The sequence below is a fragment of the Bradyrhizobium australafricanum genome (assembly GCF_020329495.1).
GTDB classification, from domain to species: Bacteria; Pseudomonadota; Alphaproteobacteria; order Rhizobiales; family Xanthobacteraceae; genus Bradyrhizobium; species Bradyrhizobium australafricanum.
In genome coordinates this window covers 1-101,349 of sequence record NZ_JAGKJL010000034.1, presented here as the reverse complement: position 1 = coordinate 101,349, position 101,349 = coordinate 1, and the positions used below count along the sequence as shown (strand labels likewise).

Annotated in this window: 97 protein-coding genes, 1 tRNA gene and 1 pseudogene; 61 read left to right on the top strand and 38 right to left on the bottom strand. The window is 64.7% G+C overall.

The features are described from left to right. The 3 genes from J6525_RS27360 to J6525_RS27350 all read left to right on the top strand — a co-directional run. Positions 1–1,787 (top strand): ATP-binding protein (locus tag J6525_RS27360; protein ID WP_225646967.1); only part of this gene is annotated, 1,787 nt, incomplete at its 5' end. 120 nt (positions 1,788–1,907) lie between these two features. Beyond that, positions 1,908–2,774 carry an isocitrate lyase/PEP mutase family protein gene (locus tag J6525_RS27355; protein WP_092088935.1) on the top strand — a complete coding sequence of 289 codons (867 nt, stop codon included), beginning with the start codon at positions 1,908–1,910 and terminating at the stop codon, positions 2,772–2,774. Further along, positions 2,771–3,070, top strand: coding sequence for an acylphosphatase (locus J6525_RS27350; RefSeq protein ID WP_028336455.1), 300 nt, complete (start codon positions 2,771–2,773; stop codon positions 3,068–3,070). Before J6525_RS27355 ends, J6525_RS27350 begins: the two co-directional genes overlap by 4 nt. Positions 3,071–3,079: 9 nt before the next feature. Here J6525_RS27350 and J6525_RS27345 read toward each other — a convergent pair whose 3' ends face one another. Next, positions 3,080–3,892 (bottom strand): class I SAM-dependent methyltransferase, encoded by an 813-nt coding sequence (locus J6525_RS27345; RefSeq protein ID WP_092088933.1) that lies wholly within the window; start codon positions 3,890–3,892, stop codon positions 3,080–3,082. A gap of 227 nt (positions 3,893–4,119) precedes the next feature. Between J6525_RS27345 and J6525_RS27340 the strand changes: the two genes are divergently transcribed. The 4 genes from J6525_RS27340 to J6525_RS27325 are packed head-to-tail and all read left to right on the top strand — an operon-like array spanning position 4,120 to position 7,238. Next, on the top strand, positions 4,120–4,677 hold the full coding sequence (locus J6525_RS27340) for a GbsR/MarR family transcriptional regulator (RefSeq protein WP_092088931.1): 558 nt from the start codon (positions 4,120–4,122) through the stop codon (positions 4,675–4,677). 26 nt (positions 4,678–4,703) lie between these two features. Next, complete coding sequence (locus tag J6525_RS27335) at positions 4,704–5,369, top strand: DUF4166 domain-containing protein (RefSeq protein ID WP_092088929.1); 666 nt, start codon at positions 4,704–4,706, stop codon at positions 5,367–5,369. Then, a complete protein-coding gene (locus J6525_RS27330) occupies positions 5,366–6,802 on the top strand; it encodes a TIGR01777 family oxidoreductase (RefSeq protein ID WP_225646966.1) in 1,437 nt (478 codons plus the stop codon). The genes J6525_RS27335 and J6525_RS27330 overlap by 4 nt, the downstream gene beginning before the upstream one ends. A 10-nt stretch (positions 6,803–6,812) precedes the next feature. Next, the gene (locus J6525_RS27325) at positions 6,813–7,238 is read left to right on the top strand and encodes a hypothetical protein (RefSeq protein ID WP_176937162.1); all 426 of its coding nucleotides are present in this window, start codon (positions 6,813–6,815) and stop codon (positions 7,236–7,238) included. 18 nt (positions 7,239–7,256) lie between these two features. Here J6525_RS27325 and J6525_RS27320 read toward each other — a convergent pair whose 3' ends face one another. Beyond that, entirely contained in the window at positions 7,257–8,114 is an 858-nt protein-coding gene (locus tag J6525_RS27320) for a LysR family transcriptional regulator (RefSeq protein WP_225646965.1), read from the bottom strand. A 115-nt stretch (positions 8,115–8,229) separates the two neighbouring features. On the opposite strand from J6525_RS27320, the gene J6525_RS27315 reads away from it, so the two are divergent. Then, a complete protein-coding gene (locus tag J6525_RS27315; protein WP_225646964.1) occupies positions 8,230–8,655 on the top strand; it encodes a tautomerase family protein in 426 nt (141 codons plus the stop codon). A gap of 3 nt (positions 8,656–8,658) precedes the next feature. Here J6525_RS27315 and lipB read toward each other — a convergent pair whose 3' ends face one another. Beyond that, positions 8,659–9,387: a lipoyl(octanoyl) transferase LipB gene (gene lipB, locus J6525_RS27310; protein ID WP_092088922.1), complete on the bottom strand. Its 729-nt coding sequence runs from the start codon at positions 9,385–9,387 to the stop codon at positions 8,659–8,661. Between the two features lie 60 nt (positions 9,388–9,447). Between lipB and J6525_RS27305 the strand changes: the two genes are divergently transcribed. After that, positions 9,448–9,693: a FliM/FliN family flagellar motor switch protein gene (locus J6525_RS27305; RefSeq protein WP_021080574.1), complete on the top strand. Its 246-nt coding sequence runs from the start codon at positions 9,448–9,450 to the stop codon at positions 9,691–9,693. A 93-nt stretch (positions 9,694–9,786) separates the two neighbouring features. Beyond that, positions 9,787–9,871: transfer RNA gene (locus J6525_RS27300), tRNA-Leu, on the top strand. Positions 9,872–9,894: 23 nt separating this feature from the next. Here the strand turns inward: J6525_RS27300 and J6525_RS27295 are convergent. Beyond that, positions 9,895–10,296 (bottom strand): site-specific integrase, encoded by a 402-nt coding sequence (locus J6525_RS27295; protein WP_176937161.1) that lies wholly within the window; start codon positions 10,294–10,296, stop codon positions 9,895–9,897. A 101-nt stretch (positions 10,297–10,397) separates the two neighbouring features. Here J6525_RS27295 and J6525_RS27290 point away from each other — a divergent pair, with 101 nt between their 5' ends. Both J6525_RS27290 and J6525_RS27285 read left to right on the top strand, forming a co-directional pair. Beyond that, positions 10,398–10,643, top strand: a complete 246-nt coding sequence (locus J6525_RS27290; RefSeq protein ID WP_092088920.1) for a hypothetical protein — start codon at positions 10,398–10,400, stop codon at positions 10,641–10,643. Positions 10,644–10,826: 183 nt separating this feature from the next. Beyond that, positions 10,827–11,030, top strand: a complete 204-nt coding sequence (locus J6525_RS27285) for a cold-shock protein (RefSeq protein WP_028336518.1) — start codon at positions 10,827–10,829, stop codon at positions 11,028–11,030. 1,119 nt (positions 11,031–12,149) lie between these two features. On the opposite strand, the gene J6525_RS27280 is transcribed toward J6525_RS27285, so the two are convergent. The 4 genes from J6525_RS27280 to J6525_RS27265 are packed head-to-tail and all read right to left on the bottom strand — an operon-like array spanning position 12,150 to position 17,803. Then, positions 12,150–12,848, bottom strand: coding sequence for a hypothetical protein (locus tag J6525_RS27280; RefSeq protein WP_225646963.1), 699 nt, complete (start codon positions 12,846–12,848; stop codon positions 12,150–12,152). After that, positions 12,845–15,964: an efflux RND transporter permease subunit gene (locus J6525_RS27275; protein ID WP_225646962.1), complete on the bottom strand. Its 3,120-nt coding sequence runs from the start codon at positions 15,962–15,964 to the stop codon at positions 12,845–12,847. The genes J6525_RS27280 and J6525_RS27275 overlap by 4 nt, the downstream gene beginning before the upstream one ends. After that, entirely contained in the window at positions 15,961–17,175 is a 1,215-nt protein-coding gene (locus tag J6525_RS27270; RefSeq protein WP_225646961.1) for an efflux RND transporter periplasmic adaptor subunit, read from the bottom strand. The genes J6525_RS27275 and J6525_RS27270 overlap by 4 nt, the downstream gene beginning before the upstream one ends. Then, positions 17,141–17,803 (bottom strand): hypothetical protein, encoded by a 663-nt coding sequence (locus J6525_RS27265; RefSeq protein WP_225646960.1) that lies wholly within the window; start codon positions 17,801–17,803, stop codon positions 17,141–17,143. Before J6525_RS27265 ends, J6525_RS27270 begins: the two co-directional genes overlap by 35 nt. 8 nt (positions 17,804–17,811) lie before the next feature. On the opposite strand from J6525_RS27265, the gene J6525_RS27260 reads away from it, so the two are divergent. Together J6525_RS27260 and J6525_RS27255 are read left to right on the top strand one after the other, a co-directional pair. Beyond that, positions 17,812–18,711 (top strand): LysR family transcriptional regulator, encoded by a 900-nt coding sequence (locus J6525_RS27260; protein WP_092078350.1) that lies wholly within the window; start codon positions 17,812–17,814, stop codon positions 18,709–18,711. Positions 18,712–19,159: 448 nt separating this feature from the next. Continuing rightward, entirely contained in the window at positions 19,160–19,534 is a 375-nt protein-coding gene (locus tag J6525_RS27255; RefSeq protein WP_225646959.1) for a hypothetical protein, read from the top strand. A 6-nt stretch (positions 19,535–19,540) separates the two neighbouring features. Here the strand turns inward: J6525_RS27255 and J6525_RS27250 are convergent, their stop codons facing one another. Next, complete coding sequence (locus J6525_RS27250) at positions 19,541–20,920, bottom strand: polysaccharide deacetylase family protein (RefSeq protein ID WP_225646958.1); 1,380 nt, start codon at positions 20,918–20,920, stop codon at positions 19,541–19,543. A 96-nt stretch (positions 20,921–21,016) separates the two neighbouring features. Then, a complete protein-coding gene (locus J6525_RS27245) occupies positions 21,017–21,832 on the bottom strand; it encodes a polysaccharide deacetylase family protein (RefSeq protein WP_225646957.1) in 816 nt (271 codons plus the stop codon). 84 nt (positions 21,833–21,916) lie between these two features. On the opposite strand from J6525_RS27245, the gene mgtE reads away from it, so the two are divergent. After that, positions 21,917–23,338, top strand: a complete 1,422-nt coding sequence (gene mgtE / locus J6525_RS27240) for a magnesium transporter (RefSeq protein WP_092078338.1) — start codon at positions 21,917–21,919, stop codon at positions 23,336–23,338. 126 nt (positions 23,339–23,464) lie between these two features. Then, complete coding sequence (locus J6525_RS27235; RefSeq protein ID WP_028343385.1) at positions 23,465–23,785, top strand: helix-turn-helix domain-containing protein; 321 nt, start codon at positions 23,465–23,467, stop codon at positions 23,783–23,785. Between the two features lie 771 nt (positions 23,786–24,556). On the opposite strand, the gene J6525_RS27230 is transcribed toward J6525_RS27235, so the two are convergent. Then, positions 24,557–25,084 carry a DUF6428 family protein gene (locus tag J6525_RS27230; protein ID WP_225646956.1) on the bottom strand — a complete coding sequence of 176 codons (528 nt, stop codon included), beginning with the start codon at positions 25,082–25,084 and terminating at the stop codon, positions 24,557–24,559. A 49-nt stretch (positions 25,085–25,133) separates the two neighbouring features. Between J6525_RS27230 and J6525_RS27225 the strand changes: the two genes are divergently transcribed. From J6525_RS27225 to J6525_RS27210, 4 genes are read left to right on the top strand one after another with little or no spacing between them, the layout of a single operon-like run. Next, positions 25,134–25,493 (top strand): ArsR/SmtB family transcription factor, encoded by a 360-nt coding sequence (locus J6525_RS27225; protein ID WP_092078332.1) that lies wholly within the window; start codon positions 25,134–25,136, stop codon positions 25,491–25,493. Next, a complete protein-coding gene (locus tag J6525_RS27220; protein WP_225646955.1) occupies positions 25,493–26,179 on the top strand; it encodes an aquaporin in 687 nt (228 codons plus the stop codon). The genes J6525_RS27225 and J6525_RS27220 overlap by 1 nt, the downstream gene beginning before the upstream one ends. After that, on the top strand, positions 26,176–26,598 hold the full coding sequence (arsC, locus tag J6525_RS27215; RefSeq protein WP_092078326.1) for an arsenate reductase (glutaredoxin): 423 nt from the start codon (positions 26,176–26,178) through the stop codon (positions 26,596–26,598). The genes J6525_RS27220 and arsC overlap by 4 nt, the downstream gene beginning before the upstream one ends. Beyond that, complete coding sequence (locus tag J6525_RS27210) at positions 26,595–27,761, top strand: MFS transporter (RefSeq protein WP_225646954.1); 1,167 nt, start codon at positions 26,595–26,597, stop codon at positions 27,759–27,761. The genes arsC and J6525_RS27210 overlap by 4 nt, the downstream gene beginning before the upstream one ends. Here the strand turns inward: J6525_RS27210 and J6525_RS27205 are convergent. Further along, positions 27,730–28,638: a LysR substrate-binding domain-containing protein gene (locus tag J6525_RS27205; protein ID WP_225646971.1), complete on the bottom strand. Its 909-nt coding sequence runs from the start codon at positions 28,636–28,638 to the stop codon at positions 27,730–27,732. The genes J6525_RS27210 and J6525_RS27205 overlap by 32 nt on opposite strands. Before the next feature lie 80 nt (positions 28,639–28,718). On the opposite strand from J6525_RS27205, the gene psrA reads away from it, so the two are divergent. The 15 genes from psrA to tolA all read left to right on the top strand — a co-directional run bounded on the left by psrA (position 28,719) and on the right by tolA (position 47,735). Next, positions 28,719–29,852 carry an iron-containing alcohol dehydrogenase PsrA gene (gene psrA / locus J6525_RS27200; RefSeq protein ID WP_225646953.1) on the top strand — a complete coding sequence of 378 codons (1,134 nt, stop codon included), beginning with the start codon at positions 28,719–28,721 and terminating at the stop codon, positions 29,850–29,852. An 11-nt stretch (positions 29,853–29,863) separates the two neighbouring features. Further along, positions 29,864–31,111: a phosphonoacetate hydrolase gene (phnA, locus tag J6525_RS27195; RefSeq protein WP_376708566.1), complete on the top strand. Its 1,248-nt coding sequence runs from the start codon at positions 29,864–29,866 to the stop codon at positions 31,109–31,111. A gap of 26 nt (positions 31,112–31,137) precedes the next feature. Beyond that, positions 31,138–32,586 carry a phosphonoacetaldehyde dehydrogenase gene (phnY, locus tag J6525_RS27190; protein WP_225646951.1) on the top strand — a complete coding sequence of 483 codons (1,449 nt, stop codon included), beginning with the start codon at positions 31,138–31,140 and terminating at the stop codon, positions 32,584–32,586. Positions 32,587–32,672: 86 nt separating this feature from the next. Continuing rightward, on the top strand, positions 32,673–33,989 hold the full coding sequence (locus tag J6525_RS27185; protein WP_225646950.1) for an MFS transporter: 1,317 nt from the start codon (positions 32,673–32,675) through the stop codon (positions 33,987–33,989). 376 nt (positions 33,990–34,365) lie between these two features. Then, positions 34,366–35,670, top strand: a complete 1,305-nt coding sequence (locus J6525_RS27180) for an MFS transporter (RefSeq protein WP_028336433.1) — start codon at positions 34,366–34,368, stop codon at positions 35,668–35,670. Positions 35,671–35,722: 52 nt separating this feature from the next. Further along, a complete protein-coding gene (locus J6525_RS27175; RefSeq protein ID WP_225646949.1) occupies positions 35,723–36,499 on the top strand; it encodes a maleate cis-trans isomerase family protein in 777 nt (258 codons plus the stop codon). 15 nt (positions 36,500–36,514) lie between these two features. Next, positions 36,515–37,333 (top strand): GntR family transcriptional regulator, encoded by an 819-nt coding sequence (locus J6525_RS27170; RefSeq protein ID WP_225646948.1) that lies wholly within the window; start codon positions 36,515–36,517, stop codon positions 37,331–37,333. Beyond that, positions 37,330–38,094 carry an aspartate/glutamate racemase family protein gene (locus J6525_RS27165; protein ID WP_225646947.1) on the top strand — a complete coding sequence of 255 codons (765 nt, stop codon included), beginning with the start codon at positions 37,330–37,332 and terminating at the stop codon, positions 38,092–38,094. Before J6525_RS27170 ends, J6525_RS27165 begins: the two co-directional genes overlap by 4 nt. Next, entirely contained in the window at positions 38,094–39,506 is a 1,413-nt protein-coding gene (hydA, locus tag J6525_RS27160; protein WP_225646946.1) for a dihydropyrimidinase, read from the top strand. Before J6525_RS27165 ends, hydA begins: the two co-directional genes overlap by 1 nt. A 45-nt stretch (positions 39,507–39,551) precedes the next feature. Next, positions 39,552–40,436 (top strand): alpha/beta fold hydrolase, encoded by an 885-nt coding sequence (locus J6525_RS27155; RefSeq protein ID WP_038385806.1) that lies wholly within the window; start codon positions 39,552–39,554, stop codon positions 40,434–40,436. Between the two features lie 282 nt (positions 40,437–40,718). Continuing rightward, positions 40,719–42,179, top strand: coding sequence for a DUF1254 domain-containing protein (locus tag J6525_RS27150; protein ID WP_225646970.1), 1,461 nt, complete (start codon positions 40,719–40,721; stop codon positions 42,177–42,179). A gap of 490 nt (positions 42,180–42,669) precedes the next feature. Next, complete coding sequence (locus J6525_RS27145; protein ID WP_249796198.1) at positions 42,670–44,316, top strand: phospholipase C; 1,647 nt, start codon at positions 42,670–42,672, stop codon at positions 44,314–44,316. Between the two features lie 115 nt (positions 44,317–44,431). Continuing rightward, complete coding sequence (locus J6525_RS27140; RefSeq protein ID WP_225646944.1) at positions 44,432–45,763, top strand: cytochrome-c peroxidase; 1,332 nt, start codon at positions 44,432–44,434, stop codon at positions 45,761–45,763. A 72-nt stretch (positions 45,764–45,835) separates the two neighbouring features. Continuing rightward, positions 45,836–46,621, top strand: a complete 786-nt coding sequence (locus J6525_RS27135; protein WP_225646943.1) for an aldo/keto reductase — start codon at positions 45,836–45,838, stop codon at positions 46,619–46,621. Positions 46,622–46,826: 205 nt separating this feature from the next. Next, the gene (gene tolA, locus J6525_RS27130; RefSeq protein ID WP_225646942.1) at positions 46,827–47,735 is read left to right on the top strand and encodes a cell envelope integrity protein TolA; all 909 of its coding nucleotides are present in this window, start codon (positions 46,827–46,829) and stop codon (positions 47,733–47,735) included. Positions 47,736–47,928: 193 nt separating this feature from the next. On the opposite strand, the gene J6525_RS27125 is transcribed toward tolA, so the two are convergent. Then, positions 47,929–48,606 carry a DUF599 domain-containing protein gene (locus J6525_RS27125; protein ID WP_028336422.1) on the bottom strand — a complete coding sequence of 226 codons (678 nt, stop codon included), beginning with the start codon at positions 48,604–48,606 and terminating at the stop codon, positions 47,929–47,931. 119 nt (positions 48,607–48,725) lie between these two features. Between J6525_RS27125 and J6525_RS27120 the strand changes: the two genes are divergently transcribed. From J6525_RS27120 to J6525_RS27100, 5 genes are all read left to right on the top strand, one after another. After that, the gene (locus J6525_RS27120) at positions 48,726–49,379 is read left to right on the top strand and encodes a glutathione S-transferase family protein (RefSeq protein WP_225646941.1); all 654 of its coding nucleotides are present in this window, start codon (positions 48,726–48,728) and stop codon (positions 49,377–49,379) included. Positions 49,380–49,496: 117 nt separating this feature from the next. Then, positions 49,497–49,865 carry a YidB family protein gene (locus J6525_RS27115; protein ID WP_092078272.1) on the top strand — a complete coding sequence of 123 codons (369 nt, stop codon included), beginning with the start codon at positions 49,497–49,499 and terminating at the stop codon, positions 49,863–49,865. 218 nt (positions 49,866–50,083) lie between these two features. Then, positions 50,084–50,287: a hypothetical protein gene (locus J6525_RS27110; RefSeq protein ID WP_018272021.1), complete on the top strand. Its 204-nt coding sequence runs from the start codon at positions 50,084–50,086 to the stop codon at positions 50,285–50,287. Between the two features lie 153 nt (positions 50,288–50,440). Further along, positions 50,441–51,388 carry a hypothetical protein gene (locus J6525_RS27105; protein ID WP_038385800.1) on the top strand — a complete coding sequence of 316 codons (948 nt, stop codon included), beginning with the start codon at positions 50,441–50,443 and terminating at the stop codon, positions 51,386–51,388. Positions 51,389–51,526: 138 nt separating this feature from the next. Beyond that, complete coding sequence (locus J6525_RS27100) at positions 51,527–51,967, top strand: DUF1489 family protein (RefSeq protein WP_028336418.1); 441 nt, start codon at positions 51,527–51,529, stop codon at positions 51,965–51,967. Between the two features lie 43 nt (positions 51,968–52,010). Here the strand turns inward: J6525_RS27100 and J6525_RS27095 are convergent, their stop codons facing one another. Then, positions 52,011–52,754, bottom strand: a complete 744-nt coding sequence (locus J6525_RS27095) for a hypothetical protein (RefSeq protein ID WP_225646940.1) — start codon at positions 52,752–52,754, stop codon at positions 52,011–52,013. A gap of 141 nt (positions 52,755–52,895) precedes the next feature. Continuing rightward, complete coding sequence (gene panC, locus J6525_RS27090; protein WP_225646939.1) at positions 52,896–53,747, bottom strand: pantoate--beta-alanine ligase; 852 nt, start codon at positions 53,745–53,747, stop codon at positions 52,896–52,898. A 280-nt stretch (positions 53,748–54,027) separates the two neighbouring features. Here panC and J6525_RS27085 point away from each other — a divergent pair, with 280 nt between their 5' ends. From J6525_RS27085 to J6525_RS27070, 4 genes are all read left to right on the top strand, one after another. Then, positions 54,028–54,951, top strand: coding sequence for a division plane positioning ATPase MipZ (locus tag J6525_RS27085; protein ID WP_092078263.1), 924 nt, complete (start codon positions 54,028–54,030; stop codon positions 54,949–54,951). Positions 54,952–55,341: 390 nt separating this feature from the next. Further along, positions 55,342–56,283 carry an alpha/beta hydrolase gene (locus tag J6525_RS27080; protein WP_050999547.1) on the top strand — a complete coding sequence of 314 codons (942 nt, stop codon included), beginning with the start codon at positions 55,342–55,344 and terminating at the stop codon, positions 56,281–56,283. Between the two features lie 89 nt (positions 56,284–56,372). Then, the gene (locus J6525_RS27075; protein ID WP_225646938.1) at positions 56,373–57,113 is read left to right on the top strand and encodes a vWA domain-containing protein; all 741 of its coding nucleotides are present in this window, start codon (positions 56,373–56,375) and stop codon (positions 57,111–57,113) included. A gap of 84 nt (positions 57,114–57,197) precedes the next feature. Further along, positions 57,198–57,917, top strand: coding sequence for a DnaJ domain-containing protein (locus tag J6525_RS27070; protein ID WP_038385795.1), 720 nt, complete (start codon positions 57,198–57,200; stop codon positions 57,915–57,917). A gap of 239 nt (positions 57,918–58,156) precedes the next feature. Here the strand turns inward: J6525_RS27070 and J6525_RS27065 are convergent, their stop codons facing one another. Next, entirely contained in the window at positions 58,157–59,950 is a 1,794-nt protein-coding gene (locus J6525_RS27065) for a D-alanyl-D-alanine carboxypeptidase (RefSeq protein WP_225646937.1), read from the bottom strand. A gap of 423 nt (positions 59,951–60,373) precedes the next feature. On the opposite strand from J6525_RS27065, the gene J6525_RS27060 reads away from it, so the two are divergent. Beyond that, complete coding sequence (locus tag J6525_RS27060; protein ID WP_016844841.1) at positions 60,374–60,712, top strand: phasin family protein; 339 nt, start codon at positions 60,374–60,376, stop codon at positions 60,710–60,712. Between the two features lie 72 nt (positions 60,713–60,784). Here J6525_RS27060 and J6525_RS27055 read toward each other — a convergent pair whose 3' ends face one another. Next, positions 60,785–62,479, bottom strand: a complete 1,695-nt coding sequence (locus J6525_RS27055; protein ID WP_225646936.1) for a TadE/TadG family type IV pilus assembly protein — start codon at positions 62,477–62,479, stop codon at positions 60,785–60,787. 345 nt (positions 62,480–62,824) lie between these two features. Then, positions 62,825–63,001: a hypothetical protein gene (locus J6525_RS27050; protein WP_176936713.1), complete on the bottom strand. Its 177-nt coding sequence runs from the start codon at positions 62,999–63,001 to the stop codon at positions 62,825–62,827. Here J6525_RS27050 and clpS point away from each other — a divergent pair. Next, a complete protein-coding gene (clpS, locus tag J6525_RS27045; RefSeq protein ID WP_028336409.1) occupies positions 62,994–63,326 on the top strand; it encodes an ATP-dependent Clp protease adapter ClpS in 333 nt (110 codons plus the stop codon). The genes J6525_RS27050 and clpS overlap by 8 nt on opposite strands. Before the next feature lie 258 nt (positions 63,327–63,584). Next, on the top strand, positions 63,585–65,990 hold the full coding sequence (clpA, locus tag J6525_RS27040; protein WP_028336408.1) for an ATP-dependent Clp protease ATP-binding subunit ClpA: 2,406 nt from the start codon (positions 63,585–63,587) through the stop codon (positions 65,988–65,990). An 84-nt stretch (positions 65,991–66,074) separates the two neighbouring features. Here clpA and J6525_RS27035 read toward each other — a convergent pair whose 3' ends face one another. The 3 genes from J6525_RS27035 to J6525_RS27025 all read right to left on the bottom strand — a co-directional run bounded on the left by J6525_RS27035 (position 66,075) and on the right by J6525_RS27025 (position 69,092). Next, a complete protein-coding gene (locus J6525_RS27035; protein ID WP_225646935.1) occupies positions 66,075–67,496 on the bottom strand; it encodes an MFS transporter in 1,422 nt (473 codons plus the stop codon). A gap of 124 nt (positions 67,497–67,620) precedes the next feature. After that, complete coding sequence (locus J6525_RS27030; RefSeq protein WP_225646934.1) at positions 67,621–67,974, bottom strand: PilZ domain-containing protein; 354 nt, start codon at positions 67,972–67,974, stop codon at positions 67,621–67,623. Between the two features lie 161 nt (positions 67,975–68,135). Beyond that, positions 68,136–69,092, bottom strand: coding sequence for an AraC-like ligand-binding domain-containing protein (locus J6525_RS27025; protein ID WP_225646933.1), 957 nt, complete (start codon positions 69,090–69,092; stop codon positions 68,136–68,138). A 207-nt stretch (positions 69,093–69,299) separates the two neighbouring features. Between J6525_RS27025 and J6525_RS27020 the strand changes: the two genes are divergently transcribed. Then, positions 69,300–70,310, top strand: coding sequence for a carbon-nitrogen hydrolase family protein (locus tag J6525_RS27020; protein WP_076834510.1), 1,011 nt, complete (start codon positions 69,300–69,302; stop codon positions 70,308–70,310). A gap of 87 nt (positions 70,311–70,397) precedes the next feature. Further along, positions 70,398–71,450 carry a phenylacetaldoxime dehydratase family protein gene (locus J6525_RS27015; RefSeq protein ID WP_225646932.1) on the top strand — a complete coding sequence of 351 codons (1,053 nt, stop codon included), beginning with the start codon at positions 70,398–70,400 and terminating at the stop codon, positions 71,448–71,450. A gap of 164 nt (positions 71,451–71,614) precedes the next feature. Here J6525_RS27015 and J6525_RS27010 read toward each other — a convergent pair whose 3' ends face one another. Continuing rightward, positions 71,615–72,550, bottom strand: a complete 936-nt coding sequence (locus J6525_RS27010; protein WP_038385790.1) for a glycine/sarcosine/betaine reductase selenoprotein B family protein — start codon at positions 72,548–72,550, stop codon at positions 71,615–71,617. A 92-nt stretch (positions 72,551–72,642) separates the two neighbouring features. On the opposite strand from J6525_RS27010, the gene J6525_RS27005 reads away from it, so the two are divergent. The 5 genes from J6525_RS27005 to tsaA all read left to right on the top strand — a co-directional run bounded on the left by J6525_RS27005 (position 72,643) and on the right by tsaA (position 76,576). Further along, a complete protein-coding gene (locus J6525_RS27005) occupies positions 72,643–73,752 on the top strand; it encodes a lytic transglycosylase domain-containing protein (protein ID WP_225646931.1) in 1,110 nt (369 codons plus the stop codon). A gap of 193 nt (positions 73,753–73,945) precedes the next feature. Beyond that, positions 73,946–74,698, top strand: coding sequence for an AzlC family ABC transporter permease (locus tag J6525_RS27000; RefSeq protein WP_092078232.1), 753 nt, complete (start codon positions 73,946–73,948; stop codon positions 74,696–74,698). Beyond that, positions 74,695–75,039 (top strand): branched-chain amino acid transport AzlD family protein, encoded by a 345-nt coding sequence (locus J6525_RS26995; protein ID WP_092078229.1) that lies wholly within the window; start codon positions 74,695–74,697, stop codon positions 75,037–75,039. Before J6525_RS27000 ends, J6525_RS26995 begins: the two co-directional genes overlap by 4 nt. A 61-nt stretch (positions 75,040–75,100) precedes the next feature. Then, positions 75,101–76,081 (top strand): Bug family tripartite tricarboxylate transporter substrate binding protein, encoded by a 981-nt coding sequence (locus J6525_RS26990; RefSeq protein WP_225646930.1) that lies wholly within the window; start codon positions 75,101–75,103, stop codon positions 76,079–76,081. 3 nt (positions 76,082–76,084) lie between these two features. Next, a complete protein-coding gene (gene tsaA, locus J6525_RS26985; RefSeq protein WP_092078223.1) occupies positions 76,085–76,576 on the top strand; it encodes a tRNA (N6-threonylcarbamoyladenosine(37)-N6)-methyltransferase TrmO in 492 nt (163 codons plus the stop codon). Positions 76,577–76,671: 95 nt separating this feature from the next. On the opposite strand, the gene J6525_RS26980 is transcribed toward tsaA, so the two are convergent. From J6525_RS26980 to J6525_RS26965, 4 genes are all read right to left on the bottom strand, one after another. After that, positions 76,672–77,097 (bottom strand): HIT family protein, encoded by a 426-nt coding sequence (locus J6525_RS26980; protein ID WP_092078220.1) that lies wholly within the window; start codon positions 77,095–77,097, stop codon positions 76,672–76,674. Positions 77,098–77,149: 52 nt separating this feature from the next. Then, on the bottom strand, positions 77,150–78,400 hold the full coding sequence (locus tag J6525_RS26975; RefSeq protein ID WP_092078217.1) for a GNAT family N-acetyltransferase: 1,251 nt from the start codon (positions 78,398–78,400) through the stop codon (positions 77,150–77,152). Between the two features lie 165 nt (positions 78,401–78,565). Further along, entirely contained in the window at positions 78,566–79,318 is a 753-nt protein-coding gene (locus J6525_RS26970; protein ID WP_225646929.1) for a glycerophosphodiester phosphodiesterase, read from the bottom strand. Between the two features lie 3 nt (positions 79,319–79,321). Next, positions 79,322–79,789: a RidA family protein gene (locus J6525_RS26965; RefSeq protein ID WP_016845428.1), complete on the bottom strand. Its 468-nt coding sequence runs from the start codon at positions 79,787–79,789 to the stop codon at positions 79,322–79,324. Between the two features lie 264 nt (positions 79,790–80,053). Here J6525_RS26965 and J6525_RS26960 point away from each other — a divergent pair, with 264 nt between their 5' ends. Then, entirely contained in the window at positions 80,054–80,920 is an 867-nt protein-coding gene (locus J6525_RS26960; RefSeq protein WP_225646928.1) for a cell envelope integrity EipB family protein, read from the top strand. 254 nt (positions 80,921–81,174) lie between these two features. Then, positions 81,175–81,576, top strand: coding sequence for a RidA family protein (locus J6525_RS26955; RefSeq protein ID WP_018271995.1), 402 nt, complete (start codon positions 81,175–81,177; stop codon positions 81,574–81,576). A 103-nt stretch (positions 81,577–81,679) separates the two neighbouring features. Here the strand turns inward: J6525_RS26955 and J6525_RS26950 are convergent, their stop codons facing one another. Then, positions 81,680–82,996: a DNA polymerase IV gene (locus tag J6525_RS26950; protein WP_225646927.1), complete on the bottom strand. Its 1,317-nt coding sequence runs from the start codon at positions 82,994–82,996 to the stop codon at positions 81,680–81,682. Continuing rightward, positions 82,975–83,274: a DUF3572 domain-containing protein gene (locus J6525_RS26945; protein WP_225646969.1), complete on the bottom strand. Its 300-nt coding sequence runs from the start codon at positions 83,272–83,274 to the stop codon at positions 82,975–82,977. The genes J6525_RS26950 and J6525_RS26945 overlap by 22 nt, the downstream gene beginning before the upstream one ends. Positions 83,275–83,502: 228 nt before the next feature. On the opposite strand from J6525_RS26945, the gene J6525_RS26940 reads away from it, so the two are divergent. Both J6525_RS26940 and J6525_RS26935 read left to right on the top strand, forming a co-directional pair. After that, positions 83,503–83,868 carry a response regulator gene (locus J6525_RS26940; RefSeq protein ID WP_028336390.1) on the top strand — a complete coding sequence of 122 codons (366 nt, stop codon included), beginning with the start codon at positions 83,503–83,505 and terminating at the stop codon, positions 83,866–83,868. A gap of 15 nt (positions 83,869–83,883) precedes the next feature. After that, the gene (locus J6525_RS26935; protein WP_168857442.1) at positions 83,884–85,257 is read left to right on the top strand and encodes a PleD family two-component system response regulator; all 1,374 of its coding nucleotides are present in this window, start codon (positions 83,884–83,886) and stop codon (positions 85,255–85,257) included. Between the two features lie 104 nt (positions 85,258–85,361). Here the strand turns inward: J6525_RS26935 and J6525_RS26930 are convergent, their stop codons facing one another. Both J6525_RS26930 and J6525_RS26925 read right to left on the bottom strand, forming a co-directional pair. Continuing rightward, positions 85,362–86,567, bottom strand: a complete 1,206-nt coding sequence (locus tag J6525_RS26930; RefSeq protein ID WP_225646926.1) for a serine hydrolase domain-containing protein — start codon at positions 86,565–86,567, stop codon at positions 85,362–85,364. A 148-nt stretch (positions 86,568–86,715) separates the two neighbouring features. Beyond that, positions 86,716–87,318: a TetR/AcrR family transcriptional regulator gene (locus J6525_RS26925; RefSeq protein WP_225646925.1), complete on the bottom strand. Its 603-nt coding sequence runs from the start codon at positions 87,316–87,318 to the stop codon at positions 86,716–86,718. A gap of 133 nt (positions 87,319–87,451) precedes the next feature. Between J6525_RS26925 and J6525_RS26920 the strand changes: the two genes are divergently transcribed. From J6525_RS26920 to J6525_RS47005, 3 genes are all read left to right on the top strand, one after another. Beyond that, positions 87,452–88,684 carry an MFS transporter gene (locus J6525_RS26920; protein WP_225646924.1) on the top strand — a complete coding sequence of 411 codons (1,233 nt, stop codon included), beginning with the start codon at positions 87,452–87,454 and terminating at the stop codon, positions 88,682–88,684. A gap of 505 nt (positions 88,685–89,189) precedes the next feature. Next, a complete protein-coding gene (locus tag J6525_RS26915) occupies positions 89,190–90,587 on the top strand; it encodes an ammonium transporter (RefSeq protein WP_283848647.1) in 1,398 nt (465 codons plus the stop codon). 72 nt (positions 90,588–90,659) lie between these two features. Next, positions 90,660–90,788, top strand: a complete 129-nt coding sequence (locus J6525_RS47005; RefSeq protein WP_256527872.1) for a hypothetical protein — start codon at positions 90,660–90,662, stop codon at positions 90,786–90,788. On the opposite strand, the gene J6525_RS26910 is transcribed toward J6525_RS47005, so the two are convergent. The 8 genes and pseudogenes from J6525_RS26910 to J6525_RS26875 form a co-directional block, all read right to left on the bottom strand. After that, positions 90,785–91,315, bottom strand: a complete 531-nt coding sequence (locus J6525_RS26910; protein ID WP_076834482.1) for a hypothetical protein — start codon at positions 91,313–91,315, stop codon at positions 90,785–90,787. The two genes, J6525_RS47005 and J6525_RS26910, sit on opposite strands and share 4 nt — an antisense overlap. A 109-nt stretch (positions 91,316–91,424) precedes the next feature. Continuing rightward, entirely contained in the window at positions 91,425–91,592 is a 168-nt protein-coding gene (rpmG, locus tag J6525_RS26905; protein ID WP_018271988.1) for a 50S ribosomal protein L33, read from the bottom strand. A gap of 128 nt (positions 91,593–91,720) precedes the next feature. After that, positions 91,721–93,046: an LLM class flavin-dependent oxidoreductase gene (locus J6525_RS26900; RefSeq protein ID WP_225646923.1), complete on the bottom strand. Its 1,326-nt coding sequence runs from the start codon at positions 93,044–93,046 to the stop codon at positions 91,721–91,723. A gap of 203 nt (positions 93,047–93,249) precedes the next feature. Further along, entirely contained in the window at positions 93,250–93,999 is a 750-nt protein-coding gene (locus tag J6525_RS26895; RefSeq protein WP_225646922.1) for an NUDIX hydrolase, read from the bottom strand. A 36-nt stretch (positions 94,000–94,035) separates the two neighbouring features. Next, complete coding sequence (locus J6525_RS26890; protein WP_018271985.1) at positions 94,036–94,473, bottom strand: DUF983 domain-containing protein; 438 nt, start codon at positions 94,471–94,473, stop codon at positions 94,036–94,038. Then, the gene (gene rnr / locus J6525_RS26885; protein WP_225646921.1) at positions 94,464–96,821 is read right to left on the bottom strand and encodes a ribonuclease R; all 2,358 of its coding nucleotides are present in this window, start codon (positions 96,819–96,821) and stop codon (positions 94,464–94,466) included. Before rnr ends, J6525_RS26890 begins: the two co-directional genes overlap by 10 nt. Then, positions 96,822–99,590 carry a type I DNA topoisomerase gene (gene topA / locus J6525_RS26880; RefSeq protein ID WP_225646920.1) on the bottom strand — a complete coding sequence of 923 codons (2,769 nt, stop codon included), beginning with the start codon at positions 99,588–99,590 and terminating at the stop codon, positions 96,822–96,824. A gap of 801 nt (positions 99,591–100,391) precedes the next feature. After that, a pseudogene (locus J6525_RS26875) lies at positions 100,392–101,275 on the bottom strand (IS110 family RNA-guided transposase). Positions 101,276–101,349: the final 74 nt, after the last annotated feature.

The window sequence follows — 101,349 nt, the reverse complement described above, 5'->3', positions numbered from 1 at the left end:
CGGTGCATCCCGGCTACGGCTTCCTGTCCGAGCGCGAGGCGTTTCCGCGCGCGCTGGAAGCCGCCGGCATCGTCTTCATCGGTCCGAACCCCGGCGCCATCGCCGCGATGGGCGACAAGATCGAATCCAAGAAGGCCGCGGCGAAGGCGAAAGTCTCGACCGTGCCGGGTCATCTCGGCGTCATCGAGGACGACAAGCACGCCGTCCAGATCGCCGACGAGATCGGCTACCCCGTGATGATCAAGGCCTCCGCCGGCGGCGGCGGCAAGGGCATGCGCATCGCGCATTCGAAGGCGGAAGTCGCCGAAGGCTTCAACCTCGCCAAGGCCGAGGCGAAATCGTCGTTCGGCGACGACCGCGTCTTCATCGAGAAATTCATCGTCGATCCCCGGCACATCGAGATCCAGGTGCTCGGCGACAAGCATGGCAATGTGATCTATCTCGGCGAGCGCGAGTGCTCGATCCAGCGCCGCAACCAGAAGGTCATCGAGGAGGCGCCGTCGCCGCTGCTCGATGAGACCACCCGCCGCAAGATGGGCGAGCAGGCCGTCGCGCTGGCGAAGGCGGTGAACTACGATTCGGCCGGCACCGTGGAATTCGTCGCAGGCCAGGACAAGAGCTTCTACTTCCTGGAGATGAACACCCGCCTGCAGGTCGAGCATCCCGTCACCGAATTGATCACCGGCATCGATCTCGTCGAGCAGATGATCCGCGTCGCCGCCGGCGAGAAGCTCGCGATCGCGCAGAAGGACGTGACGCTGACCGGCTGGGCGGTGGAATCCCGCGTCTATGCCGAGGATCCGTTCCGCAACTTCCTGCCGTCGATCGGGCGCCTGGTGAAATACCGTCCGCCGGCCGAGGCCAGCCATGACGGCATCACGATCCGCAACGACACCGGCGTGCAGGAAGGCGGCGAGATTTCGATCCATTACGATCCGATGATCGCCAAGCTCGTCACCCACGCTCCGTCGCGCGCCGCGGCGATCGAGGCGCAGGCGACCGCGCTCGACGCCTTCTATGTCGACGGCATCCGGCACAACATTCCGTTCCTGTCGGCCTTGATGAACCATCCGCGCTGGCGCGAGGGCCGGCTGTCGACCGGCTTCATTGCGGAGGAATTCCCGAAAGGGTTTTCGGCGCGCGCGCCCGAGGGCGAGATCGCGCGGCGGCTGGCCGCGGTCGGTGCCGCCATCGATCACGTGCTGGGCGAGCGCAAGCGGCAGATCTCCGGCCAGATGGGCGGCCGCGTGGTGCTGCGCGAGCGCCGCCGCGCGGTGTGGCTCGACCGCGCCGAGATCGCGCTCGACGTGGCGCGCGAGGGTGACGCGATTGCAGTGCGCTTCATCGGCGCCGACGGGCTGCCGGGCAACCCTCATAACCTCATATCGAGCTGGGTCCCGGGCGATCCGGTTTGGCAGGGCACCATCGACGGCAACTTCGTCGCCGTGCAGGTGCGGGCGATCAACAACGGCTTCCGCCTCGCGCATCAGGGTTTTGAGATCCCGGTCTATGTTTTCACCGAGACCGAGGCGACCTCGGCGCGGTTGATGCCGGTGGTCTCGGCCGCCGACACCGGCAAGAAGTTGCTGTGCCCGATGCCTGGTCTCGTGGTGTCGATCGCGGTGACCGAGGGGCAGGAGATCAAGGCCGGCGAGACCCTGGCGGTGGTCGAAGCCATGAAGATGCAGAACGTGCTGCGCGCCGAGCGCGACGGTACGGTGAAGAAGATCCACGCCGCCGCCGGCGCCACGCTCGCGGTCGACGCGCTGATCCTGGAGTTCGCGTAACCCTGTCATTCCGGGGCGCGCGGTACGCGCGAACCCGGAATCTCGAGATTGAGAGCGAGATGAGATTCCGGGTTCGATGCTTCGCACCGCCCCGGAATGACGGAGAATAGGACATAGCAAATGGCCTTCCGCAAACGCCGCGAAGCCCTGCGATCGATTCTCACCGGATCGACCTGCATCCGCCCGGGCTCGGTCTATGACGCGACCTCGATCCGGATTGCGGACGATCTCGGCTTCGAGCTCGGCATGTTCGGCGGCTCGGTGGCGTCGCTCGCCGTGCTCGGCGATCCCGATATTGCGCTGATCACGCTGACCGAATTCGCCGAGCAGATACGCCGCATGTCGCGTGCGTCGACGCTGCCGGTGCTCGTCGATGCCGACCACGGTTACGGCAACGCGCTCAATGTCCGCCGCACGGTTCAGGAGGTGGAGGCCGCCGGCGCGGCCGGCCTCACCATCGAGGACACGCTGCTGCCGCAGGCGTTCGGCCAGGCCAAGACCCAGCTGATCTCGCTGGAGGAAGGCGTCGGCAAGATGAAGGCGGCGCTTGACGGCCGCAGCGATCCGTCGCTCGTCATCCTGGGCCGGACCGGTGCCGTCTCGATCACCGGTCTCGACGATGCGATCGCACGCGCCAGGGCCTATGAGGCGGTCGGCGTCGATGGCTTGTTCTTCACCGGCATCAAATCGCGTGGCGAGCTGGAGGCGCTCTCGGCCGCGACGACACTGCCGATCGTGCTCGGCGGCGCGCCGGAGGAGATGACCGCGCTCGACTATCTGGCAAGCCGGCGTGTCAGGATCGCGCTGCAAGGCCACGCGCCATTCGCGGCCGCAACCCAGGCCGTCTACGAGACGCTGAAGGCGCTGCGCGAAGGCACCTCGCCGAAGAACCTCAAGGGTATCGCCTCGTCCGAACTGACCGGCCGCGTCATGCGCGAGGCGGAGACCAAGGCGCGCAGCGGCGAGTTTCTCGGTCTGAAGAAATGAGCGGTGTGATCCGCCACGTCACCATCAGCGGCCGCGTCCAGGGCGTCGGCTATCGCGCCTGGGTCGACGAGCAGGCAAACGCGCGCGGCCTCGAAGGCTGGGTCCGCAACCGCCGTGACGGCAGCGTCGAGGCGGTGTTCGCCGGCCCCGACGACGTCGTCACTGAAATGATCACGGCATGTGGCCGCGGTCCGTTCTCGGCGCGCGTCGCTGCCGTGCACGCCGCATCTGGCAATTCCGATCTTTTGAACCAGCGCCGGGCAGGGGAGCGGTTCTCGGTCCTGCCCACGATCTGAAGCGCGTCGTTACGCGACCGCTGAGATCACCAGCGCCTGAATCCGGCCTTCGATCGCGCCGTTGCCGAAGCGGCGCGCGATCGCCGACGCGGCGTGCTCGGTCGCGGCATCAAGGCCGATACCGCCGCGCGCCTCGATCTCGCCGCGTAACGGTGATCCCTGGCAAAAGCCGATCGCAGGATCATGAGGCGCATTGGCCCGGCTTAGCAGCCGGACGTCGTCGATCTCGATCTTGCCAAAGCCCGCGGCTGCAAGGTCGGCCCGGATCGGGTCCTCCGCGTAATGGCCATAAGGCGTGCGCGCCAGGAAGCGCGGCGGATCGGCCGGAAAGACCTCCGCCAATGCCTGGGTCACCACGTCGGCAAACTCGTTGTCTTCGATGCGACCCCACATGCTGAACAGGAAACGGCCGCCCCGCTTCAGCACGCGGCGCGCCTCCGAATAACCCTTGGGCTTGTCGGGGAAGAACATCGCGCCGAATTGGCAGGCGACGACGTCGAAGCTCGCATTGTCGAACGGCAGGTTCAGTGCATCGGCCTGCCGCCAGGTGATTGCGGTCCCGCTTGGCATCTGTGACTTCGCTCGTTCGAGCATCGGCTCATTCAGGTCGGTCGCCACGATCCTGGTGTCGCTGCCGAGCGCGGACGACAGCGCACGGGTGACGGCGCCGGTGCCAGCTGCCGTCTCAAGCAGGTCGCGCGGGCCAAGAGCCTTGGCACGTTGCGCCAGATCGCGTGCGTAGGGTTCGAAAATCATCGGCACGAGGAGCCGGTCGTAAAGCTCTGGAATGGATCCAACGAACTCCTTGTCGGACGCTGGCATGCGCAATCTCCATTGCGGCCGTGACGCGGGCGACCCGGTGCACGGCCCAAAAACATCCACCCGGATCAACTTGGACGAAGAGCTCGGGGGCCACAAAGGAAAACTCCTCACCTGGGATGCACGGCATTCGCTGGGGCGCGGATAGGTCAGGAGACCTGCCATGTCTCGTGCGCCGTTGTCGACCGCATGGCCTTGACTTCCGCTCCGAACCGTCTGATATTTCTGTCATGACAGAAATAACCGCTAAGAAAAAACTTCCCGCCGTCGTCGAGCGCTTCATTCTGCATTGGGGCGACATGGGCGACGAATGGGGCGTCAACCGTTCGGTCAGCCAGATCCACGGGCTGCTCTACCTCGCCGAGGCGCCGATGACGGCGGAGGACATTGCCGACACCCTTGGCATGGCGCGCTCCAACGTCTCCAACTCGATCAAGGAGCTGTTGTCCTGGGGATTGATCCGGCGGGTGCCGATCCTTGGCGACCGCCGCGACCACTTCGAGGCCGAGACCGACATCTGGGAGGTCGCGGCCAGGATCGCGGCGGGGCGCAAGGAGCGCGAGATCGATCCCGCGCTTGCAGCGCTGCGCGCCTGCGTCTCCGACGCGGCCGACGATCCCGCGATCAGCCCGCTCGCGAGCAAGCGGCTGAAGGAGATGCTGACATTCACCGAGCTGGTCGACCGCTGGTACACGCAGATGCTGAACGTGCCGCGGCCGCGCCTGGTCGCGCTGATCAAGCTCGGCGAGAAGATCGTGAGTTTCCTGCCCACGGGCAGGGCCAAATAAAGGCGGCGGCGTAACGGGAGCGTGCGATGGCGTCAGCAAGGATATCCACCTTAAGGACAGCGCCGGCTTCCGATACAAAGCTGCTCGACGACCATCGCTTCCGCGCATTGTTGTCGGACGAGGATTGGGGCCGCCTGCCGGTTGCGATCTGGCGGCGCTTCTCGAAACGGTTTGAAGACGGCAACACCGTCGTCTATGTCGGCGAGGTCGAGGAGGCGGCGTGCAGCCGCATCGGCTGGTGGCTGGCGCAGGCCGCACGGCTGATCGGCGGACCATTCCCGACCGGCACTGAAACGCGCGTGCCGATGATCGTCACCGTCACCGAGGACGCGGCAAGCGGCGGCCAGGTCTGGACCCGCATCTGCGCGCGCCGCGACGGCTTCCCGCAGGTGATTCATTCCGCCAAGCGCTTTGCCGGTTCGACCGGGCTCGAGGAATATGTCGGCTTCGGCGTCAGCATGGCGCTGCGGATCGCGGTCGAGCACGAGGCGCTGGTGTTTCGCAGCGTCGGCTATTCGCTGCAACTCGGTCCGTTTCGCCTGCCGCTGCCCGAATGGCTTACGCCGGGCGATCTCACCGGGACCCATTCCGATCTCGGCTGCGGTGACTTCCGCTTCACGCTGGAGATCATCCACCCGCGTTTCGGCAGGCTGATCCGTCAGTCCGCCGTGTTCAGGGAGGCCACGCCATGACGCCGCTGCTTTGGACGCTTGTCGCCATCCAGATTGCGATGGGCGCATTCGATACGTTCTATCACCACGAATTCACCGAGCGGCTGGCCTGGCGTCCCTCGCAGCGCCACGAGCTCCAGCTGCACAGCGTGCGCAACATGCTCTATGCGCTGCTGTTCCTCGTGCTCGGCTGGCTGCAAGTGCACGGCATCCTTGCGATCGCGATCATGGCCGTCCTCGTCGTCGAGGTCGTCATCACCTTGATGGATTTCGTCGAGGAGGATCTGAGCCGAAAGCTGCCGCCGAGCGAGCGGATCAATCACACGCTGCTGGCGATCAATTACGGCGCCATCCTTGTGCTGCTGGTGCCGGTCCTGATCGGCTGGGCGATGCTGCCGACCGCCGTCGCGCCGGCCTATGCGGGTCCGTTAAGTCTGTTCGCGACGGCTGCGGCCTTCGGCGTCGCGCTGTTCGGCGCGCGCGACTTTGCCGCGGCCAGACGCCTTGGACGGATGGCCAGCGTGCCGGCCGCGACGCTGGTCGAGAAATTGCCGGCGCGGCAGACCGTGCTCGTCACCGGCGCCACCGGCTTCATCGGCAGCCGCCTGGTCGCGAGCTTCACCGCATCCGGCCATCAGGTGATTGCGCTGATCCGCAATCCGGCAAAGGCCGACATGCTGCCGCCGCCGGTGACGCTGATCACGAGCCTCGACCAATTGCCCGCCGACTACGGGATCGACGCCATCGTCAATCTCGCGGGCGAGCCGATCGGCAACGGCCTGTGGACCGAGGCCAAGCGCCGCAAGATCATCGCCTCACGTATCGACATGACGTCTGACGTGATCAAGCTGATCGCGCGCCTCGAACGCAAGCCGTCGGTACTCGTGAGCGGCTCCGCGATCGGCTGGTACGGGCTCTGGCAGGACCAGGTGCTGACGGAGTCGGCGAAATCCCATGCCTGCTTCAGTCACGAATTGTGCGAGGCCTGGGAGAATGCGGCGAAGCCGGCCGCGGGTCACGGCGTGCGCGTGGCATATTTGCGCATCGGTCTCGTGGTCGGCACCGATGGCGGCTTCATCACGCGGATGCTGACGCCGTTCGAGTTCGGCCTCGGCGGCCCGCTCGGCTCGGGCAAGCAGTGGATGTCGTGGATCGAGCGCGACGACCTCGTGCGTCTGATCGCGCATGTGATTGCGAGACCTGAACTGTCCGGTCCTGTCAACGCGACCGCGCCGATCCCGGTGACCAACATGAAATTCACCGAGGAGCTCGGACGCCGTCTGCACCGGCCGGCGATCTTCCGCGTGCCGGCGGCGCTGCTCCGCGCCGTTGGCGGCGATTTCGCCGACGAACTCTTGCTCGGCGGCCAGCGCGTGCTGCCGAACAAGGCGCTGAGCAACGGCTTTGTGTTCCGTCACGAATCCTTGCGCAGCGCGTTCGATGCGATCCTGTGAGGAGGCCTCGATGTGCAGCACCTGTTCCCGTGCATTCGGAGGTTGGCTTGCGGGCTGTGGCGCCGCGACTGCGGTGATTTCCGCCGTCGGTCAGACCATTCTGATGATGACGTCGCACGGCGATGTCGCGCGGCTGCTCTACGGTATCGTGGTGATGCTGCTTCCGTCGGCCGCGGTCTTCATCATCACTTGTCTGCTCACAGCAATTCCCACTGCGATCGTCGTCTGGTTCAGTGAGGAGTTCCATATCAGGGCCGCGGGATTTTTCGCCTGCGCAGGCGCGGCGATCGGCGCGTTGAGCATCACTGTCCTTCTACGATCTCCGGCTGTCTGGACATCCGGATTGGTTTGCCTGTTCGCCGTGGCCGGGTTTGTCGCCGGCCTGACCTACTGGTTCGTCATGTGCGAACTGGCGGCAGGCGAAGACTCGATGTGAACGGCCGCGATGTTCAACCTATGCCGCAGACGCCACGCTCCGAAACGTCGCAGCTAGCGTCCTGAGTGCCGCGAGCTTGGCGGGATCGCTGACCTTCGAATGCAGCATCACCTTCGACGTGCCGAGCCGCGGCAGCTTGTGAGCAGGGCCGATATCGACCAGGCCGGGCGGCGCGATGCGGCGGACGAGGGGCGCGACGGCAAGCCCTGCAAGCGCGGCCGCCACCACCGCGGTGACGCCGCCGCCGACGAAGCCTTCGGTCCAGGCGATGCCGTCCTTGTCGAGCGCCCGCACCGCGAGGGCGCGCACGCCGCAGGGCGGGGCGAGGGTCGCGAGCGGCAGCGCATCGCCGCGCGGCCAGACGAAGCGTTCGGCGGCGAACCAGCCGAATTCGTCCTCGGTCAGCTTCTCGCCGCCGCGCCGGCTGCCTTCCTGGCGCACGATCACGGCGTCAAGCTCGCCGCCATCGTAAGCATCGAGCATTTCGCGCGAGAAGCCGATGGTCACGGAGAGGGTAAGCTGGGAGGCCATCGCGTGCAGCCGCTCCAGCAACGGCACCAGCTCCGGGCCCGCGGCGTGATCGCTGATCCCGAGCGTGAGCTGCTGCCGCGCCGGTTTCTCGCCGGCCAGCGCGCGATCATGCACCTCGATCAGCGCGCGGGCGTGCTGCAGGAAGGCCGCGCCGTCGGCGGTCAGCCGCACCGCGCGCGGCGAGCGCTCGACCAGCCGCTTGCCCAGCACCGTTTCGAGCCGCTGCAACTTCATGCTGATCGCCGCTTGCGTGGTGCCAAGCGCCTCGGCGGCGCGGGTGAAGCCTTGCAGCTCGGCGACGAGGAGGAAGGCCTGCACGGTGTGGATATCGAGCGTGGCGGTCATGATCAATTATCGTTATCATTGCTATCAATCTAGATAAGATACCAAGATGATGCGCGAAGGTCTAGCTAGAGGAGGCGCGATTGACCCGCGCCAACCGGATTCAAGGAGACCGATCATGCCGCTCATCACCGTCACCTACGCGACCTTGCGCGAGAGGCCGTCGCTGAAATCCGACATCGCCGCCGCCGTGTCGGACCTGACCGCCGGGATTCTGCACAAGGATCCGAAGGTCACCGCGATCATTGTGAAGTCCGCCGATGCGGCCGACTGGTTCGCGGACGGCAAGTCGCTCGCCGAGCAGGGGCTCGCGAGCTACTGGCTCGACATCCACGTCACCGAGGGCACCAATACCAAGGACGAGAAGGCGGCCTATCTTGCGGCGCTGTTCAAGCGGATGGGCGAATTGCTCGGGCCGCTCCACACCGAGAGCTATGCCCATGTCGATGAGGTGAAGGGCGACGCCTACGGCTTCGGCGGCCTCACCCAGGAGCGCCGCTACATCGCCGGCAAGCTCGAGGTCGCGCCGCAGAAGGCGGCGTGAAGCCTATGACGTCGCTTCCGGCAGGCGCGCTGCGGTGTCGCCGAACACCTCGGAAAAGGCCTGCCGGAGCGCGATGTCGACATCGGCCATCGTGACCGGCAATCCGAGATCGACCAGCGAGGTGACGCCGTAGCGCGGATCGACCACGCCGCAGGGCACGATGGCCCGGAAGTGCGCAAGATCAGGCTCGACATTGATTGCGATGCCGTGGAACGAGACCCAGCGGCGCAGCCGCACGCCGATCGCGGCGATCTTGTCCTCATGGTCCGGTCCCTTCTCCGGGCGCCGCACCCAGACCCCGACGCGGTCTTCGCGGCGCTCGCCGCGGACATTGAAGGCGGCGAGGGTGCGGATGATCCATTCTTCCAGCGAGGCGACATAGGCGCGCACATCGGGCCGGCGCCGCTTGAGGTCGAGCATCACATAGGCGACGCGCTGGCCCGGGCCATGATAGGTGACCTGGCCGCCGCGTCCGCTCTGGAAGGTCGGAAAGTGCGGCGCGAGCAAATCGTCGGCCTTGCCGCTGGTGCCGGAGGTATACAGTGGCGGGTGCTCCAGCAGCCATACCAGTTCGGGGGCCGAGCCCGCCGCGATCTTCGCCACCCGATCGTCCATTGCGGCGAGCGAATCGGGGTAGGGCACCGCGCGGTCTGAAAGCCGCCATTCGACCGCTTCGCCGCCTGAAGGGCGCGCAAAGGTCGTCAAATCGAGGCTTTGGCGGTCGTTAACCATTAGCTAACCCTAACGTGGTCAGTTGAACCCACAATCTAGTTCCCGTTCGGCGGTTCAGAAGTGCCCACCCTCGATAAAGTCAGCGTTGATCTCATGGTGGTCCTCGGCACCACCACGATGCCGATTCACCAGGTCATGCGGCTATCCCGCGGCGCCATTATCGAACTGGATGCCACCGAGGCCGACGAGGTCAAGATCCTCGCCAACAACCTGCCGGTGGCCAGCGGCGTGGTCCTGGTCGACCGCAACCGGATTGCGGTCGAGGTCAAGCAAATGCTGCCGAAATCTCCCGGGGTTCGCAGTTAATTCCCGCATTAATCGCCTTGTCCCTGCATCCGTGATTTGTTACATGGCCCCGTCGATCCGGCGGTGCCTTCGGGGTTCCATCCGGTATCCCAAGCGCTCGTGGCGGAATTGGTAGACGCGCTGCCTTGAGGTGGCAGTGGGTAACACCGTGGGGGTTCGAGTCCCTCCGAGCGCACCACAAACCCACATTTCATATTGAAATTATTGAACTTTTTTCCGGATGTTACCCGGGAATGTTACCACTCCGTTCCGGCGCGGTGTTCGCGCTCTGTTTGCCTCGGATCCCGAACGGTCGTCTGGCAGCTGGTTCTGATCGAAAGTAACGATCTTCTCCATTCCACTGATTCCGAGCCTCTCCCGATTCGCCTGGGCGATGTAGTGCGCGGGCATCTTCGGATCCGTCCAGCCGAACATCGCCATCATCTGGCTTTCGGTGCAGTCGGCGTAGGCGGCCACCTCGGCGCGCGCCTTACGGACCCCATGGCAGCTCTTCTTCGGCTCGTTGACGCCGGCCAGGACCGCGTACTTCTTGAACTTGGCCGCCCAAGCCTTCTTGTTCATCGGCTGAATGCGACCACGCACGATCTTGCCGGTAAATACCAATGACGCATCAAGTGCGCGTGATATGTGAGGCCATTCACACTTGATCGTCGTGAGTTGGTCTAACGCATGGGCGGGTGGCAGCTCGGTGTCGGAGAATCGTGATGCCGTTTTTTAGCAGCCAGAGCTTGCCGGCAGCAACCGCCGCTTCAGTGCTCAGTATTGTCATCGTGGCAGCGATTGCCTTTGCGGTCGTTGGTTATGTGGAGTGGTCATCGGGCGTTAATCTGACCCACTTCATGGGCCGGACTGCCGCGGATGCCTCAACGCCGGCTCTACCGCTCAAGGGGCGAACGGGTTGCGAGCAGGGCAATAAGCCGCTGCCGGCGCTTTCTCTGCCGCTCGAATGACACCAGTCGGCTGCGCCTCGACTAACCTCCCGAGGAAACTACGCCGCCGGGCTTGAAATGCAGCATCCCGGCGGCGCCCTGTTCTTCCAGCCCTGGGGCTGCTTCTCCACGCCTCTTTATCCTTGCGGGACCTGACGCTCAGCGCTTAGGTTTCCCGCATTAGGACCAAAGGGAGTTTTGTCTGTGGCTACAGGTACTGTGAAGTGGTTCAACCCGACGAAGGGTTACGGATTCATCCAACCCGATGACGGAGGGAAGGATGTTTTTGTGCATATTTCTGCGGTCGAAAGGGCGGGGCTGAGCAGCCTAAATGAGGGCGCGAAAGTCAGCTACGAAGCGAAGGACAATCGCGGAAAAACATCCGCCGAAAATCTGCGGGTGGGGTGACGCACCAGGAACAAGGGGCAATGCCGGGAGTCATCATAAGCTCCCGCGATAGGTTGCCCCCCGACCGGGAGTTTAGAGCGGCCTTGGCGTTCCCCGCGCCAAGGCCGCTGCCGTTATTGTATGGCATCGCAGCATGAAAAAGCGCGAGATAGCGAAGGGCATTGCCTGAGTTTTTTTCTGTCATTTTCGGCGAGCCGAGGGCGGGGGTAATCCCTAATGGTTCTGCTTAGGCGCGGAACGGGGGGCAACGCTGGAAGTCATCTTTCTTGCTTCCGTTGTCAGCGCGCCCGACGGCGCGAGCTTGGAATGCGGCCCCGACGCGCCCGATGACCGTGTCGGGGGCGTCTGCTGGTGCGGCCACTGCCCTAGGAGGGCGCAGCGCGGCTTCAGATTGGCGGTCAGGCAAATCGCCGCCGGCTTCTCGCCCGGTATCTCCCCACAAATGCTTTTGATCGTTTGTGCTGCTGGTGATCCCGGCAGACTCGTGCGCGGGTCTGTTGAAGAACAAACACGGAAGCGCCGTGTCTCATCCGTGTACTTTCGACTCGGCGGTACTAAACGGGAAAGCCTGAAATTAAAGGGGTTTCCCCAATACACGATGCGACACTGGAATTCTGAGGCCAGAGCGCGCATCGCGTTGAAATGACTGGCGATCCCGGCAGGTCAGGATTCGAACCTGCAACCCGCGGAGTAGAAATCCGCTACTCAGTTGATGGGGCCAGGCCGTGCTAGTTCGGTAAGGTGGCGTGCCCAAAAGCACTCCAGCCGTCGGAAATGCGCCCGACCATCTCGACTTCTTCGATAAGCCTTTGAAGTTACGGTAAACACGACCGCCCTCCGAGCGCACCAAATAAGTCATTGATAAGAAATGTGTTTTCGCGATCCCGCGCAGAATGCCGGATGCTGGTCCGTTAATCTGCGTGTTTGATTGTGTGTCCGAGCGTTGCTCTCGTATTCGTGGCAGCCCTCTTTGGGCCAATGCTCCCCAAGGCGCGCGACGCGATGCTATCGAAGCAGCGCTTAGCTGGCGACTTGGTCGCACCTGTTGCTGATGGCGTGAGGCTCTTTCGGATGATAGGACGCGTCGGGCAATTGATGGCAGTTGGCGCCAGCTTGCTGCTACATTTGCGTGCTGTATCCGATTGATCTCAGAACGACCTGTCCTCCGAATGCGGCCCCGGTCCCCGACAGGACGAAAGCGGACCAAAACAATACTGAGCGCGGCATGCGCGTGCATGAATGGAGCCCGATGGTCGCTGCGACGCCAAGCGCGATCACGGCGATAGCTAAGCGCTCCGACGGACCGCCAGGGTCGCTGATCCAGTCCGCGCATGCGCTGGCGAGGGTTTGGGCGAGCAGTGCCGCGGCCCAGAAGAAGCCGCGGACGTTGGAATCGTTCGTCGGCCCCGGCAGATCTCCCGTGAGGCGATAGCAGATCACGAACGAGAAGATGAGCAGGATGGCGATGAGTAGGATCGCGCCGATGTCGCCGACTCCCATCGAGATGTCGGTTGCCTCTGCCAGCACCGCAGCCAATAGACTTAGCAAGAATGCGAAGGACCAAAAGATCAGCCACGGAAGCCGCCGGGTCGCGCCCTGCAATATCGACATCCCAAGGAAGCACATCATAAGCGCGACGATCACTCTTCCCGAGCGGTGAAGGTAGATAGGATTGAGTGCATGGCCCGCGATCTCGCCAGCCATGGCCGCGAGAAGCCAGCAAGTCCAAAACGCGGCCGAGAGCTGGGGAACGATGCTCATGCGGGCGAACGGCGTGCCCTTCCGAGTCCCCCTGCCATCCCTTGTCTTGGCGCTCATCCTGCAAGCTCCGGTTTGACGGCGGGAAGGGGGGCGCGATGCATCGTGCCTTTACGTGCGAACCAGTCGCTGACGTTCTGGAGATAAATGTAGACCACTGGCGTTGTGAACAGCGTCAACAGCTGGGAAACGATCAGGCCGCCGACGATCGCGAAGCCGAGCGGTTGCCTCAATTCCGATCCGGTCCCCGTGCCGATCATCAGCGGAACGCCTCCGAGCATCGCGCACATGGTCGTCATCAGGATCGGACGGAATCTGACCTTGCAGGCCTCCAACGCGGACTGTTCAGCCGAAAGTCCCCTGTGACGCTCGGCCTCGAGTGCGAAATCGATCAGCATGATGCCGTTCTTTTGCACGAGGCCGATCAGGAGAATAATCCCGATCAGCCCGATGACGTCGAGCCCAAAGCCGAAGGTCCAGAGCGCCATGAGCGCACCGAGCCCCGCAGACGGCAGCGTCGACAGGATCGTGATTGGATGGATCGTGCTCTCATAGAGCATGCCAAGGATCAGATAGACCGCGACGATCGCAGCCAGGATCAGGACCGGTGTCGAGGCGAGCGCAGACTGGAAAGCCTGAGCGTTGCCCTGGAAACTCGTCGCGATGGTCGAAGGCATATGCAGCGCGGCCGTCTCCTGCTGTACGGCGGCAACTGCCGTTCCCACAGCCGTGCCGGGCGCCAGATTGAAGCTCAGCGTGACCGACGGAAACTGGTTTTGATGATTCACCGCCAGCGCCGCCGAGCCATACTCGATGGTCGTGAACTGACTGAGCGGCACCATCGATCCGTTCGACGAGCGGACGTAAATGCGGTTCAGCGCATAGGGGCCGGACTGGAACGACGGATCGACCTCGAGGATCACGTAGTAGGTGTTCAACGTGGTGAAGAGCTGGGCGACATGGCGCTGGCCAAAGGCGTCGTAGAGAGTGTTGTCCACCGCCGCTGGATCGATGCCGAGGCGAGAGGCGGCATCGCGGTCGATCTTGAGCTTGAGCTGACGCGCGGCGTTGGCCTGGTCGCTGGCGACGTCGGCGAGTTCCGGCCGCTTCTTTAATGCCTCGAACAGCTTGCCGGCCCAGCTGTTCAGCTCGTCCTGGTTCACATCCGTGAGCGTGAACTGGTACTGGGTCTTGGACAGGCGGCTGGCAAGATTAATGTCCTGCGTCGCCTGCATGAACACGGCGATCCCCTGGAGCTTGGCGAGCTTGGCATCGAGCTGCCGGATCACCTCGTCGGCACTGAACTGGCGCTCGTTCCGCGGCTTCAACAGCACGAACAGGCGGCCGTTATTCTCGGTCACGGTAGGTCCGCCCGGGCCGATATAACCCGTAGCGTTGGCGACCGACGGGTCCTTTGCGATCACATCGATCACGCTCCGCTGCAGCTCCGCCATCTCTTTCGGTGAGACGTCGGCCGACGCTTCCGTGATGCCGGTGATCATGCCGGTATCCTGCTGGGGAAAGAACCCCTTCGGTATGCCTGCGAACAGCACGCCCGTTGCCACGAGGCTCGCAAGCATGACCGTCAGGGTCGCGAGTTTGAATCGCAGCGCAACGGACAGGACGGCTTCGTAGCCGCGCTGTATCGCGACGAATCCACGCTCCAGCGTCCGCGAAACCACGCCTGTGCCGGCGCCGTGATCCGAAAGCAGATAGGCGCACATCATCGGTGTCAACGTCACGGACACGATGACGGAGACTGCTATCGCAACGCACACGGTGACCGCAAACTCCTGGAACATCCGTCCGATCACACCGCCCATCAAGAGCAGGGGAATGAACACCGCAACCAGTGACACCGAAATCGAGATGATGGTGAACCCAATCTCGCCGGCGCCTTTCAGGGCGGCCTGCAGCGGCGACAGTCCCCGTTCGATGTGCCGCGAGATGTTCTCGATCATGACGATGGCATCGTCGACGACAAAGCCGACCGCGATCGAAAGACCCATCAGAGACAGATTGTCGAGGCTGTAGTTCAAGAGATACATCACGCCGAACGTGCCGATCAGCGAGATCGGCACCGAAATCGCGGGAATCATGGTGGCCCAGAAATTCCGGAGGAACAGGAAGATGACGCCAACCACGAGTGCGATGGTCAAGAGCAGCGTGAACTGTACGTCGTCAAGACTGGCGCGGATCGTCTGCGTTCGGTCCGATGCTATCGTGACCTTGACATCCGAGGGCAGGCCTGCGACCAGCTGCGGCAGCAGCTTCTTGATGCCGTCCACCGTGCTGATCACGTTGGCGCCCGGCTGCCGCTGAATGGCGAGGATCACCGACGGCTTGTCGTTGTACCAGCCTTGCAGCGTCACGTCCTCTGCCGCGACTTCGGCATGGCCGATGTCACGCAGCCGCACCGGTGCGCCGTTCCGATAGGCGATGATGAGATCTTCATAGCCCTTCGCGCTGAGCACCTGGTCATTGGTCGCAAGCGTGTAGGCCTGTTCGTTGCCGTAGAGCACGCCCTTCGGCTGGTTGACGGTGATGTTGCCGAGCGTGGAGCGCAATTGCTCGAGGTCGATGCCGGCCGCGGCAAGCTTTGCCGGATTGACCTGGACGCGGATCGAGGGTTTTTGCATGCCGCCGATCGTGACCAATGACACGCCCGGCACCTGCGACAGTTTTTGCGCCAGGATGCTGTCGGCATAGTCGTCGACCTTGGTGAGCGGTTCGGTGTCCGAGGTCAGTGCGATCAGGAGCACGGGGACGTCGGCCGGGTTGACTTTCCGGAAGATCGGCGGCGACGGCATGGTTTTCGGCAATTGCCCGGCGGCCGCATTGATCGCGGCCTGGACGTCCTGTGCGGCCGCGTCGGTGGTGCGGTTCAGCGCGAATTGCAGGGTGATCGCGGTGTTGCCGAAGCCGCTCGACGAGGTCATGGCGGTCAGGCCTGCGATCTGCCCGAACTGGCGCTCCAACGGCGTGGCAACCGACGAGCCCATGGTCTGCGGATCGGCGCCGGGCAACTGCGCGGTGACCTGGATCGTCGGCGTGTCAACCGACGGCAGGGCCGAAACGGGCAACCGGACGAAGGCAACCAAGCCGATCAGCGTGATGCCGATCGCGAGGAAGGCGGTGGCGACAGGTTTGCGAATGAAGCCTTGGGAGATGCTCATGGCAGCATACCTGCGCTTGCGGTGGTGGCGTTCTGGACCACGTCCTTGCGATTGTCGGGTACGACTTCGACCGATGTCCCGGGCTTCAGCCGGTACTGACCGGCGGTGACGACGGTCTCGTCTCCGGACAGGCCCTGGTCGATCAGCACTTTGTCCTCGCGTGACTGGCCGGCCTTGATTTCGCGCGCGTTCACGACATGGTTCGCATCGACGACGTAGACGAAGGTGCCGCTTGGTCCCTGCTGAACAGCCGTCAGCGGCACGGTTACGGCGTCGTGGCGGATCGCGATGGTGAGATGGATGTTGACGAACGAACCCGGCCAGAGGTTTTTCTTCTCATTGGGAAAAGACGCCTTCAGTTGCACCGTGCCGGTCGATGCATCCACCTGATTGTCGATCAGCATCAGGCTGCCATGGTCGAGCTTGTGCGTGTTGGCCGCGTCATAGGCGTCGACCGACGCCTCACCGGATGCGATCGCTTTCTGCACGTTGGGAATGTCGGTCGACGGCAGCGTGAAGATGATCGAGATCGGCTGCATTTGCGTGAGGATCACAAGGCCGGTCGCATCGGTCGGGTGTACGATATTGCCGGGATCGATGTGACGGATGCCGGTGATCCCGTTGAAGGGCGCGGTGATTGTCGTGTAGCTCAACTGCGTTTGGGCAGCCTCCAGTGCGGCCTTGTCGAGTTCGACCGTGCCCTTGCCCTGCGCGACCTGCGAATCCTGCGTATCGAGCAGTTGCTGGGTGGCGAATCCGCGCGCTGCCAGCGGCTGCGTCCGCGCGAAGTTGGCCTGCGCGTTCTTCAGGCCCGCCTGATCCCGGGCGAGGGCGGCCTCTGCCTGGTCGACCTGCGCTTCGAAGGCGCGGGGATCGATTTTCGCCAGCTCATCGCCGCGTTTCACGTCCTTGCCTTCGACAAAGTTCACGCTCTCGAGTGTGCCCTGGACCTGTGTGCGGATGGTCGCGGTGTTGATGGGCGTCACGGTGCCGAGCCCCTCGATCACGATGGGCACGTCGCCCTTGTGCACATGGGCGGCCGTCACTGGAACGAGCGGTGGGGCCGCGGGCTCAGCCGCATGGCTTGGCGCGGGACTGTGCAGGAAATACGCGCCGCCCCCGGCTCCGATAAGGAGAACCGTGACGAGGAGAAGAGTCTTTCTGGATGGCATTGCTTCACACTCCATGATGACGGCTTTGGCGGCCGGCATTCGCGACCAGTTCCAGGACGAAGGTCTCGGCAGCGCTCGCCGCGGCTCGCGCCACTTTTGCCGCGGGCGGATCGAGCCTGACGATCCGCGCGTCGATGTCGGTGGCTTGCAGCGTGGTGATGAGGAATTCAGGCGCATCCGCGCAATTCTCACGTCGCACGACCAGCCGAACGGCGGCAGCGGTGGGAACGATGCGAAACGGCAGCGGCGCACAGTGGACCGCGATCGCGAGCAAGCCGGCACAGTCGAGAGTTCCCCGCAGCACCAACTCGAGCGCCGTGCGGGCGGCCTTGCCTTCTCCAAGCAGGATCACCTGTGGAGCCTCTACGTCTTGTCGGGCGACCTCAGCGGCAACGCAGCGCAAGATTTCGTCGGGACTGCTATCGCGGACGGAAACGGTGGACCACAGGGCGAGCGGCGTCAGCCGGCGCCAGCGCGGCAGCTCCGCAGGCGTCGCAACGAGGGGGGCATCCGGTCCGGCCAGGACCGCAACCATCACTTTTGTGGCGGTGCGTGCCGTTCGCGCGGCGATCCCATGTGGTGAGCGTATTGACATGGACTTGAAGTTGGCCGCGGCAGAAATATTATTCAAATGAATTGACATAATCCGCCAATTCACGCTGTGCATTCTGACCCATGAGACTCCGCAACCTCGATCTCAATCTGCTGCTGGTGTTCGACGCGGTGCTGCGCGAGCGCAGCGTTGTGCGCGCCGCAGACAGTCTCGCCATCAGCCAGCCTGCCGTCAGTCACGCGCTCAACCGGCTGCGTCATGCGTTGAAGGACAAGCTCTTTGTCCGCACGCCCGCGGGAATGAGCCCGACCCCCAGAGCCGAGCAGCTCGCGCTTCCCGTTCGCAAGGCGCTCAACGAGCTGCAGCTCGCGGTCGAGGGTGATACCTTCGATCCCTCGACCGCGGACCGGCGCTTCACGATTGCGGTGAACAACTATGCAGCCGTGGTTGCGGTGGGTCCGATCCTGGCCGCGGTGCGCGCACAAGCACCGACTGTGCGACTGTCACTCGTGCCCAGCGGGACCCTGAATCTCACGGATCGATTGGACCGCGGCGAGCTCGATCTTGCGTTGTCGGGGCGGGCCATAGAAGGCGAGCGGTTCGCCTCGCAGCAGCTCGTCGAGGATCGCTTTGTGGCGGTGCTCCGGAGCGGACATCCCGCGCTACGTAAGAGGTTGACGGCGGCGTCGCTTGCCGAACTGCCGCATCTAGGGATCAGCTCGAGCGGGGAGAATTTGGAGTTTGTGGATACGTTCTTGAAGGCACGGAAGAGCGCCCGCTTTGTCGCCTCCGACGTGCCCTATCTCTCCGCAGGGGCGGTTCTGGTGCAATCGAACCTTGTCGCCATCCTCGGACGCAAGCTGGCGATGGAGTTCCGCCGCGCTTATCCGATCGAGATCAGGGAGCTGCCCTTTGATGCTCCGGTTCTGCACAGTGTGATGAGCTGGCATCGGCGCTTTGACGATGTGCCCGCTCACCTATGGTTGCGTAGCACCATTATTGAAACCGCCACCACCTTATGAGCCACTGTCGCGGACGACGTCTTTTCGATCCGGCGGATAGCGGCGGCGGAACACGTGGCGGGAGGCACGCCCGATTTGGCGCAGGTTTGGCGTCCGCCTTGAAAGGCACTTATGGGCCTGAAATGCGCCTAATTCTTTCGGCCGTATCGGCAAGCTATTGAAATCACAACAAATGCGACCGCCCTCCGAGCGCACCATACCTCAGCTGATCCTTGAAATCGCTGGACTTTTCGGAGCATGGCCGCTCGCCGGCTATGCCGGCCCGTGTCTCCGGGGGCAGGTCCGACGAGTGCAGGCGGGTGACGTGGAGGTGCAGGTCGATGCGGTCATGTAACACCGGTCAGGTAGATTCGCGGATGCATGGCCTTACCGGTTTGGTGTTGCCGACCGAAGCCGACCGCTTTCCCCCAATCGCGCGGCTGCGAGCTTGCCTTACCCGGAGCGCCTGATGATCTTTGCGAGCTACGCCTACCGTGTGGTCTCCAACTTCGTGTTCCTGGGGCTGGTCTATTTCACGCTGAACCTTCTGGAGAAGTACGAGCAGCGCGCGACGGTCGCAATTCTGGTCCTGGTCTATGCGGCGATGCACGCCTTTTCCGGGCTGCGCTCGTTCTATTTCTTCCAGCGCATCGAGCGCCTGGAGGGCGAGACGCGACGGCTCGCCGCGGCGGCCGGCGAGGGGCCCAATGCTGTCGCCTCGCGCAGGCAGATCGTCGCCGATGTCACCGCGCTCAGGCATGCCGGCGAGATCAAATCCTATATCGATATCTTCTTCCTGGCGCTGGTGATCCTGCTCTGCGTCGCCAAGATCGTGGCCAGCTAGATCACGTCAATCAGGCACGCGCTTGCCGGCCGCCGCCGCCTCGGCGCGCGGCGTACGCTTCTTCACATTATTGGCGACGTGGACTGACGCGTTGTCGGCAGCCGGCGGTGCGACATGCAAGGGGGCGCCATGGGCTCGGCCGTGTGCCGCGGCGGGCCCCTGATGCGCAGCCTGCTTCGGATGCCTGGCCTGGCGCGCGGAGAACGCCTGCGCGCGCGATACGCCAACGCCAATTGTCGTACGCTGCACGAGGCGGCGATTGGCCGCCGATCGGGCTGCGAGCAGGGTCAGGTCGAGCGCTTCGGGAACGCGGAACACGTCGGGCGCCGGGACCGGCAATGTCGAGACGGATGCGAACCGCGCGAGCTGGGGCTGCGGCCACAGCGTGCGGACGGGCATCGCGACCCGGGTGCGCTGTGCGTGGTCGAGGATGTCGGCATCGCGCCAATCCATGTCGGCAAACACCGGGGCAGGCAGCGTCCGCGTCGCGGTGTACACGAAGTTCGGAATTTTGGGCCAGCGCGTGGTCGCCACCGTCTCGGTCGGTGGATGCAGGTACCATTGCTGCGGCTGGGTCGGCGTCGCCGGGCGATCGGGCGTTGCGGGCACGACATGAACGATCCGGTAGCCGCGCTCCTTCAGCGTGTTGAGGATGCGCGGCAGCGCCGCAACGGTGCGCGGCTGGATGTCGTGCAGCAGCAAGATGCCCTTGCGCTTGGCTTCGATCCGCTGGATCGCGAGGTCATAGACCCGCTGCGGCGAGATGTGGCGCCAGTCGTCCGCGGGGAAGTCGGCGCTCCAGACCTGGATGCCCTGGGACGCCAGATAGGCCTCCGGGATCTCGGCGCGCATCAGGCCGGGAATCCGGAAGAACGGCGCGAGCTTGCTCTTGTCGCCATTGAGCGCTGCGAGCGTCGAGGCGATGCCGTCGTCGACCTCCTGCCGCACCTTCTCGAGCGACATCTTGTTCATCGTCAGCGGATGGTTCTGGCTGTGCGTGCCGACGGTATGTCCGGCCGCGATCAGCTTGCGCACGCCCTCCGGATTGAACCGGGCCTGGGAGCCGATGGTGAAGAAGGTCGCCTTGACGCACTGGCTGGCGAGAATGGCCAGCACCTGGTTGCTATATTTAGGTAGCGGCCCGTCGTCGAAGGTCAGTACCACTTCGTGATCGGCGAGCGGCAAGGTCTCCGGGTACTGCATGGTGCCGATCCGGGGATGCTCCTTGGGATCGACGACGAGGGTCCGCGAGGTGCCGAGTGCGTTGGGGTTAGGGCAGTCTGCGGCGAGGGCGGCGTACGGCGTCATCAAGCCGCAACCCAGCAGCGCCGCGCGGACCACGGTCCGCGACCGCTTCCGGATCATCACCAAGACGTTTGCAATCATCGAATCTCGGCCGCATTCCAAACGCACTGACGAATCCTTAGGTGCGGCGCCATGAATGCCGCCTTAACGGTCTGTAATCCACCTAGCGTCCCGGGTTCAATGTGTCCGGTCGGACACGGTTTTCAGCGCCGCCGGGACAATGTGGACGACGTGGTATTTATGCTCCTGCAGGTACCTCAAGAAGGTGGGCAGCATCTCGGCTGTCCGCATTTGCGGGTCATGCAGCAGGATAATTCCCTTGCGGTGGCCTTCGAGCCGCCCGGTGAGCAGCTTGAGTTCCTCCTCGGGGGTCATCTTGTTCCAATCGCTGGCCCAGAAATCGGCTCCGAACACCGCGATACCGCGCTTTTCCAGGTGGTCCAGCAGGGCGGGTGTCGATTCGAAATAGGGGAACCGGAAGAACGGCGTGCTCGGAATCTTGCTTTCGGTGCCGCGCAGGGCCTTCTGGACCGCTTCGATCCCCCGGTTGATGTTCGCGTCGGCCTGATCCGGCGGGAGTTTGTTGAGATGTGGATGGTCCCAGCTGTGATAGCCGATGGTGTGGCCGAGGCGCGCGATCTTGCGGACCATATCGGGGTGATCGGCCGCGTTGCGGCCGACCATGAAGAAGGTTGCCTGCACGCATTCAGCCGCCAGCGCCGTCAGCACCTTGTCGGTGACCCCCGGCGTCGGTCCGTCGTCGAAGGTCAGCACGACCTCGCCATCCCTGAGCGGCAGGGTCTGCGGAAAGCTCTTCAGCCCGACGCGCGGATAGGTCGCGGGGTCGACCTCGAGCACACGTGAGGTGCCGAGTGCGTCCTTGCGCTGGCATTCGGCGGCGTGCGCCGAGCCGAACAGTGCAACAGGCGCGAGCGCGACCAGCGCCGCGAAAGTCTTCCGGAGCGGTCGCGGTGCGCTCGACATCTTTCTCATTGCACTGGGCCCCACCGATTAGGTAATCCGTTCCGCACTCATCCAACCAGTTTTTCCCCTCCTGTCAAACCGGCGAAACACGGCATGGCCGAGAATTTCGACGTTGCCGAACCCGCCGAGGCCGATCCGCTGGCCCGGATGCCGATGCGGGACGAGGAGGGCGAGCTCCGCGGCGAATTCGTCGCGGCGATCACCCGGGCCATCCACGCCGCCGACCGGCCGTTGCTGTGCGAGGTGGTGGCGGAACTGCACGAGGCCGATCTCGGCGACCTGATCGCGGCGCTGGAGCCGGTCGACCGCGTCACCCTGGTCGAGATCACCGGCACCGATTTCGACTTCTCGGCGCTCAACGAGGTCGACGAGACCGTCCGCGAGGAGATCCTCGAGGAACTCGAGCCGGAGACGGTTGCCGAGGGTGTCCGCGAGCTCGAATCTGACGACGCCGTCGAGCTCCTGGAGAGCCTCGACGAGGAGGACCAGGAAGAGATCCTGGAGAAGCTGCCGGCGGCCGAGCGCGAGGACATCGAGCGCAGCCTGCTGTACCCGGAGAATTCCGCCGGCCGGCGGATGCAGACCGAGTTCATCGCGGTGCCGCCGGATTGGAATGTCGGGCAGGCGATCGACTACATGCGCGACACGCCGGATCTGCCGGACCGCTTCTACGAGATCTATGTGGTCGACGCCGACAAGCATTTGCTCGGCGCGGTGCCGCTCGACGTGCTGCTGCGCACGCGCCGCCCGGTTCCGGTCAAGGACCTGATCGATGAGGACCGCCGCCGGGTCTCCGCGCTGGAGGACCAGGAAGAGGTCGCGCGGATGTTCGGCAAGTACAACCTGGTCGCAGCTCCCGTGGTCGACACCATCGACCGGCTGGTCGGCGTGATCACCATCGACGACGTCGTCGACGTGATCGAGGAGGAGGCCGACGAGGACTTGAAGGCGCTCGGCGGCGTCACCAGCGACGAAGAGCTGTCCGACACGGTGTGGACCATCGCCCGCGGCCGCTTCAACTGGCTCTTGGTCAATCTCGCCACCGCGTTCCTGGCCTCGTCGGTGCTCGGTCTGTTCGAGGGCCAGCTCGAGAAGATGGTGGCGCTTGCGGTGCTGGCGCCGATCGTGGCGAGCCAGGGCGGCAATGCCGCGACCCAGACCATGACGGTCGCGGTGCGCGCGCTCGCCACCCGTGAGCTCGGCCCGTACAACGCGATGCGGGTGGTGCTGCGCGAGACCATGGTCGGGCTCGTCAACGGCATCGCCTTTGCCGTCATCACCGGCGTCGCCGCGGTGGCTTGGTTCAAGATCCCCGGCCTCGGCATCGTGATCGGGCTTGCGATCATCTGCAACCTGGTCGCCGGCGCGCTCGGCGGCATCCTGATCCCGATGGTGCTGGAACGGGTGCGGGCTGACCCCGCGGTCGCCTCCGGCACCTTCGTCACCACCGTCACCGACGTGGTCGGCTTCTTCTCCTTCCTCGGCATCGCCACGCTGTGGTTCGGCCTCAAGTAACGCGCTCGCGGGCAGGGCGGCGCATGGTCCGGGCGCGAGCCGCGCCGGGCCGCTTATCGTTAATCCGAACTTAACGCGCTTCATCGATGATGCCGCTATCTCCAAGGGGCCATCACGGGGGCCATCATGCAGCGGTTGCGGCTCAAGGCGGACGGACGGATCGTCGAATTGCGCGACGGGCAGGAAATCCCGCTCGTGCCCGCACATCCCGACCAGGCGGCGATGCAGCCCGCGGCAGCGCAGCCGGCCGTACGCGATCTGCGCCGCCGGGCCCAACTCACCCAGCTCGAATTCGCCGCCAAGCTCGGCGTGCCGGTGGAAACCATCCGCAACTGGGAGCAGGGCAAGCGCGCGCCGCGTGGACCCGCCCGCGCGCTGCTCGCCGTGATCGCCCATTCGCCGGAGACGGTGTTCGCCGCGCTGTCGAGCGAGCCGACGGCGGCTTGAGCGGGTAGGGCGTACGTCGCCATCATCGCTGCAATCTCGGTGTCGTCCCTGCCTAGTGCGCAATTGCGCACGGGAGCAGGGACTCATACTCCGCGGCCCGTGTTGAGAACGGGACTCGTCGTTCGACCATCCCGCGACAATGCCGATCTGTGGTTATGGGCCCCGCTTTCGCAGGGACGACAGCGAGTGTGTTGCACGACCGGGAGTCAAACTTCCGCATTCTCGCGACATGATCTGCCCGAGCTTTGCTCTTCGTTCCGCCCTCTCTTCACAGAGGGCGCAGGGAAAGCCGGGTGCCGATCGCACCCATGGGTCCCGCGTAATAAAAAACGCGGGAGGTAGGACCACAGGTGTAACCGGAAACAACCCGGCTTTCCCTGCGCGATGGGTTACGGCTTACTTCGTGCTCTCCCCGGCGAGACTTGGCTTGCTTGTCACCGTCTTCGCAACGACGCATTCACGTCCTGCGAAGAGACACCTGCCGCTAGGGCGTCAGGACCACACGACTTCACCGTCCACCTCGGTCACGCGTCGTCGGTCGTGACCTCGGCGTCCACCGCATCTCACCGCAACACTCCTGACGATGCGCAGCGCCCCTCGATCGGGTGAGACGGGTTATTCATACATTGAGTTGCCTTTCGGATAAAGCGAAATATTTTTGCTCCGAGGGCTTGACCCGTCGGGCAACAGTGATCGGCGATTTCCGGGCAGCCTTGCCGCGAGCGCCAACCCGCGTGACACGTCTGGCCATATCAGGCGCTCAGACATCCATCACCCGCAGCACGGCTGTTTGGCTTTCGGTGCGCAGCAGGATTGCTGGTCCTGGAGCCATCGGCCGCGCGGCTTGCAACTCGACGGGCGCGCCGAGAGATGGACCCGGATCGCCGCGTCGCCGGCATCCATGCGTTCCGCCCGATAGATTTGCATCGGCCGAACACCGTCGCTCACTTCGAACGTCAACCTGGCCTGCGGGTCGAAGCCGACGGCCTCATCGACCTTGCGGATGATCGCAAGAAACTTTCCGGCCGGCATGTGACCGCGGTTTTCCTCCTCGATGTCCCAGAGCTGAATGAAGGTCTCGCTCCAGCTCTCCGGGTTCGCGCCGCAATCGAGCGCCCTGAACGAACCGGTCTTGACTTCGGTCACGTGGTAGCTGGGGCGGACGTCCCGGCCGTCGTAGCTGAAAATCAGCGGCTTCTCCTTGTGCGCCTCAAGGCCGGAAAGGAGGGCCGCGGATGACAGCTCTTCCACCGGAAGCAGGGCGCCGACGATCGAACGGGTATTGGCAAGCGTGTCCATGGCTGCTATCCTCATTTCAATGATTATTGAATTGTAGGATTATCGAAAGATGGAGGAGCGTCAAGCCCGAACCGCGTTTGCTGCGCTGTCGCAGGAAACGCGGCTGCGGATCGTCCGGCTGCTGGTCCAGGCGGGCCCCGAGGGGATGGCCGCGGGGGCGATTGCGGAGGCGGTCGAGGTGTCGCCATCCAACGTGTCGTTCCATCTGAAGGACCTCGAACACGCCGGCATGATCGCGCCGCGCCGCGAGGCCCGCTCGATCATCTACTCAGCGGATTTCACCGGTTTGCGCGACCTCATCGCCTTTCTGATGAAGGATTGCTGCGCGGGCCACCCGGAGATCTGCGCGCCGGCGCTCGCCGCTGCCCAGTGCAAGCCTTCCACGGGCAAGAAGAAGGCGCGTGCCTGATGCGCGATTTCGATCTGCCGCGGCGCCTTGTGGCTGAATGTTTCGGCACGTTGTTTCTGGTCGCGACCGTCGTTGGCTCCGGCATCATGGCAGAAACCCTGACCAAGGACGTGGCGCTGGCGCTGCTCGGCAACACGCTGCCGACCGGTGCCATCCTCGTGGTGCTGATCACGATTCTTGGACCGATATCCGGCGCGCACTTCAATCCGGCGGTCACGCTGGTGTTCACGCTCAAGGGCGAACTCCGCCCGCCGCACGCGGCGCAGTACGTCGCGGCGCAGGTGCTCGGGGGAATCCTGGGTGCGATGGTTGCGCATGCCATGTTCGGCCTGCCGCTCCTGGAGTTCTCCGCCAAGGCGAGGACCGGGTTCCCGCAGTGGTTTGCGGAATTCGTTGCCGCGTTCGGACTGGTCGCAACGATCATCGGTGGCCTGCGGTTTCGCGAGGCCGCGATCCCATGGCTGGTCGGGCTCTACATCACGGCCGCCTACTGGTTCACCGCGTCCACGTCTTTCGCCAACCCGGCCGTTGCCATCGCGCGATCATTCACCGATACGTTTTCCGGTATCCGCGCGCGGGACCTGCCGGGATTTATCGTCGCCGAGATTCTGGGGGCGATGGTCGCGCTGGCGCTGATGACGTGGCTCCTGCGGCAGAGCGAAACCAAGATGGAAGCAATCCGATGACGATCACGATCTACCACAATCCCGATTGCGGGACGTCGCGCAACGCCCTGGCCATGATCCGCCAAAGCGGGGAGGAGCCGGAGATCGTCGAGTATCTCAAGACGCCACCCGCGCGCGACACGCTGATCGCGCTGATCAGGGCCATGGGCATGACGCCCCGCGCGCTGCTCCGCGAGAAAGGCACGCCTTATGCAGCGCTCGACCTTGCCAATCCGAAATGGAGTGACGACGAGTTGATCGATTTCATGATCGCGCATCCGATCCTGATCAATCGGCCGATCGTGGTCTCGCCGAACGGCGTGAAACTGTGCCGGCCGTCCGAGGCCGTGCTTGAACTTCTCGCCACTGACATTGGCCAATTCGTCAAGGAGGACGGAGAAGTGGTCCCGCCCAGGACGCCGGGTGCGCGCGCCGGATGAGCCGTCGCGCAGACAACGTCCTGATCGTTGCGCTCGGGACTACGCAAACCCTTGCCTGGGCGTCGAGCTACTATCTGCCCGCCATCCTCGCGGATCCGATCGCGCGGGACCTCGGCATCTCGACCAACTGGCTGTTCGCCGCGTTCTCGATGGCGCTCGTGATCTCCGGGCTTCTCGGCCCGCGCGTCGGCCGCCAGATCGACCGGATGGGCGGACGCGAAGTGCTCTGCGCGTCCAACCTCATCCTGGCGTCCGGCCTGATCCTGCTCGGGCTATCCCAGAGCGGCGTGCTGATGGCGGTGAGCTGGTTGTTGCTCGGCGTCGGCATGGGCCTTGGCCTGTATGATGCAGCCTTCGCGGCGCTCGGGCGCATCTACGGCAACGCCGCCCGTCGCTCCATCACCGGCATTACCCTGATCGCGGGCTTTGCCAGCACCATCGGCTGGCCGCTGAGTGCGTGGGGAATCGCAACCATCGGGTGGCGCTGGACCTGCTTCGGCTGGGCCGCTGCGCACATTCTGATCTGCTTGCCGCTCAACGGCCTCCTGATCCCCGGGCTAAAGCGGGAGCATCGGATCGCGGCCGACACGCCGAAGCCGCACATTGCCATCGATCGCGCGATGGTGTTGCTCGCCTTTGCCTTCGCCGCCGCCTGGAGCGTGACGTCGGCGATGGCGGTTCATCTGCCGCGAATTCTGGAGTCGCTCGGTGCGACGCCGGCGCAGGCGATCGCGGCGGGCGCACTGATCGGCCCGGCGCAGGTGGCGGCACGCATTGTCGAAGCGAGCCTGCTGAAGCGCTTCCATCCGCTCTGGTCAGCGCGCCTGGCCTGCATCACACATCCCTTGGGCGCCTGCGTCATCGGTCTGTTCGGCGGTGGCTTCGCGGGGGTGTTCGCGCTGTTGCACGGTGCCGGAAACGGCATCCTGACCATTGCGCGCGGCACGCTGCCGCTGGCGATATTCGGTCCGAAGGATTACGGCTACCGCCTGGGACTGCTCGGCGCGCCGTCGCGACTGTCTCAAGCCCTCGCGCCCCTCATATTCGGATTCCTGATCTCGCCGCTCGGTGGCTACACGCTTGCGGTCACATCGGCTCTGAGCTTGGCCGCGCTTCTGGCACTGTGCGCACTCAAGGCCGGGCCGAAGACCCCCTCGCGCTAGCATCACGACCCTTCATCCGCCGGACCGTGTCGATGAACGCCTTGATGATCGGGGAATGGCCGCGTCCGCTGTGATGCGCGATGCTGTACTGGGTCTTGATGGTGCGGTCGCTGATCTCCAGCGCGCGCAGATTGGGATGCGGCACGAATTCGAAGTCGGCGACGACGCTGATGCCGAGGCCGCGCTCGACCGCCTTCCACACACCCTCGCGGCTCTCGATCTCGAACACCGGCTCGATCCGGATGCCCTCGGCCTGCATCGTGGCCTCGAACGCGCGCCGCGTGGTCGAGCCGCGCTCGCGCAGCACGATGGGCTGGTCGGCCAGCTCGCGCAGCCTGACCGACTTGCGCTTGAACCAGGGATGGTCGCGGTTGACGAACACGATCACGCGGTGCGTGCGGTAGGGGATCATGGTGACGCGCGGATCCTCCGGCACCTCCGCCAGGATCGCGACGTCGGCCTCGAAGTCGACGATGTGGCGGAAGGTGCGTTCGGAATTGCCGAGCAGGGTCGAGATCTGCACCTCCGGATGATCGCGCTTGAACGCCGCGATGATCTCGGTGGCATGAAACGGCCCGACGGTCGCGACGCGCAGATGGCCCTTGGTCGCCTTGCCGTGCGCGGCCAACAGGTCGTGCGCCTCGTCGCAGAACGTCATGATGCCGCGGGTGATCTCGAACAGCGCGGCTCCGGCTTCAGTGAGCTCGGTATGCCGCGGCTTCCGGATCAAAAGCTCGACGCCGTAGCTCTCCTCCAGTTCCTTGACCTGGATGGTCAGCGTCGGCTGCCCGACGTTGAGCACGCGCGAGGCCGCGGTGAAGCCGCCATGGGTGGCGACCGCGTGGAAGGCGCGAAGCTGGCTGAACACTATTGACATAATCAATAGAACGCATCCGTAGAATGAATTTGTCAATAGCAGCCGGCGCCATACCTTCGCACCAAACGGAGGACGCGCGGATGGACTGGACTTATTCCAACCCGGTGAGGATCGAATTCGGAGCCGACAGCTTCGACAAGCTGCCGGGCCTGATCGGCAAGCGCGCCTACGCGCTCGTGACCTATGGCGAGCCGGTCTTCGACGAGCTCGAGCGGCGGCTGCGCGCCGCCGCGGGACCGTCTGTCCTGACCATTCGCGACGTCGCGCCCAATCCGGACTACCGCCTGCTCACCGAACAGACCGCGCGCTTTGTCGGGCTCGCGAGGCAGCCCGAGGTGATCGTCGCGCTCGGCGGCGGCTCGGTGATCGACTCCGCCAAGGTGTTCGCGGCCGCCGGCGGTGACTTCGCGACCGTCAAAACCTATCTGGAGACGCAGCAGGGCGCCGAGCGCCTCGCGGCGATCCCGATCATCGCGGTGCCGACCACCGCCGGCACCGGCAGCGAGGTGACCTGCTGGGGCACGGTGTGGGACGAGGCCAACGGCAAGAAATACTCGCTGGCGCGTCCGTCGCTTTATCCGACCCATGCGGTGATCGATCCGTGCCTGATGCTCGGCAAGCCGCAGCTTCTCACCATCAGCACCGGGCTCGACGCGCTGTCGCATGCGCTGGAGAGCATCTGGAACGTCAACAACAACCCGGTGTCGGCCAACCACGCGGTGGCCGCGGCGCGCAACATCCTCGACGTGCTGCCGAAGCTCGCCAATGACCTCGGCAATCTCGAGCTGCGCAGCCGCATGGCGCAGGCAGCGCTGTTCGCGGGCCTGGCGTTCTCCAACACCAAGACCGCGATCGCGCATTCGCTGTCCTATCCGATCACGCTGCGGCACGGCGTGCAGCACGGCATCGCCTGCTCGTTCTCGCTGCCGATGGTGCTGCGCAGCGTCAAAGGGGCAGGCGGGCTCTGCGAAGATAGCCTGAAGCAGATCTTCGGCGCCGACCTCGCGCGCGCGGCCGACGATCTCGAGGACTTCATGGCGCGGCTCGGCATCTCCTGCAATCCGGCCGCCTACAGGATCGAGCGCGCCGAATGGCACGCGCTGATCGCGGACTCGCTGGAGGGCGAGCGCGGCCGCAACTTCTTAGGGTCGAAGGAACGGCTGATCGAGGCAGCGCAGACGCAGCGGATGCCGAGCGCGGCGACGGCGCAGTGACGAGGAGAGGCATCATGCAAGACAATCGTAAAACCATCACCGTGAACGGGCGCGATTACGAGGCGCCGACGCGGCCAACCGTCGTGATCTGCCTCGACGGATCGGAGCCCGGCTATATCGAGCAGGCGATCGAGGCCGGCGTCGCGCCGACCTTCGCGCGCTTCATGAAGGAGGGCGCGCATGTCCATGCCGCCAGCGTGATCCCGAGCTTCACCAATCCGAACAACCTCTCGATCATCACCGGGCGGCCGCCCGCGGTGCACGGCATCGCCGGCAACTACTTCTACGACACGGCGAACAACGCCGAAGTCATGATGAACGATCCGAAGTTCCTGCGTGCACCGACCATCCTCGCCGGTGTTCATGATGCCGGCTACAAGGTTGCCGCCGTCACCGCCAAGGACAAGCTGCGCACCTTGCTCGCGTACGGTCTGGACTATTCCAGCGGCCGCGCCATCGCCTTCTCGTCGGAGAAGGCCGACCAGGCCACCAAGGCCGCCAACGGCATCGATGATGTGCTCGATTTCGTCGGTCTGCCGCTGCCCGAAGTCTACTCGGCCGATCTGTCGCGCTTCGTGTTCGCGGCCGGCGTCAAGCTGGTCGAGCGCTACCGTCCCGATCTGATGTACCTGTCGACCACCGACTACATCCAGCACAAGGTCGGGCTCGGCACCAAGATCGCCAACGACTTCTACGCCATGATCGACGGCTATCTTGCGAAGCTCGATGCGCTCGGCTGCAACATCGTGGCGACCGCCGATCACGGCATGAACGACAAGTTCCTGCCTGACGGCAAGCCCGACGTGATCTACCTCCAGGACGTCATGGATGACTGGACGGGTACGGGCGCCGCACGCGTGATCCTGCCGATCACCGATCCCTATGTCGCCCATCACGGCTCTCTCGGCTCGTTCGCGACCATCTACACGCCGGAGGGCGCCAACGTCGACACGCTGCTGTCGCGGCTGCGTGCGACCGGAGGCATCGAGGTCGCGCTGACCCGCAGCGATGCCTGCGCCCGGTTCGAGCTGCCGCCGGACCGGATCGGCGACATCGTCGTGATCTCGACCAGGCACAAGGTGCTCGGCACCAGCGAGTCGCGTCACGATCTGTCGGGCCTGACCGAGCCGCTGCGCTCGCATGGCGGACTGACCGAGGAGCGGGTGCCGCTGATCGCCAACCGCAAGATCGCGCTGCCCGCCGGTCTCGCCCTGCGCAATTTCGACGCCTTCGACGTCGCGCTCAACCGCATCAAGTGACGCATTCGGACCCCAAGGACAGTGCCATGAACATCCAGAGCCCGGCCGTTCGCCACGAGCAGATGCGGATCGCAGGCAGCTTCGTCGACACCGACGAGCATGTCGAGGTCTTCAATCCCTACACCAACAGGGTGGTGGGCACGGTCCCGGCGGCGCGGCCGGAGCATGTGCGCAGCGCCTTCGCCAGGGCGGCCGCGTTCAAGCCGAAGCTGACGCGCTACGAGCGCCAGCGCATCCTGCTGCGCACCGCCGAGATCCTGGCCGGGCGCAAGGAGGAATTCGCGCGGCTCATCACCGCCGAGTCCGGCCTGTGCTGGAAGGATTCGCTCTACGAGGCCGGGCGCGCCTACGACGTCTATTCCTTTGCCGGCCAGCTCGCGATCAAGGACGACGGCGAGACGTTCTCCTGCGACATCAGCCCGCAGGGCAAGGCGCGCAAGATCTTCACGACGCGCACGCCGCTGCTCGGCGCGATCTCGGCGATCACGCCGTTCAACCATCCGCTCAACATGGTGAGCCACAAGATCGCCCCCGCAATCGCGACCAACAACCGCGTGGTGCTGAAGCCGACCGAGCTGACGCCGCTGACAGCGCTCGCGCTCGCCGACGTGCTCTACGAGGCCGGGCTGCCGCCGGAGATGCTGTCGGTGGTGACCGGCAATCCGCATTCAATGGGCGATGCGATGATCACCGATCCGGACGCCGATCTCGTCACCTTCACCGGCTCGGTCAGGGTCGGCAAGCACATCGCCAATAAAGCGGGCTACAAGCGGCTGGTGCTCGAGCTCGGCGGCAACGACCCCCTGATCGTGATGGAGGACGCCGACCTCGACAAGGCGGCCGAGCTCGCGGTCACCGGCGCCACCAAGAATTCCGGCCAGCGCTGCACCGCCGTCAAGCGCATCCTCTGCGTCGAGGCGGTCGCTGACGATTTTGTCGCGTTGGTGCTGAAGAAGGCGCGCAAGCTGAAATGCGGCGACCCGATGGACCCGACGGTCGACGTCGGCACCGTGATCCATGAGGGCGCGGCGAAGGAATTCGAGCGCCGCGTCAATGCCGCCGTCGCCGACGGCGCCGAGCTCTTACACGGCAACGACCGCAACGGCGCGCTCTATCCGCCGACCGTGGTCGACCGGATTCGCTACACCAGCGAGCTGGTGATGCAGGAGACCTTCGGTCCTGTCATCCCAATTATCCGCGTGCCCAACGACATCGACAGCGTGATCCGGATCTCGAACGCGACCGCGTTCGGCCTGTCGTCCGGCGTCTGCACCAACAGGCTCGACTACATCACGCGGTTCGTCAACGAGCTCGACGTCGGCACCGTCAATGTCTGGGAAGTGCCGGGCTACCGGATCGAGATGTCGCCGTTCGGCGGGATCAAGGATTCCGGCCTTGGCTACAAGGAAGGCGTGCAGGAGGCGATCAAGAGCTTCACCAACGTCAAGACCTACTCGCTGCCCTGGCCGGTCTAGAGCAGCGCGTTCGACGAGGGCCGCACGCGGACAACAAGAACAACGCGGCGGCCGACTGCGATCAACCAAACAAAGGGGAGGCCTCAATGTCGATCACGTTCAGTCCGTCGGGCGTCGGCTCGGTCGGCGTGCAGAATCCGGAGCTTGCGACGTCGTTCCGCCGCGCGCAGTGGCGGATGCTGTTCGCGGCGATGTTCTGCTATCTGTTCTTCTACACCGGGCGGCAAACCTTCGGCTTCGCCATTCCCGGCATCCAGGCCGAGTTCGGCGTCACCAAGGAGGCGCTGGGCTGGGCCAGCGCGGCGCTGCTCTGGTGCTACGCGGTCGGGCAGGCGATCAACGGCAATCTCGGCGACAAGTTCGGCGGCCGCCGTGTGATGAGCGCGGGTGCGATCCTTTCCTTCATCATGAACTGGGCCACCAGTCTCTCGACCGGGATCGTCAGCCTCACCGCGTTCTGGGGCATCAACGGCTATTTCCAGTCGATGGGATGGGCGCCGGGCAGCCGGCTACTGTCGAACTGGTGGGGCCGCCAAGAGCGCGGCACGGTCTACGGGCTCTATACATTCGCGGCCGGTCTCGCCTCGGTGCTGTCGTTCGTCACCTCGCTGGTCGTAGTCGGCTACTTCCAACTCGACTGGCGCTGGATCTTCCGCATTCCGGTGGTGCTGCTGCTGCTCGGCGGCATCGCGTTCTATCTGATCGCGCGCGAGAAGCCGGAGGACATGGGCTTTGCCTCGCCGCATGACGAGGCCGACGATGTCGCCTCTGCGGAAACTGCGGTCAGCGCCGATGAGGGCTCGCTGGCGCGCTACAAGGCGGTGCTGTCGAACTGGCGTCTTTTGGTCGCCGGCGTCGCGATCGGCTTCCAGAACGCGGCGCGTTACGGCCTCTTGGTGTGGGTTCCCGTGCACTTCCTCGGCAGCAACTGGGCCAAGGCCGGTGCCGCCTCGGTGATCGATCCGCGCTGGATCAGCATCGCGCTGCCGGTCGGCATGGCGGTCGGTGCGTTCAGCAATGGCTGGGTCTCGGACAAGGTGTTCGGCTCGCGCCGCTACCTCGCCATCGTGCTCTACATGGCGCTCGCCGCGGTCACCTCGCTGTGCATGTACGCGATCCCGACCTCGGACGTCGTGCTCGGGATGGCCGTGCTGTTCTTGTGCGGCTTCTTCACCTACGGCCCGCAGTCCTCGTTCTGGGCGCTGTGCCCGGATCTGGTCGGCCACAAACGGGCAGGGACCGCGACCGGGGTGATGAACTTCTTCGCCTACCTGTTCGCAGGTCTCGGCGAGCCGATGATCGGCCACTTCATGGACAAGCATAACCAGACCTCGCTGGTGTTCCTGGTGGTCGCTGTGTGCGCCACGTCCAGCGCGGTGGTGGCGGCCTTCATCCGCCGCTGACGAACGATCCACATCAGCGGCTCACCACAGGTCCGCGCTTCCGGTGGGAAGCGCGGACCACTGTTTTTGGAATGAGCGGAACGCCGTTATGCGTGCGATCGCCGGTGCCGCAACGCCGGGATGAATTCCCTGAAATTGCCGGCTCGAACGGGATGACCTGACGCTCAATCCCTCATCACCGGCTGACCAAAATCAATGCACATAATACTAGATTGCACGTAATATCAACATGATATAAAAAATTGTATGCAGAATACAAAATGTGCTTGTCCCGTTTGCCGCCTTGAAGCAGACTTCACGCAGGGCAGGAGAGGCCAGCGACCGTCAAGGACGAGGGGCGCGGCAGGGCAAAACAATCTGTCGGGAGGAGCAAGCAATGAGCGATCAGGTGTCCACCATCGCAATGGCAGATACGGCAAAGCCTTCAGGCGTGCGCTGGAAGATTTTCCTGCTGATGCTGTTCCTGATCTCGATCAACTATATCGATCGCGCCTCGCTCTCGGTCGCGATGCCGGTCATCGCCAAGGAGTTCGATATCGATCCGGCGATGCAGGGCCTGATCCTGAGCTCGTTCTTCTGGACCTACGCGCTGATGCAGGTGCCGGGCGGCATGCTCGCCGACCGCTTCAAGCCGCGTATCGTGATCGCGCTCGCGACGCTGTTCTGGGGCTTCTTCCAGGCCCTGGCGGCGCTGTCCACCAGCTGGATGCTGTTGCTGCTGACCCGGCTCGGGCTCGGCGCGTCGGAAGCGCCGATCTATCCGGCCGGCGGCAAGCTCAACGCGATCTGGATGACGCAGACCGAGCGCGGCCGCGGCGCCACCTTGCTGGACGGCGGCGCGCCGCTCGGTGCGGCGCTCGGCTCGATCGTGATCGCCTGGCTGATGGCGGCGTTCAGCTCCTGGCGCGTCGCGTTCGTCATCGCCGGCGTCGGCACCATGCTGTGCGGGCTGTGGGCCTGGTACTACATCCGCAACGTGCCGCGCGAGCATCCGTCGGTCAACGAAGCCGAGGCGCGCTATCTCGAGGAGGCGCACGCGATCGAGGATGCGGCGACGCCGCCGTCTTCGGGCGCAAGCTGGATGGCGTATTTCCGGTTTCGCTCGGTGTGGTGCATGTGCCTCGGCTGGATGTTCTTCAACACCACGTTCTACGGGCTGCTGACCTGGATGCCGACCTACCTGTTCAAGGTGCACGGCTTCGACATCAAGGCGCTGGGCGGCGCGTCCTTCATCATCTTCTTCGCAGGCTTCGTCGGCGAGCTGGTCGGCGGCTGGATCGGCGATAACTGGCGGGAGCGGGGCGGGTCGCCCAACACCGTGTTCCGCACGCTGTTCGGCATCGCGGCGATCATGGCGACGGTCTCGATCTTCCTCGTCGCCTACGTCACCAACGCGGTCGCGGTCGTGGTGCTGCTGTCGACGACGCTGTTCTTCCTGCGCTGGTGCGGCATGTACTGGGCGATCCCCTCGGCGCTGGCGGGCCGCGGCAAGTCCGGCTTCCTCGGCGGCTGCATGAATCTCGGCGGCAACATCGCCGGCATCACGACGCCCCTGATCGTCGGCTTCATCGTGCAGGCCACCGGCTCCTATTTCCTGGCCCTGATGTATTTCGCCGCCGCGGGCATTGCGCTGTTGATCTGCTCGACCCTGATCGATTACAGCCGCAAGCTCCCGGTCTAAAACGGATGCGGCCGAATCCGCCAAGGATTCGCCCGCTTGATGAGGCTCACCAATGACACGTCCCGTCCGGCTCGGCATGCTGACGCCGTCGTCGAATACCGCGCTCGAGCCGATCACCTGCGCGATGCTATCGGGCGTCGACGACGTCTCGGCGCATTTCTCGCGCTTCAAGGTGACCGAGATCGCGCTGTCGGAGCAGGCACTGCGCCAGTTCGACGCCAGCGAGATTCTTCGCGCGGCCGAGCTGCTGGCGCATGCCAAGGTCGACGTCATCGCTTGGAACGGCACCTCGGCAAGCTGGCTCGGTTTTGATCGCGACGAGAGCCTGTGCGAGCAGATCACGGCGGCGACCGGGATCAAGGCCTGTACCACGGTGCTGGCCTATCGCGACCTGTTGCGGCGGATCGGCGCCAGCCGCATCGGGCTGGTGACGCCGTATCGCAAGGACGTGCAGGAGCGGATCGTCGCCAACTGGAATTCGCAAGGGCTGCACTGTTTTGCCGAGCGGCATCTGTCGCTGCAGGACAATTTCTCCTTTGCCGAGGTCAGCGAGGCCGAGGTCGCGCGGCTGATCGAGGAGGTGGTGCGCGAGGGCTGCGATGCCGCCGTCGTGCTCTGCACCAACATGCGCGGCGCCGGCGCGGCCGAGCGGCTGGAGCGCGGATTTGGCGTCCCGGTGCTGGACTCGATCGCGGTGACGCTGTGGGCGTGCCTTGCCGCGGCCGGCTGCGATCCGTCGCGCGTGCAGGGCTGGGGCAGCCTGTTCTCGAACCCCGATCTGCGCGCGACCACCGCGATCCACGTGGGAGGGCGCGGTCTCCAATCATGACAGTGAAGGCAAGCGGTGACTGAAGCCAAGACCAATACAAAAGCGACCAGACGTAACAAGGAACCCAAGCGCGCGATGACCGCGCTGCAACGGCGCCGTCTGCGCGTGCCGCGGGTCGGGCTGCACGAGCAGGCGGCGACGCGGCTGCGCACCATGATCGTGCGCGGCGAGCTGGCGCCGGGGCAATCGCTGGGGGAGGCGGACCTCTCCGACGCGCTCGGCGTCTCGCGCACGCCGCTGCGCGAGGCGCTGAAGCAATTGGCGAGCGAGGGCCTGGTCGAGCTGCGGCTCAACCACAGCGCCGTGGTGGCGCCGTTCCGCCGCGCCGAGCTCGCCGAACTGTTCGAGGCCGTCAGCGGCATCGAACGCTGCGCCGCCGAGCTCGCCGCGCTGCGCATGGAGCCGGACGACTTCGAACGGCTCGCGGCGCTGCAGGCCAAGATCGAATGGCATCACGGCCGCGGCGAGCTGCGCGATTATTTTCAAGTTAATCAGCAGATCCATTCGGCGATCGTCGGCTTCGCCCGCAATGCCGTGTTGAAGGCGACGCACGAGGCGCTGCTGGCGCGGGCCGAGCGGGCGCGCTTCTTCGCGCTGTCGGTGCTCGGCCGCTGGGATGAATCGGTGCAAGAGCATCAGGAGATTTTGTCGGCGCTGAAGGCGCGTGATGCGGCCCGGGCCGGGCAGATACTGGCCCACCACGTGCGCCGCACCGGCGAGATCGTCGCCGAGACGCTGGATGCCAAGGCAATGAACGACAAGGCGGACGACGCCGCGGCACCGGAGGCACCGGCAAGGCCGCGCGGCCGCAAGACGAGGAACGTTGCGCCATGAAGATCCTGCTGCTCAATCCCAACACGACGGCTGATGTGACGGATCTGCTCCATGCCGCCGGCAGCAAGGCGGCGTCGGCCGGCACCGAGCTCGTGCCGCTCACCGCCGCGCGCGGCGTGCCTTATATCGCGACCCGCGCCGAGGCCCAGATCGGCGGTGCGATCGCGCTGGAGATGCTGGCCGAAGCCGGCCCCGGCATTGATGCCGCTGTCATCGCGGCGTTCGGCGATCCCGGCCTGTTCGGTGCGCGTGAGCTGTTCGCCTTCCCCGTCGTGGGATTGGCCGAAGCTGCGATGCTCACGGCCTGCATGCTCGGCCGCCGGTTTGCGATCGTCACCTTCGCCGGCGCGCTGGCGCCCTGGTACGAGGAATGCGTCGCCATGCACGGGCTGAGCTCGCGCTGCGCCGGCATCCGCACGCTTGACGGTCATTTCCAGTCGATCTCGGAGGTGCAGGCCGAGAAGGAGGAGCTGCTGGTCGCGCTCGCCAACCGCGCGGTCGATCAGGACAACGCCGACGTCGTCATTCTGTCGGGCGCACCGCTCGCCGGACTCGCGGCAAAAGTCGGCGACCGCATTCCGGTGCCGGTGGTCGATCCGATCGCCGCGGCGGTGCGGCAGGCGGAGACGCTCGCCGTGCTCAAGCCGCGCAAGGCGGTCGCCGGCACCTTCCGCCGTCCCGATCCGAAGCCGACGCGCGGGCTGGCCGAGCCACTCGCCGCAATCATCGAACACCGCTCACCGAAGGAGGGAACAAACTGATGTCCTTCGACACCATTATCCGCGGCGGCACCGTGGTGACCGCGGCCGACATCTTCGCCTGCGACGTCGGTATCCGCGGCGGCAAGATCACGGCGCTCGGCCATGATCTCGGCGATGCAGCCACGATCATCGACGCCACCGACCGCCTGGTGCTGCCCGGCGGCATCGACAGCCATGTCCACTTCGCCCAGCCGTCCGGCGACGGCATCGTAATGGCCGACGGCTTTGCCAGCGGCACGCGATCGGCGGCGTTCGGCGGCAACACCACCGTGCTGCCGTTCTGTCTGCAGGAGAAGGGCCAGACCCTGCGCGAGGCGCTGAAGCATTACCATTCGCTGGCCGAAGGCGAGTGCCATGTCGACGTCGCCTTCCATCTCATCCTCACCGATCCGACCGAGCATGTGCTGGGCCAGGAGCTGCCGGCCCTGGTCGAGGACGGCTACACCTCGCTCAAGGTCTTCATGACCTATGAGGGCCTCGCGCTGTCGGACCGCGAGCTGCTCGAGACCATGTCGGTCGCACGCGAGACCGGCGCCATGCTGATGGTGCATGCAGAGAATTTCGACGCCATCCGCTTCCTGACCGACCGGCTCGAACGGACCGGTAACACCGCACCGCGCTTCCATGCGACCTCACGGCCGATCCCGGTCGAGCGCGAGGCCACCCATCGCGCGATCTCGCTGTCCGAGCTCGTCGACGTGCCGATCATGATCGTGCATGTCTCGAACCGCGAGGCGATGGACGAAATCCGGCGCGCGCAGCAGCGGGGCTTGCGGGTGATGGGCGAGACCTGTCCGCAGTACCTCATGCTGACCGAAAAGGATCTCGATCAGCTCAACATGGAAGGCGCAAAATACGTCTGCTCGCCGCCGCCGCGCGACGTCGCCAGCCAGCAGGCCTGTTGGGAAGGGCTGCAGCAGAAGGTGTTCTCGGTGTTCTCGTCGGACCATTGTCCGTTCCGGTACGACGACACGCAAGGCAAGCTTGCGCCGAAGGGACGCACCAGCTTCCGCTGGGTGCCGAACGGAATCCCGGGTGTGGCGACACGGCTTCCGATCCTGTTTTCCGAAGGCGTGGTGAAGGGGCGGATCGACCTCAACAGCTTTGTCGCCTTCAGCGCCACCAACCACGCCAAGATCTACGGCCTCTATCCGCGCAAGGGTACCATCGCGGTCGGCTCGGATGCCGACATCGCGCTGTGGGACCCGAAGCGCAAGGTGACGATCCGCCACGAGCTGATCCACGACGGCGCGGACTACACGCCCTATGAAGGGCTCGAGGTCACGGGCTGGCCGGTGCTGACCATGGTGCGCGGCAAGGTCGTCGTCGATAACGGTGCGCTCGTTGGCGGCAAGGACCACGGCACCTATCTGCCGCGCGCCAAGCCGCCGAAGGCCGCGACCATTCCGTAACGCGACCATCCCGTAACAAGCAAAGAGAGAAGGCGGGAGATCAACATGCCCTATGCTGTGACAGACGACGGAGTGCGGCTTTATTTCGAGGAGACCGGATCGGGGCATCCGGTGATCCTGGTTCACGAGTTCGCCGGCGACCTGCGCAGCTACGAGCCGCAGATGCGGCACTTCGGCAAGCGTTTCCGGACCATCGCGTACAATGCGCGCGGCTTCCCACCGTCCGATGTGCCGGAGCAGGTCTCGTCCTATTCGCAAGCGCGCGCCGCCGACGATATCCTGGCGGTGCTCGATCACATCGGCGCGCCGAAGGCGCATATCGTTGGTCTGTCGATGGGCGGCTTTGCGACGCTGCATTTCGGATTACGTCACCCTGATCGGGCGCTGTCGCTATGCATCGGTGGCTGCGGTTACGGCGCCGAGCTCGACAAGCGCGAGACGTTTCGCGCCGAGGCCGACGTGATCGCGGGCATGATCCGCAAGGAGGGCATGCCGGCGTTCGCCGAGCGCTACGCCTACGGGCCGACGCGCGTGCAGTACGAGAACAAGGACCCGCGCGGCCACGCCGAGTTCAAGACCATGCTGGCCGAGCATTCGGCGGTGGGATCGGCCAACACCCAGCAGGGCGTGCAGAAGGAGCGTCCCTCGCTCTACACGCTGGTCGACGAGATGAAGCGCATCAATGTGCCGACGCTGATCATCACCGGCGATGAGGATTGGCCGTGCCTGCTGCCGGGCATCCTGATGAAGCAGAGCATCCCGTCGGCCGCGCTCGCGGTGATGCCGAACTGCGGCCACGCCATCAACATCGAGGAGCCCGACGAATACAACCGGATCGTCGGCGATTTTCTGGCGCAGGTCGAGAGCGGCCGTTGGCCGCAGCGCGATCCCAGAGCGGTCAGTGCCTCGATCACCGGGATGAAGGATTAGTCCCCCGGACTCATTAAGGCGCAGCCATAGTCTGATTGCCGCTGGTTGAGCGAAGACAAGGTAGCTGGCGGCAAAACCTTCAAGGTTCATCTCGACAGCTACACTTTCCAGGCATTCCGGAAGGGTGACAGTCGCAAGACGCAGCTGAAACCCACCATTGATCTAAATCAATTCAGATGGCGAAATGTCTGCGGCAGGTTGTGTCGCGTGGGGCCGGTGTCGTGCTCAGGTCCCGGCCGGTGGCGCGCGCTGCCGTCCGTCATATTGGAATGGGAGTGTTTGATGCAAAGGCGATCGGCCCAGAGCCCGCACAGGGTGACGAAGCGCGATTTTCTGCGATCTGCCGCGTTGGCGGCGATTACGGCAACCGCCAGCAGTTCAACCTGGGCTCAGTCCGAGCGTCCGGGATTCTTCAAAGCCAAGGACATCGCCGAGGCCGGCTTCATCTACGGCCTGCCGATGGTGATGTCCTATGGCGTCATGTACGAATACGCCGTGGACAAGTCGTCAGGACAGTACAAGGCGCCGTTCAATACGCTGGTCAACGAGGCCCGCGTTTACACCTACGAAGATACCGCCATCGTCACGCCCAACAGCGACACGCCGTATTCGTTTGCGTGGTTGGACCTGCGGGCCGAGCCCATCGCCATTTCGGTGCCGGCGGTCGATCCCAAGCGCTACTATTCGCTGCAGCTGAACGACCTTAATACGTATAATTTTGGCTATGTCGGCACGCGCGCGACGGGCAGCGATGCGGGAAGTTATCTGGTCGCCGGCCCGCGATGGACTGGCACGACGCCGGCCGGCATCAAGAGGGTGTTCCGGTCGACGAGCGATTTCTGCCTGGCACTCTTCCGGACCCAGCTGTTCGATCCGGCCGATATTGAGGCCGTCAAGAAAATTCAGGCCGGCTACAAGGCGCAGCCGCTCTCCAGCTTCCTGAATCAGCCGGCGCCTGCGCCTGCGCCGGCGCCTTCTTTCCCCAAATTCGAGAAGGATCTCGTCCGCACCGAGTTCTTCGAATATCTGGACTTCACGCTTCAATTCGCACCGGCCCTGCCGGAAGAACGCTGGATCCGCGAGCAACTGGCGCGGATCGGCGTGGGGCCAGGGAAGAGCTTCGATTTCCGCAGCCTGTCGCTGGAAGACAAGGCGGAGATCCTGCTTGGCATGAAGGAGGGCGAGCGCAAGGTCAGCGAGACCGTTGCGAGCCTCGGCGAGGACATCAACGGCTGGCGCGTCAGCGCGTCGTTCGGTGACGCCGCATTCTTTCATGGCGACTGGCTCTTGCGCGCGGCAGCCGCAAAGGCCGGCATCTATGGCAACGACGCGGTGGAGGCCATGTATCCTCTGGGCAAAGTGGATGCCGAGGGCAAAGAACTCGACTGCTCGAAGTCGAGCTACACGCTTACCTTCCCGGCGGAGCAGCTGCCGCCGGTCAACGCCTTCTGGTCGGTTACGATGTATGACGGCAAGACGCAGCTTTTGGTGAAGAACCCGATCAACCGCTACCTGATCAACTCGCCGATGCTGCCGCACATGAAGCGCGGCTCTGACGGTTCGCTGACGATCTACGTCCAGAGCAAATCTCCGGGAGCGGACAAGGAGGCAAACTGGCTGCCGGCGCCGGATGGCCCGGTCTATGTGGTGATGCGACTGTACTGGCCGAAAACCACACCGCCATCGATTCTGCCGGCAGGCGAAGGGGCGTGGAAACCTCCCGGCTTCATGCGCGTGTCCTAGCGTCGGTCTCATATCCGCCGGATGCGCCCGCGCCGAAGCGCGGCCCCCCACAAGACCAAGCATCCGCGCTTTTCGGGACACATCCCCGGAAGGCGCGGATTTATTTTGGGCGTGAGCAGCCGCGATTGCCGGCGGTGCATGACTTGTTCACATGATTGCTGACTGCTGCCGTCATCTTCAACGCGATCCCCTCAATTCTATGTCTTCTCTTCTGACCGAAGCCGCGTCCACGGATAGCCGCTCTGCGTCAGAGGCCTGACGCCTGCCATGCGCGCAAAGATTGATCCCCCGACGCTCGCTGCAAGCCGACGTGAACATCAGCGCGCATCATCATTCGTCGCATTCATTCGATCGACACAGCGCTGTCATCGGCGATGGATAACTTGTCGCAGGTCGACGTCATAAATCCTTCAAAAATAAAAGGGGCACTACGGTGAAAGCCAAATTTCTTTCGACGGTCGGAGTCTGTCTGGTTGCTGCCGCTGCGGTGATGTGCAGCGCCGCCGCGCAGGACGACAACAAGGGCAATAACGGCCACGATCATCATCCGCACGACATCCACACTCAAACGCCGATCAAGCACCTCGTCGTCATCTTCAACGAGAACCGCTCGTTCGATCACTACTTCGCAACCTACCCGGTTGCAACCAACCCGACCGGCTCGATTCCGTTCACGGCGAAGCCGCATACGCCGAAGGTCAACAATCTCGCCAGCGCCAATCTGTTGACCAACAACCCGAACACCAATCCGGCCAACGGCACCGGCGCAACCAATCCGTTCCGCCTCGACCGCACCCAGGCCAACACCAAGTCGCAGAACCACGCCTATACGCCCGAGCAGCAGGCGGTCGACAACGGCAAGGAAGACCTGTTTCCGAAATTCACTGGTCGCGGCACCGCCGGCGGCGTCGGCGCCTTCGGCACCAACGGGCAGGTGATGGGCTATTTCGACGGCAACACCGTCACCGCGTTCTGGAATTACGCCCAGAACTTCGCGATGAGCGACAACAGCTGGACCGACACCTTTGGTCCGTCGACGCCCGGCGCGCTGGAGGTGATCTCCGGCCAGACCAACGGCGCGCAGAACATCGTCGGCTCGTCATCGTCGATCGCCGACGGCCAGGGCGGCCTGACGCTGATCGGTGATACCGACCCTGCCTACGATGCCTGCTCGAGCACGACGAGCCAGGTCTTGATGACCAGCAAGAACATCGGCGACCTGCTCAACGCCGAGCAGATCAGCTGGGGCAGCTTCATGGGCGGCTTCGACCTGACGCTCAAGAACAGCAACGGCACCACCAACTGCGGCCGCAGCACGTTCTCGAGCAACGTCAACGGCACCGTCGTGGACTACATCCCGCACCACGCCTGGTTCCAGTACTACAAGTCGACCGCCAACCCGACCCATGCGCGGCCGAACTCGGTGAATGCGGTCGGACACACTTACGTGCCCGGCAGCAAGACGCTCGATCCGGCCAATCACGCCTACGATCTCGAGGACTTCTATGCTTCGGTGAAGGCCGGCAACTTCCCGGCCGTCTCCTACATCAAGATGCCGGCCTATCAGGACGGTCATCCCGGCAACTCCGATCCGCTCGACGAGCAGGCCGGCAATGTCGAGCTGATCAACTTCCTGCAGAAGCAGAAGGAGTGGGGCGAGACCGCCGTCATCATCACCTATGACGACTCCGACGGCTGGTACGACCACCAGCACCTTGCACCGATCAGCGCCTCGTATGATCCGACCGCCGACCAGGTCAACGGTCCCGGCCAGTGCGGCCGCGGTATCGGCAAGCAGACGCAGCCGAACGGCCTCAACGGCCAGCCGGTGAACGGCCGCTGCGGTCCCGGTACGCGCGTCCCGTTCCTGGTGATCTCGCCCTTCGCCAAGCGGAATTACGTCAGCCACACCCGCATCTCGCAGGCGTCCGTGGTGCGCTTCATCGAGGACAACTGGCTGCACGGCCAGCGTCTCGGCGGCGGCTCGTTCGACGACAACGTCGAATCGATCGCCGACATGTTCGACTTCGAGCGCGGCCACGGCCAGGATCACGAGTACCGGCAGGACACGCTGTTCCTCGATCCGACCGCCGGCACCGTCATCGTCAGCGCGCCGGATGATCACCATCATCACTAACGCCCTTCGGTTCTGATCCAATCAGAATCGAAGCTCTGCTTCCCGTCTTGACGCGTTACTCGCGCGAACCGGTCTCCGGTTCGCGCGAGAATGCTCTAACGACACTGGATCTGACATGAACGGCCGCACCTTGTGGCTTCTCGGCGCCGGCCTGCTGTGCATGGCCGGCACTGTTGCGGCCGTCGAGACGCAGGGACTTCCGGGGACCAATCCGCACCCGGTGCAGCTCAGGCGTCCGCCTGTCGCTCCGCTGTCCGCCATGGCGCAGCTCGGCCAGAAGATCTTCTTCGACGCGTCGCTGTCCTCGTCGGGCGCATTGTCATGCGCGTCCTGTCACAGTCCGGACCACGCCTACGGCCCGCCCAATGATGGGCCGGTGATGCTCGGCGGGCCCGCGCAATCCCGGCAAGGGACACGCGCCGTGCCGAGCCTGACTTATCTCGAGCGGCAGCCGAATTTCAGCATCGGGCCGGAAAAGGACGAAGACGACAATGTCGTCGACTTCGCGCAACTGGCCGCGCTCGGCCAGCAGGCTCCGCGCGCCAAGAAGGTCGCGACCGGCACTGCTGCGTCGGCGGTCAACATCGTGCCGCAGGGCGGACTGTTCTGGGACGGCCGCGCCGATACGCTGCAGGACCAGGCGATCTTCCCGCTGCTCGATCCCAACGAGATGGACGGCGGCAGCATCGAGATCGTGGCGCAGAAGCTGTGCCAGGCGAGCTACGCGCCGCGCTTCGCCGAGCTGTTCGGCGCCGGTGTCTTCGACAATACGCGGCTGCTGGTCGCGGAGGCGATGTTTGCCGTCGCGCGCTATCAGGTGGAGGAGCCGAGCTTCCATCCCTACACCAGCAAGTTCGATTACTGGCTGGAAGGCAAGGCGCGATTGAACGAGAGCGAGCTGCGCGGCCTGCAATTGTTCAACGATCCGGACAAAGCCAATTGCGGCGGCTGCCACACGTCGCAGCCGACCCGGGACGGTCTGCCGCCGCTGTTCACCGATCACCAATATGAGGCGCTCGGTGCGCCGCGCAACGCCGCGCTCGCCGGCAACCGCGATCCCGATCATTTCGATCTCGGGATCTGCGGTCCGTACCGCACCGACATTGCCGAGCAGACGCAATATTGCGGGATGTTTCTGACGCCGACCTTGCGCAACACGGCAACGCGTCGCGTGTTCTTCCACAATGGCGTCTTCACCAGCCTCGAGCAGGTGCTCGACTTCTATAACTTCCGCGATACCAATCCGGAGAAAGTCTTTCCGCGCGGCGCCGACGGCACGGTGAGCAAGTACGATGACCTGCCGGAAAAATATCACGGCAATGTCGACGTCAGCGATCCGCCGTTCGAGCGCCATCTCGGCGACACGCCTGCGATGACGGCGCAGGACGAGGCCGACATTATCGCCTTCCTGAAGACGTTGAATGACGGCTACCAGCCGGAGCGATAAGACGTCGCGACGTTCCATCGCGGAACCGAACTGCGAGTTGGCAGGGCTTCGTCATGCGCGCATAATGGGCGCATGAATGTCGTCGAAGGCAACGGTGCCAGGATCCCGGCAATCGGGCTCGGCACATGGGAGCTGCGTGGGCGGACCTGCGCGCGCATCGTCGAGCAGGCGTTGCGGCTCGGCTATCGCCACATCGACACCGCCCAGATCTATGACAATGAGCGCGAAGTCGGCGAGGGGCTGCGTGCCTCCGGCATCAAGCGCGACGACGTGTTCGTCACCACCAAGGTCTGGACCACGCATTTCATGGCCAAGGATCTCGAGCGGTCGGCGAAGGAGAGCCTGGCGCGGCTGCGCCTGACCGAGGTCGATCTGTTGCTGCTGCACTGGCCCAATGCACAGGTGCCGCTTGCCGAGACGCTCGGCGCGCTGGCGCGGGTCAGGCAGGCGGGCCTGGCGCGGCATATCGGCGTCTCCAACTTCAAAGTGGCGCTGATCGAGGAGGCGGCGGCGGCATGTCCCGAACCGCTCGCCTGCGACCAGGTCGAGTACCATCCTTATCTCGACCAGGCCGATGTGATCGAGGCCTGTCGACGCCACGGCATGGCGTTCGTTGCCTACAGCCCGATCGCGAAGGGACGGGTCAAGGGCGACCGGGCCCTGGCGCGGATCGGCGACCGCTATCGCAAGACCGCTGCCCAGGTCAGCCTGCGCTGGCTCGTGCAGCAGAATGTCTCCGCGATCCCGCGCACCTCGAAGCTCGAGCGCCTTCAGGAGAACATCGACATCTTCGATTTCGAACTGTCGGTTGACGACATGCGCGAGATCTCGGCGATCGGGAGCGCTGACGCGCGATGATGGGCCCGCGATGCACAGGGTCTTTGCCTGAGCATCAAGTCTTGGAAAGCATCAAGTTTTGGAAAAATGGCTGGGTCCTGATCCGGATCATGCTAATGCCCCGCTGGCAGATTGCGGCTTTGGACCGAATGGGGATTGAGGCAGGCGGGTTCCGGCCGGTATTGTAGCCCGGCGGGGAGAGACGTCACTGATGTGATCGAGTGGGATGAAGTTTCGGCCAAACGCGGATCTGATGGCGTCGGTGTTCGTGCACCTGATGCTGCTCGCGCTGATTTTCCTTTATTCGGAGGTCCATCAATTCGATCCCGTCGCCGCTGACACGGTCCCGGTCGAGATCGTGACGCCGCAGGAGGTCGCCAAGTCCGAGGTCGAGACCAAGCCCGAACCGGCACCGAGCCCGTCGCCGACGCCCGAGTTGCAGTTGCCGTCGCTCGATAAGCCGGTGGATTCGGCCAAGCCCGAACCATCGGCGCAGACGCCCGCGCCGCAGAAGCAGCAGGCCGCGCCGCAGCCGCCGGAGAAGCAGGCGACGCCGCCGGCGCCCAAGCCCAGCCCGGCACCGCAACGTGCCGCGGCCGAGCCGCCGCCCACGCCGGCACAGCAAACGCCACCGATGCCCCAGCCAATGGCGCAGCAACAGGCGGCAGCGTCGCCGCCTGCCTATGCGCAGCCCGAGCCTGATCTTTCGGTCAAATACAACGTCATGCTCGGCCTGCCGCCCGATATCTCCGTGAAGCCGCCAGCCAGCGCGCCGTCCGGCCCCGGACCCGGCAAGGACAATTTCGACGCGGCCGCCACCGAGCAGGCCGATGTCGGCTCGAGCGTGGTTGCCGAATTCCGCCGTCACCTGAAGACCTGCTTGAAGCTCCCGCCGACGCTGAGCGCGGGCGACGACGTGAAGATCAAGCTCAGGGTGTTCATGAAGCCCGACGGCAAGCTCGCCGCGCAGCCCTTGCTGATCGAAGCCACCGCCTCGGAAAAGGGGCCGCTGTTGCTGAAGAGCGCGACCGATGCGCTGCAGGCGTGCCAGCCCTATGCGATGCTGCCGCGGGATCGCTATGGCGAATGGAAGGTGCTCGACCTCGATTTCAGCCCGCGCGATTTCGCGTCGTAGACCAGGGACGAGCGGCGCACTCGGCCTCGCCCCGCGTGCGGGGAGAGGCCGGATTGCATCGCCAGATGCAATCCGGGTGAGGGGGAGTCTCCGCGAACGCGTCTCTCTCCGTCGATGCGGAAACAGCCCCTCACCCCAACCCTCTCCCCGTAAGAACGGGGAGAGGGAGCGCAGCACGGCCTCGACCGTCGCGTCAGCTTCCCATCGCCTGCCAGGCATTCGAGGCGAACTGCCGGCGCCAGATCACGATCACGACCGCGGCTGTCGTGACGAACAGCACCCAGGGGCTGACGAACCAGCCGAGATAGCCGAGCGCGAAGAAAAACGCGCGCTGGCCGCGGTTGAAGTGCCGGCCTGCGGTCTCGAACAGCCGCGTGGTGCGGATCACATGGGCCTCGGCCTCCGGCGTGTCGCGCTGGTCGGCCGGCGGCATCGCGCCGAACAGGATCGCCACATAGTTGAACAGGCGATAGGCCCAGGCGAATTTGAAGAAGGTGTAGATGAAGATCAGGATCAGCCCGATGCACTTGACCTCCCACAAAGCGGGCGAGGGCGTGAGGTTGACCGGCAGCGCGCCGAGCACGGCGAGCGCGTCGTTGGTGGCGCGCAACAGCGCCAGCCCGCCGCCGATCGCGATCAGACTGGTGGAGGCAAAGAACGCGGTGCCGTTCTGCAAGCTGGCCATGATCTGCATGTCGACCATCCGTGCGTCGCGGTTGAGCAGATTCCGCACCCAGATCTCGCGATAGACATGCATCCGCGCCGACAGGCTGTCGCGCCCATACGCGGTGTGCTCCAGCGTGATGGTATAGACCAGCCATTCCAGCGCAAAGAAGCCGACGGCCAGGATGTCGGTCCAATAGCCGGTCATGTTGCCTTCCTTCGTGAGCGCGCGGCTGACTGTCCGCGCCGGGCCGCATCCGCGTCATGTACAGGTTGAACGCGTGCGATGCACTATGGCAAACTACCGTGGCAACAGGATCCCCGGACATGCTCAAGCTGGTCATCGGCAACAAGAACTATTCGTCATGGTCGATGCGGCCCTGGCTGGCGTTGCGCGCCAACAACATCCCGTTCGAAGAGGTCTTCATTCCGCTCTACACGGACCAGACCGACAAGGACCGCATCCTATCTTTCAGCAAGGCCGGCAAGGTGCCGACGCTGATCGATGGCGACGTCACGGTGTGGGACTCGCTGGCGATCATCGAATATCTCGCCGAGAGGTTTCCCGAGACGAAGCTCTGGCCTGCGAATCGCGCCGCGCGCGCGCATGCCCGCGCGATCTCGGCGGAGATGCATTCCGGCTTCATGCCGCTGCGCAACGAATGCGGCATGAACCTGCACCGGCCGATCCGTGCCGTCGCGCTGTCGGATGATGCGCGCGCCAACGTGGCGCGGATCCAGGATATCTGGGCTGACTGCCATCTGCGCTACGGCAAGCAGGGTCCGTTCCTGTTCGGCGCATTCTCCGCGGCCGATGCGATGTACGCGCCCGTGGTGCATCGCTTCCGCACCTACGCGATCCCGGTGAAGGCCGAAGCGCAGCACTATGTCGATGCCATGATGCAGCTTCCGGCGTTCCAGGAATGGACCAGCGACGGCGTTGCCGAGACGCTGCGGATCGCCCGATTCGAGGATGTCTGACGGTTGCTGCGCTTCCGAATTGTGACAGCGCTCGCAAAATTCGCGGCTTGACGCCGCGGGGCCGAAGGCGTCGAATCCCGAAAGGCTGGTTTTGCAAGTCGTGAAAGGACTTAGACCATGGGCATTCTCGATTCCCTGGAGAATTCGCCGGAGCTGAAAGGCATGCTTGGCCAGCTTGGCGCGGCGGTGATCCCCGTCGTGCTCGGCGAGGTCCTGGGCAATGGCGGGCAGGGCGGCTTGTCCGCGATCGTCGCCAAGCTCGAGCAGGCCGGGCTCGGCGAGCAGGTCAAATCCTGGATCGGTACCGGTCAGAACCTGCCGATCACAGCTGAGCAGCTCCAGCAGGTGCTCGGCAGCGACACGGTCAAGCAGCTCGCCGCCAGGTTCAACATTCCGGTGGACCAGCTGTCCAAGGTGCTCGCCCAGCAACTTCCGGCTGCGGTCGACGGCGCGAGCCCGGGCGGCAAGCTGCCGCAGACCGCTTGAGCCGGTGGAATCAGGGTTCCAACCGGGCTCGGCGGGCAATTTCCGGCTGGCACGTAAATTGCTGCCTATCGCTCTGAAAAACCTGCAAAAATCGCACCTTCGCTATGCCCCAATCTTGCTGGATTTGGCGAGGTGCGATGTGCTAGCTTGCCGCAGGGTTCTCAAAATGCCGGCCTGAGCTATCGGGACTGTCAGCTCAGCCAGCAATCTCTAAGAAAATGGAGAGGGCGTTGAAGCATAAGTACTCGATTGGCGAGACCGTCTATTTCACGGCCAGCAACGTGGCGCGCCCCGCCGCGAGCGGCACCTATCAAGTGATCCGTCTGCTGCCGACCGACGGTGACGATTGCCAATATCGCATCAAGAGCTCGACCGAAGCTTTCGAACGGGTGGCCAAGGAGAGTCAGCTCGCGCTGTCCTGAAGGAGTTGTGCGCAAGCCGGCGGCTGGAGCGGGTTCCGCGCCGCCGCCGTCAAAAGGCCCTGTTCGCAGACCCATTGTGCTGAAGGTTGGACGTCGGGGTGGCGGCGTTCGCCGTCGCCGATTGTGCTTACGCTGCGTTGAGGGACATCGCGCATGAACTGGGCTTCCTCGCTGGATCAGATCTGGCGCTCACCGACCTTCCCGATGTGGCTGACGCTGGCCGCCGCGGGGTTCTTTGGGATCGTCGTTCTGGTCACGCTGCTGCGCGCGGAAAAATCCGTCGCCAACGGCGCGCTGACCGTGATCACGCTGCTGTCGATCGCGGTTGCGGTCGCCGCGACGATCCGTGGCTTCGGCCCGGGCGGGCAGGCGGCGCCGGCCGAGACACGGACGGCGCAACTGGCCAGCCAGACGGTGCCGGCGCTGGCCTGCGTCGACGACCTCGCCGGAGACGCCGTTCTCAACGCCTGCGAGAAGGTGCTGTTCGGTTCATCGGATACGGCCGCGGCGGCGGTCAGCTACGCGGCGGCGCAGGTCTCGCGCCTGACCGCGCTCGGCGATCTCGCGACCGCCGAGCGCAATTCGACCACCGAGTTGCAGGCGCTGCGCCGCGCCATCGAGCATGACCGCTACGGCCTGGTGGCCTATGCGCTGATGGCGCGCGACCACTGCACGCCGACCGCGTGCCCGGCATTCCGCTCGCTCGGCGACAACCATCAGATCATCGCCAACATGAACGAGCGGACCTACGAGAACCTGATCACGCGCTACGCAGGGTCGTGGAACGCGCCGGCCGGCGCCCAGGCATCGGCTGCCTCCGGCCTGGTCGCGGCGCTGCCGCAGTCATTGCCCACCGGCAAGCCGACCAATGCGGAGTTTCCGAGTTCGGCGAACACGCCGCCGGTCAGCATCATGACGCCCGAGCCGGCAAAGCCGGCCGCCGCCGCACCAGCGCCGGCTGCGCGCGCCGCCGCGCCGCCCGCTGCAGCCCCGAAGCGGCCGCCGGCAGCGAAGCGCCCGGTCCAGATCGCGCCGGCCCCGGCTGCGCCGGCGCCGCCTCCTGCCGCCGCCAGCGCACCGGCGGCTGCGAACGAGCAATGAGCGTGATGGCGGCGGCTTGAGCCGCCGTCATTGCACAGTTCCGGCTTCGTTTGGCTCGAAAAGCGCTCTAGTCCCGATATCCACCGCCGCGGAGAGCGCTCCCTTTTCAAAGCGCGCGCCGGCCGCTACATCCGGCGCATGCCGCTTCATCTCATCAAGCTCGCCGTCGGTTGCGACTCCGTCAAGGAACTCAAGGGCTGGGTTGCCGAACGGATGGCGACCGCGAAGAAAAAGGGCTTGCCGCTCCGTCACGTCCACATCACGCGGATGACGCCGAAGCGCGAGGAAGAGATCCTTGCCGGCGGTTCGCTCTATTGGGTGATCCGCGGCGAGATCGCCGCGCGCGAGAAGATCATCGCCATCGAGCCGTTCCGCGACAAGGACGGCATCGGACGCTGCCGGCTGGTGATGCAGCCCAAGGTGATCGCGGTCTCGCCGCGGCCGATGCGGCCGTTCCAGGGCTGGCGCTACCTGACCGCAGACTCCGCGCCGGCCGATCTCACCAAGTCGAGCGCCGCCAGCGTGGCATCGATGCCCGAGCCGATGCGCCGCGAGTTGCGCGACCTCGGCTTGCTGTAAGCAATCGGGTTGCTCTGAGCAATCGAACGGCAGTGATCCGGGTTCACTGGGTCACGAGATGCAGCCGAGCCCATTCTGAGGCCGGGACCTCGACATGACGGCCACCCGCCCTGTCGGCGGTGACGTCGAACAGTTCATGGCCGATCCCCATCTCGCTGAGATATCTCCGGAACTGATCGGTGAAGATTGTGGTAAGGCTTTCGCGGTGCTCGGCAGAGACGTTGGGTGCGAGCCGGTCGTAGATCTGCATCCTTGCGGTCAGGATGACGCGGTTGCCGGGCGGCAGGCTACGATGCACGCCGCCCGCAAGCATCAATACACATGCAAGCTCGCAGGGCACACCGGAGAGCTTTTCCTTCGCATCCAGCGGGCCGCCGCGCCGCTTCAGTGCAAAGCATTCCTCCTCGGGCTTTCCATTGCACGCCTCGACCTCGGTTGCCGCCACCGCCGCATCGATGCCGCGACCGCGCAGGATGCGACCGAGGCTGGCAGCGACGGTGAGGTCGGAGCCCGGTTTGACATTGATCACCACCGGCAGCTTGCGTCCGTCCTGCCGGTCGAGGATCGCTAGCAGGCGCTTGTAGGTGTCCCATTGCACCGCGCCTTCGGCCGCGATCCAGTCCGAGCAGCCGGGGCCGCAGGCATCAGGCGCACCATGCGCGACATAGAAGATCATGGCGCCGGGCGCCGAATTGACGCCGCCGACCGGCGGCCGGGTCTGTGCCTGCGCCCCAGCGGCCAGCAGCGCGATGCCAAGAACAATGCCTTGCCTGGAGTAATGGTTCATTCCGATCGCCCTTGAAAGGCGCGATCATCCATGCGTCGCGAGCGTGGCGCAAGCACCCGGCCGCACAGATGAGGCCGAGCCCTCATTACAGGCTCGCATCCTCTCTGCGCATGAACCGTTTCACACTTTTCCGGTCCCGTCTCAGACCGCGATATTGTCGATCAGGCGCGTGCTGCCGAGCTTTGCCGCCACCAGCATCCGCATCGGGCCGTCCTTCAGCGAGCCGATCGGCGCCAGGGAGGCGGCGTGGCGCACTTCGAGATAATCGAGCACGAAGCCGGCCCTGGTGATCGCCGCGGCGCCGTCAGCCATTGCGGTCGCGGTATCCTCGCCGGCGCGCAGGCGGCCGGCCGTTTGCTTCATCACCCGATGAAGCTCGGGGGCGGCGTGCCGTTCCTCCGGCGAGAGGTAGACGTTGCGTGACGACATCGCGAGACCGTCGCGCTCGCGCACCGTTTTGGATCCGATCACCTTGACCCCGAGGTCGAGGTCCGCGGCCATCTGGGTGACGACCCGGAGCTGCTGAAAGTCCTTCTCGCCGAAGATCGCGACGTCGGGCCGGACCTGGGTGAACAGCTTGCCGACCACGGTTGCGACGCCGCCGAAGAAATGCGGCCGGAAACGATCCTCGAGCCCGGCGGTGGCCGGCCCCTCCGGCACGATCCTGGTGGCGAAGCCGTCCGGGTACATCGCCTTCACCTCGGGATGCCAGATCAGGTCGACGCCCTCGGCGGCGAGCTTGGCGACGTCGGCTTTCCAGGTGCGCGGATAGGAGCCGAAATCTTCGGTCGGCGCGAACTGGGTCGGGTTGACGAAGATCGAGACGACGACCCGCTTGGCGCGGCGCTTGGCGAGCCGCACCAGCGACACATGGCCGTCATGGAGCGCTCCCATGGTTGGGACCAGCGCGACGGTTGCCTTCTTGGCGCGCAGCGTGTCGACGGCGCGACGAAGGGCGGGGACGGTACGGACGACGGTGGGATTTCTCGGCATCTGGTCTCGGCTCGTGGGGCAATCCGGGTGGGAACGAATCTGGGCGGGACGGGTTGGCGTTCGGCAGGTCACGCAGCTTACCAAGTCCGAACCACGATCGGCAAACCGGCCGATAAGCCTTACACGATCTCGAACGCGCGCGGATCAAAGGCGCCGATCGACGCAGCAGTCTCGCTTGATCGATTCATCGGCACGGCCGCAATTGATTTCCTGTCGTAGCGATGCATTTCACTTGACCGCAGCGGCGCTCGCTTTGAAGATCATTGCGGGGATTTGAATCATGTTGGTGCAGGCTCGTCAGGGTCAATCCGGCTCCGCACATGTCATCGTGCTGGGCAACGAGAAGGGTGGATCGGGAAAGTCGACCACCGCCCTGCATATCGCCGTCGCGCTGCTGAAGGCCGGGCAACGCGTCGCCAGCATCGATCTCGACTGCCGCCAGCAGAGCTTCACCCGCTACATCAGCAATCGCCAGGCCTGGGCGCGCCGCACCGGGCTTGATCTCGAGCTCCCCGCGCACCACTGCATCAAGTACGGCGAGACGATGCAGATCGAGGAGAACGAGAACGCAGAATTCCAGCAGTTCATGGCTGCGGTGAGCGCGGTGGAACGCGCCTATGATTTCATCGTCATCGATACCCCGGGCGCGGACAGCTACCTGATGCGGCTCGCGCATTCGATGGCCGACACGCTGGTGACGCCGATCAACGACAGCTTCCTCGATTTCGACGTGCTCGGCACCGTCGATCCCGCGACCTACGCGGTGACCGGCGAGAGCCATTATTCGGAGATGGTGCGCGACACCAGGCGCAAGCGCCGCCAGCTCGACGGCGCCTCGACCGACTGGATCGTGGTGCGCAACCGGCTGTCGATGCTCGGCTCGCGCAACAAGCAGCTGGTCGCCGACGGCTTGAAACAGCTGTCGCTGCGGCTCGGGTTCCGTGCGGTCGACGGCTTTGCCGAGCGGGTGGTCTATCGCGAATTCTTCCCGCGCGGGCTGACGGCGCTCGACGACATCGACGAGGCGACGCTCGGCACCCGCCCGAGCCTCGGTCACGTCACCGCCCGCGAGGAGGTGATGAGCCTGCTGCGCCAGCTCAAGCTGCCGCTCGACGAGCGCGGCCGCCGCAGGGCCGCCAACCGGGCCGAATGGTTCAGCCAGGTCGACAAACCGTTGGAAGTCGACGACATCATCGGCAGCTAGGCCGCCGGGCACTCCTTCTGGCAGGTTCCAGGGCGTCGGGCGTCCAGGAAGTGACTATCGTCACTTCCTGGACCGTCCAGAAGCACGGTAGTCTTGCGGGGTTTTCGGCCACTCCGTCGCCAATATGCCGGAACAAAGCTGGCCAGATCCGGTTTTCCCAAGCCAGCCGCGTTTCCGCTCTCCGTCGGTTGGTCTTGAGGTATTATCGTGCCGCAGAGCCATGGCGCCAGAAGCGAATGCACAAAGGTTGTGTGCACCGCACAATGAACGTGCTGCGAAGTCCCAACTTTTAGACTTCCTGTCACAGCGCTGTGACATATATTCTCAAAAGGAGGCCGAAGAGTCTCCGGCCAAGAATAGCCCTGAAAAGGCGGGCACCTCGAGGACGTCATGAAGCGTGGAATTCTCGTTCTGCTTTCTCTCTCCGTGGTGATCACGGCGGCCTATTTCACCGCGAGCAAGTGGGCGATCCGTCACGAAACTCTCATGTTCAAGGATCCGACGCGCGATGAGCGGCCGGTCGCGGTCGACGTTGCCGTGCGCTTCGACAAGGAGATGCAAGCCGACGCTGGCATGATCACGCTGCCGGTTGCGATCCTCAATCATGGCAATACCGTCAAATTCACCGAATATTCCTTCCTCGCGAACGTGTTCGCGGCGCGCGGCTATCTGACCATCAGCATTCAGAACGACCTGCCGTCGGACGGACCGATGGTGACCAAGGTCGGCGAGCTCTATGTCGGCCGCCTGCCGCAGTACCAGCGCGGGATCACCAACATCAAGTTCGCGATCGAGGAGATGAAGAAGCGCCAGCCGAATGCGGACTACAGCAAGCTGACGATGGTTGGCCATTCCAATGGCGGCGATATCGCGATGTATTTCGCCAAGCAATATCCGGACGAGATCAAGAAGGTGGTGACGCTGGACAATCTGCGCGTGCCGTTCATGACCGACGGCAAGTTCAAGATTCTTTCATTCCGGTCTCACGATTCGCAGTTCAAGCCGGATCCGGGTGTCGTTCCCGATGCCGACGAATGCGAGAAGGCCGGCATCACCGTGGTGAACACCAACTTCCAGCACAACGACATGCGTGACACCGGGCCCGAGAAGGCCAAGGACTCGATCCAGGCCATGCTCGATAAATTCCTCGCCGACACCGACAGCGCTGTCGCGCCGGTCGACACCAGGAATGCGCCGCCGAAGATTCTGGAGCCCGGTCCCGTCTCGCTCTACGTGCCGGTCGAGAAACCTCAGACCTTGACCGATAAGCTCAAGAAGTCGCTCTCGCTGACCAAGACCGAGACGAAGAAGGATCCGTCGGTCACGAATTGACCGGGCGGCCCGCGGTCCAGGCTGGCCTCTCACGTTGACCAATCCACTGCCGCGGCCCACATAGTGTTTGCTGTACGAGGCAAGCGCTGATGGCCAGCAAGACGATCAAACCGACATCCGGAAGCGATGTACGCCCGGCCCACGCGCCTGGCGTGCCGGCATCCAACGCGAACGACATCGCGGCATTCGTCGCCAAGGCGCGGGCGATGTCGCCGCATCGCGCCGGCGCCCACGGCAGGCTGGTGTTCGCGCTCGACGCCACGATGAGCCGGCAGCCGACATGGGACATGGCGTGCACGCTGCAGGCGGACATGTTCCGCGAGGCCGGCGCGCTCGGCAGTCTCGATATCCGCCTCGTCTATTATCGCGGCTTCAATGAATGCCGTGCGTCGGGCTGGATCTCCGACAGCGCGCAGCTCGCGCGGCTGATGAGCAAGATCGATTGCCAGGGCGGCAACACCCAGATCGGCAAGGTGCTGTCCGAGACGCGTCGCGAAGCAGTCGAGGCCGGGGTGCGCGCGCTGGTGTTCGTCGGCGACGCGATGGAGGAGAGTGCCGACGATCTATGCGCCAAAGCCGGCGAGCTCGGCCTGCTCAAGGTGCCGGTCTTCATGTTCCAGGAGGGCAGGGATGCAACCGCCGAGCAGACGTTTCGCGAGATCGCGCGGCTGACCGGCGGAGCATGGTGCAGGTTCGATCCCGGCGCGGCCGCGCAGCTCCGCGAATTGCTGCGTGCCGCCGCAGCCTATGCGGCCGGCGGCCGCGAGGCGCTGCTGCAACTGGCCAAGACCGCGAGCGGTGCGGCGAAGCTGATCGGCCAGATGAAATAGCGCCGCGTCGCGTCAGGCTCCGCCTGACGCTGGTGAGACGAAGCTTCGCATGCTTTTTGCCGCCGGGCCGCCTATATTCCGGATATGCCAACCCTGATCGCTGGCGTCGTCGCCGTTGTCGTCCTTTATTCCGCGCTGCAGATGTTTCGTGCGGCCAATCCCGCCGTGCTTGCGCGCGCGATCAAGATCGGCGGCGGGGTGCTCGCGCTGGCGGTCGCGGCCTTTACCGGCGTACGGGGCGAACTGGCGGTGGCGATTCCGCTCGGCATTTTCGGCGCCGGACTGCTCGGCTGGTCGCCGTTCGGAAGCACCGGATTTCCCAATCTCGGCGGCATGTTCGGCGGTTCGCGCAGCCAGGGACAAAGCTCGCGGGTGCGCTCGCAATATCTCGATATGACCCTCGATCACGGCAGCGGCGTGCTCAGGGGCCAGATCGTGGCCGGACCGCAGGCCGGCCACATGCTCGATGAGTTCGACCTGTCGCAGCTATTGGCGATGGTCCCGAGCTTCGACGCCGAGAGCGTCGCGCTACTTGAAAGCTATCTGGACCGCCGCTTTCCCGCCTGGCGTCAGGACGCACAGGGCGACCGGGCACGGGGGCAGGGCCGTGCGGCGTCGGGCGGCAAAATGACGAACGAGGAGGCCTATCAGATCCTTGGCCTGCAGCCGGGAGCGTCGCGCGACGACATCAGCCGGGCTCACCGAACCCTGATGAAGAAACTCCATCCCGACCAGGGGGGCTCGACGTACCTCGCGGCCCGTGTGAACGAGGCCAAGGACACTCTGCTTCGCACGCATCTCTAACTCCGGCTACGCTACCAACGCCACAGCCGAGAGCTGCCTTCCGTTTCTGATTGATGCCCCGTCTGGCCCGCCGCTGTCCGGCGTGGCCGATCGCTCTTTCGGGAAAACTTAACCGTAAAAGCTTGACGAGAAGTTTCATGGTTGCGCCGCGCGCGGACGGCCGGCCGTTTTCGCGGCGGCAAAAACAAAACGGCCGGCGCTTGCGGCGCCGGCCGTTCGAAATCAGCAGATGCTGACGATCAGTTGCGAACGGTGATGCAGGAGATCTCGGCGCGCTTCAGCGTCTTGCAGGCCGCTTCGGCCTGATCGCGCTCGAGGCCGGCAAAGCGGGCGCGATAGAGCTTGCGATTATCCTTGGCGACCACCTCGGTGAACGGATCCGCCTTGCTGAGCAGGCCACGGGCGGAGCTGCGCGCCAGGTCGATGCGCTTGTTGGCCTCGCCCTCGGACTCCAGCGCGCCAACCTGGATGATCCAGCCGGTATGCGCGGCGCTCGGCTTGGCGGCGCTGGTCGGCGAGGCGGGCTGCACGCCGCGGGTTGCGGGTTCGATCGACGCCACGGCCTGTGGCGCCGGGGCAGCGGGTGCATGCACGGCCGAGGCCGGCAGCACGCCGAGGATGCCGTTGCCGGTGCCGAAATTGGCCGGCTGCGGCGGCATTTCCGGCCTCGAGGTCTCGGCGGCCCGCGCCATCATCGCATTGGAGGTCTCGGGGACTTCGCCGCGCGAGGGGATTGTGTTGGTGATCGGAGGCGCGGACTGCGCCGGGCCGGCCGCGGCGAGCTTGATCTGGCCGGCCTTGACCTGCACCGTCTTCACCTTGACCGGCTTCATCGGTTCAGCCGAGCCGGGGATCGCGGCGATCGGCTGGGTCTGGATCACGCCTGAGGTCAGCGGCGCCGGCTCGGGCTTGGCTTGCGGCTCCGGCTTGACCGGAAGCGGCGGCAGCGCGGCGGCGGCCGCCGCCATCAGCGAGGGCTTGCTGGCCGGGCGCGGCGCCTGGATCGCGACAGCTGCGGCGGCGGGCTCCGATGCCGCGACCGGCGAAGTGTCCGGCGCGCGCGCATTATCCGCGTCGGCGACCTCGACATTGGCGTCGGCCGGATTGCGTTCGGTGATCGCGGCCGCAGTGCGGGTGGTCGCGGCCTTCCCGACGTTCTCGGCGAGCAGGTTGCGCATGATGGCGTCACGCGAGCCGCCGCTGCGGCCGCCTAGCACCACGCCGACCAGGAAGCGATTGCCGCGGCGCATCGAGGTCACGAGGTTGAAGCCGGAGGCGCGGGTGTAGCCGGTCTTGATACCGTCAACGCCCTCGACGTTGCCGAGCAGATGGTTGTGGTTGCGGATCGATTGGCCGCGGAAGTTAAACACCGAGGTCGAGAAGTAGCGGTAATAGCGCGGGAAGCGGTCCTGGATCGCGCGGCCGAGGGTCGATTGATCGCGCGCCGTCGTCACCTGCTCATCGTTGGGCAGGCCGGAGGCGTTGCGATAAACCGTCCGGCTCATGCCGAGCGCACGGGCCTTGCGGGTCATCATCCGGGCGAAATCGTCTTCGCTGCCGCCGATCGCCTCGGCGATCACGACCGCGGCGTCATTGGCCGAGCGGGTGACCAGGCCCTTGATGGCATCTTCGACCTTGATGGTCGAGCCGGGCCGCAGGCCGAGCTTGGTCGGGTCCTGTTCGGAGGCGTGCTCGGACACCGGCATTTCGGTGTCGAGCTTCATCTTTCCGGAATCGAGGCGCTCGAACAGCAGATAGAGCGTCATGATCTTGGTCAGCGAGGCCGGGTGGCGCAGGCCGTCGGGACTGGTGGCGGTCAGCACCGAACCGGTGTTGCCGTCGACGATGATCGACGCGAATTGCGGGCTGTAGCTCTCGCGCGCTTCCTGGCTGTGGTGGTGACGGGCGTAGTGGCGCCGGTGACGGCGCGCCTCGGCGCTATCACTCGTGATCAGGATCGCCGTCGTGACGGTCACGAGCCCAAGAACGCCAACTCGCAGCGCCCGCGAGGAGGCCAAGGTTGTTCGAAGCATCTACTTCCCCGTCCCAATTTCTATCTAGATCACTGGCTCGTGAGGCGAAATTGTGCCCGGCGGCCATCGATCCTTGCCTGCGCAACAAACCACTTTGGGCAGAACCATCGGCCGAGGTGGCGGCTCAGGTCGCTCTTCTAGCTAAGGTGTTGTTCACAAACAGCTTTCGAGGCTGTCTGTCGGAAGGCGAACAAAGTCCGGGAATCAGGTTAGGCGGACCGAGTTTCCAAAAGATTAAGCAACCGTTGCGTAGTCCCCCGGGGTTTATCGCAAATGCCGGAGATTCGGCCCTGGGTGATTGTGCGATGCACAATATTCGTTGACTCTATTGTGCGATGCGATATGGCTATCGGCGTCAGGGGGCCTGGAGCTTCCCGGCAATGGGAATTTGCGCCTACAAGTCTGGGAAAAGGAATTCCATCCATGGTCAAGATCGAAGACATTCAGAACTACGGCAAAGAGCATTTCGAGTCGGTCACCGCGTCGGCCAACAACCTGCAGAGCGGCGTTCAGGCCATCGCCACCGCCTATGGCGACTACGCCAAGAAGTCCTTTGAGGACACCAAGTCGTTCGTCGAGAAGCTGTCGGGCGTGAAGTCGCTGGACAAGGCGCTCGAGGCGCAGACCGAGTACCTGCGCTCGTCCTACGAGACCTTCGTTGCGGAATCGCAGAAGATCGCCGGGCTGTACAGCGACTGCGCCAAGCAGACCTTCAAGCCCTATGAGGGCCTGGTCTCCAAGTTCGCGCCCGCCGCTCAGTAAGCGCAGCGGACCAAGACAAGCGAAAAGCCCGGCCGTTTGGCCGGGCTTTTTTGTTGTGCCTGAGGCGGGCGACTATTTGGCCAGCCGCAGCTTCGAGATCTGCGTGAGAATATTCTGAAAGGCGTCAGCCGTCTGACCGGCTGACGTGATCATCTGGAAGTTGCCGTCCGTCGCGCAATCCTGCAGCACCTGCGATTTCGGGTCCGCGTTGTTGATGTTCACCTGAATCGTGAAGATTGTGATGCTGCTGGTCGGATCGGCCTTGACGTTCGAACACAGCAACTCTTGCCGAGTGTCAATGTCCGACTGGGTCGTGCTCCACCGGTTTTGGGTGTTCAGTCCGTCGGACAGCAGGACGATATAGTCCTTGTATGCGTAGTTGCTCTCTTTCGGCGGTGCCGCGATCGGCGGGTTTGCGGTGTTCAGCGACAGCCATCCCCACGCCAGCCCCACCGCCTGATTGGTGTTGCCGCTTGGATACATATTGTCGATCTGGGTTTTGAGCGTGCTCCACTGGTTGCTCATTGGCGTCACCGTGCCGGGAAGACAATCCGCGAACTGCTCGGCATAGAACTGCGTGGACGGCGTCCCGCTGCCGGAGGAGGGGCCCGTATTCTTCGTATCGTAGTCCTGATCGCGATCGTTCACGCAGCCGGTCCACGTGCTGTGGCTGGGTGCGGCTGCCGCGGTCGCGGTGGTACCGTCGCCGCGCCAGAGGTGAGAATACGTCGTCGGCGTGCTGCAGACTCTGCTGCTGCCGCTCCCGGAGCAGGTGCAATTGCTGGTCGAGCCGCAGCTTGCGCCGGAGCCGGAAGCCACGGTCGTGCCCGGCACGGTAACAGTCGTGTAGCACCCGTTGTAGTAGATGCTGGTCTTGCCGGGTAGCTTTCTGCCGCTGTCCATGCTGGGGCAGATGTAACCTGCATACGTGCCGCTCGAGGGGATTGTGCTCGTGCTTCGGGCACCGCTCACGGTCGCTGGCCGGTCCGTGCACGTAAAGCCGTGCGTCTTGTTCGTGAACGGGCAATCCGATCCTGCTTGGATCGTGTTCCAGCCGCTCGGATAGTTGTTCTTGAGAATCGGCGGCTCACCCTCCCACTCCGTCCAATTCAACCAAGACTGGTTCAGATTCGACGGATCAACATTCACATCCTTCGAGAACGGAATGATCGAAACATAAACATCGCCGGTCTGCTTGTTGTACGTCGACAGCGTATCGATCATGCTTTTGGCAGCGGATTGGAGTGCTGCCATCTTGCCGTTCTGGGCCATTGATCCGGTGTTATCGAGCACCATCGCGACACGCATACGGGTGTTGCCCCATGTGGTGGTCGTCGAGCTTTTGAAACCCAGCGTCGGAAAACCGGCCAGCTGCATGAAATCGGATTTGATGTGGCCGGATCCGCCCAGCAGAATGTTGGCCGCCGCGCCAGAGGTCGGGGTGGTATAGTTGGCCGTGACGGAAATGCCCTGGCCGTCCTTGTTGGTGTAAAGCGCCGTGAAATAGGTCTGCGCCTTGCTCGGGATGTCCGCGGCCGTGATGTTGCCCATGGTCAGATCCTTGGACAGCATCAGCGCGGTCGAATCGAGCGCCGCCTGCATCGCGGAGCGGGCGTTGTTGGCGCGGGTATAGTCGATCGCGGCTCCCACGAAAGCGAGGAGCGGCAGCATTGCGAAGGTGAAGATCACCGCGACATTGCCGTTATTTGCCCTGGAAAACCGGCGAGCAACCGCACAGACGCGATCGGAAATGGCTGAACCAAGCATGGCACTCTCGTCGAAATGGATTGCGGTGGCATCTCGACCGGCGCCGCTAAACAGATGGTGAATCGGGCGCGGGAAACCCGGCAGGGTGGCGCGGGGGAGGCTCAAAAGCCGGGCAAAAGCGCTCGCTATCCTCAATGACGTCTAAATTGGCGGCCCGGCTCCTTTGTCAAATCGGGCAGAAATGATTAACCTTCCGAGGGTTGCCGCGCCGGGAATCGGACCGGTGGGCCGCGCCGGGTCTGCGCTTGCGGCAGGGCCTCGCGAGGCCCATATTCGGGAAGTCGATCCGGCCGCCGGATCGGACCGGGAGCGGCAATCTGGAAAGCATTGCTGGGGGTTCCGCGATCAGTCTTGCGGCAATCGCGACCACCATCCAATTGCCATCCGGTTTCCCGCCATCCGGCTTCCCTTGGGGAATTCGAACGCCTGAGCCATGTTGCGATCCACGTTGACAGTCCCGATTTCCGAGCCGGTTTCGTCGATGCCGGCGGTGGCCGCCGCGCCGGCGCCGAAAATGAACAATGACGACAACCGCAATGGGGCGGGCAGCGGCCCGTCGACCTCGGTCATCACCAAGGTCAAGCCGAAGACCAAGCGTCCGAACCTGTACCGCGTCCTGATCCTGAACGACGACTACACGCCGATGGAGTTCGTCGTTCATGTGCTGGAACGATTCTTCAACAAGGATGCCGAGGCGGCGACCAAGATCATGCTGCACGTTCATCACCACGGGATCGGCGAGTGCGGCGTTTTTACCTACGAGATCGCCGAGACCAAGGTGACGCAAGTCATGGACTTCGCGCGCAAGCACCAGCATCCACTGCAGTGCGTGATGGAAAAGAAATAGGTCGCTGGAACGACTGCCCCGCCGCGGGCGCGGAACGGGTCTTGCATCGCGGTTTTTGATGGTGATGAACGGCGTTCCCGTACGATCACGGGCGTCGCCGCGCGACGCCCCGATGCCCCGAATTTAGAAGAAAACCATCATCGCGGGACCGGTCTTTCGCCACGATCCGTCGTAACTATATCAAAGGCGATCACGAAGGTTGTTATTGCCTGACCCGGTAATGGCGATCATGATGGCAGGGGGCCATAGAGGACGCGAATGCCAACTTTTTCCCAAAGCCTTGAACAGTCGCTGCACCGTGCATTGGCGATCGCAAACGAGCGTCACCATCAATACGCGACGCTCGAACATCTGCTGCTGTCGCTGATCGATGACTCGGATGCGGCGGCTGTGATGCGGGCCTGCAGCGTCGATCTCGACAAGCTGAGGACCAGCCTCGTTAATTATCTCGAGACCGAATTCGAAAACCTGGTGACTGACGGCGCCGATGACGCGAAGCCGACCGCCGGGTTCCAGCGCGTGATCCAGCGCGCGGTGATTCACGTCCAGTCGTCCGGTCGCGAGGAAGTGACCGGCGCCAACGTCCTGATCGCGATCTTCGCCGAGCGCGAGAGCCACGCCGCGTACTTCCTGCAGGAGCAGGACATGACGCGCTACGACGCCGTCAACTACATCAGCCACGGAATCGCCAAGCGGCCCGGCGTGTCCGAGGCGCGGCCGGTGCGCGGCGTCGACGAGGAAACCGAGACCAAGGGCAACGAGGACGCCAAGAAGAAGGGCGAGGCGCTCGAGACCTATTGCGTCAACCTCAACAAGAAGGCGCGCGACGGCAAGATCGATCCGGTGATCGGCCGCAATGCCGAGATCAACCGTGCGATCCAGGTGCTGTGCCGCCGCCAGAAGAACAACCCGCTGTTCGTCGGCGAAGCCGGCGTCGGCAAGACCGCAATTGCCGAAGGCCTCGCCAAGCGCATCGTCGACAGCGATGTGCCGGAAGTGCTGGCGGCCGCGACCGTGTTCTCGCTCGACATGGGCACGCTGCTTGCGGGCACCCGCTATCGCGGTGATTTCGAGGAGCGGCTCAAGCAGGTCCTGAAGGAGCTGGAGGCGCATCCGAACGCCATCCTGTTCATCGACGAGATCCACACCGTGATCGGCGCCGGCGCCACCTCCGGCGGCGCGATGGATGCGTCCAATCTGCTGAAGCCTGCGCTGGCTTCGGGCACGATCCGCTGCATGGGCTCGACCACCTACAAGGAATACCGTCAGCACTTCGAGAAGGACCGCGCGCTGGTGCGGCGCTTCCAGAAGATCGACGTCAACGAGCCGACGGTGGAAGACGCAATCGCGATCCTCAAGGGCCTGAAGCCCTATTTCGAGGATTACCATCGGCTGAAATACACCAATGAGGCGATCGAGGCGGCGGTGCAGCTGTCGTCGCGCTACATCCACGACCGCAAGCTGCCCGACAAGGCGATCGACGTGATCGACGAGTCCGGCGCGGCGCAGATGCTGGTCGCCGAGAGCAAGCGCAAGAAGACGATCGGCATCAAGGAGATCGAGACCACGATCGCGACCATGGCGCGGATCCCGCCGAAGAGCGTGTCGAAGGACGATGCCGAGGTGCTGAAGCATCTCGAGCAGACCTTGAAGCGCACGGTGTTCGGCCAGGACAAGGCGATCGAGTCGCTGGCGGCGTCGATCAAGCTGGCGCGAGCCGGCCTGCGCGAGCCGGAGAAGCCGATCGGCAGCTATTTGTTCTCGGGTCCGACCGGCGTCGGCAAGACCGAGGTGGCGAAGCAACTGGCGGCGTCGCTCGGTGTCGAGCTGCTGCGCTTCGATATGTCCGAATATATGGAGCGGCACACCGTGTCGCGCCTGATCGGCGCACCTCCCGGCTATGTCGGCTTCGACCAGGGCGGCCTGCTCACCGATGGCGTGGACCAGCATCCGCATTGCGTCGTGCTGCTCGACGAAATCGAGAAGGCGCACCCGGATCTCTACAACGTGCTGCTGCAGATCATGGATCATGGCCGGCTCACCGACCACAACGGCAAGCAGGTCAACTTCCGCAACGTGATCCTGATCATGACCACGAATGCCGGCGCGGCCGATCTTGCGCGGCAGGCCTTCGGCTTCACCCGCTCGAAGCGGGAAGGCGACGATCACGAGGCGATCAATCGCCAGTTCGCGCCGGAGTTCCGCAACCGGCTGGATGCGATCGTCTCCTTCGCGCACCTCAATGCCGAGGTGATCGGCATGGTGGTCGAGAAGTTCGTGCTGCAGCTTGAGGCGCAACTCGCCGACCGCGACGTCACGATCGAGCTGTCCGAGCCTGCAAAGGCCTGGCTGATCGAGCACGGCTATGACGAGCAGATGGGCGCACGTCCGATGGCGCGCATCATCCAGGAACACATCAAGAAGCCGCTCGCGGATGAGGTGCTGTTCGGTCAGCTCAAGGGCGGCGGACACGTCCGCGTCATCCTGGTCAAGGACGAGGCGACTGCCAAGGACAAGATCGGCTTCGAATATGTCGAGGGCCCGGTCACGCCGAAGCCCGAGAACCTGCCGCCGCGCAAGCGCAAGCCGCCGAAGGGCGGTCCCAACGGCGGCGGAGGCGGCACCAAGGGGCCGGCCTCAAAGGGGCCGATGGTCAAGGTCTGAGGCGCGAGCGAACAACCAAACGAAAAGGCCGGCTGAACAGCCGGCCTTTTTGTTTCTGGCGGTGGGTGGCGCGTCTCCGCGCCTTCACTCGCCCTTCAGCCGCTGACCCTCCTGGACCCGCACCCGGTCGGCGCCTCGGCTGCCGGCGGAGGACAGCCGGAGCGTGCTGAGCGCAGCTCCCACGACGGCAAAGCCGACGCCGACCATCAGCGAGATCCGGGTGCCGTCAGCCGGATAGCGCGCCAGCAGCAGCGCCACCAGAGCGGCGCCGATGGTCTGTCCGAGCAGGCGCGCGGTCCCTAACATGCCGCTGGCGCCGCCCGAGCGCTCGCGCGGGGCGGCGGCGATCATGGTGCGGTTGTTTGGGGTCTGGAACAGGCCGAAGCCGGCACCGGCGAGCGCCATGCGCCAGATCACGTCGACCGGCGTCGCGTTGGCCGGCATCAGGGCCAGCGTGCCCAATCCCGTCGCGAACAGCAGCAGGCCGATGCCGCCGAGCAGGCCGGCCGGATAGCGTTCCACCAGCCAGCCCGCGAGCGGGGCGGCGAACGCGACCGCGATCGGCCAAGGCGTGATCAACAGGCCGATCTGAACCGCCGAATATCCGAAATGATTTTCCAGATAGAACGGCATCGCGACAAAGGCCAGCATCTGGCCGCAGAACGAGGCGATCGAGGTGCCGATCGAGAGCGCGAAGATCGGAATCCGCAGCAGGTCGACGGGCAGCAGCGGCGAGGGCAGATGCTGCTGCCGCCGGTACAGCAAATGCGAGGCGACCGCGGCGACCGCGAACTCCAATGCGCAGAGATACAGCGACCCGCCATGGCCGGCGCTATCGATCGCGCTGATGCCGAATCCGAACGCGATGGCGCTCAGCGCGGCGCTCTGCCAGTCGAAGGCGTGAACCGCCGGCTTGGTGTGCGGCAGGAAGCGCCAACCCAGCGCCAGCGTGACAATGCCGAGCGGGACATTGATGGCGAACAGATACGGCCAGGTCCCCACCGCCAGGATGAACGAGGCGATGGTCGGACCGACCGCGGCAGAGATCGCGACCACCAGCGCGTTGACGCCGATGCCGCGGCCGAGCAGCGAATGCGGATAGATGAAGCGGACCAGCGCGGTGTTGACGCTGAGGATTCCGGCAGCGCCAAACCCCTGCAGGATGCGGGCGACCGTCAGCAGCGGCAGCGTGTGCGACAGCGCGCAGAACAGCGAGGCCAGCGTAAACAGCAACAGCCCCGCCAGATAGACGCGGCGATAGCCGATGATTTCGCCGAGCGAGGCCAGCGGTAGCAGCGAGATCGTGATCGCCAATTGATAGCCGTTGACGATCCAGATCGAAAACGCCGGGCTGGCGTTCAGATCCCGGGCAATGGTCGGCAGCGCAACGTTGGCGATCGAGCCGTCGACGACGGCCATCACGAGGCCGAGCGCGATCGTGAGAATGGCCCAATTGCGCTGCGGCTGCGGCAGCCCGTCGGGATGCTCAATGATCGCGGACGACATGTCGTGGAGTGGCTCTCGGTTCCGGCGTTGCGGGGGTTACCGCATGCTGGATTAGCCCGGCCTTTGCAACCCCGAATGCCGGATGCCGGCCGCGACTGGAACGAGGGCTCCGAGCCGAGATGGCTCAGCCCTGGCCGAGCAATTCATTGATGCGCCGCTGAAGCTGTCGCTTCTTGATCTCGCTGCGGCGGACCCGCTCGTCGAGATCGCTGACCGGCGTACCGGAGGTCATGATCCGGAAGGCGAGGCCGACCTTGTTAGCCTGGCGCCAGATCAGGCGGGCCAGGAACGAGCGGCCCTTGCGTGCGACGCTGAGATTCATCTCTTCGGGCAAGTGCGCGGCATCGCTAAATTCAACGCAGGCACCGCCTTCGCTGATATTGCGGACGACGCAATCCATCGTCGAGCCGCGTCCATTGATCTCCGCAACCGCACCATAGAACACCTTCTCGCGTACGTTCTGGCGCCGGTCCTGCATGGGAAATCCTCCAAATGAACGGCACGACTGTACCGGTCCGCCCCAGCGAAAAGAAGGGCGCCGGGGAACCCATTGCAGTTAGTGTAAATATTTGCATCCGTGAGGGCGTGGATTCCCGGCTATTTTGCGCCGCAAGAGACCTATGGCTTCCCTCAAAAGCTTTAGTTCGGCAGCCGGCTTTGCCGCCAATCGCGCGGCGACAGGCCGTAATGGTCGCGGAACACGCGGCCGAAATGCGAAAGATCGTTAAAGCCCCAGGCGAATGCGATCTCGCCGATGTGGCGATGCGCGTGCGCCGGCGAGGCGAGGTCGCGCTTGCAGCGCTCCAGCCGCTGCGCCAGCACGAAGCGCTGGAACGAGGTGTCCTCGTCGGCCAGCAGGCTGTTGACGTAGCGCGGCGAGATGCCGAGCGCTGCGGCGGTCTCGGTGAGGTTGAGCTCGGGGTTCGGCAGATGCGCAAGCACATGCGCCTTCAGCCGGTAGAGCAGCGCGGAGCGGTGGGTCGAGGCGGGCAGCGCGGCGCCGCCGAGTCGCTCGCTCATCGCCATCGCCAGCAGGTCGGCGGCCTGGTCGGCAAGGCGGATCGCGTTGTCAGGATCGAGCTTGTCGGCGATCTCGGAGAGCCCCGCGATGAACTGCCAGGCGAGCCGCTGCACGGGACGATCCGATGTGAACGTGGTCGCAGTTAAGCCCTGGGTGCCGGCAAAGCGCCGGTGCAGCATGGCGCGCGGCACCTGGAAGATGGTCTGCGTGAAGTCGGCGTTGAAGCGCAGCTCATAGGGCCGGGTGGTGTCGTAGAATGCGAACTCGCCGGGCTGGATCACGGTCTCGCGGCCGTCCTGCACTACGCCGCCCGCGCCACTCCGGCCGAGGGCGAACAGAACAAAATCCTCGCTGGCGCGTGCGATCCGCGACGGCGTACGCAGCACCCGTTGCTGGCCCGACGAGACCACCGAGCATTTCACCGCGCCCAGCTGCGCGCTGGTGATGGCGCCGTGGAAGTCGGTGCCGAGATCGGACTTGCAGTCGAGCTGCACGAACACGTCGCAGACGATGTCCTGCCAGAGCGCAAGGCGCCGATGGGTGGGCGCGTCTTCCGTGGTGAACAGGGCCGGCATGATTTCCTCCCTTCACGAGTGCAAACGCTGGCCACGCAAACAAAGCAAGCTTCATACCGGGGACGGCCGGGGAATCTCCTCCGCAGTCGAATTTTCCTTCCGTCCTGGTCGAACGGCGTGCCCGGTCCCGGGGCAGCATGATGTCAGAGGCCGCCATGGCCGATCAAGCACGAACCGGCCGGAAGCGTCGGCCGCGAAGAGGACATCATGGGCATCGAACATCCGAAATACCGCGTTGCGGTGGTGCAGGCCGCACCTGCGTGGCTCGACCTCGACGCCTCCATCGCCAAGTCCATCGCGCTGATCGAGGAGGCCGCCGCCAAAGGGGCGAAGCTGATCGCGTTTCCCGAGGCCTTCATCCCCGGCTATCCTTGGTACATCTGGCTGGACTCGCCGGCCTGGGCGATCGGGCGCGGTTTCGTGCAGCGCTATTTCGACAACTCGCTGAGCTACGACAGCCCGCAGGCCGAGAAGCTGCGGCTCGCGGTGAAGAAGGCCGGCATGACCGCAGTGCTCGGCCTGTCCGAGCGCGACGGCGGCAGTCTCTATCTCGCGCAATGGTTGATCGGGCCCGACGGCGAGACCATCGCCAAGCGGCGCAAGCTGCGGCCGACCCACGCCGAGCGCACCGTCTATGGCGAGGGCGACGGCAGCGACCTTGCGGTGCATGACCGTCCCGGCATCGGCCGGCTCGGCGCGCTGTGCTGCTGGGAGCATCTGCAGCCGCTGTCGAAATACGCGATGTACGCCCAGAACGAGCAGGTCCATGTCGCTGCCTGGCCGAGCTTCTCGCTGTATGATCCGTTCGCGCCGGCGCTCGGCTGGGAGGTCAACAACGCGGCCTCGCGGGTCTATGCGGTCGAGGGCTCGTGCTTCGTGCTGGCGCCCTGCGCCACGGTCTCGCAGGCGATGGTCGACGAGATGTGCGACCGCGACGACAAGCACGCGCTGCTGCATGTCGGCGGCGGACATGCCGCGATCTACGGGCCGGACGGCAGCTCGATCGCCGAGAAGCTGCCGCCCGAGCAGGAGGGCCTGCTGCTCGCCGATATCGATCTCGGCGCGATCGGGATCGCCAAGAACGCCGCCGATCCGGCCGGGCACTATTCGCGCCCCGATGTCACGCGCCTGCTGCTGAACAAGAAGCCCTCGAAGCGCGTCGAGCATTTCGCGCTGCCGCTCGACAGCCTTGAGGAGATCGACGCGGCCGCGAGCTGAACAGACTACGGGCATGATCTTTTCGGAAAACCGCTTCGCACTTTTCCGGATCATGCCTTGGGCGACATCCAACCGGAGGCGACTGCCATGGAATCCGCCATTCCTTCTCATCTGCAGACAGCCCGGTCGCGTCATCGGCGTGTGCCCGACGATTACGCGCCGCCTTATCCGTCCTTCGTTGCGCGCCACAAGCCCGCGATCACGCGCGTAATCATGGCCTATTTCGGCGTGCAATATCGCGGTGAGCGGAGCGCGGCGGCGAACGAGGCGCTGGCATCGATCGCAAAACGCTTTGCCGGCGAGAACGGCCCGACGCATTGGGACCGCGCACAATATGTCGACCAAGCCGGCTACACCAACGTCGTCTCGGTCGCCTATTGGGACGATGCCGGGCGTTTCGACGCCTGGTTCGACGGCGCGCGCGAGGCCTGGACCGGCAGCGGCGCCAGCGACGGCGTCGGCCGCTTCATCGAGGTGCTGCGGCCGCATGTTGCGCGCTACGAGACGCTGTTCTCGTCGCTGGGCCGTCCGGAGGGCGTCGCGGTGCTCGCCGACGGCATGAGCGGAGAGGTGCAGGAGCATGCCTATTGGGGCGGCATGCGCGACCGTATCCCGCTGTCGCAGACCGACGCGATGACGCCGGGCGGCGAGCCGCGCGTGATCCGCGACGGCGCACGCATCCGTGTGGTCGCGCATGACAATCTCTGCCTGATCCGTTCCGGACAGGATTGGAGCGATACCGAGGCAGCGGAACGCAAGATGTATCTCGACGATGTCGAGCCGGTGCTGCGCGAGGGCATGGATTTCCTGCGCGACGACGGTGTGCCGATCGGCTGCTATGCCAACCGCTATATGCGCGTTGTCGATGCGGAGGGCAGGCCGACCGAAAAGTCTTACGGCCAGAGCTGGTGGAAGAGCCTTGCGGCACTCGAGCGCTGGGCGGAATCGCACCCGACCCATGTCAGGATTTTTGGCGCGGCGATGAAGTATCTCTCGACCTTGGGGCCGAACGCCAAGCTCAGGCTGTATCACGAGGTCACGGTGGCAGGCGCCGACGAGCAGTTCTTCGAATATCTCGGCTGCCATGAACGGACCGGCATGCTCACCGCCGTACAGGTCGCGGCGGCGCCATCCGCCTGAGAGCTCGCCTCAACGTTGCTCCGTCACGGCCGGGCTTGTCCGCGCCATGCCAGCACGCTGCGGCTTCTCCGTGACTGACTGGTGTCTCTGGAATACCGGATCGCCCAGTCGAGCCGAGCGACGACGCCTTGAGTTGGCTAAGTGCTCGTGTCTAGCGCCGAGCCTTACGCCACGCGCTCGCGCAGGCCCTTGGCGACTTCCTTCTGCGCGTCGAACTCGCGGCGCAGGCGGGCCAGCTCCTCGGCGCTGAGCGCATCGGCGTTGCTGTAGTCGCGCTTCCAGGAAGCATCCTCGCTCCAGCGCAGCGGTGACTGCACGGTGGTCTGCGGACCGGGCGCCTGCTCAAGCACGCGCAACGCCAGCTCCAGCGTGAACGCCTGCGAGGCGACGTCCTGCGGCTTGCCGGCGGAATTGCCGAGCGGGAAATCGGAGAACAGGAAACGCGGCACCGCGGCATGCTCGACGATATCCTTGGCGCAGCCCATCACGACCGTGGAAATCCCGTTGGCCTCGAGATGCCGCGCCACCAAGCTGACGGTCTGGTGGCAGACCGGGCAGTTCGGCACCAGCACCGCGGCGTCGACCTTGTCGTCACGGCAACGCTTGAGGATTTCGGGCGCGTCGGTCTCGATGGTGACGCGGTGGCTGCGGTTGGTCGGGGCGCCGAAGAAGCGCGGCGCGACGTCGCCGATCGTGCCGGCCGCGGCGAGGCGCTTGAGCTGTGCCAGCGGGAACCAGGTGCCGTTGTCGGTCGCCGTGGTGTGGGTGCGGTCATAGGCGATGTGCGAAATCCGCAGATCGTGCTGCTTTGACGTGTCGCCGTCATAGACCGCATAGAACTTGGCCCCGCCGTTGTATTTCGCGCCGGGACCCTGGTCGCCCCGTGCCGGATCGAACGGCGCCGCGGTCGTGATGATGGCGACCCGGGACTGGTTCAGCGGCTTCTTCAAGGGCTGGAACGGGGCGGAGGTGTAATGCGCCCAGCGGTAGGGGGTGGTGTAGCCGATCGCCGCGTAATAATCGCGGGTTCGCTTCATATAGCCGATCGGGGCGTCGTCATCGGGGGCAAAGCCGAGTTGATCGTCGGATGCTGCGGCCATTTTGCGCTCCCTTTTGCGCGCCATCATTTCAGTCCATAGCTAGACCACGAGCTTGCGGTGTCAAGCCGCGCCCGCACGGGAACAGAATTGCCATGCGAACCGGTCGTTGCGCCGCATTGGTCATGCTTGTGCTGCTGGTGCCGCCGGCCGGGGTCGGCGCGGAGGACGCTCCGGCCGCGGCTCCGGCCCCGCCGCCAGGCGCCGAGCAGCCGGCAGCGCCGCCCCCGGACAAGCCCGCTGAGCAGCCCGCGGCCGCGCCGGCGGAGCCGCCTGCGCCACCGCCGGGAGAGCAGGCCGCACCATCGGCCGAGAAACCTGCCGCGCCCCCGGCGGATACGCCCGCGGCACCGGCCGAGAAGCCAGTGGCGGCGACCGACAAGCCCGCGGATGATGCGCGCGAGAGCGACACCCGCGAGGCGATGTGCCTGATGATCGAGTCGGCGGCGCGGGCCAACGATTTGCCGCTCGAATTCTTCGCGCGCGTGATCTGGCAGGAGAGCCGCTTCCAGGCCGATGCGGTTGGTCCGATGACCCGCAACGGCCAGCGCGCGCAGGGCATCGCGCAATTCATGCCGGGCACCGCGAACGAGCGCGGGCTGCTCGATCCATTCAATCCGGTGCAGGCGCTGCCGAAGTCGGCCGAATTCCTCAGCGAGCTGCGCAACCAGTTCGGCAATCTCGGCCTCGCGGCCGCGGCCTACAATGCCGGCCCGCGCCGGATCCAGGATTGGCTCGCCGGCTCCGGCTACATGCCGCAGGAGACGCGCAATTACGTCTCCGCGATCACCGGCTCCAGCGTCGACGACTGGGCCGCTGCCGGGCGCAACGGCAAGATGCCGCAGCGCGCGCCGACCACGAGCTGCCGCGAGCTGATGGCGCTGCTCAAGCGCGCGCCGAATCCGTTCGTCGCTGGGCTGGAGCAGCACATCACGCTGTCGGCCGCCAAGGTCTGGGGCGTGCAGCTTGCCGCCGGCTTCAGCCGCGACAAGGCGCTCGCGATGTATGCCCGCGCCATCAAGCGCCTTGCCAACGTGATCGGCGATCAGGATCCGAGTTTGCTGAGCTCACGGCTTCGCACCCGCGGCAGCGCGACCTTCTACCAGGTGCGCATCGGCGCCGACACGCGCCCCGAGGCCGACGGCCTGTGCAACCGCATCCGCAAGGCGGGCGGGGCGTGCTTCGTGCTGAAGAACAGGGCGTGATTGCGTGGATCGGTAGCCCGGATGAAGCGAAGCGCAATCCGGGACAGCTCTCGCCGGTTGCAAGAGCGGCCCCGGATTTCGCTGGCGCTTCATCCGGGCTACCGAGGCGCATACCGGACCTGTGCCGTCTCTTGCTTGACCCTGCGTTGTCAGCGCCCTAAGCCGCCACGATTGCAAAACCATCCGGTTCCCCGTGGCGCTTCCTCCGCTCGATTCTCCGCAATGGCACACCTCGTTCCGCGCCTTCCTATGGGGCGCGCGGTCGATCGGCGCGACCGTGCTGACCCTGGTGCTGTTTGCGACCTATCTCGGCATCGGCGCGCTGGCGCATGATTCCGGCTTCTCGCTGGGCTGGACGCTGGCGAGCACGGCGTTCGTCTGGGCTGGCCCTGCGCAGATCATCGTGATCACGACACTCGGCTCCGGCGCCACCGTGCTGCAATCGGCGATCGCGGTCACCGTCAGCGCGATCCGCCTGTTCCCGATGGTGGTCTCGGTGTTGCCGATGATGCGCACCGAACAGACCAAGCGGCGGCATCTGATCCTGGTGGCGCATCTCACCGCCGTGACGCTGTGGGTCGAATGCTTCCGCTTCCTGCCGCAGGTGCCGCGCAACCGGCGGATCGCCTTCATCCACGGGCTCGGCTGCGGGCTGGTCACCGTCTGCCTGATCGCCAACACGATCGGCTACATGCTCGCGGCCAACCTCACGCCGCTGTTCGCCGCCGGCATGCTGATGCTGACGCCGCTCGCCTTCCTGTTCTCCACGGCGCGCAACTGCCGCGAGCTCGCCGATGTCATCGCGCTGGTGCTTGGCTTATTGCTGTTCCCGCTGGCGGCGATGCTAAACAGCGGCGCCGACATCCTGGTCAGCGGGGTCGTCGCGGGCACCATTGCTTATGCCGTGCACCGGGCGAGGGCGGGCATCGTCGGGGCGCGCGCATGAGTACCTTCATCGGCGACTGGCACGCGCTCGCGATCCTGTTCGTTGCGGGCGTCATCCCGAACCAGATCTGGCGCATGCTCGGCCTGTGGTTCGGCGGCGGCATCGACGAGAACTCCGAGCTCTTGGTCTGGGTGAGGGCGGTCGCCACCGCGATCCTCGCCGGTATCATCGCGCAGATCGTGGTGCAGCCGCCGGGCGCGCTCGCCAGCGTGCCGGACTGGCTGCGTTACGGCGCCGTCGCCGCGGGCTTTGTCGTGTTCATGCTGGCGAGGAAGTCGATCTTCGCTGGCGTGATCGCGGGCGAAGTCGTCATGATCGCGGGCAAATACTGGCTCGGCTGATTGCGGCGTCCGCATTATCCGCTAGTCTCGCTCCCCAAGAACAAGACAACGGGGAAACGGCATGCAGCGGCGCGCATCATCGCTATTCATTGTTGCTCTGACGGGGTTGCTGGCGGCGACGCTGCCGGCGCGTGCCGCGGATTATCCGACGCGACCGATCAAGCTCGTGGTGCCCTATGCCGCGGGCGGGCCGACCGACGTGCTCGGCCGCATCGTCGGCGAATATCTCGGGCGCGATCTCAAACAGGTGGTCGTGGTCGAGAACAAGGCCGGTGCGCAGGGCGCGATCGGCGCCGAGGCGGTGGCGCGCTCCGATCCCGACGGCTACACGCTGTTCGTGACGGCCGCCTCGATCTTCGTGCTCAATCCGATGCTCTACAAGAAGCTGCCCTACGATCCGGCCAGGGATTTTCGCCTGCTGTCCGTCATCACGGACGCGCCGATGATCATGGAGGTGCACCCGTCGGTGCCGGCGAGGACGATCGCGGAGTTCGTCGCTTACGCGAAGAAGAATCCCGGAAAACTCAATTTCGGATCGGCGGGCACCGGCGGCACGGTTCATCTCGCCGGCGAGATGTTCAAGCAGATGGCCGGCGTCGAGATGACCCACGTGCCGTACAAGGGCGCAGGACCCGCGCTGACCGATCTGCTGTCCGGCAACATCCAGCTGATGTTCGACACGCTCGGCACCGCGCTGCCGCCGGTCAAATCGGGCATGCTGCGGCCGCTCGGCGTCAGCTCGACCGAGCGCATCCCCGATTTGCCCGATCTGCCGACGATCGCCGAGAGCGGCTATCCCGATTATGCGGTCAGCGTCTGGTATGGTATCGCAGCGCCGTCGAAAGTGCCTGACGACGTCGCCGACAAGATCAAGGCTAGCCTCGACCGGGCCTTGAACGACGAAGCGTTCCGCGCTTCGCTGCTCAAGATCGGTTTCCCGCCGCTGCATGCGAAGAGCCAGGCCGAGATCGACAAGTTCGTGAATACCGATCGCGCGCGATGGGCGGGCGTGGTCAAGGCGCTGAACATATCGCTGGATTGACACATGGTACGTGAAATGGAACTGCGCCAGGGCGAGGTCGCCGTCGACATGCCGACGACGCGCGATGCCGGGCTCGTCTTCATCGGCCGCATCCGCACGCCCTGGACCTCGCGGCTGGCGACGCCGCGGCAGGGGCGGCATGACGGACCGGTGTGCCGGCTCGAGATTTTCGAGCCCTGGGTCGCCGCGATCAAGGGCGTCGATTTCTATTCAAATCTCGAGGTGCTGTACTGGCTGCACCAGTCGCGCCGCGACATCGTGCTGCAAAGCCCGAAGAACAACGGCAACACCCGCGGCACCTTCTCGCTGCGCTCGCCGGTGCGCCCCAATCCAATCGGCACCGCGATCGTCAAGCTGGTCGGCGTCGAAGGCAACGTCATTTTGGTGCGCGGCCTCGACTGCCTCGACGAGACGCCGCTGATCGACGTCAAGCCCGACCGCTGCGAGTTCACGCCGTTGGCCCCGCCGCAGGCGGGGGATTTCGAGACCGAGTAGAATCTCTCAACCGGTCATTCCGGGGCGATGCGAAGCATCGACCCCGGAATCTCGAGATTCCGGGCTCCGCGCGCCCCGGAATGACAGTGGTGGGATTACTTCAACGCCGCGATCAGCTTCGCCGCGCTGGCCTCCAGCACCTTGGCATCTTCCTTGTGGCTCGCAGGCGGCAGCAGTGCGACGCCGTCCTTGCGTGGCATGACGTGCATGTGCAGATGGAATACGACCTGGCCACCGGCGGGCTCGTTGAATTGCTGCACCGTGATGCCGTCGGCTTCGAACGCCTTCATCGCGGCGGCGGCGATCTTGTGCGAGGCGCGCGCGACATGGGCGTAGTCGTCGGGCTTGATGTCGAGGATGTTGCGGGCAGGGGCCTTCGGAATGACGAGCGTATGCCCCGGCGAGCGCGGCATGATGTCGAGGAACGCGAACACGTGCTCGTCTTCATAGACCTTGTAGCAGGGCAGCTCGCCGCGCAGGATCTTCGCGAAGATGTTGTTGTTGTCGTAGGCGGCGGGCATGGCGGCGGTTCCTTGATGATGCTGGTTTATTGCCTAGGTGGCGGCGGAGACGTCAAGCGTCGTCGTCGACCGTCTTGCGGAACGGGCCGGCCTCGGTGAGCTCGCGGCCGACCTCGGCGACATAGTCGCGCTCGCGCTTGAGGTAATCGGCGATCGCCCGGCGCAGTCCGGGGTCGGCGATGAAATGCGCCGAATAGGTGGTCTGCGGCAGGTAGCCGCGCGCCAGCTTGTGCTCGCCCTGCGCGCCGGCCTCCACCACCTTGAGCCCGCGTTGAACCGCGAAATCGATCGCCTGGTAGTAGCAGACCTCGAAATGCAGGAACGGGTGGTGCTCGATCGCGCCCCAGTTGCGGCCGAACAGCGTGTCCGAGCCGATGAAGTTGATCGCACCGGCGATCCAGCGGCCGTCGCGCTTGGCCATCACCAGCAGCACGTCGCGGCTCATGGTCTCGCCGATCAGCGAGAAGAATTCTCGGGTCAGATACGGCCGGCCCCATTTGCGCGAGCCGGTCTCCATGTAGAACTCGAAGAACGCATCCCAGGCGTCCTCGGTGATGTCCGAGCCGGTGAGCCAGTGGATGGTGATCCCGGCGGCAACCGCCTCGCGGCGCTCGCGCTTGATGCCCTTGCGGTGGCGCGAGTTCAGCGAGCCGAGAAAGTCGTCGAAGGTCTTGTAGCCGTCATTGTGCCAGTGGAACTGCTGGTCGGTCCGCTGCAGGAAACCGTGTGCGCCGAGGAACCTGGCCTCGTCCTCGCGGGCGAACGTCACATGCACGGAGGAGGCCTCGGTGGCGTTGCAGAGCGCCCGCAGGCCCCGCGCCAGCGCCGAGCCGATCACTTCGCGGTCGACGCCGTCGCGGATCAGCAGCCGCGGCCCGGTCGCGGGCGTGAAGGGGACGGACACCTGCAGCTTCGGGTAATAGTTGCCGCCGGCGCGGTGATAGGCCTCGGCCCAGCCGCGATCGAACACGTATTCGCCCTGCGAGTGCGATTTCAGATAGCAGGGCACGACGCCGACGATCCGGCCATCGAGCTTTGCGATCAGATGCCGCGGGCCCCAGCCGGTCCGCGGGCAGGCCGAATTGGAGGCTTCTGCGGCGGCAAAAAAGGCGTGGGAAACGAATGGGTTATAGCTCGAACTTGCGGCGGTCTGGCAATCATTTGCGGAACCGGGCGAGGCCAGCGTGTCGAGGTGATGGATGCTGTCCGCATCCGCCTTGGGATTGGCGCAGGCGTCCCATTCGGCGGCCGGAATGCCGCCGATGTCAGCTACAGCCTCTAGGGTGATTTCAGAAGACGCCATCGAGAATGAAGACCGGTGCCTCGTTTGAGCATGATCTTTCCGGAACAGCTGGCTCCACTTCCGGATCATGCCCCGCATTCCGCCATCGCCGATGACGACCAACCCTCGCCAACATCGTGCGTCGCAGCGACGAGTTCAAGACTGCAAGGGCATGCCTCGGACATGTCAGGTTCCCGGCACGAACCCCTCGAAGATCATCTGGTCGGCGTAGCGCGCCGCGCGCTCGCGCTGTTCCACCGTCCGCACGGTCCAGGCCAGCAGCGGACAGCCGAACACGTTGCGGGCGATCCACGGCTCCGGCGCCGGCAGCTGGTTGACCCAATAGGCGACGAAATGCGGCTCGGTCGTAAAGCCGTGCCGCAGGTACAGCATGCTGTCGCGCTGCGCCGGCGTCAGCTTGTCCCAATGGCCGTCGTCATAGGTGCGCTGGGCGGTGATGCCGCGCGGCAGGTTCGGCATGATCTCGCGCAGCGCCAGCACCTGGTCGGGATCGAAGGACATGCCGACCACCGGGCCGGAATACGACGCCAGCACCTCGGCCATCCGCCGCACCAGCTTGCGGTCGCCGTCGAAATGGCTCTTCACCTCGACCACCAGCGGCACGCGGCCGGCGACCAGCGCGCAGAGATCGCCGAGCGTCATCATATGCTCGGCGGTGTCCTTGAACTTGACGGCCTTCAGCTCGGCCGCGGTCCTGGTTGCCAGCAGGCCCGCCCCCTCGGTGAGGCGGCCGAGCGCATCGTCGTGGTGCACCATGGCCTCGCCGTCGGCGGTGAGCTGGATATCGCACTCGATGGCGAAGTTGCCGGCGACCGCGGCGGTGGCCGCGGCCGGCATGTTCTCGATGATACCGCGCGCGGCATCATGCAGGCCGCGATGGGCGACCGGCCGTTTCGTCAGCCAATCAGGAGCGCGCATCGATCAGGCGACTTCGAACACGCCTTCGACTTCGACCGCGGCGTCCGCGGGCAGCGAGGCGACGCCGACGGTGGTGCGGGCATGGCGGCCCTTGTCGCCGAATGCTTCGACCATCAGGTCGGAAGCGCCGTTCAGTACCTTCGGCCCGTCGAAGAAGTCGGGCGCCGAATTGATGAAGCCGCCGAGCCGCACCACGCGCACGACCTTATCGAGGTCGCCGAGCGCGGCCTTGATCTGGGCCAGCAGGTTGATTGCGCAGCCGCGCGCGGCAGCGGCGCCCTGTTCGAGCGTGACGCCGGCGCCGAGCTTGCCCTTGGCGATCAGCTTGCCCTCGGCGTTGAAGCAGACCTGGCCCGACACGAACAGCAGGTTTCCGCTGCGGACGAAGGGGACATAGTTTGCGACCGGGGAGGTCGGCTCCGGAAGTGTGATGCCCTGTGACGCCAGTTTTTGTTCGACGGTACCCGCCATCTTTTGGTCCCCCAATTGGATTGCACGAAGCCTGAAACGCGGTCAGGGCCAAGTTTGTTTCGATTGTTTCGCGCATCGTGCCGCCGGTTGCAAGCGACGGTAAGGTGAGGACAACGCGGCCATGAGGTGCCGAATCGCACGGAAAGCTGCTGAAAATGACGGCATTTTCGCTGCGTACATTGCCATTTTGTCAGACTTGCCCCAGTTGCGGCGCAATACCACCGTCACTATTGTGGCGAATCCCTGCCTCCTTGAGGAAACCATATGACCCTGCCGTTCCGGACTCCGTCGCGTGCCCTGGTGTTTGCGATCGCCGTTGCCGCAGGATCCGGCCTGGTTCAGGCGTCCGCAGTCGCTGCGGCAAGCGGGCCGTTTCTCGCGCATCAGGCGCTCTACGACCTCAGCCTGGTGAAGTCGCGCGGCTCCAACTCGGTCAGCGATGCGCGCGGGCGCATCCTCTACAATTTCTCCGGCAACTCCTGCGAAGGCTATACCTCCGAATTCCGCCAGGTGTCGGAGCTCGACAGCGGCGAGGGCAAGGTGACGCTGTCCGATCTTCGCTCCACGTCCTGGGAGGACGCGTCGGGCAAAAGCTACCGCTTCAAGATCGACACGCGGATGAACGACAGCGAATCGTCGCCGGTCGACGGCATCGCCGAGCGGGTCGGCGATCATATCACCGTGAAGCTGACCCAGCCGGTGAAGAAGACGTTCAATATCGACGGCAAGATCGTGTTCCCGACCGAGCAGATCCAGCACATCATCGCTGCCGCCCGCGACGGCAAGTCGGTGCTCGAGCAGACCGTCTATGACGGCTCCGACAACGGCGAGAAGATCTACAACACGCTGACCGTGATCGGCCGGCCGATCGCAGGCGACCGCGCGCCGTCATCGCCCGATCCGTCGACGGCGAGCAATGCGATGAAGACCATGACGCGCTGGCCGGTGACGGTGAGCTATTACGACAGCGACGCGCGCGCGAAGGACGGCGAGCAGACGCCGGTCTACGCGATGTCGTTCGAGCTGTACGAGAACGGCGTCTCCCGCGCGCTGGTACTGGACTACAACGATTTCGTGATCTCGGGCGCGCTGGACAAATTCGACGTCAGGGATTCCAAGCCCTGCAAGTGAGGGCTGGCTATCGCCACCCACTCAGCGTCGTCCCGGGCAAGCGAAGCGCGACCCGGGACCCATCACCACAGGGGTGAGTTGTTGAAGGGGGCTGTGGCCCCAGCGTCGCACAACAATCACCTTCGGTGGTTATGGGTCCCTGCTTTCGTCGGGACGACGGCGGAGCAAGCCCGAGCACTCCACGACACCGCACTGGCCGGAACCGTCCGACACGAGTAGGCTTCCCACAAACACGCGTGTCAGGGAGGCACCTCATGAGCGAGCTCAACCACCTTCGCCCCAGCGGCCTGCATCACAATCCGGCTTACTCCCACGTCGTCGTCGCCTCCGGCGCGCGCACGATCTACATTTCGGGACAGGTGTCGGTCGACGAGGAGGGCCGCGTGGTCGGCGCCGGCGATCTTGCCGCGCAGACGACGCAGGTGATGCAGAACCTCGGCATGGCGCTGAAGGCCGCCGGAGCCGGCTATTCCAATATCGTGAAGATCACGACCTTCGTCGTCGGCTACAAGCCGGAACTCCGTCCCATCATCGGTAAGGCACGCTCGGCGTTCTTTGAGGGCATGGAGCCGCCGGCCTCTACGCTGGTCGGCGTCACCGCGCTCGCGGCGCCGGAATGGCTGATCGAGATCGAGGCGGTTGCGGTCACGGATTGAAGGGCTGCGCAGTCGCCATGCGCGGGCTCGACCCGCGCATCCATCGCTTTTCAAAGAGTCCTCGTTGATGGATGGCCGGGTCAAGCCCGGCCATGACGACCGATTACTCCTCCGCGCTCTTCTGCGGCCCCTCATAGGCAATGCCCCTGATCACGGCGGCATTGCCGAATTTCTTGCGCAGATTGTCCATCGCGCGTTCGGCGTGCGCCGAGCGGCGGTCGAGCATGTCGGAATCGTTGGCCTGCGCGCCCGGGCGCAGCGCGCTGACGCCGGTGCCCATCAGGCGGAAGGCGGTGCCGTCAATTTCCTTCGCGAGCATCTCGCGCGACACCGCAAAGATCTTGGCGGCAAGCTGGGTCGGGGTCTGGATCGATTGCGAACGGGTACGCTGGCGGAAGTCCGCGGTCTTCAGCTTCAGCGTGATGGTGCAGCCCGAGAGCTCGCTGGTCTTCAGCCGCGCCGAGACTTTCTCGGACAGTTTCCAGAGCAGTCTTTCCAGCGTTGCGAAGTCGCGGATGTCGGTCTCGAAGGTGGTCTCGCTCGAGATCGTCTTGGCGCCGCGATCGGCCACCACGCTGCGGTCGTCGATGCCGCGCGCGAGCCGCCACAGCCGGCGGCCTTCGCTCGCGAACTGCTTCATCAATTCGTTCTCGTCGGCGCGCTGCAGGTCGGCGATGATGCGAAAGCCGCGCTGCACCAGCTTCTCCTGGGTCGCAGGGCCGACGCCGTAGATGAACCCGACCGGTTTGCTGGCCAGCATCTCGCGCGCCTCGTCCTGGTCGAGCGCGGCAAAGCCCCTCGGCTTGTCGAGGTCGGAGGCGATCTTGGCGAGGAACTTGTTGCAGGACAGGCCGACCGACACCGTGATGCCGATGTCGCGTTCGACATCGCGGGCGAATTTGGCGAGCACCTTGGCCGGGATCATGCCATGGACGCGCTGCGTGCCGGCGAGATCGAGGAAGGCTTCGTCGATCGACAGCGGCTCGACCAGCGGCGTCAGCGCCTGCATCGCCTGCCGCACCTCGCGTCCGACCCGGACATACTTCGCCATGTCCGGCGGAATCACGGTCGCGTCCGGGCAGAGTTCCAGCGCCTTGAACATCGGCATCGCCGAGCGGACGCCATAGGTGCGGGCGATGTAGCAGGCGGCCGACACCACGCCGCGCTTGCCGCCGCCGATGATGACCGGACGGTCGGCGATCTCGGGATTGTCGCGCTTCTCGACGGTGGCATAGAACGCATCGCAGTCGATATGCGCCAGCGCCAGCGCGGGTAGGGAGCGATGACGCACCAGCCGCGGCGAGCCGCAATGGCTGCATCGCTTCATCTTGATATCGAGGTCGCCGAGGCAGTCTCGGCAGAAACTGAGGGGGCCGTCGGAAGCTGCCGCTGCCGTCGTCACGGCACGTCGCGCTCCCATTTCGGGTCGCCCAGCGCTTGATGGGCGGCGGCGATATTGGTCGGGTGCAGTTCCGAGGCCTTTGCAAACGCCTTGACGGTTGCGTCGTCGCGCATCACGAAATCGAGCACGCTCGCAAGAAATTGAGGATCGGACGCGGCGTTCCGCAGCGTCTCTGGACCGATTCCGGTTTCAGCCAGGAACAGGCCCAGCCGCTCGGGATCGCCGGCAATGAAGCCGAGCGCCTGAATCGCAACGATTTCAGCAACTTCCCGGGGGTTGTGAACAGGCTTTTTCAACGCGCCGGTTTGCCTTTCCGTTAACTTATGGTCTCTATTGAGAGGCCCATCATGCCCGAGTCTTCCGCATGTGTTCAAGCAACGGAAACCACGCTGCGGAAGTTGGACTTCGGGTTAACGGGTTAGAGCGATTCTGGCGCTAGTTTGAATTCACATTTTCGACGCGCCCCGAGCGCGGTGCGTGAGGTACCGCAGCCGGGCCCGTCTCCTGGGTTTGGGAGGGACGGGATGGCCAAAACCGTCCTGATCGTGGAGGACAACGAGCTCAACATGAAGCTCTTTCGCGATCTGTTGGAAGCGCACGGCTATCAGACTTCGGGCACCAGCAATGGCTTCGAAGCGCTCGACCTTGTCCGCAAGCTGCGCCCCGACCTCATCCTGATGGACATCCAGCTACCCCAGGTTTCCGGCCTGGAGGTCACGCGCTGGATCAAGGACGATCCCGATCTGCGCGCGATTCCGGTGGTCGCGGTCACCGCCTTCGCCATGAAGGGCGACGAAGAACGCATCCGCGAGGGCGGCTGCGAAGCCTATTTGTCCAAGCCGATCTCGGTCGGCAAATTTATTGAGACTGTCCGACGCTTTATCGGATAGGGGAGTTGTGGTGCAATGTCCGCGCGTATCCTCGTGGTCGATGACGTTCCGGCGAACGTCAAGTTGTTGGAAGCCCGTCTGTCAGCGGAATATTTCGATGTGCTGACTGCCTCCAACGGGACCGAGGCACTGGAAATTTGCGCACGCGCCGAATGCGACATCATCCTGCTCGACGTCATGATGCCCGACATGGACGGCTTCGAGGTCTGCCGCCGGCTGAAGTCGAATCCGGCGACCCATTTCATTCCGGTCGTCATCGTCACCGCGCTCGACAGCCCGGCCGATCGCGTGCGCGGCCTTGAAGCCGGCGCCGATGACTTCCTGACCAAGCCGGTGTCCGACGTCGTGCTGATCGCGCGCGTGCGCTCGCTGACGCGGCTGAAGATGATGACCGATGAGCTGCGCATGCGCGCCATCACCTCGCTCGAGATCGGCATGCAGGCGCCCGAGCGCAGCGCGATCGCCGACAAGGGCACCGGCGGCCGCATTCTCCTCGTCGACGACCGGCCGTCGTCCTACGAGAAACTGGCGCCGATCCTCTCCGCCGAACACAACGTCGACGTCGAGATCAATCCGTCGGAAGCTTTGTTCCACGCCGCCGAGGGCAATTACGACTTGCTGATCGTGTCACTCAGCCTCGACAATTACGACGGTCTGCGGCTGTGCAGTCAGGCCCGCTCGCTGGAGCGCACGCGCCAGGTCCCGATCCTCGCCATCTCGGATGCCGACAACAACACGCGGCTCATGCGCGGGCTCGAGATCGGCGTCAACGACTACCTGCTGCGTCCGGTCGACAAGAACGAGCTCTTGGCGCGTGCGCGCACGCAGATCCGCCGCCGCCGCTACACCGATCATCTGCGCGACAATGTGCAGAACTCGATCGAGATGGCGATCACGGATGCGCTGACCGGTCTCAATAACCGACGCTACATGGAAAGCCACCTCGCGACGCTGGCGGAGCAGGCCTCGATCCGCGGCAAGCCGCTGGCGCTGATGATCCTCGACATCGACTACTTCAAGGCGATCAACGACACCTACGGCCACGATGCCGGCGACGACGTGCTGCGCGAATTCGCCGTCCGCATCCGCAAGTCGATCCGCGGCATTGATCTCGCCTGCCGCTATGGCGGCGAGGAGTTCGTCATCGTGATGCCCGAGACCGACCTGCATGTCGCCGGCATGGTCGCCGAGCGGCTGCGCCGCTCGATCGCGGGCGAGCCCTTCACCGTCGACAAGGGCGGCAAGCGGATCACCGTCACGATCTCGATCGGTCTCACCACGCTGGAGCGCAAGGGCGAGCAGGTCACCGATGTGCTCAAGCGCGCCGACACCGCGCTCTATCGCGCCAAGCACGACGGCCGCAACCGCGTGGTGTCTGCGGCAGCGTAGCGCGATCTCGTAGCCCGGATGCAGCGAAGCGCAATCCGGGGTATCGCGCCGCTTGCACCAGCTTCCCGGATTTCGCTGCGCTTCATCCGGGCTACGAAGTGCCCTTAGCGGCCGTGCTTCACCGCGTCGTAGGCCATCCGCTTGAACTCGAACGAGAACGGATGGACGAACGCCATCTGGCGCTGCGTCATCATGACTCCGGCGATGCCCGTTTTGGGCGAAATCCACCACTGCGTGCCTGCGACACCGCCCCAATAGAGTTCGCCGGCGGCGTCGGGATGATCGATCGGGGAGGGGTTGAGGATCAACCCGCCGGTAAGACCATAGGTCTTGCCGGGTTGCTCGCCCATCATCGCGAAGCGGATCCATTGGCCCGGCGTGAGCTGGTTGGTCATCGCCTGCGCGATCGTCTCCGGCTTCAGCAGCGTCGGCCCGCCGGGCAGCAGGCTGTGGATCAGCGCGACCATGTCATGCAGCGTCGAGACGAGGCCGCCGCCGCCATTGAAGCGCGGCACCGGGCGCAGATAGGCGCCAGGATAGGGCGCGTTGTCGGTGCGCGTCAGCCCGGGCTTCATCGGGTCCATCAGATCGGCGCCGGCGTAATAGGCGACGAGCCGGTTGTGATCCTTCTCCGGAACATGGAAGCCGGTGTCGACCATGCCGAGCGGATCGAGGATCCGCGCCTTGATGAACTTGTCGAACGGCTGGCCGCTCACCACCTCGACCAGCCGTGCGACCACGTCGATGGCAACGGAATATTCCCATGACGAGCCGGGATGGAACACCAGCGGCAGATCGGACAGACCGTCGACCATGTCAGCGAGCGTCGTCATCGGATTGAGGATCTTGCGCTCGTTGTAGGCCTTGAAAATCGGTGTGCCCGGATCGAACAGGCCGTAGCTGAGGCCGGCCGAGTGGCTCAGCAGATGGCGAATGGTGATCGACCGCTGCGCCGGCTCGGTGTCGTCGATCGACGTCGCGCCCGGCCGCAGCACCTTCCGGTTTCTGAGTTGCGGGATGAAGGTCTCGATCGGATCGTCGAGCCGAAAGCGGCCTTCCTCGACCAGCAGCAGCGCCGCGCAGGAGGTGATCAGCTTGGTGTTGGAGAAGACGCGGAAGATGTGATCGGTGCGCAGCGGAATCTGCGCTTCCTTGTCGGCCCATCCGACGCATCCCGTGTCAGCGATGTCGCGCCCGACCAGAACCGTCCAGGAGATGCCGGACAGGAGATCGTTGTCGATATAGCGCTGCATGGCCGCGCGCGCCGGCGCGAAATCATAGCCGGTGGCCGTCACCTTCAGATCTTCCATGGTCGTTCCCCTGTTGTGCCGCAAGTCTTCTAAGTAGCAGGTCTTCGCGCGGTCGCTGCCAATCTCGCCGGACGGAATATCCAGCCGGGAATGCCGTGGCCTGCGGTCGGTGTTAACAACCAAACCTGACTTCCGCACGCAACCGGATTTATCCGGCGCGTTTCTTGCCGGCGGGGGCGGGGCTGCCGACCTTGACGCCTGCATTTGCCAGCAACACGCGCGCGGCTTCCTTGGCCGCGCGCGCCATCGCCGGATCGTCGCGCACCAGATCCTGCGCGATCGAGCCATCGACCAGCAGCGTGAGCTGGGTCGCAAGTCCCTCGGCATCGGCGACGCCGAGCTGTCGCAGCAGATCGCGAAACCAGAGCCGGCGGCTTTCCTTGAAGGCGATTGCGATGTTCCTGAAGGTGCGATCCTCGTCCTCCGGCCCGAGCTCGGCCACCGCGTTCACGAACGGGCAGCCGCGAAAATCCTTCGCCGAGAAGCGCCGCTCCAGCGAATCGAAGGTTGCGAGAATCTGCTCGGCCGGCGGCTTGTCGGAGGGACGCGGCTGCACGAAGCGGCGTTGCAGATAGGCTTCGATCAGCGCGTCCTTCGACGGGAAGTGGTTGTAGAGCGTGCGCTTGCTGATGCCGATCTCGGCCGCGATGGTGTCGACGCCGATGGCGCGAATGCCTTGCAGGTAGAACAGTCTGTCGGCGGTCTCGAGGATCCGCTCCTTCATGGTCTGTTTGGGAGGCGGGGAAGCCATGCGCCAGCCATGATCCTCTTCGCTTGACAGTCGGCCCCCTGTATAGCCTAAGTATACAGGTCTGTGTAACCAAAACATGCATGAATCGCAGGCCATGGCACGCGTGCCGTGCCGTTATGGGAGAATAAGAACAATGCCCCTGTTGCAGGTCCTGCGTCCCACCCTTCCCATCCTGATCGGCGCCTCCATCATGCTCACGCTGAGCATGGGACTGCGGCAGAGCCTCGGCATCTTCATGCAGCCGCTGACGCACGACATCGGCATCTCGATATCCCACTTCACGCTGGCGCTCGCGGTGCAGAACCTCGCCTGGGGTTTTCTGCAGCCGGTCGCCGGCGCGATGACGGTGCGTTACGGCTTTCGCCCGATCATGGTGGTCGGCGCGCTGGCCTACATCGCGGGCCTCGTGCTGATGACGACGGCGCATGGGCTCGTTGCCATCATGATCGGCGCCGGTGTCCTGATCGGCCTTTCGCTCGCCTGCACCGCGAATGCGATCGCAATGTCGGTCTCGGCGCGCGCGGTGCCGGAGACGGTACGCTCGACAGTGCTCGGCATGGTCTCCGCCGCGGGCTCGCTCGGCGCGCTGCTGTCGGCGCCGATCGGCCAGATGCTCAATGAGGGTTTCGGTTGGCGCGTCGGACTTGCCGGTTTTGTCATTCTCTCGATCTTCATGATCCCGGCGGCGTTGTACGCCGGCCGCGTCGACAAGATTCCGTTGCCGAAGCCCGCTGGCGACGACATCGGCAACGCCACCGCGGCGACGGCGGCGAAGACCGCGTTCGGCAACGCAGCCTTCGTGGTGATGACCTGCGCCTACATGGTCTGCGGCATGCAGCTCGTCTTCCTCACCACGCATCTGCCGTCGTATCTCGCGATCTGCGGGCTCGATCCGATGCTGAGCGCGCAGACGCTCGGCATGATTGGCGGCTTCAATGTGCTGGGCTCGCTGTTCTTCGGCTGGGCCGGCCAGCGCTGGAACAAGCTGGCGCTGCTCGGCGCGATCTACATCCTGCGCTCGCTGGCGCTCGCCTGGTACTTCATGCTGCCGGCAACGCCCGGCTCGACGCTGCTGTTCGGCGCGATCATGGGCTTCCTCTGGATGGGCGTCGGTCCGCTGGTCGCGGGCGCGGTGGCCGAGATGTTCGGCTTGCGCTGGCAGGCGATGATCCAGGGCCTCGCCTTCATGAGCCACCAGGTCGGCAGCTTCCTCGGCGCTTACGGAGGAGGGCTGATCTACGACTCGCTCGGCTCCTACACCATGGCCTGGCGCATCGGCGTCGCGCTGGGCCTTGCCGGCGGCATCATCCAGTTCGCCTTCGCGTTGATCAGGCCGGCGCAACCACCACTGCTCAAGGCCGCTTAGCTTTCAGAATTCCTGCGAAGCTGGCGGCTGCTCCTTGCGAGGGCAGTCGCCAGATGCTGCCTAGTTTTTGACCGGACACTTGCCGCAAGAGCGTGCAATGGAGCGCGATGCGGTTCCGGCCGCGGATCGAAGCGATAGCGTTTTCAAAGTGTTACGCGGCGCGCAGTGGTGGCACGAATCTTGTTTCAATTTGGCTAGAAATCGTGCCGGAAACCCTCGCTGAGGGTTCCGGCCTGGGGACTTTGGGAAGGGCTGGCCGCGATGGGGCTAGTCGCCGTCATTCTCCAGCCATCCGCGCACCACGGCCTTTGCCGCGCCGCCGAGCAGGAGGCCCTTGTGCCCTGCGTCGGGCCTGATGCCGCTGCGACTTCGCTGCATCCCGCCACCCGCACCGCGGCACTTCGAGACATCCCGATAGCCGGACGCGCGCTGTCCTTCGGCGCTCACGCTGCGAACGCGCCGCGCCCATTCCGAACGCCAGCATTTCTCTTGTGATGGGAGGTCGATGATGGAGTCTGCGACACACACGCGCCAGAAGCTCGTGAGAATCGTGGTTGCCTTGTTGGGCGTGGCGTTCCTTTGCCTGCTGTTCAGCGAGCTCGCGCTGGCCGAGGATGCGGCGGCGCCGCCTGCCTGTGGCGGCAAGATTCTCGAGAAGTGCACGCCGAATTCCGGCGACACCGCCTGGATGCTCACGTCAGTCGCGCTCGTCCTGATGATGACGATCCCGGGGCTCGGCCTGTTCTATGGCGGCATGGTGCGCAAGAAGAATGTCGGCGATACCGTGATGACCAGCTTCGCGGTCACCTGCCTGGTCACGATCCTGTTTGCCGTCCTCACCTACAGTCTGGCGTTTCGTGCCGGCACGCCGTTCATCGGCGGACTCGATCGCCTGTTCCTCAAGGACATCCTGAGCGACATCGGCAAGGGTGGCATCGGCAATCCCAATCCGCTCGCTGCGACGATCCCCGAGTCCGTTTACATCTGCTTCCAGATGACGTTCGCCATCATCACGCCGGCGCTGATCGCCGGCGCTTTTGCCGAGCGGATGAAGTTCTCCGCGATGCTCTGGTTCATCGGGCTGTGGGCGATCTTCGTCTATGCGCCGATCGCGCACTGGGTCTGGGGCCCTGACGGGATCTTCTCGGCGGGTAACGACGCTGCGTATGTCAAGGTTCTCGATTTCGCCGGCGGCACCGTTGTGCACATCAATGCCGGCGTGGCCGGCCTGATGTGCGCGATCATGCTCGGAAAGCGTAGCGAGACCGGACCGGCGCACAACATGGTGCTGACCTTCATCGGCGCCTCGCTGCTGTGGGTCGGCTGGTTCGGCTTCAATGCCGGCTCCGCCGTCACGGCCGGAATGCAGGCGGGCATGGCCATGCTGGTGACCCAGATCGCAACGGCTGTGGCAGGCTTCACCTGGATGCTGGTGGAATGGGCGTTGAAGGGCAAGCCGACCGTGGTCGGCATCTGCTCGGGTGCCGTGGCGGGCCTCGTCGCGATCACGCCGGCCTCCGGCTTCGTCGGGCCGGTCGGCGCTTTCGCGATCGGCATCGCCGCCGGCGTCTGCTGCTACTGGGGATGCACCGGCTTGAAGCGCATGTTCAGCTACGATGATGCGCTGGACTGCTTCGGTGTCCATGCCCTTGGCGGCATCGTCGGGGCGCTGCTGACCGGGGTGTTCGCGGTCGAGCAGTATGGCGGAACGGCAGGTGTTCTGGAAGGAAATCCCGGGCAGTTCCTCAATCAATGCATCGGCGTTGCGACGGTTTTCGTGTATGATGCTGTGGTGAGCCTGATCATCCTGTTCGTGATCAATCTCTTCGTCGGGCTTCGCGTGACGCGGGACATCGAGCGCGAAGGGTTGGATTTGGCACTGCACGGCGAGGTCGTGCAGTAGACTTTGGCGGCATTCCGCGCAGCTGGCGATCTTCGCCCGCTGGCGCGGATTTAAGCTGTTCGAGGTGATCCGATGAACTGGTTCTATTGGAACACAGCGTGGTCGCTGTTCTTCAGCCTCATTTGGTTCATGACGATCACACACAATCCGGATGCAGAGATCGCAGACGCGCATCTGCGTGACGAGGCGTTCAAGGGTTAGCTCCGGTAGTAACGCCACATCCTGAGGAACGTCCGGTGGATCTCGTCGGGCGTCCGGTCGAATGGCTCCAAATTGACGCGAACTACGCCACGATGGTCCATGCGCCACGGCAGGCGCATCAACAGCCGGTAGGCCGGCCGCTTGCGCCAATCGGCCACCAGCGCGCTGCCGAGCGGTCCGTTAAGCGCGATCTGCAACTCGTGAACCGTCATCGCGCGCTCAGCGATCTCGACGAGGTCGATGCGCGTGATGGCGCGCCAGCGGATCAGCCCGAAGGCCTGGATGAAGATGCCGTACTGGTTGGCCCCGATCGTCGGACGACCAGCCTCCAGCAGGGGGATGTTGTAATAGGTGAAGCCGCCCGCTGCCGCTGCCGGCGCCAGCCAATAGATCGCGCCCGTGATCCAGGTCGCGGTCAGGAAGATCGCGGCGAGGGCTGCCGTGACATAGACCGGAAAGTAGATGTCCTCGCGGCCGTAAGCGACCGAGTAGCCGCCGACGTTTCCCTCGTCCAAGGTTGCGATCATCTGAGCCCTGCGCCCGGGACTGCTCCGGGAATCATGAGGGATGACGCAAGCCTAGAAAGCAAAAACGGGGCCGCGAGGGCCCCGTTTGAAACGTCGGAAGCAGCCGATCTTACTTGATCTTGGCTTCCTTGAACTCGACGTGCTTGCGCGCGACCGGGTCGTACTTCTTCTTGACCAGCTTGTCGGTCATGGTGCGCGAATTCTTCTTGGCAACGTAATAGAAGCCGGTGTCGGCCGTCGACACGAGCTTGACCTTGATGGTGACCGCCTTGGCCATGTGCAAAACCTCGAAAATCGGGGGAATTCGGGAGCCGGCCAAATCGGCCCGCGTTTGGCCGGGAAACTAGCCAGAAACAGCCCAAAGTCAAGGATTTCTGAGCCAAGATCACCCCGATTCCGGGCCTATTACCCCTCGAAGAACTGATTTTTCGGCCGCGGCAGGCCCAAATTCTCGCGCAAGGTCCGCCCCTCATACTCTGTGCGGAAAATCCCGCGCTTTTGCAGTTCCGGCACCACCTTATCGACGAACTCGAACAGGCCCTGCGGCAGATAGGGGAACATGATGTTGAAGCCGTCGCTGCCCCGGCCGGTCAACCATTCCTCCATCTGGTCGGCGATGGTCTGCGGCGTGCCGACGAAGGCGAGCCCGCCATAGCCGCCGACGCGCTGCGCGAGCTGACGCACGGTGAGCTTGTCGCGCGCCGCGACATCGACAAGGCGCTGCCGGCTGCTCTTGCTGGCATTGGTTTCGGGGATCGGCGGCAACTGTCCGTCAGGATCAAAGCCGGACGCATCGGTGCCGAGGATCACCGACAGTGAGGCGATCGCGCTGTCGTAATGCACGCGGCTGTCGAGCAGTGCGCGCTTCTCCTTGGCTTCCTCAACGCTGTCGCCGACGACGACGAAGGCGCCGGGCAGGATCTTCAGATGTTCGGGATCGCGGCCGATCTTCTCCATGCGGCCCTTGATGTCGGCATAGAGCTTCTGTCCGTCGGCCAGGCTGCCGCCGCCGGTGAACACGGCTTCCGCGGTCTCGGCCGCAAGCTGCCTGCCGTCATCGGAAGCGCCGGCCTGCACGATGACAGGCCAGCCCTGCACGGGGCGGGCGATGTTCAGCGGCCCACGGACCGAGAGATATTTGCCCTTGTGATTGAGCACATGCATCTTGTCGGGATCGACGAACAGCCCGGACTCGACATCGCGCACGAACGCATCGTCGGCGAAGGAATCCCACAGGCCGGTGACGACGTCGTAGAACTCGCGGGCGCGCCTGTAGCGCTCGGCGTGCTCCATGTGATCGTCGAGGCCGAAATTCAGCGCCGCGTCCGGATTGGATGTGGTGACGATATTCCAGCCGGCGCGGCCGCCCGAGATGTGGTCGAGCGAGGCGAAGCGCCGCGCGACGTGATAGGGCTCGTCGAAGGTGGTCGAACCGGTCGCGATCAGGCCGATATTCTCCGTCACGGCGGCGAGTGCCGACAGCAGGGTGAACGGCTCGAACGAGGTCACGGTGTGGCTGCGCTTCAGCGCGTTGATCGGCATGTTCAGCACGGCCAGATGGTCGGCCATGAAGAAGGCGTCGAACCTGCCGGCCTCGAGCTTGCGGATCAGCGTCTTGATGTGGTCGAAGTTGAAATTGGCGTCGGGCCAGGCCCCGGGATAGCGCCAGGCACCGGTGTGAATGCTGATCGGCCGCATGAACGCGCCGAGCTTGAGTTGACGCTTCGCCATTGCCCGTTCCGTCCTTGATGTCGTTAGCGGAACAGATAGGGAGGCGTTTCGCGGCGCGCCATCGGGAAGATTATTTTGTTTTTGGCAGCTCTCTCGACAGTGTCATTCCGGGGCATCGCGCAGCGATGAACCGGAATCTCGCGCCGCAATCTCGGGATTCCGGGTTCGATGCTGCGCATCGCCTCGGAATGACGAGGATCATACTACGCCCCCAGCACGTCCTTCTGCATCTTGCCGCCGTAGAAATGGAAGAACGGCACCGGCGCGTCGTGGCGGAGCGGTCCGGTGGCGAGACGGCGGTCGAGCTCGGCGAGCACGTTCTTGGTCATGGCATGCGCGTCGGCGAGCGGCTCGGAGCCGATCTCGACCCAGACCAGCTCGACCAGCTCGGCATCGGCATGCACCACGCCCTCGACACGATGCGCGATGGTCGAGGCGTCGGCAGTGAAGAAGCGCGTGTCGAAGCGGCGGACGCGGCCGGGCGGGGTGATCGCGCGCGCGATCAGGAACAGGCCGGACGGATCAGGCAACAGACCTGCATCGGCGAACGGCGCCCAGGGCCCGTCGAGCTTGTGCCGCTTCTCGACCTTGCGGCCGAGGCAGAGCCCGGTCTCTTCGCAGGCCTCGCGGATCGCGGCGTTGGCAAGCGCACGCGCGCGGCCGGGCGTGATCTTCGGGCTGCCCTTCAACAGATTGGCTTCGAGCTCCGGCGTGATCGGCGCTGCGACCGGCACGCGATTGTCGGCCTTGTCGACGCGGCCGCCGGGGAAAACGAATTTGCCGGGCATGAACACGACCTTGTCGTGACGCTTGCCGACCAGCACCTTCGGCTTGGCGCCGGAGCGATCGATCAGGATCAGCGTCGCCGCATCCTTCGGCCGGAAATACGCATGATGGTCGGCTTCTTTTTCGCCCTGGTGGACGACAGCGGCGGGCGCGGCAGCTTCAGTCATTTCATCCCTTTCATTTCTTCTTGCGGCCCGGTTTAGCTAGACCGGCGGGATGTCGCTAGGGGGATTCTCGTCAAAGCCATGCATGCGCAGGGCCCATTGCAAGCCGATCACGGCTCCCTTCACCGGCTGCAACAGCGCCAGCGATGCGAACAGCGTGAACGGCAGATAGATCGCAAGTTGCAGCCACACCGGCGGCGAATAATTGGTCTCGATCCACAGCGCCATCGGTACCACGATATGGCCGACGATAACGATGACGAGATAGGCAGGCAGATCGTCCGCGCGATGCGGCGTGAAGTCGAGGTCGCAGACCGGGCAATGGCCGTCGCATTTGAGAAACTTGCGGAACAGTCTGCCTTTTCCGCAGCGCGGACAGCGGCAGCGGAACCCGCGCTTCATCGCGCTCCACACGTCGCGCTTCTCGGGCTCGGCCGCCTCGCGAGTCCAGACCACTGTCGGTGGTGTCACTTCCATGACTTGCCTCGCTTCGATTTGCCGGACTTCTGCTGCGCCGGCTTGCGATCCTTCTTGCGCGATTTCCGCTCCTTGTGCGCCTTCTTGCCTGATCGTTTTGGTCCCTTGTCAAATCCGGCGGCACGGCGCTCGGCCCTTACGCTGTCGCGTTTTCTGCCGCGCGGAATTGCCTGACCATCGGATAATAACTCAAATCGCAGCGCGCCGGCTATCGGCGCGGCTTCCACCAGACGCACATCGACGACGTCGCCGAGCCGATACATGGTGCCGCTGCGCGTGCCGATCAGCGCGTGGCGGGTTTCGTCGTAGTTGAAATATTCGCTGCCGACGGTGCGGATCGGGATCAGACCGTCGGCGCCGGTGTCGTCGAGCTTCACGAACAGGCCGGATCGCGTCACGCCGGAAATGCGGCCCTGAAACGAGGCGCCGACCTTATCGGCAAGGAAATGTGCGATCAGCCGGTCGGTGGTCTCGCGCTCCGCCTTCATCGCGCGGCGCTCGGTGACGGAAATCTGCGCGGCGATCTCGGCGAGCGTCTCCACGGTTTCATCGGTCGGCAAGGCGCCTTCGCCAAGCCCGAGCGCGCGGATCAGCGCGCGATGCACGATCAGATCGGCATAGCGACGGATCGGCGAGGTGAAGTGCGCGTAGCGGCGCAGGTTCAAGCCGAAATGGCCGTAGTTCTCGGCGGAGTATTCGGCCTGCGCCTGCGAACGCAGCACCACCTCGTTGACCAGCGGTTCGTAGTCCTCGCCCGCAACCTGCGCCAGCACGCGGTTGAATTGCGTGGGACGCAGCGCGCCCTGCTTGGTGAAGGGCAGGTCGAGCGTCTTGAGGAATTCCTGCAGGTTGTGCACCTTCTCCTGACTCGGCTCGTCGTGCACGCGGTAGATCAGCGGCAGCGCCTTCTTCTCCAGCATCTCGGCCGCGGCGACGTTGGCGAGGATCATGAACTCCTCGATCAGCCGGTGCGCGTCGAGCCGCTGCGGCACGATCACGCGATCGACGGTGCCATCCGGCTTCAGCAGGATCTTGCGCTCGGGCAGATCGAGATCGAGCGGATCACGCTCGTTGCGTGCAAGCTTGACGAGCTCATAGGCCGACCACAGCGGTTTGAGGATCGGATCGAGGATGGGGCCCGTCGTGTCATCGGGCCTGCCGTCGATCGCGGCCTGCGCCTGCGCGTAATGGAGCTTTGCGGCCGAACGCATCAGCACGCGGTGGAAGGTATGCGAGCGCTTGCGGCCGTCGGCGCCGATCACCATGCGCACCGCGAGCGCGCCGCGCGGCTCGCCCGGCACCAGCGAGCAGAGATCGTTGGAGATACGCTCGGGCAGCATCGGCACGACGCGATCAGGGAAATACACCGAGTTGCCGCGCTGCAGGGCGTCGCGGTCAAGCGCCGAGCCGGGCCGCACATAGTAGGCGACGTCGGCGATCGCGACATGGACGATGAAGCCGCCCTTGTTGTTGGGATCGGGATCGACTTCCGCATGCACCGCGTCGTCGTGATCCTTGGCATCCGGCGGATCGATGGTGACGAGCGGCACGTCACGCCAGTCCTCGCGGCCCTGCAAGGTTGCGGGCTTGGCGTCTTCAGCCTCGCGCAGCGCGGATGACGAGAACACCTGCGGGATATCGTGGGTGTTGATCGCGATCAGGCTGATCGCCTTTTCACTGGCAATCGAGCCGAGCCGCTCCTTGACGCGGGCGGAGGCCAGCCCATAGCCGCGGGTGCGGATCAGGTCGACGCTGATGAGATCGCCGTCCTCGGCGCCGCCGCTGTCGGCCTTGGCGATGTTGAGCTCGCGGCCGGCCTGCTTCTTGTCGACCGGGATCAGGCGCCCGCCGCCATCGGGATTGCGGCGGAAGATGCCGAGGATCCGCGTGCGCCCGTGATCGATCACCTTGATGACGCGGCCGCGATAGGGCGTGCCGTCTTGCTCGTCCGTGACTTCGACGCGCAGCAGTGCGCGGTCGCCGACGCCGGCGGTGGTGCCGGGCTTCGGCCGCCGCGGCGTCTCGATACGGATTTTCGGGGCGGTGCCGTTCTCGTCCGAGTCCCACTCGGCGGGCGTGGCGATCAGCTCGCCGTCGCTGTCGCGGCCGGTGATGTCGGCGAGCAGGGTCGGCGGCAGCGCCGCCGGCTCGTGGATCTTGCGGCCGCGCTTGGCAATCGTGCCGTCGTCAGCGAGCTCGCGGAGGATCCGCTTCAGCTCGACGCGGTCGGCGTTCTTCAGGCCGAACTCGCGCGCGATCTCGCGGGTGCCGACCTTGCCTGGATTGGCGCGGATGAAGGCGACGATGGCATCCCGGCCCGGAAAGCCATGGTCGGGTTTTCGTTTCACTTATCCTCGTGCCTTGCCGGCGCTTTTCTTCGCGGGCGCTTTCGCTGGTGCCGATGATTTCGCAGGCGACGTCTTGGCACCGGAGGCGACCGGCGCGCGCGCCTTGCTGGTCGCATCCGTCTTCGGCTTCGCCGCGGCTTTCTTCGACGCAGCCTTCTTGGCGGGCTTGGCGTCGGCGTCGCCATCTTCAGCCTTTGCTGCCTTGGCCTTCGTGGCCTTGGCAGGCTTTTCCGCCTTCGCCTTCTTGGCCTTCTTGCCGCCGCCCTTGGCCGCGCGCTCGTCGATCAGCGCGATTGCCTCCGCGAGCGTGATCTGGTCGGGCGTGCGGTCGCTCGGGATCGTCGCGTTGACGCCGCCGGCCGCGACATAGGCACCGTAGCGGCCGTTCTTCAGCGCGACCGCGCCGAGCGTCGGATGATCGCCGAGCGGCTTGCCGGGGTCGGCGCCGAAGCGGCGGCCGCTCGGGCCCTTGGCAATCTTCTCCGCGATCAGCGTGACGGCGCGGTTCAACCCGATGTCGAACACCTCGTCGCCGGCCTCGAGGCTGGCATAGGTCTTCTCGTGCTTGACGAACGGCCCGAACCGGCCGAGGCCGGCGGTGATCGGCTGCCCGGTTTCCGGATGCTTGCCGATCTCGCGCGGCAGCGACAACAGCTTCAGCGCCAGTTCGAGATCGACATCGGCCGGCGAGGTGCCTTTCGGAATGCCCGCGCGCTTCGGCTTCTCGCCTTCGGCGTAATCCTTCTGCTCGCCGAGCTGGATGTAGGGACCGAAGCGGCCGGCCTTCACCGTGACATCGAAGCCGGTGTCGGGATCGGTGCCGAGCACGCGGTCGGCGCTTTCGGCGCTGTCGGCCGCGAGCGGCCTTGTGTAGCGGCATTCCGGATAATTCGAGCAGCCGACGAAGGCGCCGAACTTGCCGGCCTTGAGGTTGAGCCGGCCGGTGCCGCAGGTCGGGCATTGCCTGACATCGCCGCCGTCCGCGCGCGGCGGATAGATGTGCGGGCCGAGCATCTCGTCGAGCGCGTCGAGTACCTCGGCGACGCGCAGGTCCTTGATGTCGTTGACCGCGCCGATGAAGCCGCGCCAAAAGTCCTGCAACACCTGCTGCCAGGCGATCTCATTGTTGGAGATGCGGTCGAGCTGCTCCTCGAGATCGGCGGTGAAGTCGTATTCGACGTAGCGCGAGAAGAAGTTCTCCAGGAACGCGACCACGACGCGGCCCTTGTCTTCGCCGTGCAGCCGCTTCTTCTCGAGCTTGACGTAGCCGCGGTCCTTCAGGACCTGCAGGATCGAGGCGTAGGTCGAGGGGCGGCCGATGCCGAGCTCCTCCATCCGCTTCACCAATGATGCTTCCGAGAAGCGCGGCGGCGGCTCGGTGAAATGCTGGGTGACGGCAAGGCTCTGGCGCTTCACGGCCTCGCCCTCGCTCATCGCGGGCAGGCGGCGCGAATCCTCGTCCTCCTCGTCGTCGCGGCTTTCCTGATAGAGCGCAAGGAAACCATCGAACTTGATGACCTGGCCGGAGGCGCGCAATTCCAGCACGCGGGAGCCGGCCTTGGCCTCGATGTCGACGGTGGTGCGCTCGAGTTCGGCCGACTCCATCTGGCTCGCAATGGTGCGCTTCCAGATCAATTCATAAAGCCGCGCCTGATCGGCATCGAGTCTTCGGCCGATGGTCGCCGGGCGACGCGACAGATCGGTCGGGCGGATCGCTTCGTGGGCTTCCTGCGCGTTCTTGGCCTTGGCCTGGTACTGGCGCGGGGCGTCCGGCACGTAGGCGTTGCCATAGTCCTCGCCGATCACCTTGCGCGCCTGCGTGATCGCTTCGGGCGCGATCTGCACGCCGTCGGTTCGCATATAGGTGATGAGGCCGGTGGTCTCGCCGCCGATGTCGATGCCCTCATAGAGCCGCTGCGCGATGCGCATGGTGTGCGCCGGCGCGAAGCCGAGCTTGCGGCTCGCTTCCTGCTGCAGGGTCGAGGTGGTGAAGGGCGCCTGCGGATTGCGCCGCGCCGGCTTGGCCTCGACGGTCGCGACCTTGAACAGCGCGGCCTCGATCGCCTTCTTGAAATCCTCGGCTTCCGCGCCGGAGCCGATGTCGAGCCGTGCGATCTTCTTGCCGTCGGCGCCGACCAGCCGCGCCTCGAAGGCATCGCCGCGCGGCGTCAGCAGCGTCGCGACCAGCGACCAGTACTCCTTCGGCACGAACTTCTCGATCTCGAGCTCGCGGTCGCAGACCAGCCGCAGCGCGACCGACTGCACGCGGCCGGCGGAGCGGGCGCCGGGTAGCTTGCGCCACAGCACCGGGGAGAGGGTGAAGCCGACCAGATAGTCCAGCGCACGACGCGCCATATAGGCGTCGACCAGCGCGCCATCGATCTGGCGCGGCGCCTTCATCGCCTCGGAGACGGCCTGCTTGGTGATGGCGTTGAACACCACGCGCTCGACCTTCTGGTCCTTCAGCGCGCGCTTCTCCTTCATCACCTCCAGCACGTGCCAGGAGATCGCCTCGCCCTCGCGATCAGGGTCGGTTGCGAGGATCAGACGGTCGGCCCCCTTGAGCGCCTTGGCGATGTCGTTGAGCCGGCTCGCGGCCTTGGCATCGACCTCCCAGATCATCTGGAAATTGGCGTCGGGATCGACGGAACCATTCTTGGCCGGGAGGTCGCGAACATGGCCGAACGACGCCAGGACCTCGTAGGAGGACCCCAGATATTTGTTGATCGTCTTGGCCTTGGCCGGCGACTCCACAATGACGATATTCATGTCATTCCAATAGCTTACGGGAAAACTTGAAGACGGATTCCGCTAGACTCGCGGCCCGCCGTGTCGGGGCGAACATGGGTGCTGGGGCGGTCCCTGTCAAATCGCCAGATATTGAAGGGAGGCGCCAAGCTGTGGAGTTTCTATCCCAGGGGTTGCAAAATGCGTCCTAGAGTTGCGGCCGGAAAGGGCTTATCTCTTTATATATAGCGTAGGAATCGGATTAGGCCTTTTTGGCAGCACAGGGGGCGGCCGGAAGCGCAAGGCGTCCGGCGGGCGGCGACCGGCCGGCGACGAGACGACTGGGGAGGGCGGCCCGGACGACGCCCTGGTCCTGATCGCAGCGGCGGCGACCGAACTCGCCAAACTCGCCCAGCGCCACAAATTCGAAGTCCTCGAGCGCCTATTCGCGATGGCCCGTCTGGAGGCCGACGAGCAGTTGCGTTCGCGGAGCCGGCGGAAGTTGTCGTGAGGGGCGTCGCGGGATGGAGGGGCGCCTATGAGCGGGGCTCTCTCCATTCGTCGTCCTGGCGAAAGCCAGGACTCATATGTGGACGGCCCCCGTGGCACAAGAGCTGTTTGGTGAGATCGGATCGCTTGCATCCATATGTCCGGCCTGTTGGGTGCGATCGAATGGATCGCTGGCCAAGATGGTTTGCGCGATGCGAGTTCCAAACAACCACGCGGCCTGTTGGCGGCCGATGGGTCCTGCGGACTGTCTCGCATCGTTGCTCGATCGATCGCTCCATCTGCTCCTGCAGCTCCGGGTCGGCTGACGAGCGAGCCCGCCGGCCGGCCAATCGATTAGGCCGCGGCTGTCATGGGCTTGATCCGTGCCGCCTCGTAACTCTCGCCCGTCGCCATCAACTTCCAGGCGATACGGGCCACTTTGTTGGCGAGCGCCACGGCCGCAAGCTTCGGCGGCTTGCGCTTGATCAGGGCCAGCAGCCAGCGCGAGTGATGACCGCGTCCCCGCCTGGCCTGCTGGATCACCGCTGTGGCCCCGACCACCAGCAGACGGCGCAAGTTCTCATCGCCAGCCCGCGTGATCTTGCCAAGCCTGGTCCTGCCGGCGGTGGAGTGGTCCTTGGGTGTCAATCCAGCCAGGCCGCAAAATGACGACCAGAACGGAACGCGTGCGGATCAGGTGTCTTCATCACCAGCGCGGTTGCAACGATCGGACCGACCGAGGGGATCTCAGCCAGGCGCCGGCCCGTGGCATCGCCGCGGTGCCAGGCCATCAGCTTGGCCTCAACCGCCTCCAACTCACCCTCGAGCCTGGCGCGCTCCCGGCCCAGCACCACAAACAGCTCGCGCGCCAGAACCGGAAGCGTCTCGTCCTGCGCAATCCGCGCCAGCAGTGGCTCGATCGCGTCCAGTCCCTTGGGTGCGATCAGGCCATACTCCGCCGCATGGCCGCGTATCGTATTGGTCAGCTGGGTGCGCCGGACGATCAATCCGTCGCGGACACCCATCAGCATCAGCGCAGCCTGCTGCTCGGCCGTCTTCACCGGCACGAAGCGCATGCTCGGCCGGCTCATCGCTTCACACAGGCCTTCTGCATCCCGCCCGTCATTCTTGTTCCGCATCACGTAGGGTTTAACCAATTGCGGTGCCATCAGCTTCACCTCGTGACCGAGCTTGGAAAGCTGACGCGCCCAATGTTGCGAAGCCCCGCAGGCCTCCATCCCGATCACGGTCGGCGGCAATTTGGCGAAGAACTCCAGCACTTGTTTGCGCGACAGCTTCTTGCGCAGCACCA

Bases quoted from the DNA above. Each gene is read 5' to 3' on its own strand.
- J6525_RS27355 (WP_092088935.1), top strand. From the start codon at position 1,908: ATGGCCTTCCGCAAACGCCGCGAAGCCCTGCGATCGATTCTCACCGGA.
- J6525_RS27350 (WP_028336455.1), top strand. From the start codon at position 2,771: ATGAGCGGTGTGATCCGCCACGTCACCATCAGCGGCCGCGTCCAGGGC.
- J6525_RS27345 (WP_092088933.1), bottom strand. From the start codon at position 3,892: ATGCCAGCGTCCGACAAGGAGTTCGTTGGATCCATTCCAGAGCTTTAC.
- J6525_RS27340 (WP_092088931.1), top strand. From the start codon at position 4,120: ATGACAGAAATAACCGCTAAGAAAAAACTTCCCGCCGTCGTCGAGCGC.
- J6525_RS27335 (WP_092088929.1), top strand. From the start codon at position 4,704: ATGGCGTCAGCAAGGATATCCACCTTAAGGACAGCGCCGGCTTCCGAT.
- J6525_RS27330 (WP_225646966.1), top strand. From the start codon at position 5,366: ATGACGCCGCTGCTTTGGACGCTTGTCGCCATCCAGATTGCGATGGGC.
- J6525_RS27325 (WP_176937162.1), top strand. From the start codon at position 6,813: ATGTGCAGCACCTGTTCCCGTGCATTCGGAGGTTGGCTTGCGGGCTGT.
- J6525_RS27320 (WP_225646965.1), bottom strand. From the start codon at position 8,114: ATGACCGCCACGCTCGATATCCACACCGTGCAGGCCTTCCTCCTCGTC.
- J6525_RS27315 (WP_225646964.1), top strand. From the start codon at position 8,230: ATGCCGCTCATCACCGTCACCTACGCGACCTTGCGCGAGAGGCCGTCG.
- lipB (WP_092088922.1), bottom strand. From the start codon at position 9,387: ATGGTTAACGACCGCCAAAGCCTCGATTTGACGACCTTTGCGCGCCCT.
- J6525_RS27290 (WP_092088920.1), top strand. From the start codon at position 10,398: ATGCCGTTTTTTAGCAGCCAGAGCTTGCCGGCAGCAACCGCCGCTTCA.
- J6525_RS27280 (WP_225646963.1), bottom strand. From the start codon at position 12,848: ATGAGCGCCAAGACAAGGGATGGCAGGGGGACTCGGAAGGGCACGCCG.
- J6525_RS27275 (WP_225646962.1), bottom strand. From the start codon at position 15,964: ATGAGCATCTCCCAAGGCTTCATTCGCAAACCTGTCGCCACCGCCTTC.
- J6525_RS27270 (WP_225646961.1), bottom strand. From the start codon at position 17,175: ATGCCGGCCGCCAAAGCCGTCATCATGGAGTGTGAAGCAATGCCATCC.
- J6525_RS27265 (WP_225646960.1), bottom strand. From the start codon at position 17,803: ATGCACAGCGTGAATTGGCGGATTATGTCAATTCATTTGAATAATATT.
- J6525_RS27260 (WP_092078350.1), top strand. From the start codon at position 17,812: ATGAGACTCCGCAACCTCGATCTCAATCTGCTGCTGGTGTTCGACGCG.
- J6525_RS27255 (WP_225646959.1), top strand. From the start codon at position 19,160: ATGATCTTTGCGAGCTACGCCTACCGTGTGGTCTCCAACTTCGTGTTC.
- J6525_RS27250 (WP_225646958.1), bottom strand. From the start codon at position 20,920: ATGATTGCAAACGTCTTGGTGATGATCCGGAAGCGGTCGCGGACCGTG.
- J6525_RS27245 (WP_225646957.1), bottom strand. From the start codon at position 21,832: ATGAGAAAGATGTCGAGCGCACCGCGACCGCTCCGGAAGACTTTCGCG.
- mgtE (WP_092078338.1), top strand. From the start codon at position 21,917: ATGGCCGAGAATTTCGACGTTGCCGAACCCGCCGAGGCCGATCCGCTG.
- J6525_RS27235 (WP_028343385.1), top strand. From the start codon at position 23,465: ATGCAGCGGTTGCGGCTCAAGGCGGACGGACGGATCGTCGAATTGCGC.
- J6525_RS27230 (WP_225646956.1), bottom strand. From the start codon at position 25,084: ATGGACACGCTTGCCAATACCCGTTCGATCGTCGGCGCCCTGCTTCCG.
- J6525_RS27225 (WP_092078332.1), top strand. From the start codon at position 25,134: ATGGAGGAGCGTCAAGCCCGAACCGCGTTTGCTGCGCTGTCGCAGGAA.
- J6525_RS27220 (WP_225646955.1), top strand. From the start codon at position 25,493: ATGCGCGATTTCGATCTGCCGCGGCGCCTTGTGGCTGAATGTTTCGGC.
- arsC (WP_092078326.1), top strand. From the start codon at position 26,176: ATGACGATCACGATCTACCACAATCCCGATTGCGGGACGTCGCGCAAC.
- J6525_RS27210 (WP_225646954.1), top strand. From the start codon at position 26,595: ATGAGCCGTCGCGCAGACAACGTCCTGATCGTTGCGCTCGGGACTACG.
- J6525_RS27205 (WP_225646971.1), bottom strand. From the start codon at position 28,638: ATGTCAATAGTGTTCAGCCAGCTTCGCGCCTTCCACGCGGTCGCCACC.
- psrA (WP_225646953.1), top strand. From the start codon at position 28,719: ATGGACTGGACTTATTCCAACCCGGTGAGGATCGAATTCGGAGCCGAC.
- phnY (WP_225646951.1), top strand. From the start codon at position 31,138: ATGAACATCCAGAGCCCGGCCGTTCGCCACGAGCAGATGCGGATCGCA.
- J6525_RS27185 (WP_225646950.1), top strand. From the start codon at position 32,673: ATGTCGATCACGTTCAGTCCGTCGGGCGTCGGCTCGGTCGGCGTGCAG.
- J6525_RS27180 (WP_028336433.1), top strand. From the start codon at position 34,366: ATGAGCGATCAGGTGTCCACCATCGCAATGGCAGATACGGCAAAGCCT.
- J6525_RS27175 (WP_225646949.1), top strand. From the start codon at position 35,723: ATGACACGTCCCGTCCGGCTCGGCATGCTGACGCCGTCGTCGAATACC.
- J6525_RS27165 (WP_225646947.1), top strand. From the start codon at position 37,330: ATGAAGATCCTGCTGCTCAATCCCAACACGACGGCTGATGTGACGGAT.
- hydA (WP_225646946.1), top strand. From the start codon at position 38,094: ATGTCCTTCGACACCATTATCCGCGGCGGCACCGTGGTGACCGCGGCC.
- J6525_RS27155 (WP_038385806.1), top strand. From the start codon at position 39,552: ATGCCCTATGCTGTGACAGACGACGGAGTGCGGCTTTATTTCGAGGAG.
- J6525_RS27150 (WP_225646970.1), top strand. From the start codon at position 40,719: ATGCAAAGGCGATCGGCCCAGAGCCCGCACAGGGTGACGAAGCGCGAT.
- J6525_RS27145 (WP_249796198.1), top strand. From the start codon at position 42,670: ATGTGCAGCGCCGCCGCGCAGGACGACAACAAGGGCAATAACGGCCAC.
- J6525_RS27140 (WP_225646944.1), top strand. From the start codon at position 44,432: ATGAACGGCCGCACCTTGTGGCTTCTCGGCGCCGGCCTGCTGTGCATG.
- J6525_RS27135 (WP_225646943.1), top strand. From the start codon at position 45,836: ATGAATGTCGTCGAAGGCAACGGTGCCAGGATCCCGGCAATCGGGCTC.
- tolA (WP_225646942.1), top strand. From the start codon at position 46,827: ATGAAGTTTCGGCCAAACGCGGATCTGATGGCGTCGGTGTTCGTGCAC.
- J6525_RS27125 (WP_028336422.1), bottom strand. From the start codon at position 48,606: ATGACCGGCTATTGGACCGACATCCTGGCCGTCGGCTTCTTTGCGCTG.
- J6525_RS27120 (WP_225646941.1), top strand. From the start codon at position 48,726: ATGCTCAAGCTGGTCATCGGCAACAAGAACTATTCGTCATGGTCGATG.
- J6525_RS27115 (WP_092078272.1), top strand. From the start codon at position 49,497: ATGGGCATTCTCGATTCCCTGGAGAATTCGCCGGAGCTGAAAGGCATG.
- J6525_RS27110 (WP_018272021.1), top strand. From the start codon at position 50,084: ATGGAGAGGGCGTTGAAGCATAAGTACTCGATTGGCGAGACCGTCTAT.
- J6525_RS27105 (WP_038385800.1), top strand. From the start codon at position 50,441: ATGAACTGGGCTTCCTCGCTGGATCAGATCTGGCGCTCACCGACCTTC.
- J6525_RS27100 (WP_028336418.1), top strand. From the start codon at position 51,527: ATGCCGCTTCATCTCATCAAGCTCGCCGTCGGTTGCGACTCCGTCAAG.
- J6525_RS27095 (WP_225646940.1), bottom strand. From the start codon at position 52,754: ATGAACCATTACTCCAGGCAAGGCATTGTTCTTGGCATCGCGCTGCTG.
- panC (WP_225646939.1), bottom strand. From the start codon at position 53,747: ATGCCGAGAAATCCCACCGTCGTCCGTACCGTCCCCGCCCTTCGTCGC.
- J6525_RS27085 (WP_092078263.1), top strand. From the start codon at position 54,028: ATGTTGGTGCAGGCTCGTCAGGGTCAATCCGGCTCCGCACATGTCATC.
- J6525_RS27080 (WP_050999547.1), top strand. From the start codon at position 55,342: ATGAAGCGTGGAATTCTCGTTCTGCTTTCTCTCTCCGTGGTGATCACG.
- J6525_RS27075 (WP_225646938.1), top strand. From the start codon at position 56,373: ATGGCCAGCAAGACGATCAAACCGACATCCGGAAGCGATGTACGCCCG.
- J6525_RS27070 (WP_038385795.1), top strand. From the start codon at position 57,198: ATGCCAACCCTGATCGCTGGCGTCGTCGCCGTTGTCGTCCTTTATTCC.
- J6525_RS27065 (WP_225646937.1), bottom strand. From the start codon at position 59,950: ATGCTTCGAACAACCTTGGCCTCCTCGCGGGCGCTGCGAGTTGGCGTT.
- J6525_RS27060 (WP_016844841.1), top strand. From the start codon at position 60,374: ATGGTCAAGATCGAAGACATTCAGAACTACGGCAAAGAGCATTTCGAG.
- J6525_RS27055 (WP_225646936.1), bottom strand. From the start codon at position 62,479: ATGCTTGGTTCAGCCATTTCCGATCGCGTCTGTGCGGTTGCTCGCCGG.
- clpS (WP_028336409.1), top strand. From the start codon at position 62,994: ATGAACAATGACGACAACCGCAATGGGGCGGGCAGCGGCCCGTCGACC.
- clpA (WP_028336408.1), top strand. From the start codon at position 63,585: ATGCCAACTTTTTCCCAAAGCCTTGAACAGTCGCTGCACCGTGCATTG.
- J6525_RS27035 (WP_225646935.1), bottom strand. From the start codon at position 67,496: ATGTCGTCCGCGATCATTGAGCATCCCGACGGGCTGCCGCAGCCGCAG.
- J6525_RS27030 (WP_225646934.1), bottom strand. From the start codon at position 67,974: ATGCAGGACCGGCGCCAGAACGTACGCGAGAAGGTGTTCTATGGTGCG.
- J6525_RS27025 (WP_225646933.1), bottom strand. From the start codon at position 69,092: ATGCCGGCCCTGTTCACCACGGAAGACGCGCCCACCCATCGGCGCCTT.
- J6525_RS27020 (WP_076834510.1), top strand. From the start codon at position 69,300: ATGGGCATCGAACATCCGAAATACCGCGTTGCGGTGGTGCAGGCCGCA.
- J6525_RS27015 (WP_225646932.1), top strand. From the start codon at position 70,398: ATGGAATCCGCCATTCCTTCTCATCTGCAGACAGCCCGGTCGCGTCAT.
- J6525_RS27010 (WP_038385790.1), bottom strand. From the start codon at position 72,550: ATGGCCGCAGCATCCGACGATCAACTCGGCTTTGCCCCCGATGACGAC.
- J6525_RS27005 (WP_225646931.1), top strand. From the start codon at position 72,643: ATGCGAACCGGTCGTTGCGCCGCATTGGTCATGCTTGTGCTGCTGGTG.
- J6525_RS26995 (WP_092078229.1), top strand. From the start codon at position 74,695: ATGAGTACCTTCATCGGCGACTGGCACGCGCTCGCGATCCTGTTCGTT.
- J6525_RS26990 (WP_225646930.1), top strand. From the start codon at position 75,101: ATGCAGCGGCGCGCATCATCGCTATTCATTGTTGCTCTGACGGGGTTG.
- tsaA (WP_092078223.1), top strand. From the start codon at position 76,085: ATGGTACGTGAAATGGAACTGCGCCAGGGCGAGGTCGCCGTCGACATG.
- J6525_RS26980 (WP_092078220.1), bottom strand. From the start codon at position 77,097: ATGCCCGCCGCCTACGACAACAACAACATCTTCGCGAAGATCCTGCGC.
- J6525_RS26975 (WP_092078217.1), bottom strand. From the start codon at position 78,400: ATGGCGTCTTCTGAAATCACCCTAGAGGCTGTAGCTGACATCGGCGGC.
- J6525_RS26970 (WP_225646929.1), bottom strand. From the start codon at position 79,318: ATGCGCGCTCCTGATTGGCTGACGAAACGGCCGGTCGCCCATCGCGGC.
- J6525_RS26965 (WP_016845428.1), bottom strand. From the start codon at position 79,789: ATGGCGGGTACCGTCGAACAAAAACTGGCGTCACAGGGCATCACACTT.
- J6525_RS26960 (WP_225646928.1), top strand. From the start codon at position 80,054: ATGACCCTGCCGTTCCGGACTCCGTCGCGTGCCCTGGTGTTTGCGATC.
- J6525_RS26955 (WP_018271995.1), top strand. From the start codon at position 81,175: ATGAGCGAGCTCAACCACCTTCGCCCCAGCGGCCTGCATCACAATCCG.
- J6525_RS26950 (WP_225646927.1), bottom strand. From the start codon at position 82,996: ATGGGAGCGCGACGTGCCGTGACGACGGCAGCGGCAGCTTCCGACGGC.
- J6525_RS26940 (WP_028336390.1), top strand. From the start codon at position 83,503: ATGGCCAAAACCGTCCTGATCGTGGAGGACAACGAGCTCAACATGAAG.
- J6525_RS26935 (WP_168857442.1), top strand. From the start codon at position 83,884: ATGTCCGCGCGTATCCTCGTGGTCGATGACGTTCCGGCGAACGTCAAG.
- J6525_RS26930 (WP_225646926.1), bottom strand. From the start codon at position 86,567: ATGGAAGATCTGAAGGTGACGGCCACCGGCTATGATTTCGCGCCGGCG.
- J6525_RS26925 (WP_225646925.1), bottom strand. From the start codon at position 87,318: ATGGCTTCCCCGCCTCCCAAACAGACCATGAAGGAGCGGATCCTCGAG.
- J6525_RS26920 (WP_225646924.1), top strand. From the start codon at position 87,452: ATGCCCCTGTTGCAGGTCCTGCGTCCCACCCTTCCCATCCTGATCGGC.
- J6525_RS26915 (WP_283848647.1), top strand. From the start codon at position 89,190: ATGATGGAGTCTGCGACACACACGCGCCAGAAGCTCGTGAGAATCGTG.
- J6525_RS47005 (WP_256527872.1), top strand. From the start codon at position 90,660: ATGAACTGGTTCTATTGGAACACAGCGTGGTCGCTGTTCTTCAGCCTC.
- J6525_RS26910 (WP_076834482.1), bottom strand. From the start codon at position 91,315: ATGATCGCAACCTTGGACGAGGGAAACGTCGGCGGCTACTCGGTCGCT.
- rpmG (WP_018271988.1), bottom strand. From the start codon at position 91,592: ATGGCCAAGGCGGTCACCATCAAGGTCAAGCTCGTGTCGACGGCCGAC.
- J6525_RS26900 (WP_225646923.1), bottom strand. From the start codon at position 93,046: ATGGCGAAGCGTCAACTCAAGCTCGGCGCGTTCATGCGGCCGATCAGC.
- J6525_RS26895 (WP_225646922.1), bottom strand. From the start codon at position 93,999: ATGACTGAAGCTGCCGCGCCCGCCGCTGTCGTCCACCAGGGCGAAAAA.
- J6525_RS26890 (WP_018271985.1), bottom strand. From the start codon at position 94,473: ATGGAAGTGACACCACCGACAGTGGTCTGGACTCGCGAGGCGGCCGAG.
- topA (WP_225646920.1), bottom strand. From the start codon at position 99,590: ATGAATATCGTCATTGTGGAGTCGCCGGCCAAGGCCAAGACGATCAAC.